Source organism: Actinacidiphila paucisporea (genome assembly GCF_900142575.1).
Lineage (GTDB): Bacteria > Actinomycetota > Actinomycetes > Streptomycetales > Streptomycetaceae > Actinacidiphila > Actinacidiphila paucisporea.
Map to the genome: position 1 here is coordinate 1 of NZ_FRBI01000028.1, position 107,288 is coordinate 107,288.

107 protein-coding genes, 1 pseudogene and 1 riboswitch are annotated in these 107,288 nt (G+C 73.6%); of the genes and pseudogenes, 55 read left to right on the plus strand and 53 right to left on the minus strand.

Annotation, left to right across the window (positions count from 1 at the left end; all coding sequences use genetic code 11):
* Nucleotides 1–47 precede the first annotated feature (47 nt).
* On the minus strand, nt 48–287 hold the full coding sequence (locus BUE44_RS29560; RefSeq protein WP_073502091.1) for a hypothetical protein: 240 nt from the start codon (nt 285–287) through the stop codon (nt 48–50).
* Between the two features lie 119 nt (nt 288–406).
* On the opposite strand from BUE44_RS29560, the gene BUE44_RS29565 reads away from it, so the two are divergent.
* Nucleotides 407–1,021, plus strand: coding sequence for a flavin reductase family protein (locus BUE44_RS29565; protein ID WP_073502092.1), 615 nt, complete (start codon nt 407–409; stop codon nt 1,019–1,021).
* Here the strand turns inward: BUE44_RS29565 and BUE44_RS29570 are convergent.
* The gene (locus BUE44_RS29570) at nt 975–1,739 is read right to left on the minus strand and encodes a TVP38/TMEM64 family protein (protein ID WP_073502093.1); all 765 of its coding nucleotides are present in this window, start codon (nt 1,737–1,739) and stop codon (nt 975–977) included. The two genes, BUE44_RS29565 and BUE44_RS29570, sit on opposite strands and share 47 nt — an antisense overlap.
* Before the next feature lie 73 nt (nt 1,740–1,812).
* On the minus strand, nt 1,813–3,042 hold the full coding sequence (locus BUE44_RS29575; RefSeq protein ID WP_073502094.1) for an MFS transporter: 1,230 nt from the start codon (nt 3,040–3,042) through the stop codon (nt 1,813–1,815).
* A gap of 433 nt (nt 3,043–3,475) precedes the next feature.
* Here BUE44_RS29575 and tuf point away from each other — a divergent pair, with 433 nt between their 5' ends.
* Nucleotides 3,476–4,654: an elongation factor Tu gene (gene tuf, locus BUE44_RS29580; protein WP_073502095.1), complete on the plus strand. Its 1,179-nt coding sequence runs from the start codon at nt 3,476–3,478 to the stop codon at nt 4,652–4,654.
* A 115-nt stretch (nt 4,655–4,769) separates the two neighbouring features.
* Nucleotides 4,770–5,645, plus strand: coding sequence for a spermidine synthase (locus tag BUE44_RS29585; RefSeq protein WP_073502183.1), 876 nt, complete (start codon nt 4,770–4,772; stop codon nt 5,643–5,645).
* A gap of 63 nt (nt 5,646–5,708) precedes the next feature.
* Here the strand turns inward: BUE44_RS29585 and BUE44_RS29590 are convergent, their stop codons facing one another.
* Nucleotides 5,709–6,995: an MFS transporter gene (locus tag BUE44_RS29590; RefSeq protein WP_073502096.1), complete on the minus strand. Its 1,287-nt coding sequence runs from the start codon at nt 6,993–6,995 to the stop codon at nt 5,709–5,711.
* 106 nt (nt 6,996–7,101) lie between these two features.
* Complete coding sequence (locus BUE44_RS37645) at nt 7,102–8,301, minus strand: hypothetical protein (RefSeq protein ID WP_073502097.1); 1,200 nt, start codon at nt 8,299–8,301, stop codon at nt 7,102–7,104.
* A gap of 72 nt (nt 8,302–8,373) precedes the next feature.
* Between BUE44_RS37645 and BUE44_RS29600 the strand changes: the two genes are divergently transcribed.
* Both BUE44_RS29600 and BUE44_RS29605 read left to right on the plus strand, forming a co-directional pair.
* A complete protein-coding gene (locus BUE44_RS29600) occupies nt 8,374–8,826 on the plus strand; it encodes a DUF4442 domain-containing protein (protein WP_073502098.1) in 453 nt (150 codons plus the stop codon).
* A gap of 126 nt (nt 8,827–8,952) precedes the next feature.
* Nucleotides 8,953–9,612: a DedA family protein gene (locus tag BUE44_RS29605; protein ID WP_073502099.1), complete on the plus strand. Its 660-nt coding sequence runs from the start codon at nt 8,953–8,955 to the stop codon at nt 9,610–9,612.
* 21 nt (nt 9,613–9,633) lie between these two features.
* On the opposite strand, the gene BUE44_RS29610 is transcribed toward BUE44_RS29605, so the two are convergent.
* The gene (locus tag BUE44_RS29610; protein WP_073502100.1) at nt 9,634–10,212 is read right to left on the minus strand and encodes a gamma carbonic anhydrase family protein; all 579 of its coding nucleotides are present in this window, start codon (nt 10,210–10,212) and stop codon (nt 9,634–9,636) included.
* 59 nt (nt 10,213–10,271) lie between these two features.
* Here BUE44_RS29610 and BUE44_RS29615 point away from each other — a divergent pair, with 59 nt between their 5' ends.
* Nucleotides 10,272–11,075: an acyltransferase gene (locus BUE44_RS29615; protein ID WP_079190193.1), complete on the plus strand. Its 804-nt coding sequence runs from the start codon at nt 10,272–10,274 to the stop codon at nt 11,073–11,075.
* 43 nt (nt 11,076–11,118) lie between these two features.
* Nucleotides 11,119–11,649 (plus strand): YbaK/EbsC family protein, encoded by a 531-nt coding sequence (locus BUE44_RS29620; RefSeq protein ID WP_073502101.1) that lies wholly within the window; start codon nt 11,119–11,121, stop codon nt 11,647–11,649.
* A 22-nt stretch (nt 11,650–11,671) separates the two neighbouring features.
* Here the strand turns inward: BUE44_RS29620 and BUE44_RS29625 are convergent, their stop codons facing one another.
* On the minus strand, nt 11,672–12,079 hold the full coding sequence (locus tag BUE44_RS29625) for a CoA-binding protein (protein ID WP_073502102.1): 408 nt from the start codon (nt 12,077–12,079) through the stop codon (nt 11,672–11,674).
* A 97-nt stretch (nt 12,080–12,176) separates the two neighbouring features.
* On the opposite strand from BUE44_RS29625, the gene BUE44_RS29630 reads away from it, so the two are divergent.
* On the plus strand, nt 12,177–12,803 hold the full coding sequence (locus tag BUE44_RS29630; protein WP_073502103.1) for a YigZ family protein: 627 nt from the start codon (nt 12,177–12,179) through the stop codon (nt 12,801–12,803).
* A gap of 20 nt (nt 12,804–12,823) precedes the next feature.
* Here BUE44_RS29630 and BUE44_RS29635 read toward each other — a convergent pair whose 3' ends face one another.
* Nucleotides 12,824–14,092 carry a glucarate dehydratase family protein gene (locus BUE44_RS29635; protein WP_073502104.1) on the minus strand — a complete coding sequence of 423 codons (1,269 nt, stop codon included), beginning with the start codon at nt 14,090–14,092 and terminating at the stop codon, nt 12,824–12,826.
* A complete protein-coding gene (locus BUE44_RS29640; protein ID WP_107415883.1) occupies nt 14,089–15,048 on the minus strand; it encodes a 5-dehydro-4-deoxyglucarate dehydratase in 960 nt (319 codons plus the stop codon). The genes BUE44_RS29635 and BUE44_RS29640 overlap by 4 nt, the downstream gene beginning before the upstream one ends.
* 406 nt (nt 15,049–15,454) lie before the next feature.
* Here BUE44_RS29640 and BUE44_RS29645 point away from each other — a divergent pair, with 406 nt between their 5' ends.
* Complete coding sequence (locus BUE44_RS29645) at nt 15,455–16,615, plus strand: exonuclease SbcCD subunit D (RefSeq protein WP_073502106.1); 1,161 nt, start codon at nt 15,455–15,457, stop codon at nt 16,613–16,615.
* Nucleotides 16,615–20,076 (plus strand): AAA family ATPase, encoded by a 3,462-nt coding sequence (locus BUE44_RS29650; RefSeq protein ID WP_073502107.1) that lies wholly within the window; start codon nt 16,615–16,617, stop codon nt 20,074–20,076. The genes BUE44_RS29645 and BUE44_RS29650 overlap by 1 nt, the downstream gene beginning before the upstream one ends.
* 29 nt (nt 20,077–20,105) lie before the next feature.
* Here the strand turns inward: BUE44_RS29650 and BUE44_RS29655 are convergent, their stop codons facing one another.
* A complete protein-coding gene (locus BUE44_RS29655) occupies nt 20,106–20,552 on the minus strand; it encodes an Lrp/AsnC family transcriptional regulator (RefSeq protein ID WP_073502108.1) in 447 nt (148 codons plus the stop codon).
* Between the two features lie 94 nt (nt 20,553–20,646).
* On the opposite strand from BUE44_RS29655, the gene BUE44_RS29660 reads away from it, so the two are divergent.
* On the plus strand, nt 20,647–21,153 hold the full coding sequence (locus tag BUE44_RS29660; RefSeq protein WP_073502109.1) for a rhodanese-like domain-containing protein: 507 nt from the start codon (nt 20,647–20,649) through the stop codon (nt 21,151–21,153).
* A gap of 76 nt (nt 21,154–21,229) precedes the next feature.
* Here the strand turns inward: BUE44_RS29660 and BUE44_RS29665 are convergent, their stop codons facing one another.
* The 5 genes from BUE44_RS29665 to pdxR form a co-directional block, all read right to left on the minus strand.
* Nucleotides 21,230–21,754 (minus strand): GNAT family N-acetyltransferase, encoded by a 525-nt coding sequence (locus BUE44_RS29665; RefSeq protein ID WP_073502110.1) that lies wholly within the window; start codon nt 21,752–21,754, stop codon nt 21,230–21,232.
* Nucleotides 21,755–21,840: 86 nt separating this feature from the next.
* Complete coding sequence (locus BUE44_RS29670; RefSeq protein WP_073502111.1) at nt 21,841–23,529, minus strand: DUF885 domain-containing protein; 1,689 nt, start codon at nt 23,527–23,529, stop codon at nt 21,841–21,843.
* A 353-nt stretch (nt 23,530–23,882) separates the two neighbouring features.
* The gene (locus BUE44_RS29675) at nt 23,883–25,217 is read right to left on the minus strand and encodes a GNAT family N-acetyltransferase (protein ID WP_235002587.1); all 1,335 of its coding nucleotides are present in this window, start codon (nt 25,215–25,217) and stop codon (nt 23,883–23,885) included.
* Nucleotides 25,218–25,478: 261 nt separating this feature from the next.
* Entirely contained in the window at nt 25,479–26,024 is a 546-nt protein-coding gene (locus BUE44_RS29680) for a GNAT family N-acetyltransferase (protein WP_073502113.1), read from the minus strand.
* Between the two features lie 50 nt (nt 26,025–26,074).
* On the minus strand, nt 26,075–27,445 hold the full coding sequence (gene pdxR, locus BUE44_RS29685) for a MocR-like pyridoxine biosynthesis transcription factor PdxR (RefSeq protein ID WP_407640071.1): 1,371 nt from the start codon (nt 27,443–27,445) through the stop codon (nt 26,075–26,077).
* 448 nt (nt 27,446–27,893) lie between these two features.
* On the opposite strand from pdxR, the gene BUE44_RS29690 reads away from it, so the two are divergent.
* A complete protein-coding gene (locus BUE44_RS29690; protein ID WP_073502115.1) occupies nt 27,894–28,835 on the plus strand; it encodes a DMT family transporter in 942 nt (313 codons plus the stop codon).
* A 297-nt stretch (nt 28,836–29,132) separates the two neighbouring features.
* Here the strand turns inward: BUE44_RS29690 and BUE44_RS29695 are convergent, their stop codons facing one another.
* Both BUE44_RS29695 and BUE44_RS29700 read right to left on the minus strand, forming a co-directional pair.
* Nucleotides 29,133–30,593 (minus strand): NCS2 family permease, encoded by a 1,461-nt coding sequence (locus tag BUE44_RS29695; RefSeq protein WP_073502116.1) that lies wholly within the window; start codon nt 30,591–30,593, stop codon nt 29,133–29,135.
* 250 nt (nt 30,594–30,843) lie between these two features.
* A complete protein-coding gene (locus BUE44_RS29700) occupies nt 30,844–31,590 on the minus strand; it encodes an SDR family oxidoreductase (protein WP_073502117.1) in 747 nt (248 codons plus the stop codon).
* Nucleotides 31,591–31,913: 323 nt separating this feature from the next.
* On the opposite strand from BUE44_RS29700, the gene BUE44_RS29705 reads away from it, so the two are divergent.
* Nucleotides 31,914–32,672: a GntR family transcriptional regulator gene (locus BUE44_RS29705; protein WP_073502118.1), complete on the plus strand. Its 759-nt coding sequence runs from the start codon at nt 31,914–31,916 to the stop codon at nt 32,670–32,672.
* A gap of 109 nt (nt 32,673–32,781) precedes the next feature.
* Here BUE44_RS29705 and BUE44_RS29710 read toward each other — a convergent pair whose 3' ends face one another.
* The 5 genes from BUE44_RS29710 to BUE44_RS29730 form a co-directional block, all read right to left on the minus strand.
* The gene (locus BUE44_RS29710) at nt 32,782–33,945 is read right to left on the minus strand and encodes an ROK family protein (RefSeq protein WP_073502119.1); all 1,164 of its coding nucleotides are present in this window, start codon (nt 33,943–33,945) and stop codon (nt 32,782–32,784) included.
* Between the two features lie 139 nt (nt 33,946–34,084).
* Complete coding sequence (gene mug / locus BUE44_RS29715) at nt 34,085–34,639, minus strand: G/U mismatch-specific DNA glycosylase (protein ID WP_073502185.1); 555 nt, start codon at nt 34,637–34,639, stop codon at nt 34,085–34,087.
* Nucleotides 34,636–36,069 carry an adenylosuccinate lyase gene (purB, locus tag BUE44_RS29720; RefSeq protein WP_073502120.1) on the minus strand — a complete coding sequence of 478 codons (1,434 nt, stop codon included), beginning with the start codon at nt 36,067–36,069 and terminating at the stop codon, nt 34,636–34,638. Before purB ends, mug begins: the two co-directional genes overlap by 4 nt.
* 58 nt (nt 36,070–36,127) lie before the next feature.
* Nucleotides 36,128–36,934, minus strand: coding sequence for an SGNH/GDSL hydrolase family protein (locus BUE44_RS29725; RefSeq protein WP_073502121.1), 807 nt, complete (start codon nt 36,932–36,934; stop codon nt 36,128–36,130).
* Nucleotides 36,935–36,982: 48 nt separating this feature from the next.
* Complete coding sequence (locus tag BUE44_RS29730) at nt 36,983–37,813, minus strand: helix-turn-helix transcriptional regulator (protein ID WP_073502122.1); 831 nt, start codon at nt 37,811–37,813, stop codon at nt 36,983–36,985.
* Between the two features lie 102 nt (nt 37,814–37,915).
* Between BUE44_RS29730 and BUE44_RS29735 the strand changes: the two genes are divergently transcribed.
* The gene (locus tag BUE44_RS29735; RefSeq protein ID WP_073502123.1) at nt 37,916–38,626 is read left to right on the plus strand and encodes an SDR family NAD(P)-dependent oxidoreductase; all 711 of its coding nucleotides are present in this window, start codon (nt 37,916–37,918) and stop codon (nt 38,624–38,626) included.
* A 6-nt stretch (nt 38,627–38,632) separates the two neighbouring features.
* Here BUE44_RS29735 and BUE44_RS29740 read toward each other — a convergent pair whose 3' ends face one another.
* The 3 genes from BUE44_RS29740 to BUE44_RS29750 form a co-directional block, all read right to left on the minus strand.
* The gene (locus tag BUE44_RS29740) at nt 38,633–39,649 is read right to left on the minus strand and encodes a hemolysin family protein (protein ID WP_073502124.1); all 1,017 of its coding nucleotides are present in this window, start codon (nt 39,647–39,649) and stop codon (nt 38,633–38,635) included.
* Nucleotides 39,646–40,977: a hemolysin family protein gene (locus BUE44_RS29745; RefSeq protein WP_073502125.1), complete on the minus strand. Its 1,332-nt coding sequence runs from the start codon at nt 40,975–40,977 to the stop codon at nt 39,646–39,648. The genes BUE44_RS29740 and BUE44_RS29745 overlap by 4 nt, the downstream gene beginning before the upstream one ends.
* Nucleotides 40,978–41,089: 112 nt before the next feature.
* Complete coding sequence (locus BUE44_RS29750) at nt 41,090–41,533, minus strand: GNAT family N-acetyltransferase (protein WP_073502126.1); 444 nt, start codon at nt 41,531–41,533, stop codon at nt 41,090–41,092.
* Nucleotides 41,534–41,656: 123 nt separating this feature from the next.
* Here BUE44_RS29750 and BUE44_RS29755 point away from each other — a divergent pair, with 123 nt between their 5' ends.
* Both BUE44_RS29755 and BUE44_RS29760 read left to right on the plus strand, forming a co-directional pair.
* A complete protein-coding gene (locus tag BUE44_RS29755) occupies nt 41,657–41,908 on the plus strand; it encodes an antitoxin (protein WP_073502127.1) in 252 nt (83 codons plus the stop codon).
* Complete coding sequence (locus BUE44_RS29760; protein WP_073502128.1) at nt 41,905–42,282, plus strand: fic family toxin-antitoxin system, toxin component; 378 nt, start codon at nt 41,905–41,907, stop codon at nt 42,280–42,282. Before BUE44_RS29755 ends, BUE44_RS29760 begins: the two co-directional genes overlap by 4 nt.
* A gap of 66 nt (nt 42,283–42,348) precedes the next feature.
* Here BUE44_RS29760 and bioD read toward each other — a convergent pair whose 3' ends face one another.
* From bioD to bioB, 3 genes are all read right to left on the minus strand, one after another.
* The gene (bioD, locus tag BUE44_RS29765; protein WP_079190195.1) at nt 42,349–43,080 is read right to left on the minus strand and encodes a dethiobiotin synthase; all 732 of its coding nucleotides are present in this window, start codon (nt 43,078–43,080) and stop codon (nt 42,349–42,351) included.
* A gap of 78 nt (nt 43,081–43,158) precedes the next feature.
* Nucleotides 43,159–44,481, minus strand: coding sequence for an adenosylmethionine--8-amino-7-oxononanoate transaminase (locus BUE44_RS29770; RefSeq protein ID WP_073502130.1), 1,323 nt, complete (start codon nt 44,479–44,481; stop codon nt 43,159–43,161).
* A complete protein-coding gene (gene bioB, locus BUE44_RS29775; protein WP_073502131.1) occupies nt 44,474–45,652 on the minus strand; it encodes a biotin synthase BioB in 1,179 nt (392 codons plus the stop codon). Before bioB ends, BUE44_RS29770 begins: the two co-directional genes overlap by 8 nt.
* Nucleotides 45,653–45,821: 169 nt before the next feature.
* On the opposite strand from bioB, the gene BUE44_RS29780 reads away from it, so the two are divergent.
* Nucleotides 45,822–47,000 carry an 8-amino-7-oxononanoate synthase gene (locus BUE44_RS29780; RefSeq protein ID WP_073502132.1) on the plus strand — a complete coding sequence of 393 codons (1,179 nt, stop codon included), beginning with the start codon at nt 45,822–45,824 and terminating at the stop codon, nt 46,998–47,000.
* Nucleotides 47,001–47,168: 168 nt separating this feature from the next.
* Here BUE44_RS29780 and BUE44_RS29785 read toward each other — a convergent pair whose 3' ends face one another.
* Both BUE44_RS29785 and BUE44_RS29790 read right to left on the minus strand, forming a co-directional pair.
* Nucleotides 47,169–47,420: a DUF397 domain-containing protein gene (locus BUE44_RS29785; protein WP_073502133.1), complete on the minus strand. Its 252-nt coding sequence runs from the start codon at nt 47,418–47,420 to the stop codon at nt 47,169–47,171.
* Nucleotides 47,417–48,301 carry a helix-turn-helix domain-containing protein gene (locus tag BUE44_RS29790; RefSeq protein ID WP_073502186.1) on the minus strand — a complete coding sequence of 295 codons (885 nt, stop codon included), beginning with the start codon at nt 48,299–48,301 and terminating at the stop codon, nt 47,417–47,419. Before BUE44_RS29790 ends, BUE44_RS29785 begins: the two co-directional genes overlap by 4 nt.
* A 279-nt stretch (nt 48,302–48,580) precedes the next feature.
* Between BUE44_RS29790 and BUE44_RS29795 the strand changes: the two genes are divergently transcribed.
* Both BUE44_RS29795 and BUE44_RS29800 read left to right on the plus strand, forming a co-directional pair.
* Complete coding sequence (locus BUE44_RS29795; RefSeq protein WP_073502134.1) at nt 48,581–49,009, plus strand: ATP-binding protein; 429 nt, start codon at nt 48,581–48,583, stop codon at nt 49,007–49,009.
* 363 nt (nt 49,010–49,372) lie between these two features.
* Nucleotides 49,373–50,482 (plus strand): DUF1996 domain-containing protein, encoded by a 1,110-nt coding sequence (locus tag BUE44_RS29800; RefSeq protein ID WP_073502135.1) that lies wholly within the window; start codon nt 49,373–49,375, stop codon nt 50,480–50,482.
* Nucleotides 50,483–50,602: 120 nt separating this feature from the next.
* Here BUE44_RS29800 and BUE44_RS29805 read toward each other — a convergent pair whose 3' ends face one another.
* From BUE44_RS29805 to BUE44_RS29815, 3 genes are all read right to left on the minus strand, one after another.
* Nucleotides 50,603–51,082 (minus strand): C40 family peptidase, encoded by a 480-nt coding sequence (locus BUE44_RS29805; RefSeq protein WP_073502136.1) that lies wholly within the window; start codon nt 51,080–51,082, stop codon nt 50,603–50,605.
* 3 nt (nt 51,083–51,085) lie between these two features.
* Nucleotides 51,086–51,259, minus strand: a riboswitch (cyclic di-AMP (ydaO/yuaA leader).
* Between the two features lie 378 nt (nt 51,260–51,637).
* Nucleotides 51,638–51,958: a hypothetical protein gene (locus BUE44_RS29810; RefSeq protein WP_073502137.1), complete on the minus strand. Its 321-nt coding sequence runs from the start codon at nt 51,956–51,958 to the stop codon at nt 51,638–51,640.
* A 6-nt stretch (nt 51,959–51,964) separates the two neighbouring features.
* Nucleotides 51,965–52,600 (minus strand): ATP-dependent Clp protease proteolytic subunit, encoded by a 636-nt coding sequence (locus tag BUE44_RS29815; RefSeq protein WP_073502138.1) that lies wholly within the window; start codon nt 52,598–52,600, stop codon nt 51,965–51,967.
* 59 nt (nt 52,601–52,659) lie between these two features.
* On the opposite strand from BUE44_RS29815, the gene BUE44_RS29820 reads away from it, so the two are divergent.
* From BUE44_RS29820 to BUE44_RS29850, 7 genes are all read left to right on the plus strand, one after another.
* Entirely contained in the window at nt 52,660–52,950 is a 291-nt protein-coding gene (locus tag BUE44_RS29820) for a type II toxin-antitoxin system Phd/YefM family antitoxin (RefSeq protein ID WP_107415884.1), read from the plus strand.
* Between the two features lie 106 nt (nt 52,951–53,056).
* Entirely contained in the window at nt 53,057–53,359 is a 303-nt protein-coding gene (locus tag BUE44_RS29825; RefSeq protein WP_073502139.1) for an urease subunit gamma, read from the plus strand.
* Between the two features lie 9 nt (nt 53,360–53,368).
* Complete coding sequence (locus BUE44_RS29830; RefSeq protein ID WP_073502140.1) at nt 53,369–53,680, plus strand: urease subunit beta; 312 nt, start codon at nt 53,369–53,371, stop codon at nt 53,678–53,680.
* Entirely contained in the window at nt 53,673–55,394 is a 1,722-nt protein-coding gene (locus tag BUE44_RS29835) for an urease subunit alpha (RefSeq protein ID WP_073502141.1), read from the plus strand. Before BUE44_RS29830 ends, BUE44_RS29835 begins: the two co-directional genes overlap by 8 nt.
* Before the next feature lie 280 nt (nt 55,395–55,674).
* Entirely contained in the window at nt 55,675–56,343 is a 669-nt protein-coding gene (locus tag BUE44_RS29840) for an urease accessory protein UreF (protein WP_073502187.1), read from the plus strand.
* Between the two features lie 15 nt (nt 56,344–56,358).
* The gene (gene ureG / locus BUE44_RS29845; protein WP_073502142.1) at nt 56,359–57,042 is read left to right on the plus strand and encodes an urease accessory protein UreG; all 684 of its coding nucleotides are present in this window, start codon (nt 56,359–56,361) and stop codon (nt 57,040–57,042) included.
* The gene (locus BUE44_RS29850; RefSeq protein ID WP_073502143.1) at nt 57,039–57,773 is read left to right on the plus strand and encodes an urease accessory protein UreD; all 735 of its coding nucleotides are present in this window, start codon (nt 57,039–57,041) and stop codon (nt 57,771–57,773) included. Before ureG ends, BUE44_RS29850 begins: the two co-directional genes overlap by 4 nt.
* 210 nt (nt 57,774–57,983) lie before the next feature.
* On the opposite strand, the gene BUE44_RS29855 is transcribed toward BUE44_RS29850, so the two are convergent.
* Nucleotides 57,984–58,853 (minus strand): LysR family transcriptional regulator, encoded by an 870-nt coding sequence (locus BUE44_RS29855; RefSeq protein WP_073502188.1) that lies wholly within the window; start codon nt 58,851–58,853, stop codon nt 57,984–57,986.
* A 77-nt stretch (nt 58,854–58,930) separates the two neighbouring features.
* Here BUE44_RS29855 and BUE44_RS29860 point away from each other — a divergent pair, with 77 nt between their 5' ends.
* Together BUE44_RS29860 and BUE44_RS29865 are read left to right on the plus strand one after the other, a co-directional pair.
* Nucleotides 58,931–59,809, plus strand: coding sequence for a CTP synthase C-terminal region-related (seleno)protein (locus BUE44_RS29860; RefSeq protein WP_079190198.1), 879 nt, complete (start codon nt 58,931–58,933; stop codon nt 59,807–59,809).
* 42 nt (nt 59,810–59,851) lie between these two features.
* Nucleotides 59,852–61,438 (plus strand): alpha/beta hydrolase, encoded by a 1,587-nt coding sequence (locus BUE44_RS29865; RefSeq protein WP_073502144.1) that lies wholly within the window; start codon nt 59,852–59,854, stop codon nt 61,436–61,438.
* Nucleotides 61,439–61,511: 73 nt separating this feature from the next.
* Here the strand turns inward: BUE44_RS29865 and BUE44_RS29870 are convergent.
* The 7 genes and pseudogenes from BUE44_RS29870 to BUE44_RS29900 form a co-directional block, all read right to left on the minus strand.
* Nucleotides 61,512–62,102: pseudogene (locus BUE44_RS29870) on the minus strand (TIGR02452 family protein); the annotation flags it as partial.
* A 76-nt stretch (nt 62,103–62,178) separates the two neighbouring features.
* Nucleotides 62,179–62,892 (minus strand): lysophospholipid acyltransferase family protein, encoded by a 714-nt coding sequence (locus BUE44_RS29875; protein ID WP_073502145.1) that lies wholly within the window; start codon nt 62,890–62,892, stop codon nt 62,179–62,181.
* Between the two features lie 144 nt (nt 62,893–63,036).
* Nucleotides 63,037–63,993, minus strand: coding sequence for a cytochrome c oxidase assembly protein (locus tag BUE44_RS29880; protein ID WP_073502146.1), 957 nt, complete (start codon nt 63,991–63,993; stop codon nt 63,037–63,039).
* 139 nt (nt 63,994–64,132) lie between these two features.
* Complete coding sequence (locus BUE44_RS29885; protein ID WP_073502147.1) at nt 64,133–65,158, minus strand: 6-phosphofructokinase; 1,026 nt, start codon at nt 65,156–65,158, stop codon at nt 64,133–64,135.
* Nucleotides 65,159–65,325: 167 nt separating this feature from the next.
* Complete coding sequence (locus BUE44_RS29890; RefSeq protein WP_073502148.1) at nt 65,326–66,054, minus strand: type 1 glutamine amidotransferase; 729 nt, start codon at nt 66,052–66,054, stop codon at nt 65,326–65,328.
* Between the two features lie 69 nt (nt 66,055–66,123).
* Nucleotides 66,124–67,362 carry a Mur ligase family protein gene (locus tag BUE44_RS29895; RefSeq protein WP_073502149.1) on the minus strand — a complete coding sequence of 413 codons (1,239 nt, stop codon included), beginning with the start codon at nt 67,360–67,362 and terminating at the stop codon, nt 66,124–66,126.
* Nucleotides 67,363–67,555: 193 nt separating this feature from the next.
* A complete protein-coding gene (locus BUE44_RS29900; protein WP_073502150.1) occupies nt 67,556–68,197 on the minus strand; it encodes a TetR family transcriptional regulator in 642 nt (213 codons plus the stop codon).
* 148 nt (nt 68,198–68,345) lie between these two features.
* On the opposite strand from BUE44_RS29900, the gene BUE44_RS29905 reads away from it, so the two are divergent.
* Nucleotides 68,346–69,605 (plus strand): acyl-CoA dehydrogenase family protein, encoded by a 1,260-nt coding sequence (locus tag BUE44_RS29905; protein WP_073502151.1) that lies wholly within the window; start codon nt 68,346–68,348, stop codon nt 69,603–69,605.
* A 51-nt stretch (nt 69,606–69,656) separates the two neighbouring features.
* Here the strand turns inward: BUE44_RS29905 and BUE44_RS38070 are convergent, their stop codons facing one another.
* The gene (locus BUE44_RS38070) at nt 69,657–69,809 is read right to left on the minus strand and encodes a hypothetical protein (RefSeq protein ID WP_200804564.1); all 153 of its coding nucleotides are present in this window, start codon (nt 69,807–69,809) and stop codon (nt 69,657–69,659) included.
* A gap of 30 nt (nt 69,810–69,839) precedes the next feature.
* A complete protein-coding gene (locus BUE44_RS29910; RefSeq protein WP_073502152.1) occupies nt 69,840–71,987 on the minus strand; it encodes an FUSC family protein in 2,148 nt (715 codons plus the stop codon).
* A gap of 385 nt (nt 71,988–72,372) precedes the next feature.
* Between BUE44_RS29910 and BUE44_RS29920 the strand changes: the two genes are divergently transcribed.
* Nucleotides 72,373–72,954: a winged helix-turn-helix domain-containing protein gene (locus BUE44_RS29920; RefSeq protein WP_073502154.1), complete on the plus strand. Its 582-nt coding sequence runs from the start codon at nt 72,373–72,375 to the stop codon at nt 72,952–72,954.
* On the opposite strand, the gene BUE44_RS29925 is transcribed toward BUE44_RS29920, so the two are convergent.
* Nucleotides 72,938–73,402, minus strand: a complete 465-nt coding sequence (locus BUE44_RS29925; protein WP_073502155.1) for a universal stress protein — start codon at nt 73,400–73,402, stop codon at nt 72,938–72,940. The two genes, BUE44_RS29920 and BUE44_RS29925, sit on opposite strands and share 17 nt — an antisense overlap.
* A gap of 226 nt (nt 73,403–73,628) precedes the next feature.
* Here BUE44_RS29925 and BUE44_RS29930 point away from each other — a divergent pair, with 226 nt between their 5' ends.
* Both BUE44_RS29930 and BUE44_RS29935 read left to right on the plus strand, forming a co-directional pair.
* Nucleotides 73,629–74,183: an SRPBCC family protein gene (locus BUE44_RS29930; RefSeq protein WP_159450313.1), complete on the plus strand. Its 555-nt coding sequence runs from the start codon at nt 73,629–73,631 to the stop codon at nt 74,181–74,183.
* Between the two features lie 193 nt (nt 74,184–74,376).
* The gene (locus tag BUE44_RS29935) at nt 74,377–75,087 is read left to right on the plus strand and encodes a L,D-transpeptidase family protein (protein WP_073502157.1); all 711 of its coding nucleotides are present in this window, start codon (nt 74,377–74,379) and stop codon (nt 75,085–75,087) included.
* Between the two features lie 4 nt (nt 75,088–75,091).
* Here the strand turns inward: BUE44_RS29935 and sigJ are convergent, their stop codons facing one another.
* Nucleotides 75,092–76,072, minus strand: a complete 981-nt coding sequence (sigJ, locus tag BUE44_RS29940) for an RNA polymerase sigma factor SigJ (RefSeq protein WP_073502158.1) — start codon at nt 76,070–76,072, stop codon at nt 75,092–75,094.
* A 335-nt stretch (nt 76,073–76,407) separates the two neighbouring features.
* Between sigJ and BUE44_RS29945 the strand changes: the two genes are divergently transcribed.
* Nucleotides 76,408–77,031: a hemerythrin domain-containing protein gene (locus BUE44_RS29945; RefSeq protein WP_235002589.1), complete on the plus strand. Its 624-nt coding sequence runs from the start codon at nt 76,408–76,410 to the stop codon at nt 77,029–77,031.
* Between the two features lie 35 nt (nt 77,032–77,066).
* Nucleotides 77,067–77,687 carry a DUF6629 family protein gene (locus BUE44_RS29950; protein WP_073502159.1) on the plus strand — a complete coding sequence of 207 codons (621 nt, stop codon included), beginning with the start codon at nt 77,067–77,069 and terminating at the stop codon, nt 77,685–77,687.
* A 307-nt stretch (nt 77,688–77,994) separates the two neighbouring features.
* Here the strand turns inward: BUE44_RS29950 and BUE44_RS29955 are convergent, their stop codons facing one another.
* Entirely contained in the window at nt 77,995–79,092 is a 1,098-nt protein-coding gene (locus tag BUE44_RS29955) for a baeRF3 domain-containing protein (RefSeq protein ID WP_073502160.1), read from the minus strand.
* A gap of 344 nt (nt 79,093–79,436) precedes the next feature.
* On the opposite strand from BUE44_RS29955, the gene BUE44_RS29960 reads away from it, so the two are divergent.
* The 7 genes from BUE44_RS29960 to BUE44_RS29990 all read left to right on the plus strand — a co-directional run bounded on the left by BUE44_RS29960 (nt 79,437) and on the right by BUE44_RS29990 (nt 87,730).
* Complete coding sequence (locus BUE44_RS29960; protein WP_235002591.1) at nt 79,437–80,486, plus strand: DUF4129 domain-containing protein; 1,050 nt, start codon at nt 79,437–79,439, stop codon at nt 80,484–80,486.
* The gene (locus BUE44_RS29965; RefSeq protein WP_073502162.1) at nt 80,483–81,067 is read left to right on the plus strand and encodes a hypothetical protein; all 585 of its coding nucleotides are present in this window, start codon (nt 80,483–80,485) and stop codon (nt 81,065–81,067) included. Before BUE44_RS29960 ends, BUE44_RS29965 begins: the two co-directional genes overlap by 4 nt.
* Entirely contained in the window at nt 81,064–82,071 is a 1,008-nt protein-coding gene (locus tag BUE44_RS29970; protein ID WP_079190200.1) for an AAA family ATPase, read from the plus strand. The genes BUE44_RS29965 and BUE44_RS29970 overlap by 4 nt, the downstream gene beginning before the upstream one ends.
* Nucleotides 82,068–83,396 carry a DUF58 domain-containing protein gene (locus BUE44_RS29975; protein WP_073502163.1) on the plus strand — a complete coding sequence of 443 codons (1,329 nt, stop codon included), beginning with the start codon at nt 82,068–82,070 and terminating at the stop codon, nt 83,394–83,396. The genes BUE44_RS29970 and BUE44_RS29975 overlap by 4 nt, the downstream gene beginning before the upstream one ends.
* A 55-nt stretch (nt 83,397–83,451) precedes the next feature.
* Nucleotides 83,452–83,985, plus strand: a complete 534-nt coding sequence (locus tag BUE44_RS29980) for a hypothetical protein (RefSeq protein ID WP_073502164.1) — start codon at nt 83,452–83,454, stop codon at nt 83,983–83,985.
* A 212-nt stretch (nt 83,986–84,197) separates the two neighbouring features.
* A complete protein-coding gene (locus tag BUE44_RS29985; protein WP_073502165.1) occupies nt 84,198–86,690 on the plus strand; it encodes a glycoside hydrolase family 2 protein in 2,493 nt (830 codons plus the stop codon).
* A complete protein-coding gene (locus tag BUE44_RS29990) occupies nt 86,687–87,730 on the plus strand; it encodes a LacI family DNA-binding transcriptional regulator (RefSeq protein ID WP_073502166.1) in 1,044 nt (347 codons plus the stop codon). The genes BUE44_RS29985 and BUE44_RS29990 overlap by 4 nt, the downstream gene beginning before the upstream one ends.
* 18 nt (nt 87,731–87,748) lie before the next feature.
* Here the strand turns inward: BUE44_RS29990 and BUE44_RS29995 are convergent, their stop codons facing one another.
* Genes BUE44_RS29995 through BUE44_RS30005 form a run of 3 tightly spaced genes read right to left on the minus strand, consistent with a single transcriptional unit; the run spans nt 87,749 to nt 90,773 of the window.
* Nucleotides 87,749–88,579 (minus strand): carbohydrate ABC transporter permease, encoded by an 831-nt coding sequence (locus tag BUE44_RS29995; protein ID WP_073502167.1) that lies wholly within the window; start codon nt 88,577–88,579, stop codon nt 87,749–87,751.
* A complete protein-coding gene (locus BUE44_RS30000; protein ID WP_235002593.1) occupies nt 88,576–89,451 on the minus strand; it encodes a carbohydrate ABC transporter permease in 876 nt (291 codons plus the stop codon). Before BUE44_RS30000 ends, BUE44_RS29995 begins: the two co-directional genes overlap by 4 nt.
* Nucleotides 89,448–90,773 (minus strand): ABC transporter substrate-binding protein, encoded by a 1,326-nt coding sequence (locus BUE44_RS30005; RefSeq protein WP_073502191.1) that lies wholly within the window; start codon nt 90,771–90,773, stop codon nt 89,448–89,450. The genes BUE44_RS30000 and BUE44_RS30005 overlap by 4 nt, the downstream gene beginning before the upstream one ends.
* Before the next feature lie 342 nt (nt 90,774–91,115).
* On the opposite strand from BUE44_RS30005, the gene BUE44_RS30010 reads away from it, so the two are divergent.
* Entirely contained in the window at nt 91,116–91,931 is an 816-nt protein-coding gene (locus BUE44_RS30010) for a putative protein N(5)-glutamine methyltransferase (protein ID WP_073502169.1), read from the plus strand.
* Between the two features lie 43 nt (nt 91,932–91,974).
* Here BUE44_RS30010 and nicT read toward each other — a convergent pair whose 3' ends face one another.
* Nucleotides 91,975–93,045: a Nickel transporter NicT gene (nicT, locus tag BUE44_RS30015; RefSeq protein ID WP_073502192.1), complete on the minus strand. Its 1,071-nt coding sequence runs from the start codon at nt 93,043–93,045 to the stop codon at nt 91,975–91,977.
* Nucleotides 93,046–93,482: 437 nt separating this feature from the next.
* Here nicT and BUE44_RS30020 point away from each other — a divergent pair, with 437 nt between their 5' ends.
* The 6 genes from BUE44_RS30020 (at nt 93,483) to BUE44_RS30045 (ending at nt 97,392) form a co-directional block, all read left to right on the plus strand.
* Complete coding sequence (locus BUE44_RS30020; RefSeq protein ID WP_235002595.1) at nt 93,483–93,698, plus strand: CbtB domain-containing protein; 216 nt, start codon at nt 93,483–93,485, stop codon at nt 93,696–93,698.
* Nucleotides 93,699–93,730: 32 nt separating this feature from the next.
* Nucleotides 93,731–94,588, plus strand: a complete 858-nt coding sequence (locus BUE44_RS30025) for a CbtA family protein (protein WP_073502170.1) — start codon at nt 93,731–93,733, stop codon at nt 94,586–94,588.
* Nucleotides 94,585–95,382, plus strand: a complete 798-nt coding sequence (locus BUE44_RS30030; protein ID WP_073502171.1) for a (2Fe-2S)-binding protein — start codon at nt 94,585–94,587, stop codon at nt 95,380–95,382. The genes BUE44_RS30025 and BUE44_RS30030 overlap by 4 nt, the downstream gene beginning before the upstream one ends.
* The gene (gene cobF / locus BUE44_RS30035; RefSeq protein WP_073502172.1) at nt 95,379–96,194 is read left to right on the plus strand and encodes a precorrin-6A synthase (deacetylating); all 816 of its coding nucleotides are present in this window, start codon (nt 95,379–95,381) and stop codon (nt 96,192–96,194) included. The genes BUE44_RS30030 and cobF overlap by 4 nt, the downstream gene beginning before the upstream one ends.
* Before the next feature lie 106 nt (nt 96,195–96,300).
* A complete protein-coding gene (locus tag BUE44_RS30040; protein WP_073502173.1) occupies nt 96,301–97,041 on the plus strand; it encodes a cobalt-precorrin-6A reductase in 741 nt (246 codons plus the stop codon).
* Nucleotides 97,042–97,161: 120 nt separating this feature from the next.
* The gene (locus tag BUE44_RS30045; protein WP_073502174.1) at nt 97,162–97,392 is read left to right on the plus strand and encodes a DUF6296 family protein; all 231 of its coding nucleotides are present in this window, start codon (nt 97,162–97,164) and stop codon (nt 97,390–97,392) included.
* 48 nt (nt 97,393–97,440) lie between these two features.
* Here the strand turns inward: BUE44_RS30045 and nhaA are convergent, their stop codons facing one another.
* On the minus strand, nt 97,441–99,348 hold the full coding sequence (nhaA, locus tag BUE44_RS30050) for a Na+/H+ antiporter NhaA (protein ID WP_073502175.1): 1,908 nt from the start codon (nt 99,346–99,348) through the stop codon (nt 97,441–97,443).
* 212 nt (nt 99,349–99,560) lie between these two features.
* Between nhaA and BUE44_RS30055 the strand changes: the two genes are divergently transcribed.
* From BUE44_RS30055 to BUE44_RS30065, 3 genes are all read left to right on the plus strand, one after another.
* Nucleotides 99,561–99,794: a hypothetical protein gene (locus BUE44_RS30055; protein ID WP_073502194.1), complete on the plus strand. Its 234-nt coding sequence runs from the start codon at nt 99,561–99,563 to the stop codon at nt 99,792–99,794.
* A gap of 26 nt (nt 99,795–99,820) precedes the next feature.
* Nucleotides 99,821–100,981 carry an SPFH domain-containing protein gene (locus BUE44_RS30060; RefSeq protein WP_073502176.1) on the plus strand — a complete coding sequence of 387 codons (1,161 nt, stop codon included), beginning with the start codon at nt 99,821–99,823 and terminating at the stop codon, nt 100,979–100,981.
* A 261-nt stretch (nt 100,982–101,242) separates the two neighbouring features.
* The gene (locus BUE44_RS30065) at nt 101,243–101,674 is read left to right on the plus strand and encodes an Asp23/Gls24 family envelope stress response protein (RefSeq protein WP_073502177.1); all 432 of its coding nucleotides are present in this window, start codon (nt 101,243–101,245) and stop codon (nt 101,672–101,674) included.
* A gap of 98 nt (nt 101,675–101,772) precedes the next feature.
* On the opposite strand, the gene BUE44_RS30070 is transcribed toward BUE44_RS30065, so the two are convergent.
* Together BUE44_RS30070 and BUE44_RS30075 are read right to left on the minus strand one after the other, a co-directional pair.
* Nucleotides 101,773–102,387 (minus strand): response regulator transcription factor, encoded by a 615-nt coding sequence (locus BUE44_RS30070; RefSeq protein ID WP_073502178.1) that lies wholly within the window; start codon nt 102,385–102,387, stop codon nt 101,773–101,775.
* Between the two features lie 38 nt (nt 102,388–102,425).
* A complete protein-coding gene (locus BUE44_RS30075; RefSeq protein ID WP_143172614.1) occupies nt 102,426–103,046 on the minus strand; it encodes a hypothetical protein in 621 nt (206 codons plus the stop codon).
* Between the two features lie 866 nt (nt 103,047–103,912).
* On the opposite strand from BUE44_RS30075, the gene BUE44_RS30080 reads away from it, so the two are divergent.
* The 4 genes from BUE44_RS30080 to BUE44_RS30095 form a co-directional block, all read left to right on the plus strand.
* Nucleotides 103,913–104,413: a hypothetical protein gene (locus BUE44_RS30080; RefSeq protein WP_073502180.1), complete on the plus strand. Its 501-nt coding sequence runs from the start codon at nt 103,913–103,915 to the stop codon at nt 104,411–104,413.
* 513 nt (nt 104,414–104,926) lie between these two features.
* The gene (locus BUE44_RS30085; protein WP_200804565.1) at nt 104,927–105,217 is read left to right on the plus strand and encodes a hypothetical protein; all 291 of its coding nucleotides are present in this window, start codon (nt 104,927–104,929) and stop codon (nt 105,215–105,217) included.
* 167 nt (nt 105,218–105,384) lie between these two features.
* The gene (locus BUE44_RS30090) at nt 105,385–106,974 is read left to right on the plus strand and encodes an FAD-dependent monooxygenase (protein ID WP_079190202.1); all 1,590 of its coding nucleotides are present in this window, start codon (nt 105,385–105,387) and stop codon (nt 106,972–106,974) included.
* A gap of 13 nt (nt 106,975–106,987) precedes the next feature.
* A partial coding sequence (locus BUE44_RS30095) for an NAD(P)-binding protein (protein ID WP_143172615.1) occupies nt 106,988–107,288 on the plus strand: 301 nt, incomplete at its 3' end.

Here is a 107,288-nt window from a genome sequence, read left to right on the forward strand (position 1 = left end):
CGGGCGTATATCCTCAGCCGCCTCGACAGAGGCGATCACGTCGCTCATCAGGTGCTTCCTTGATCAGGAGATACACCGGTCACCGTACAGACCCCGACCTCGGCGTCGTCGTTCTGCCGGTCGACACCCGCCTCCAGGTCGAAGCGGTCCGAGGAGATCCGCACGTACGCCCCCGGCCGCTTGGGAACGTAAGCGGACAGCTGGTCGAACAGAGTGAGTGTGACGCCGCGGCCTCGCGCCTGCGGCGGGATCGCCAGGTCGTCCCACGGGGACAGGATCGTGCTCATGAGCTCAGCTCCTGGTACTCGTGCCGTCCGATACCGGGCACTTTCCGCAGAACGCGCGGTTTGGGCCGCGCCGCGATCCGCCGTTAAGATCACCCGCCCGCGCATGGATACTGGCTGCCATGCGCATTGACTTCGATCCCAACGAGCTGGACCGCCACACCTTCTACCGGCTGCTCACCGCGACGGTCGTGCCGCGGCCGATCGCGTGGGTGTCCACGACCTCGGCGGCGGGGACCGACAACCTCGCCCCGCACAGCTTCTTCTCGGTGTCCTGCGTGAGTCCGCCCGTGGTGCAGTTCACCTCGGTGGGGCGGAAGGACTCGGTGCGCAATGTCGAGGAGACCGGGCAGTTCGTGGTCAACCTGGCGCCCGAGCACCTGTTCGAGGAGATCAACGCGACCGGGACCGAATTCCCGCACGGGGTCAGCGAGTTCGACGAGGTCGGGATCGCCAGGGAGCCGAGCCTCCGGGTGAAGCCGCCGCGGGTCGCCGCGTCGCCGGTGGCGTTGGAGTGCGAGCTGCACAGTACGGTCAGGCTGGGGGACTCCACCGTCGTCTTCGGGCGGGTCGTCCACGCGGCCGTGTCCGAGGCCGTGCTGACCGGCGGGCACCCGGACGTGCACAAGCTGCGGCCGCTGGCTCGGCTGGGCAAGGACGAGTGGAGCACCCTCGGCGAGGTGCTGGAGATCAAGCGGATTTCCGTGCAGGAGTGGCAGGAAGGCCGGCGTCGCTGACCGCGGGGGCCGGAGTGGGTACGTCGGCCGCGTCACGTGAACGGGTGCGCACGCCGCGGGCGACCACCGCTGCGGCCACGCCCGTGACGCCCAGGAAGCCCAGCGCCAGCAGGAAGACCGGTGAGGTCGGGGAGGCGGCGCGGCTGCCGGCCACCACGTAGGCGGCGGTGTTCGCGGCGCTGCCCGCCGCCGTCGCGGTGAGGAAGGGCAGCAGCCGGATACGGGAGACCGCCGCCGCGTAGTTCGCGGCGGCGAAGGGCACCCCGGGGAAGAGCCGCAGCGCGAGCGTGCTGCGGAAGCCGTGCCGGCTCAACTGCCGGTCCAGCGACAGCGCGACCCGGCCGCGCAGCAGCGGGCGCAGCGCGTCCCGGCCGAGGAAGCGCCCGAGGACGAAGGCCAGGCCCGCGCCCAGCACCGTGCCGCCGATCGCCGCGGGCAGTCCGGCGTGGATGCCGTAGAGCGCCCCGGCGGCGGCATTGAGCAGCGGGCGGGGCACGAAAGCGACGGTGCACAGGCCGTACGCGACGGCGAACAGCAGCACCGCCGCGCCGCCCGAGGTGTGCGGCTGCCAGCCGTGCGCGGTCATCAGCCGCTGCGGATGCCAGGCCAGCACCGCCGCGCCGGCCGCCGCCAGCAGCAGTATGAGCACTGCGAATCTGGCCCACGGCGACAGTAGGGCGCGTGAGCAGCGGACGGCGAAGGCTACGCGGTGCGGCACTCCGGGAGCCTAACCGCTTCCGCCGCGATCCGGCGCGCGAACCCGCCGCCGGGGCGCCTCGGTGGCCGGTCGCCTACGCCCCCTCCGCCGTCGCCGACTCCCGCCGCTCAACGGGGGCCGTGACCGGAACCGGGGCCACGGCCGCCGCCGCGCCGGACGGCGTACCCCGGTCCAGGACACCCGCCGTGATCGCGACCGCGAGGCCCACGACAGTGAGCGCCGCACCGACCAGCGCGGGGGAGGTCCAGCCCCAGCCGGCGGAGATGGCGACGCCGCCGAGCCAGGCGCCGCCGGCGTTCGCGAGGTTGAAGGCGGAGTGGTTGGAGGCGGAGGCGAGGGTGGGGGCGCGGCGGGCCTTGTTCATCACCAGCATCTGCAACGGGGTGGTGGTCATGAAGCCGACCGCGCCCAGCACCAGGACCGCGACGGGGGCGGTCACCTTGGACTGGGCGGCGTAGTGGAAGCCGACCAGGACGACGGCGAGCGCGGCCAGCGAGCCGTAGAGGGTGGGGCGCGGGGCGCGGTCGGTGAGGGGGCCGGCGGCGAGCGCCCCGAGGGTCATGCCGATGCCGAAGAGCGCGAGCAGGACCGTCACGGTGGAGTCGGCGTAACCGGTGACCTCGGTCATCATCGAGGCGAGGTAGCTGTAGACGGCGAAGACCCCGGCGAAGCCGAACACCGCGGTCAGCAGGCCGAGCAGCACCTGCGGCTCCCGCAGCGCGCGCAGTTCCCTGACGAGCCCGGGGTGCTCCTCCTCCGCCTGTTGCGGCACCAGCAGGGCGAGCGCGGCCAGCGAGAGCAGGCCGATCGCGGTGACCACCAGGAAGGTCGCCCGCCAGCCCAGATGCTGGCCGAGCAGAGTGGCGGCGGGGACGCCGACGATGTTCGCGATCGTCAGGCCGAGGAACATCGCGGCGACGGCCCGCGCCCTGCGGTCCTCCGCGACGAGCCGGGACGCCACGACCGCGCCGACGCCGAAGAAGGCGCCGTGCGGCAGCCCGGCGAGGAAGCGCCCGGCCAGCAGCGTGCCGTAGCCGGGGGCGACCGCGGAGGCCGCGTTGCCGACGGTGAACAGCGCCATCAGCAGCAGGAGCATCCGTTTGCGCGGGATCCGCGCGCCGAGCCCGGTGAGCAGCGGGGCGCCGACGACGACGCCGATCGCGTACGCCGAGACCAGGTAGCCCGCGGTGGGCACGGACGTGCCGAGGTCGTCGGCGACGTCCGGCAGCAGGCCCATCATCATGAGTTCCGTGGTGCCGATACCGAAGGCGCTCACCGCGAGGGCGAGGATGGCCAGGGGCATGGAGCTTCCTTCGAACGGGTGGGGCGCCGCGACGGGCGGGGCTGCGACGGGCGGGGATGCGTAAGGGGCTGAGTGCAGAGGTTGGGCTCGGTCAGGGGAGACGGCGGGTCGCCGGTCGGCTACCCCCTAAGTTCACCGACGGAACAAATCCTCTCACCCGGCTAAACCCTTCGACGCGCCCCCCGCCCGCCCGGCATGATCTGTGCCATGTTCCGGCTCGCCTTCCTCGCAGACGCCACCGCAGCAGCGGTCGCGTCGAAGGCTGCCTGCGCTGCCCCGGTCGCATCCGCCGCCCGGGCACACCGGAACGCATCCTTCGACGGCGCCCGACGCTGACCCTCCCCGGACCGACGTCCGGTGGGACCCCGCACGGGGAGGGTCGGCCAGGCCCAGGGGTCCACGACCGATCGGCGTCCCAGGAGGAGACACCGTCATGTCCAAGCAGGCGTACGTCCGCAGCAAGCCGCATCTGAACATCGGCACCATGGGTCATGTCGACCACGGCAAGACCACCCTCACCGCGGCCATCACCAAGGTCCTCGCCGACCGCGGCAGCGGCACCTTCGTGCCGTTCGACCGGATCGACCGGGCGCCGGAGGAGGCGGCCCGCGGTATCACCATCAGCATCGCGCACGTCGAGTACGAGACCGCCACCCGGCACTACGCCCACGTGGACATGCCGGGCCACGCCGACTACGTCAAGAACATGATCATCGGCGCGGCCCGGCTGGACGGCGCGATCCTGGTCGTCTCGGCGCTCGACGGCGTCATGCCGCAGACCGCGGAGCACGTGCTGCTGGCCCGGCAGATCGGGGTGCGGCACATCGTCGTGGCGCTGAACAAGGCGGACGCCGGCGACCCGGAGCTGACCGACCTGGTGGAGCTGGAAGTGCGCGAACTGCTCACCGCGCACGGCTACCCCGGTGAGGAGCTGCCCGTCGTGCGGATCTCCGGGCTGCGCGCCCTGGAGGGCGACCCGCGCTGGACGGCCGCGATCGGCGAGCTGCTGGACGCGGTCGACCGCTACGTGCCGGTGCCGGTGCGGTACACGCAGGCGCCGTTCCTGGTGTCGGTGGAGAACGTCATGACCATCACCGGGCGGGGCACCGTCGTGACCGGTGCGGTCGAGCGCGGGACGGTGGCGCCCGGCGACCGGGTGCAGCTGTACACGGCCGCGGAGGAGGTGCTGACCAGCGTGGTCACCGGCCTGGAGACCTTCGGCAGGCCGATGCACTCGGCGCAGGCAGGTGACAACGTGGCGCTGCTGCTGCGCGGTGTGCAGCGCGGCCAGGTGCGGCGCGGCGACATCGTCGCGGCGCCGGACAGTGTCGCACCGCACCGCCGCTTCAGCGCGCGCGTCTACATCGTGCCCGCGGCGGAGGGCGGCCGGCACACTCCGGTCGCCACCGGCTACCGGCCGCAGTTCTACATCCGCACCGCGGACGTGGCCGGCGACGTCGACCTCGGCCCGGCCGGGATGGCGCTGCCCGGCGACACGGCCGACGTCACCGTCGACCTCGGCCGCGCGCTGCCGCTGGAGCCGGGGCTCGGCTTCGCGATCCGCGAGGGCGGGCGCACGGTCGGCGCCGGCACGGTGACCGCGCTGCTGTGAGTCCTGCCGCTGCCCGGTACGTTGCACAACGTACCGGGCAGCGGCAGGCCGTACGCGCGGGGCGGGCGACAATGGCCTGGTGAACAGGGACGAGGACGAGGCCGGGGGCAAGGACGTGGACGACGGCCGGCCGGAGCCGGACGACGGGCCGCTGCCGGTGGTGCGGACCGTGGACTTCGGGACGGCCAGGCTGCTGCCCGACGTCGACCGCGACCGGGCCTGGCTGCTCACCGTCGACGGTGCGCCGCAGTCGTACGTGGACCTCGACGCCCCGGAGCACCTGGAGTTCGAGTACGTGCGGCGTATCGCGTACGCCGTCGAGGCCGCCTTCGGCCCCGGTGAGTCACTGGACGCCGTGCACCTGGGGGGCGGGGGGATGACGCTGGCGCGCTGGCTCGCCGCCCGGCGGCCGGGCTCGCGCCAGCGTGTGGTCGAGGCGGACCGGCGGCTGGCCGCGCTGGTCGCGGAGGTCCTGCCGCTGCCGGACCCGGCGGTGACCGTGGACGTAGCTGACGCGCGGGCCTGGCTGGCGCGCGCGGGCAGCGCATCGGCCGACCTCGTGGTGGCCGACGTCTTCGGCGGCTCCCGGGTGCCCGCCGCACTGACGTCGGTGGAGTTCGTACGCGACGCGCTGCGCGTGCTGCGCCCGGACGGCGTCTACCTGGCCAACATCGCCGACGCCGCGCCCTTCGCCTTCCTGCGCTCGCAACTGGCCACCGTACGGGCGGCGCTGCCGGAGGGCGGCGACCTGTGCCTGATGGCGGAGCCCGGGGTGCTGCGCGGCCGCCGCTACGGCAACGCGGTACTGGCCGCCGGCCGCCGCCCGCTGCCGGTCGAGGCGCTGTCCCGGCTGTGCGCCGGCGACGCCTTCCCGGCCCGCGTCGTCCACGGTCCCGCCCTGTCCCGCCTGGCCGGCGGCGCCCGTCCGGTGGACGACGCCTCGGCGACGGCCTCGCCCCTGCCGCCGGAGGGCGCCTTCACCGTCGGCTGACCGCCACCGGAAACGTACGGGCTCCCGCCACCGGGAACGTACGGGCTCCCGCCGGACCGGGTGTCATGCCGCCGGGTCGGCAGCCACCGGCGTACGCACCTCCGGCGCGGCGGCCTTCGACGTCCTGCGTTCCATCCTGCGGACGTCGGGCAGCAGCAGGACGGCGACCGTCAGCAGGACGATCAGGCCCGCCGAGCCCCACAGCGCCCGGGTCCGGCCGAAGAGCGACGCGGCCGGGCCTGCCAGGGCGAGCGCGACCGGGGTCAGCGCCACCGAGCCCATCCAGTCGAAGCCCGCCACCCGGGACATCAGGTCCTCGGGGATCTCCTGGTGCATGGCGAGCATCCAGTTGACCGCGAAGACCTCGATCGCCACCCCGCCGGCGAACATCACCGCGGCCAGCGCCCAGGCCGGCAGCACCAGCGCCAGCGCTACCGCGGGCAGGGCCAGCGGGAAGACGCCGAGGGTGCCCACGAGCAGGATGCGGCGCGGCCGCCAGCGCATCATCAGCACCGCGCCGATCGCCGTGCCCGCACCGCCCGCGGCGAGCGCCAGGCCCCAGGGTCCGGCGCCGCCGAGGCGATCCCTGGAGACCAGCGGGCCGTAGACCGCCTCGACCGCGGTGAACATGCCGTTGACGACGGAGAACTGCAGGACGATGCTCCACAGCCAGGTCGTGGACGCCACCACCTGCCAGCCCTCGCGCAATTCACGGAGCATGCCGCCGGACCGCGACTCCCGGGGGGCGTGGGCGACGTCGATACGGGACCGCATCGCCGCGGCCACCGCGAAGCCCGCCGCGTCGACCGCCAGCACCCAGCCGGCCCCGAAGGCGGCGACCAGCGCGCCGCCCAGCGCGGCACCGCCGATCGCCGACGTGTTCGTGGCCAGCCGGTAGACGGAGATGGCCGGGCCCGCGCTCGCCGAGTCGACGGTGGAGAGGACCAAGCCCTGGGCGGCGGGGGAGAAGAAGGCCAGCGCGCCGCCGCCGACCGCGGTCAGCGCGGCCATCTGCCACAGGGCGGCGTGCCCGGTCAGTACGAGGACGGCGAACAGCGCCTGCGAGCCGGCGTTGGCCACGTTCGCGACGGCCATCACGCGCTGCCGCGGCAGCCGGTCCGCGACCGCGCCGCCGACCAGCAGCAGCACCACCATCGCCAGGGTGCGGGCGGCGGCCACCAGGCCGACGTCGGTGGCGCTGCCGCCGGACTCGATGACCGCGAAGGCCGCGGCGATGGTGGCACCGGAATTGCCGATGCCGGTGACGAACGAGGCGCCCACCAGCAGTTGGAAGTTCCGCCCCGCCCAGGGTGGAAGGCGCGGCAGGCGCGCGTCGTCGTGTTCTGCCATCAGGGGACTATCGCCGACGTCCCGGGGGCTGCCAACCGGTTTAGCAGGCCGCGGACCGCCAACCGGTCCAGCCGGCGGCCGAAGACTCCGCGGCTGCCGGCGCCGCTCACTTGGACATCGGGCGGATGGAACTCTTGATCCTGTCGATCACGGCCTGCGTGACCTGGTCGGGCACGCCCTGCCGGGCCCACAGCACCCACACCACGGGCGTCGGCTTGGCCTGCGCCGGGTCGAGCCAGGCCACCGCGTAGGCGATGCCGTTCGAGGCGCACTTGTCGGTCCTGGGCACCGCGGTCGTGGTGGCCTGCGCCTGCCAGCCGGTGATGCCGTAGGCGTTGTGGAAGGCCTTGCTGTTCAGCGCCTTGGAGACGGTGCCCTTGCCCTTCTCCTGGAAGGCCCACTTCGCCCAGGCCCGGGCCTCGTTCTCGGCGGCGGCCTGGAGGCTCGCCGCCCCGGCGCCGCCCTTGGTGCCGGCGCCGGCGTCGGCGACCTCGTTGTCGCCGGACTTGCAGGCGGCCTCCTTGTAGTACGCGGGCGCGCCGACCATGACCTGCGGCTTGCCGGAGTCGTCCGCGAAACCGACGGTCATGCTCTCGCTGCCCAGTGTCCAGTCCGGCGGCACGTCGAAGACCGAGTTGCGCTCTTGGCGCTTGACCGCCTGCCAGCCGGGGATGACCGGCGACACGTCGGTCGCGCCCTGCGGGCCGCGCGGGTCGTCCCCACCGCCGGTTGCCCCCGGGTCCTGGGTGCCGGTCGCGGTCGGCGTGGGCGTGGCCGTCGGGGAAGCGGGCGTGGTGGCCGTGGCGGGGGGCGCCGTGGTTTTCTGCGCGTCGGTCTTCTTGCCACCACCGGAGACCAGGGCCACCGTGACCACGACGGCGGCTATGACCGCGAGGGCCGCGCCGATGGCGACCCCGACCGTCAGCTTGCCGCGGCCGCCGGGCGGCCGGCCGCCGTCCGGCCCGCCGGGCGCCGGCGGACCCCAGTTCTGCGGTGCCGGGTAGCCGGTGGGCTGCGGTCCGGGCGCCTGATAGCCGGGCTGTCCGTACGGCGACGGCTGCCCGTACGGCTGCGCCGGCGGGTACGGCTGCTGCGCCGGCGGCGGTCCTGGCGGCTGGGCCGGCGGCTGCTGCCCGGGCTGGGGGTAGCCGTAGCCGGGCTGCTGATAGCCGGGCTGTTGGTAGCCGGGTTGGGCGTACGGATTGGGCGGCGGCCCGTAGGGTCCCTGCGGTTGCTGAGGCGTATTGCCCGATGGGTTCTGCTGTCCCCCGGATTGTCCCCCGGGCTGCTGCTCTCCTGGCCACATGGCTGGAAACACTAGGGGAGCGGTGAAGGCGGTTCCACGCCGGATCGTCTTACTGGCTGGTAACATGCAGGCATGTCCGAGACCTTGCCCTCGATCGGCGAACTCCTCACGGCCACCGTGCCGATGGTCCGCACCCTGCGCCTTGAATACCTGGAGACCACCGCGGAGCGCGCGGTGCTCGCCCTGCCCGACGATCCCGAGTACCACAACCATGTCGCGGGCCCGCACGCCGGCGCGATGTTCACCCTCGCCGAGTCCGCCAGTGGCGCCGTCGTGCTCGCCGCCTTCGGCGACCAGCTCGGCCGGGCCGTGCCGCTTCCGGTGCGCGCGGAGATCGGCTGGACCAAGCTGGCCAGGGGCGGCCTCACCGCCACCGCGGTGCTGGGCCGCCCGGCCGCCGAGGTCGTCGCGGAGCTGGACGCGGGCACCCGGCCCGAATTCCCCGTCGAGGTGTCCGTGCGGCGCGCGGACGGCGCCGAGACCTCGCACATGACGATCGTCTGGACGCTGCGCCCCAACAGCTGACGGGCCGCGGCCGGGCCACCCGGCGGCCCACGCGGCCGGAATGCTCCGAGCGGCCGGTCGGTTAGGCTTCCTGGGTGGTGCGCCGCGTGCGCGCCGTCCGACCGTTGTCGCGGGGAAGGACCGGCTGTGCACGTCCAGGAGTGGCTCAACGACATCCCCGCGGTCGCCGTCTACCTGACGGTGGGTCTGGTGGTCGGGCTGGAGAGCCTGGGCGTCCCGCTGCCCGGCGAGCTCGTGCTGATGGCGGCCGCCCTGATGTCGACGCAGGGGCACGCCAACCCCTGGTTGGTCGCCGCCTGCGCGATCGTCGGCGCCGTCGGTGGCGACTCCATCGGCTATGCCATCGGTCACAAGGGCGGCAAGCCGCTGCTGGAGACGCTCGGCAGACGCTTCCCCTCGCACTTCTCACCCGGCCATGTCGCCACCGCCGAGCGCTTCTTCCAGCGCTGGGGCATGTGGGCGGTCTTCTTCGGCCGCTTCGTGGCGCTGCTGCGGATCTTCGCCGGGCCGCTGGCCGGCGTGCTGAAGATGCCCTACGGCCGGTTCCTGATCGCCAACGCGCTGGGCGGCGTCGTCTGGGCCGGCGGCATCACCGCCGTCATCTACTACGTCGGCCAGGTCGCGGAACCGTGGCTCAAGCGGTTCGGCTACGTCGGACTCGGCGTCGCGGTGCTCTTCGCCATCGGCTCCCTGGTCTTCGTCAAGCGCCGCGCGGCGAAGGTGCAGGCCGCGATGGAAGCCCCGGAGCAGGACGTCGAAGTGGCGGTCGCGCAGCCCGGCGAGTGACCTGGCACACAACCGCCGCCGTCAGTCCCGCCCGTCGCCGACCGCGTCCCTGTGGACCTCCGCCAGCGCCACGTAGTGCTCGGCATTGAGCCGGACCACCGCCCGCTCCTCCTCGGTCAGCTCGCGCCGCACCCGGGCCGGGACGCCGACCACCAGCGAATCGGCCGGCACCTGCATGCCCTGCGGCACCAGCGCCTGAGCGGCCACCAGCGACCCGGCCCCGACCCGGGCGCCGTTCAGCACGGTCGCGCCCATTCCCACCAGCACACCGTCCTCGATGACGCAGCCGTGCAGCACCGCGTTGTGCCCGACCGAGACGCCCTCGCCGACGACCACGGGGAAGCCCGGGTCGGCGTGCACCGAGCAGTTGTCCTGGATGTTGGAGCCGGCCCCGATCGCGATCGACTCGCAGTCGCCGCGCAGCACCGCGTGATACCAGGCGCTCGCCCCGGCGCCCAGCGTCACCCGGCCGAGCACCACCGACGTGGGGGCGACGTACGCGGTCGGGTCGATCTCCGGGCGTACGCCGAGGATGCCTGCGACCAGCGCGCCGCCCGCCGTGCGCGGCTCGGCTGTCGCCCCGTCCGTCCGCTCTGTCATCGATCCACGCCCTCCATGCCGGTCCGCCGCTGTCCTCCGGCACCGTATACGGTGATTGGGTGCCCAGGAATGAGAACGTGTTCCTTTCCGCGACCGCCGCAGTGACCGCGGCCGCGAGCGCCGCCACGGCCTGGCGGCGGCGGGCGGCCTCGCGCCTGGTGCACCGGGCCCGCCGCTGGGCGCAGAACGCCGGCGCGGTCACCGCGGAGCGCCCGGGGCTGCTGCACTTCGGCCGGATCGGTCCCGGCACCCGGCTCGCCCACCCGCTGGGCACCGTCTTCGGTGAGCGCTGGATCCACCTCGGGGACCACTGCATCATCGGCGAGCAGGTCACCCTCACCGTCGGCCTGATGCCCACCGACGCCCTGCCGGGCGACGACCCCGGCACCGGCTTCGGGCCGGACCCCGTGCTGCGGCTCGGCCACGGCGTCGTGCTCGGCCGCGGCAGCCATGTGGTGGCGCTCGCCCCGATCGTGCTCGGCGAGAAGGTCTACTGTGGCCCGTACGTCTACCTCACCAGCGTCAACCACTCCTACGACGACATCGCCCGGCCGATCGGCGAGCAGTGGCCGCGCACCGCGCCGGTCGAGATCGGCGCGGGCAGCTGGCTCGGCGCGGGCTGCGTGATCCTGCCCGGCGCCCGCCTCGGCAGGAACGTGGTGGTCGCGGCCGGCGCCGTCGTACGGGGCGACGTCCCGGACTTCGCGGTGGTCGCGGGCGCGCCGGCCAGGATCGTACGCCGCTGGGACGAGGCCACCTCCGACTGGCAGCCGCCGCTGCGCACCCCGGCGCCCGTCCCCTTCCCGGCCGAGGCCTCTCCCGAACAGCTGCTGGACACCGGCGAGTTCGAGCAGCAGGCCTGACGGCCGGTACGGGCAGGGCCGACCGGTTTGTAAGATTCGGCCCATGCGCGCCCCGATCGGACACTTCGACGACGCCCTGCCCGCCACCGAACGCCGCGACCTGCTGCCGCCACCGGTGGCAGCCGCGGTCACCGCCGAGATGATCCATGTGGACACCGACCCGGCGAAGGCCGACACCGCCGTCTTCGTGGAGACCTACGGCGAGGACCTGATGCGGCACTCCGCGAACTGCGTGGTCGTGGCCGGCAGGCGCGGACAGGACGTCACGCTCGCCGCCTGCGTGGTGCTGTCCGCCACCCGCGTCGACGTCAACGGCGCGGTCCGCCGCCACCTCGGCGCCCGCAAGGCGTCCTTCGCCTCGATGGACGCGGCGGTCGGCGGCACCGGCATGGAGTACGGCGGCATCACCCCGGTCGGCCTGCCCGCGGACTGGCCGCTGCTGGTGGACCCGGCGGTGGTGGACACCCCGTGGGTGCTGATCGGCAGCGGCGCCCGCCGCGGCAAGCTCATCCTGCCCGGCAAGGCGCTGGCCGGGCTGCCGGGCGCGGTCGTGATCGAAGGCCTCGGGATCTGAGCGCGGGCCCACCGCCGCCGCGTCAGCCCAGCCGCGGGATCTCGATCGCGGGGCAGCGGTCCATCACCATGTCGAGCCCCGCGTCCCGCGTGCGCTCGTACGCGGCCTCGTCGACCACGCCGAGCTGGAACCAGACCGCCTTCGCACCGGCCGCGACCGCCTCGTCGGCGACCGTACCGGCGAGGTCGGAGTTGACGAAGACGTCCACCACGTCCACCGGGAAGGGGATGTCGGCCAGCGAGGCGTAGCCCTGCTCGCCGTGCACCGCCTCCGCCTTGGGGTGGACCGGCACGACCCGCTTGCCGAACCGCTGGAGCACCCCGGCGACGCCGTAGGCCGCCCGCGAGGTGTTGTTGGACAGGCCCACCACCGCCCAGGTGTCGCCCGCATCGAGCAGGATCTTCCGCACTGTCGCCGCGTCGCCGTACACGCCGTCCTCCGCACTCTCGTTCCCGCCTGGCCCTTGGTGGGCAAACCGGCGTACGCCCGCCGTCATTCCCCCCGGCCGCGCGGCCTAGGCTGGAAGGATGGTCGACCGGTATCTGGCGGTGGCGCGCGCGGGCGTCCACGAGAACGAGATCAAGCGCTCCCGCTTCCTGTGCACCCTCGCCCCGGCCGCCGACGAGGAGGCCGCGCAGGCCGTCATCCGTGACGTGCGCCGGGCGCACCCCGCGGCGACGCACAACTGCTTCGCGTACGTCATCGGCCCCGACGGGCGGCTGCACCGGGCGAGCGACGACGGCGAGCCGGGCGGCACCGCGGGCACCCCGATGCTCCAGGTGCTGCTCGGCCGGGAGGTGCGCGACACCGTCGCCGTCGTCACCCGCTACTACGGCGGTGTCCAGCTCGGCGCGGGCGGTCTCGCCCGCGCCTACGGCGGCGCCGTGTCGGCCGCGCTGGACGAGATCGGCACCGTCGAGCGGCGCCGCCTCACCCTGCTGGCCGTCACCGTCGACCACGCGCGGGCCGGGCGGCTGGAGAACGATCTGCGCTCGGCGGGACACGTCCTGCGCGAGGTCGGCTACGGCTCCCGGGTGACCCTCGCCCTCGGCGTGCCGGAGGGCGAGGTCGCCGCCTTCAGGTCCTGGCTGGCCGACGTGACCTCGGGCGCCGCGATCTGCGAGAGCGGCGGCACCGCCTACGTGGACGCCTGATCGCTACGCCGTCCCCGCCCTCACCAGCGCGGCGACTTCCGCTCGTACGCCGGATTGATCCGCTGCATGTAGCCGGTGTCGTCCCGCTCGCGCAGCCCGCAGCGGAGGTAGGTCTCGTGCAGCCGGGCCAGCGCGTCGCGGTCCAGCTCCACGCCGAGGCCCGGCGCGGTCGGCACCCGGACCGCGCCGTCGGCGAACTCCAGCGCGCCGGGCACCACGACCTCCTCGGACTTCCACGGCCAGTGGGTGTCGCAGGCGTAGGTCAGGTTCGGGGTGGCGGCCGCCAGATGCGTCATCGCGGCCAGGCTGACGCCCAGGTGGGAGTTGGAGTGCATGGAAAGGCCCAGGTCGAACGTCCGGCAGATGCCGGCGAGCAGCAGCGAGCGCTGCAGGCCGCCCCAGTAGTGGTGGTCGGACAGCACGACCTGCACCGAGTCGCGGGCCACCGCGGAGGACAGCTCGTCGAAGGCCACCACGCACATGTTGGTCGCCAGCGGCATCGGTGCCCGCCGGGCGACCTCGGCCATCGCCTGCTGGCCGGGTGTCGGGTCCTCCAGGTACTCCAGGACGCCGTCCAGCTCACCGGCGACCCTCACGGACGTCTCCACCGTCCAGGCCGCGTTGGGGTCCAGCCGCAGCGGCACTCCGGGGAAGGCCTTGTGCAGCGCCCGTATCGCCTCGACCTCCTCCTCCGGCGGCATCACGCCGCCCTTGAGCTTGATCGCGCCGAAGCCGTACTCCTCGGTCATCCGCCGCGCCTGCGCCACGATCCCGTCCGGGTCGAGCGCCTCGCCCCACTCGTCGGGCGCGGCGCCGGGGTGGCCGGCCCACTTGTAGAACAGGTAGGCGCTGAAGGGCACGCGGTCGCGCACCGCGCCGCCGAGCAGGTCGCTGACCGGCAGCGCTGCCGCCTTGCCCTGGATGTCCAGGCAGGCGACCTCGAAAGGGGCGAAGACCCGGTCGGCTGTGCTGCTGCTGGTGATCATCCCGGTCAGGCCGTGGCCGTCGGAGCCGGTGTCGCCGTTGAGCGCCTCGGAGATCCTGCGGTGCATCCCGCCGAGGGTGTAGACGTCCATACCGCTGATCACCTCGACGGCCGCCCGCAGCCGCCGCAGGTGCCCCTCGTCGGCGTAGGTCTCGCCGAGGCCGGTGATGCCCTGGTCGGTGTGGACCTCGACGATCGCCCGCAGCGCGTACGGCTCGTGGACGCCGACCGCGTTCAGCAGTGCCGGGTCGTGGAAGGCGACCGGGGTGATGTCGACCCCGGTGATACGGATGCCGCCGCTCATCGGGTGGCCTCCGCCGCGCAGATCGCCCGGCCCGCCTCGACGATCCGGGCCAGCTCCGCCAGATCCGCGGGTGCCGGATCGGTCAGCGGCGGCCGTACACCTCCGACGTCCAGACCGCCCTGCCGTACCGCCGCCTTGACCAGGGCGACCGCGTAGCCCGGGGTGCGCTCCCGCAGGGCGATCAGCGGGTGGAAGAAGCCGGCGAGCAGCCGCTGCACGGCCTTGCTGTCACCGGAGGTCACCGCCCGGTGGAAGGCCAGCGAGATCTCCGGGGCGAAGCAGAAGACCGCGGAGGAGTAGAGATCCACGCCGATGCCGCGGTAGGCGGGCACGGTCCCCTCCGCGGTGGGCATGCCGTTGAAGAACTGGAAGTCCTTGCCGCTGGCCGCCGTCTCGGCGCGGACCGCGGTCACGATCCGGGACAGCAGGTCGAGGTCGCCCAGACCGTCCTTGAAGCCGACCACCCGCGGCAGCCGCGCCACTTCGAGGGCCGAGGCCACGTCGAAGCGGGCGCCGCCGCGCTGATAGACGATCACCGGCAGCTCGGTGGCCGCGGTCACCCGCGTCACGTACGCCACCAGGCCGGCCGGCGGGCCCTGCACGAGATACGGCGGCATGAGCAGCAGCCCGTCCGCGCCCGCGTCCGCGGCGGCCCTGGCGAACACCCGGGCGAGCGGCAGCGGCCCGCCGGTTCCGGCGAAGACCGGCACCCGGCCGCCGACGGCGGCGACCGCCGTGCGCACCACGTCGGCGTACTCCCGCGGCTCCAGCGCGTGGAATTCGCCGGTGCCGCAGGCGACGAAGACACCGCCGGCCCCGGCGGCGACTCCCCGCCGTACGTGTTCCGAAAGAATCGGAAGATCAACCGAATCCTCTGCGGTGAAGGGGGTCACCGGGAAGAAGAGCACGCCGTCGAGCACTGAACCCTCACATTGTCCATGTACATGAACACTCATCATGAATGCGAATACTCCAGGACTGTAGGCCGCGTCCGCTGGCCGGTCAATGGCCAGGCCGGATCCACGCCACCACCCGCCGCGGGGCCGACGGCGGTGCCTTCGGCCCAACGCGGCCGTCGCCGACGGGACATCGGAGCGACGGCCGCCGAAGGGATCGGAGAATCCGGCGATATGCGCGAAATGCGCGGTGAGTTGGCGACATGGAGGAACGGTAGTTTTCGATACCTCCGACGAAAGGTTCGGTACCGCCGGTATGCCGGGCCCGGGCGCCCGGGCACCGCCAGCGCCTACAATCCGGATCACCGCGGACATCGGGACCGTGGGAGGGCCGGTGGGACCGGCGGGAACTTCGGGAACGGCATCGAGGAACGGCGAGGACGAGCGTGCACGTCGGGGCGGCCGAGTGAGACTGCTGCACACGTCGGACTGGCACCTGGGCCGGTCCTTCCACCGGGTGAGCCTGCTCGACGCCCAGCGCGCCTTCCTCGCCCACCTCGTCGCCACCGTCCGCGACAGGGACGTCGACGCCGTCCTGGTCGCCGGCGACGTCTACGACCGGGCCGTACCGCCACTGGCCGCCGTCGAGCTGTACGACAGCGCGCTGCACGCCCTCGCCGACCTCGGCGTGCCCACCGTGATGATCTCCGGCAACCACGACTCGGCCCGCCGGCTCGGCGTCGGCGCCGGCCTGATGGACCGGGCCGGCATCCACCTGCGCACCGACCCGGTGACCTGCGACCGGCCCGTCGTCCTGCACGACCCGCACGGCGACGTGGCCGTCTACGGCCTGCCCTACCTCGAACCCGCCCTGGTCCGCGAGGAGATCGGCGCCGAGCGGGCCGACCACGCCGCGGTCCTGGGCGCCGCCGCCGACCGGGTCCGCGCCGACCTCGCCGCCCGGCCCGCCGGCACCCGCGGCGTCGTCCTCGCGCACGCCTTCGTGACCGGCGCCGCACCCTGCGACAGCGAGCGCGACATCACCGCGGGCGGAGTCGCCTCGGTGCCCGCCGCGATCTTCGACGGCATCCACTACACCGCGCTCGGCCACCTGCACGGCTGCCAGACCGTCACCGAACGGATCCGCTACTCGGGCTCGCCGCTGGCCTACTCCTTCTCCGAGGAGCACCACCGCAAGAGCATGTGGCTGATCGACCTCGGAGCGGGCGGCGAGATCGCCGCGGAACGCCTCGACACGCCCGTCCCGCGCCGGCTCGCCCGGCTGCGCGGCCGGCTCGAGGACCTGCTCGCCGACCCCGCGCACGAACCGCACACCGGCGCCTGGGTCGAGGCCACCCTCACCGATCCGGTACGCCCCTACGAGCCGATGGCCGCGCTCGCCAAGCGCTTCCCGCACATCCTCAGCCTCGGCTTCGACCCCGACGACCGCGGCGACGACCCCGTCGCCTCCTACGCCCGCCGGCTCGCCGGACGCGACGACCAGCAGACCGCCGAGGACTTCGTCGCCCACGTCCGCGGCAGCGAACCCGATCCGCACGAGCGGCTGGTGCTGCGCGAGGCCTTCGACGCGGTACGCGCCGCCGCGGCCACGGCGGAGCGCGACTGATGCGGCTGCACCGGCTCCGGCTCGCCGCCTTCGGACCGTTCGCCGCGGCGCAGGACGTCGACTTCGACGCGCTGTCCGCCGCCGGCCTGTTCCTGCTGCACGGCCCCACCGGCGGCGGCAAGACCTCCGTCCTGGACGCCGTCTGCTTCGCCCTCTACGGGCAGGTCCCCGGCGCCCGGCCCGCCACCCGGCTGCGCAGCGACCACGCGGCGCCCGGCACGCCGACCGAGGTGGTGCTCGAACTCACCCTCGCCGGGCGGCGCCTGGAGATCACCCGGCGCCCCGAGCAGCCGCGCGCCAAGAAGCGCGGCACCGGGGTGACCACCGAGAAGGCCGTCACGCTGCTGCGCGAGCGGCGCGACGGGCAGTGGCACGCGATGTCCAAGTCCCACCAGGAGGTCGGCGAGGAGATCAGGCAGCTGGTCGGGATGAGCTGCGAGCAGTTCTGCCAGGTGGTGCTGCTGCCGCAGGGCGAGTTCGCGACCTTCCTGCGGGCCGGCGCCACCGAGCGCGCCGCGCTGCTCGGCCGGCTCTTCGACACCCGGCGCTTCAGGTCGGTCGAGCACCGGCTGCGGGACCGCAAGCAGGACGCGGCCCAGCGGCTCGTCGCGGGCGACCGGGAGATCGAAGGGCTCGCCGCCCGCATGCGCCAGGCGGCCGGCGACACCGGCACGGACGCGGACCCCGCGCAGCCCGCGGAATTCCTGGCGCACGCCGCCGTGCTGCGCTGCACCGCCCGCGAGCAGTACGACATCGCCCGCGCGGCCGTGGACCAGGCCGAAGCGTCCCACGCGGCCGCGGAAGAGGCAGCCGTGCGGGCCCGCGAGCTGTACGCGCTCCAGCAGCGCCACGCCCAGGCCACCGCCCGCGCCGCCGTCATCGCCGCCGAGCGCCCCACCCGCACCGCGGCCCGCACCGCCCTGTCCCGCGCCCAACGCGCCACCACGGTCGACCCGGCCCTCACCCACCGCGACAAGGCCGCCACCCACCACGAGGACTGCCTGGCCCTGGAACGCGAGGCCTCGGCGGCCCTGGCGGCGGTGGGCGAGCCCGGCCTCGACCCGCGGCCGGCCGGCGCGACCCCGGGGGAGCCCGAGGCCCTCCCGGCGGCCGACCGCGTGCCGGCGCCGGCCGGCGCGGCGGTGTCCCAGCGGACTGGCGAGGTCGCGGCGGATAGCCCCATCCCGGCGCAGTCGCTCGGCGACGCAGATTCGGGCCGGGTGGTGCGGCCGGGTGCGGCCGCCGGGACCGGGTCGGGGCAGGCGGTCGGCGAGGTGGCTGCGGGATGGACGCTCCAGGCGGGTCCGGCCGCCTCGGAGGGCAGCAGTTCGGAGTCCGGCCCCGCGCACGCGCAGGCTTCCACCGCCGGGGCCGTGCCGGGGCAGGCGGTCGGCGACGCGGCTGCGGGCCGGGTGTCCCGGCCCCGGTCGGCCGCCTCGGGAAACAGCAGTTCGGCGGATGGAGCCGCCGCCGATGTGCCCGGCCCCGCGCACCCGCGGGTCGGTGCCGTTCCCGCGCAGGCCGTGGGCGCCACGGCGTCGCGGAACGAGGCGCGGGTCGAGGTGCTGGTGCGGCGGGCGGGGGAGTTGCGGGAGGTGGTCGGGGGGCTCGTGGCCGCGGGGGAGGCCGAGGCGCGGGTGCGGGAGGTCGGGGCGCGCAGGGAGTCGCTGGAGCGGGAGGAGCGGGCCGACGACGAGGCCGTGCGGGACACGGGCGGCTGGCTGGGCGAATGGCCGCGGATGCGGGCCACCTTGCAGGCGCGGCTCGACACCGCGCTGGAGGCCGCCGCAAGGGCGGGCGAGCTGGCCGGCGCGGCGGAGCGGGCCCGTGCGCGACGGGACGCGGCCGTCGAACGGGACACCCTGACCCAGGAGTTGGCGCAGGCGGAGCAGACCGGGAGAGACGCGCGGGACCGGGCGGGCGACGCGCGCGAGGCGTGGCAGGACCTCAGGGAGAGCCGCATCTCCGGTATCGCCGCCGAGTTGGCCGCCGAGCTGACCGACGGCGAGCCCTGCCGGGTGTGCGGATCGGCCGCACACCCGGCGCCGGCCCGCCCCGCCGACGACCGCGTCACCCGCGCCGACGAGGACGCCGCCTACGCCGCCTTCCAGCGCCGGACCGCCGACCACGACGCGGCGCGCGAGACGGTCACCCGGCTGCGTACCGGACGTGACGCGGCCATCGCCATCGCGGGCGACACCCCGCAGGACGAACTCGCCGCCGCCCACCGCGCGGCGGAGGCGGCACACGCCGAAGTTGCACGCGCGGCGGCGACCGTACCCGAGGCCAGGGCCGCGCTCGCCCGCGCCGAGGAGGAGCGCGACCGGCGCACCGCACAGCAGCAGGACGCGCTGCACCGCACCGCCGCCCGCACCTCGCGCCGCGAGGAGTTGGACGAGCAGTACGAGCGGTTGAGCGGCGAGTTGGCCAGGGCTCGGGACGGCCACCCCAGCGTGGCCGCCCGCAGGGACCGGCTGGCCGCCGCCATCGCGCTGCTGGACCGCGCGGCCCACGCGGTCAGGGAGCGTATCGACAGCGAACAGCGCCTCGCCGAGGCGGAGTCGGCGCTCGCCGACGCCGCCGCCCGGGCCGGTTTCGGCTCGGCTGAGGAGGCCGCGGCCGCCCTGCTGCCACCGGCCCGGCTGTGGGAGGCCGAACGCCGGGTGGCGGCCTGGGACAAGGAGGAGGCCGCGGCCGAGGCCGACCTCGCGGCGCCGCAGCCCGCGGCGGCCGCGGCGCTGCCCGCCGCGGACCCGGTCGCCGCCCAGGCCGCGCTGGACGCCGCCAACCGGCGGCTGCGCCAGGCGTCCGCCGCCGAGTCCGCCGCCGCCACCCGCCGCGCCGAACTGGACCGGCTGGGCGCCGAGGCGTCCGCCGCCGTACGCGAACTCGCGCCGGCCCGTGCCGCGTACGACCGGATCGCCCGGCTGTCGGACCTGGCCTCGGCCACCTCCGCCGAGAACCAGTACCGCATGGAGCTGGAGACCTACGTCCTGGCCGCCCGCCTCGAACAGGTCGCCGCGGCGGCCGGGTTGCGGCTGGAGCGCATGTCGGGCGGCCGCTACACCCTCGTCCACAGCGACGCCCGCGGCGGTGGCAGGACCAAGTCGGGCCTCGGCCTGATGGTGGTGGACGCCTGGACCGGCACGGAACGGGACACCTCGACGCTGTCCGGCGGCGAGACCTTCTTCGCCTCGCTCGCCCTCGCCCTGGGCCTCGCCGACGTCGTCACCGACGAGGCGGGCGGCATGCGCCTGGACACCCTCTTCATCGACGAGGGTTTCGGCAGCCTCGACGAGCAGACCCTCGACGAGGTCCTCGACGTCCTCGACGGGCTGCGCGAGCGCGACCGCGCGGTCGGCATCGTGAGCCACGTGGCCGACCTGCGCGACCGCGTCCCGGCCCAACTCCAGGTCGTCAAGGGCCGGGACGGCTCGGCCGTGCGGCAGCGCACCGGCTGAGCACCGTCAAGACAACGGCACCGGCACCCTCACAGCACCAGGGGCCGGCGCTCCAGCGGCGAGGAGTAGACGATGCTGGTGGTGACGGCGCCGAGCCCGGAGATCCGGCCGGTCGTCTCCTCCAGATGCCGCATCGAGCGCGCGGCGACCTTCATCACGAAACAGTCGTCCCCGGTGACGTGGTGCGCTTCGAGCACCTCGGGCGTGCTCGCCAGCAGGTCGTGGAAGGGCTTGTAGTTGCCGGTCGGATAGCGCAGCCGCACCATCGCCAGGATCGGCAGCCCGATGCGCTCGTGGTCGATCACCGCCGAATAGCCGGTGATCACCCCCGCCTCCTCCAGCCGCCGCACCCGCTCGGTGACGGCGCTCGGCGACATCGCGACGGTACGTGCCAGCTCGGCGAAAGTGGCGCGGCCGTCCCGCTGCAGGGCTTCCAGCAGCCGCCAGTCGGTAGCGTCCAGGGAATAAGCGGTCATTCCTGAGGGATACCAGGGATTAGCCCGGCAGATCAAGCCGGAGGCCGGGGAATCCTACTTCCCGGCCGACCCGGTCGGCCGTAGATTCTCAGCCATGACGACACACCTTCCCGCACCTGCCCTGACCAGCGCCAACCCCGTCCTGCGGGTGCCGCCCGCCGCACCCGCGGACGCCGCCGCCTACTTCACGGCGAGCCTGGCTTTCCACACCGACGTCTCCGACGTCGCCGCCGCCCTCGAAGCGGCGGAAGGCGGCGGCGACCCCGGCTTCGTCCTGGTCGACACCCGCAGCACGCAGGCCTGGGACCAGGGCCATATCCCCGGCGCCGTCCACCTGCCCACCGCCCAGATCCCGCAGCTCGCCGGCGCCTTCCTCGACCACGCCGTCCCCGTCGTCGTCCACTGCTGGGGCCCCGGCTGCAACGGCGCCGTGCGGGCGGCCGCCGCACTGGCCGGGCTCGGCTACCAGGTCAAGGAGATGCTCGGCGGGATCGAGTACTGGATCCGGGAGGGCTTCGGCTACCGGACGGCCGAGGGCCCGGCCCGCCGCGACCCCGACGCCCTGACCGCACCGCTCGGCGCCGACGCGTGCGGCTGCTGACGGCAGCCGTACGCGGCGTACGGCCACCTGGCCGGACCGCTCACGGCGCGGCCCGGAGGCCCGACCGCGGCGCGGCTCAGACCGGCAGGCCGCGCAGCTCGTACGCCCACAAGTCGCCACGGTCAGCGGTCTGCTGGAAGCCGATGCGGGCCAGCACCGCCTGGGACGGGGCGTTCCCGGGCTCCGTCGTGGCGCGCACGAGGTCCACCTCGGGCTGGCTCAGGGCCCATTGGCACAGCGCGCGCGCCGCGTCGGTGGCCCATCCGGCGCCGCGGCCCGAGGCGGACAGGTCGTAGCCGATCTCGACCGAGCCGCCGTCCGGTGGCCCGTGGAAGCCGGCGCCGCCCACCGCCGTGCCGTCGACGGTGCGTTGGATCGCGAACAGGCCCCAGCCGGGCCGGTAGAGGCCGGCCGCGGCAGCGGCGACCGTCATCGAGGCCGCCCCTATCGTGCCCTCGCCCGGCACCCCGTCGATCCACGTCAGCCCGGCCGGCTTGCCGTCCGCCAGCTGCGCCGCGTCCTGCGGCAACTGCTCGCGCAGCGTCAGCCTGCCCTGGGTCAGGACCAGCCGGCCGCCGTCGAGGGAAGCGTGCAGGGTCATCTGGCCTTACCGCCTTGTCGGGGGAGTTCACGGGAGGGACGGGTCGCGCCGCGCCCGGGAGGGGCGCGGCGCGGGGGCAACGCGGTCTACAGCGCGGAGATTTCCTCGACCAGGTCGTCCAGGCCGAGCGAGCCGAGCGACAGCGCCGCCATGTGCCACGCCTTCGCGTCGAAGGCGTCGCCGTGCGCGGCGCGCGCGGCCTCCCGGCCCAGCAGCCAGGCCCTCTCGCCGAGCTTGTAGCCGATCGCCTGGCCGGGAATGCCCAGGTAGCGGATGATCTCGCTCTCGACGAACTCGGGCTTGCGGCCGCTGTGCCGGCCGAAGAACTCCTGGGCCAGCTCCGGCGTCCAGGTCTCACCGGGGTGGAAGGGCGAGTCCGCGGGGATCGCCAGGCCGACGTGCATGCCGATGTCGATGATCACCCGTACCGCGCGCATCATCTGCGCGTCCAGGTAGCCGAGCCGCCGCTCCGGGTCGGAGAGGAAGCCGAGCTCGTCCATCAGCCGCTCGGCATACAGCGCCCAGCCCTCGGCATTGGAGCTGACCAGGCCGACGCCGGCCTGGTAGCGGGAGAGGTCGCCCGCCACGTGGGCCCACTGGGCGAGCTGCAGGTGATGCCCCGGCACTCCCTCGTGGTACCAGGTCGACACCAGGTCGAAGACCGGGAAGCGGGTGCGGCCCATCGTCGGCAGCCAGGTGCGGCCGGGCCGGGAGAAGTCCTCGGAGGGCGAGGTGTAATACGGTGCCGCCGCACCACCGGGCGGCGCGATGCGCGCCTCGACCACCTTGACCCGGTCGGCCAGGTCGAAGTGCGTGCCGTCGAGCGCCTCGATCGCCTCGTCCATCAGGGCCTGCAACCAGTCCCGCACCTCGTCCACGCCCTCGATGGCCTGGCCGTGCTCGTCGAGGTGCGCCAGCACCTCCCAGGGGTCCTTCCCCGGCAGGATCCTGGCCGCCTCGGTGACCATCTCGCCGTGCAGCCGGTGGTATTCGGACCAGCCGTACGCGTACGCCTCGTCCAGGTCCAGGTCGGTGCCGTTCCACATCCGCGACCAGGTCGCGTACCGCTCGCGGCCCACCGTCTCCGGAGCCCCCTCGATGGCGGGGGCGTAGGTGTCGCGCAGCCAGTCGCGCAGCTCCAGGAAGGCGGCGGTGGCCTCGGCGGCGGCCGCGTCCAGCTCGGCGCGCTGCTCCTGGGGGCCGTCCGCGACCAGGCTCGCGAACCAGCTGCCCGAGCCCTCCTCGCCCGTCCACTCGGTGAACTGCTTGATCATCGTGGCGACCTGCCACGGCCCGCCGTACAGCTTGCGGGCCAGGCCCTCGGTCAGCGAGACGCGGTAGCCGGCCAGCGCGGCCGGCACGGCGCGTAGCCTGGCGGCGAGATCCGCGAAGTGCTCCGGGGTCTCGGCCGGCATCAGCGTGAACACCTCGCGGATGTGGTGCGCGGGGGTGTCGAGGTTGCTCACCGACCGCAGGTGCTCGTCCGCCGCGTGCACCGCGAGCTCGGCCGTCAGCCGCTCGCGCAGCAACCGCGCGCAGCGCCGCTCGGCGTCGCTGTCGCCCCCGGGAGCCGACTCGGACTCGGCGAGCCGGTCCAGGGTCGTGCGGGCCAGCGCCGCGCGCGCCTCGGCGCCGGCGGGCGAGAAGTCGGGCAGCCGCCGGGCCGTGCCCGGCACCCCCAGATACGTGCCGAGTGCGGGGTCGAGTGCGACGAGGTCGTCGACGTAGGCGTCGGCGACCTGGCGGGGAAGCGAGGAAGCGGTGAGAGTGGACATGCGGCCATCCTCGTACGAGACCGGGCACCGCGTCACCATCATTGTGACGTTCGCCCCTGACACCGGCGTGTCGCCGGGGGCGGTGGACGCGGACCGCGTCCGGCCGGTCCGCCGTGGCGGGGGGCGGACTCCGCGCGCCCCGCCACGCCGAAGGCCCTCCTAGGGCCTGTCCGGCGGATCTTGCCGGGTCTGCGACGCCCGGCACCGCACCCCTCCCCCTGCCTTCGGCGGGAGGTGCCCCCAGCGTTGTCGAATCATCCTTGTACGACCCGGTACGAGGACGATTCTCCGCCTTGCGATGTACGGCACCGGACGCCGCAGGCTGATCCGCCAAGATCCGCCGGACAGAACACCTAGCGGCGGGCGGCAGCCCAGGGGAGGGCGGCCGGCGACGGCAGGGTCGCGGTGATGACGAGGGTGCCGTCCTCGACCTGGTAGTCCAGGGGGAGTCCCAGCTCCCGCATCGTCGCGACCATCCCCGTGTTCGTCGCCCGGGTCACCGCGTAGGCGCTCTCGCGCCCCGCCTCGGACGCCAGTTCCACCAGCTTGCGCAGCAGCACCGCTCCGATGCCGCGGCGCTGCCAGCCGTCCTCGACCAGCAGTGCGACCTCGTTCTCGTCGCCGTCCCACAGCAGGTGGCCCAGGGCCACCAGGCGGCCGGAGGCGGTCTCGACGGCCAGGGACTGGCCGAAACGCGGGCTGAGCAGGTGGTCGAGGTAGCGGTCGGCGTCATCGGTGGGGCCGTGGTAGCGCATCGCCAGCGTGGCGGGGGAGCAGCGGTCGTGCATCGCCAGGGCGGCCGTGCGGTCCTCGGGACCGGCCCGGCGCACCGTCAGCTCGTTGCCTTCGGGCAGCGTCACGACGTGGCGGCTGTCGGGCACCCGTACGCCGAGCCTGGCGTCCAGCTCCACCAGGGCGCGGGCCCTGGCGAATTCGGTCGGGGTGAAGGGCAGGTGGTCGCGCTGCACGGTGATCGTGCCGCCCGACGGGTCGCCCAGCCGCATCACGGTGTCCTCCAGGGTGTCCTGCACCGGCCCCTCGCCGGCGGCCGCCGGGATGGACCTGATGGTGCAACGGCCGAACAACTGGCGGAGCGCCAGCGGCAGTTCCGCGGCGTCCAGGGCGGTACGGGTGGCCAGGGTGAGCATCCGGGTCGGGGTGTCGACCAGGTCGTGCGCGTCGGCGCGCTCCAGCCAGGTGTCGGTGCCGCCCGCGTCGGCGACGGTCAGCACCAGCGCCGCGGCCGGCAGCGCCGCCGGCGCCCGCAGCAGGAACTCGTCGACGGTGCCCTCGGCCAGCGGATGGGTCTGCAGCGTGACGATGTCCACCCGGCTGCCCGCCAGCGCCGTGCACACCGCCCCGAGGCTGCCGGGGGTGTCCCGCACGGTGGTGCGCAGCCGCCACAGCGTCGGCTCGGCGTCCTCGCGCCGGTCGGCGTCCCCGGCGGGCACCTCCGGTACGGCGGCGGCCGGGGTGCGGCCGGAGCGGCGGTGGGTCCACCACACGTGCGCGGCGGCGGCGGCGAGCAGTGCCGCGGCCGAGGTCATGAGCAGCAAGCCGCCGTCCGGGCCGTGGTTCACCAGGTCGGCGATGAGGTCGGCGGCGGCCATCGCGGCGAACAGCGCGGCCACTTCCGTGAGGTCGCGGCCCCAGTGACGGCGCCGGGTTGCGGCCCGAACAGGAGGCACGGGAGTCGTATGAGGCATACGCCTACAATGGCGAACTCGTGTTGCGTGATCACGAACATGCCGTGACCAGACGGTAAAGGGCGGATCTTCTCGGTTAACTTACCTTTTCAACGTCTTTGGCGTCCGTTGCCGGTACGAAACCGACCACCGCGCCTCGGCGCCCTGCTCAGGGCGGGCGGCACCCTGACCGACCGCGGTCGATCGGCGGCCGGGTCGGGCGGCGGTGCCGGCCGCTACCGCCGCGCGTACGCCCTGCTCGGGTCAGCCCTCGCAGACGTGGATGTGCCCCGCGTGGGGAAATTTCGGCGGGTGCGGTTCCAACGCGCCCCACAGCGGGAAGCCGGACTTCACCGCGACCCGGCAGGAGGCGGTGTTGGGCACCGCGTGCAGCAGTTCCAGCCGGCTCAGCGCCGGTGCGCCCGCCCCGCTGCCGAGCGCCCAGCCGGTCACCGCGCCGACCGCCAGGGGCGCGATGCCCCGGCCGCGTACGGCAGCCGCCGTCCAGTAGCCGATCTCCGCGGACGGAGCCCCGGCCGTCTTCCGCTTGACCGCGACATGCCCGACCGGCCGCGCGGCGTCCCGCTCGACCACCGCGAAGCTGTAGCGCAGCCCGCCCTCCCAGGCCTGCGCCTGCTGGTCGATCCACTCCCGCGCCGCCGCCGTGCCGTCGAGGGTGCTCATCAGCCAGCGCCGCATGTCCGGGTCTTGGTGCTCGGCCGCCAGGGCCTCCGCGTCGTCCGCGGCCCAGGGGCGCAGCAGCAGTCCCGGCCAGCCCGCCTGTGCGGGGACGGTGAGTTCGACGGTCATCCGATGGCCTCCCAGGTTTCGCCCGCCAACTTACGTGCAGCCCGCACCGGTCATCGCACCAGGAGGCGTACGGCTCGGGCGATCGCCTCCGGCGTCAGGTGCGCGTAGCCCACCACCAGCCGGACCCGGCCGTCGTCGCCGCCGTCGGGCGGCCGTGGGGACGTGCGGTAGTCGGACAGCGGCCGGACGGCGACGCCCGCGCGGGCCGCCGCGGCGAGGAAGGCCGGCTCGGGCCCGTAGCGCTCGGGGAGGGTGACGATCGCGTGCAGCCCGGCCGCGATGCCGCTCACCTCGCCGCCGGGGGCGTACCGCGCCAGCGCGCCGACCAGCGCGTCCCTGCGCGCCCGGTACAGCCGCTGGCAGCGCCGCAGTTGGCGGTCGTACGCGCCGGAGGCCAGGAAGTCGGCGAGCACGGCCTGCTCGGTGACCGAGTGCCCGAGGTCCATCGTCCGCTTGCGCTCCGCCGCCTCCGCGACGACGTCCCGCGGCCCGACCAGCCAGCCCAGTCGCAGCCCGGGAGCCAGCGACTTGCTCGCGGAGCCGGTGTAGACGACGTGTTCCGGCGCGAGCCCCTGGAGGGCGCCCACGGGCTGCCGGTCGTAGCGGAAGTCGCCGTCGTAGTCGTCCTCGACGACCGTCCCGCCGCAGTCCCGCGCCCAGCCGGCCAGCGCGGCCCGCCGGGCGGCGGAGTAGGCCACTCCGGACGGGAACTGGTGGCACGGCGTGACCACCGCGGACCGTACGCCGGCGGCCGCCAGCGCCGCGACCGACAGCCCCTCCGCGTCCACCGGGATCGGTACCGCGGTCAGGCCCGTCGCGGCGAGCAGCGCGGTGTGCTCGGGGCTGCCGGGGTCCTCGACGGCGGTCGTCCGCTGCCCGCGGGCGTGCAGCACGAGCCCGAGCAGGGTGTGCGCCTGTGCCACCCCGGACGTGACCATCACCTGGTCCGGCTCGGCGGCCACCCCGCGTCGCCGGCCGAGCAACGCGGCGAGCGCCGCCCGCAGTTCGGGCAGGCCACGCGGATCGGGATAGCCGAAGGCGCGGTGGGGGAGGGCGGTCATCACCCGCCGGTGCGCCGCCGACCAGGCGGCTCGCGGGAAGAGCGCGAGGTCCGGCAGGCCGGGCCGCAGGTCGTCGGGCCCGCCCCGGTCGTCGGCGGCGAAATCACCACCGGGCCGCGGCGCCGGACCCCGCCGCACGTCGGCCACCCAGGTGCCCGCGCCCTGCCGGCTGGTCAGATACCCCTCGGCGGTGAGCTGCGCATATGCGTCGGTGACCATCCCCCTGGACACCCCGAGGTCAGCGGCCAGCTCCCGACTCGACGGCAACTGCGTTCCGGCCCCCAACCGCCCTACCCGCACCGCCTCCCGCAACCCCGCCTGCAAGGCCCGCCCCCGCCCGCGCCCGCCCCCGAGCTCCACCAGCACCTCCCACGCGGGCCCAGGCCCGCCGCTGCCACCTGGCGCGGTCGGCCCGCTGCCGTCTGCCGGAGCAGTGCCGCGAGCGCGCCGTGGCGCGGCGTGCCGGTGAGCGCCACGGCCGGGCGCGGCCGCCCAGCCGTCGGCCCCGGCCGGCTTGGCGCCGGTGTCCGGCGGGTCCTGCGTCCCGGCCGGCTTGGCGCCGGTGTCCGGCGTGCTCCGCGTCCCGCCCGGCTCGGCTCCTTCGCCCGTTGCCCGGGTGGGCTCGGCTCCTCCGTCGGGGACGCGAGCCCCGCCGCTCGCTTGCCGCGGGGCCCGCGCGTCAGTCGCCGCCGGCCCGTCCGCGGGCACCTCGGGGCGTACCGTCGCCGAATCCGCCCTCGAAGTGGTCCGCTTCGCTCTCATGGGATTGGACCTTAAACCGGACCACTCCCACTCCTAGCGTTGCCGCATGACGTCCTCCTCCCACCGGGCCGGCATCGGTCTCGCCGCTCTCGCCTGCTTTCTCGTCGGCGCGTCCTTCACCGCCGGCGGCGCGCTCGTCGGATATCCGCATGCCGGCGGGCAGGCCGTGCGTTACGGCGTCGCGTCCGCGCTGCTGGCGTGGCCCGCGCGGCGGGCCGGGGCGCGGGTGCGGCTCGGGGCGCTGCGGGGGAGGCAGTGGGCGCTGGCGGCGGCGGTCGCCGGCGTCGGCATGGTCGGCTTCAACCTGTCGGTGCTGGCCGCCGAGCGCACCGCGCAACCCGCCGTGCCCGGGGTGCTCGTGGGGTGCGCACCGGTCGTCGTGGCGGTGCTGGTGCCACTCGCGGCGGGGCGTCGGCCGACGCCGGCGGGTGCGGCGGGGGCCGTGATGGTCGCGGGCGGCGCCTTCGTCGTCCAGGGGTGGGGCGGGACGGACGTGCCCGGCCTGTTGTGGTCGGTGGCCGCGCTCGGCGGCGAAGTGGGCTTCGCGCTGCTCGCCGCACCCCTGGTGGCCCCGCTGGGGCCGCTGGTGCTGTCCGCGTGCGTGTGCGGGCTGGCCGCCGTCGAGGCCGCCGCGCTCGGCGTGGCGCTGGAGGGTACGGCGGCGCTGCGCGTACCGACCGGGGCGGAGGCGGCGGCGCTCGGCTGGCAGGCGGTCGTGGCCACCGTCATCGGGTTCGTGTGCTGGTACGCCGGCATGCAGCGGCTCGGCGCGGAACGCGCCACCCTCTTCTCCGGCCTGATCCCGGTGTCGGCGGCGCTGACCGCACCGCTGGTCGCGCTCGGCACCTTGGGCGCGGCCCAACTCGCCGGCAGCGCCCTGGTCGCGGCCGGCGTCGCGGTCGGCGCGAGCCGTCGCCGGGAGCGGCCGCGGAAGCCGGTCGCGGGGCCGGCCGGGCGCGCGGCCCAGCCGGCCCCGATGCGCCGTTGAGGCCGACTCCGGGGGAATTGTCCGGCGGCGGGAACTCCGGTGGGATGGGGGGAGTTGTGGCAGTACGGGCCGGTGCGCGGCACCGGCCCGGCCAACTGCCCCGACCGGGCGCCCCCGTCCCGGTCGGGGCGCCACGGCCGCACCGCGTCCGCCCGCCCCTCCTCGGGCGGACGCGGCGCGGAGGCGGCGGGCACGCCGCGTGCTGCCGAAGCGGCGGGCACGCCGCGTGCTGCCGAAGCGGCGGCCAAGGCGAAAGCAGCCCCCGAGCGAGCGGGGCAGGCCCCTGTGCGTGGCGCCCTACTTCACGCCCAGCACCTGCTGCAGCGGGTCGATGGCGAAGTAGGCCAGGAAGCAGACCGACACCCCCCACACCAGCGGGTGCACCTCCCGGACCTTGCCGAGCGCCACCTTGATGACGACGAAGGACAGGAAGCCCGCCCCGATGCCGTTGGTGATGCTGTACGTGAAGGGCATCGCGGCGATCGTCAGGAAGGCCGGGATCGCGATGTCGTACTGCGTCCAGTCGATGTTGCGCACCTGCGCCATCAGCAGGAAGCCCACCGCGACCAGCGCGGGCGCCGCCGCCTGCGAGGGCACCACCGAGGCCAGCGGCGACAGGAAGAGCGCCACGGCGAAGAGCGCCCCGGTCACCAGGCTGGCGAGCCCGGTACGGGCACCCTCGCCGACGCCCGCCGCGGACTCGACGTAGGCGGTGGCGGACGAGGCGGACGCCCCGCCGCCCGCGACGGCCGCGGCGCCGTCGATGAAGAGCACCCGGCCGATGTTCGGCACCCTGCCCTGCTCGTCGAGCAGCCCGGCCTCGCTGGAGATGCCGACGATCGTGCCCATGGCGTCGAAGAAGTCGGACAGCACCAGCGTGAAGACGAACAGCGACGCGGTGACCACCCCCGCCTCCGAGAAGCCGCCGAAGAGGCTGAAGTGGCCGATCAGTCCGAAGTCCGGGGTGGCGACGATGTCGTCGGGCACCTTGGGCGCGGTCAGCCCCCACGCGCCGGCCGGCAGGTCGGCGACCTTGTCGACGATGATCGCCACGACCGTCATCACCACGATGCTGATCAGGATCGCGCCCCTGACCCGCCGGGCCACCAGCGCCACCGTCAGCAGCACGCCGAGGCAGAACACCAGTACCGGCCAGCCGGTGAGCGTGCCGGTACCGCCGAGCTGCACCGGCACGGTGGTCTTGGCCGCGTCCGGGATGCGGCTGGCGAAACCGGCGTCGATGAAGCCGATGAAGGCGATGAACAGGCCGATGCCGACGCTGATCGCCTGCTTGATCGGCAGCGGGATGGCGTTCATGATCGCCTCGCGCAGCCCGGTGGCGACCAGGACGCAGATCAGCAGGCCTTCGAGCACCACCAGGCCCATCGCGTCGGGCCAGCTCATCTTCGGCGCGAGCTGGAAGGCGACCACCGCGTTCAGCCCGAGCCCGGCCGCCACGGCCAGCGGCAGATTGCCGCCGACGCCCATGATCGCGGTCATCACCGCGGCCACCAGCGCGGTGGCGGTGACCAGCTGGGTGGTCGACAGGTGGTGCCCGAACTTGTCCGTCGCACCGGACAGGATGATCGGGTTGAGCACGAGGATGTACGCCATCGTGAAGAAGGTGGCGAAACCTCCGCGTATCTCCCGTCCCGGTGTCGAACCGCGCTCCGATATACGGAAGTAGCGGTCCAGCGCGTTGCCTCCGGGTGGCGGTGCGGACACCGGCTTCTCGGTGTCCACGACGGGTCCTGGCATGGTGCTCCTCTGGTGTTGCGTCTCGGGCGTGACGAGTCGTTGCGCGTCGGGTGCCGCGGATCCGGTGGCGCGAAGCGCCGCCGCCGCGGCCCCGCCGCACACGCGTTTCCGCAGGCTGGGCACACGGATTGTCCTCGTTCGAGGGCCCGGGCGGGTTTCCGTGGCGTTACCCGGTATCACCGTCGGGTTTCAGCCATGCTCAGGTCAATACTCGCGTCCCGACCGCCGACGCCACCCCAGCGGCCGGCGGCTACAGCCCGCCGGCGATCCGCAGCACCGCGCCCGTGGTGTACGACGCCTCCGCCGACAGCAGCCAGGCCACCGCCCCCGCGATCTCCTCGGGCTGGCCGGGGCGCCGCATCGGCACCCGCTCGGGATTGCGCCACGGCCGCTGCGGGTCGCCCATCGCGGCGTGGATGTCGGTGACCACCATTCCCGGCTGCACCGAGTTCACCCGCACCCCGTCGGGGCCCAGCTCCTTGGACAGCCCCACGGTCAGCGCGTCCACCGCGGACTTGCTCGCCGCGTAGTGCACGTACTCGCCGGGGCTGCCCAGGGTGGCGCCGCCCGAGGAGATGTTCACGATCGCGCCGCCGTCGCCGCCGTAGCGGGTGGACATCTCCAGCGCCGCCCGCCGTGCGCACAGCAGCGCGCCCATCAGGTTGACGTCCACCACCCGGCGCATCACCTCGACCGGGGTCTCGGTGAAACGGCCGAGCGGGCCGGTGATCCCGGCGTTGTTCACCAGCCCGGTGACCGGGCCCAGCTGCTCCTTGACCGCGTCGAAGTAGGCGTCGACCTGGTCCGCGTCGCTGGTGTCGACCTGGAAGAGCAGGCATTCGCCGCCCTGTTCGCGGATCCGCCGGGCGACGTCCTCGGCAGCGTCCTTGGCGCGCTCGTAGCCGATGCCCACCCGGTGCCCCGCGGCGGCCAGCCGCAGCGACACCGCCGCCCCGATGCCGCGACTGCCGCCGGTGACCAGCGTGACCTCGCCCATCGACCATCCGCTCCTTCGTGCCTGACGTTCCGTGGAGTGCCTGACCTGCCGTGCGGTGCCTGACCTGCCAGGCGGTCCGTGCGCTGCCGCCGGTGCCGTGCCGTCCGCAGCGCCCCCCGATGATCACGAACGCTATCGCAGCACTCCGTCAACATCGCATGAACGGCACACGTATCCGCTTCCTGCGGGCCTGTACCGGTTCGAGGATTGGTCTTGACCAAGCTTGGCGCCCGGCTCTATCGTCCGTAGTAGTGCAAGGACCTTTAATAAAGAGTGGTTAGGAAACAAGGCTGAACAAGCCTTGAGCTGATTGCGAGGACAGGGTGGGGACCACGCAGCTCGAATCGGTGCCTGAGCCTAAGTACTGGCACCTCAAGACCGTGCTGAACGACGCCCTCGACTCGGAGTTCGAGGTCGGTGAGATCCTGCCGAACGAGCGGGATCTGGCCGCCCGCTTCGGTGTCGCCCGGGCGACGCTCCGGCAGGCGCTGGAGCAGTTGGAGCTGGAAGGCCGGCTGCAGCGCCGCCGTGGTGTCGGCACCACCGTGGCTCCACCGCGTATGGGTGTCGCCGTCGGCCCGTCGGCCAACAGCTGGCCCGGCGCGCGCGACGCCTGGGAGACCGTCGGCTGCGTCGAGGCCGTCGCGCCCGCCGCGATCGCGGCCCTGCTCGGCACCGGCCCCGACGAGGCCGTGCACACCATCCGCCGGGCCCGCGTGATGCGCGGCCAGCCGGTGGCCGCCGAGCTGCTGTACGTTCCGCCGGCGTCCGTGCCCGGCCTGCCCGCCGACCTGTCGCCGGCCGCCCACGCGCCCGCCGTGCTGCGCGAGCTGCACGCCCTGGAGCTGGAGGGCGAGGACCGCGCCGTCGAGCTGGGCTCGGCCCGCGCGGACGACGCCAAGCAGCTGGACCGGCTGCCGGGCGCCCCGGTGCTGGTCGTCACGTCGCGCTACTACACCGGCGGGCGGGTCGCCGCCGCGTCGGTGTCCACCTACCGCGCCGACACCTGCCGGCTGACCTTCGGCGATGCCGGCGCGTTCGAGGTCACCCACCACCAGCAGGACACCCGCCAGGCCTCCTGACCCGGCACCGCACCCAGCGCAAAGGCCCGCCCCGCGAGGGACGGGCCTTTCGCGTCACCGTACGTTCGTGCGAGAACCCACCTGCCGGACGGGACTTCGCGGACACGCCCTACGGCCAGCGCCGCCCCATCGACGTCTGCTCCACCGCGAAGAGCTGCTGCTCGACGTGGTCGAGCGCCAACCGCAGCGCGCCCGTGGCGATCGCCTCCTGGCCCAGCGCCGACAGCGTCACCTTCGGCGCGCGCAGGCAGTAGCGGGTGAGCTCGGCCCGCAGCGGTTCCAGTACGCCGTCCAGGCCCGCGGCCCAGCCGCCGATCACCACCAGCTCCGGGTCGATGGCCAGCACCAGGGCCGCCACGTCGTGCACCAGCCGTCCCAGGAACCGCTCGACGGCGTCCTTGGCCTGCGCGTCGCCCTGCTTGGCCAGTGCGAAGACCCGCTCGACGGCGGGCTCGTCCAGCGGGTGCAGCGGCTCGCCGGTGGTGGACAGCAGATGCTCGGGGGTGACCTCGCGGCCCAGCAGGTGCAGCGCGCCGATCTCGCCCGCGGCGCCGCCGAAGCCGCGGTGCAGCCGGCCGCCGATCAGCGATCCGGCCCCGGGGCTGAGCCCGGCCAGCACGAAGACCACGTCGTCGGTGCCGACCGCCACGCCCTTCCAGTGCTCGGCCACCGCCGCGACGTTCGCGTCGTTCTCCACCAGCACCGGGCAGCGGAAGGAGCGCTGCAGCCGCTCGCCCAGCGGCAGCCCGGTCCAGCCGGGAAGTGCCGTGCCCAGCCGCACCTCGCCGTGCGCCTCCACGATGCCGGGGCTGCCGACGCCGACCGCCCACAGGGTGCTGCGCGCCACCCCGGCCTTGCGCAGCAGCTCGGCGACCGTGCCGCGGACCCGGTCGAGCCGGTCGTCGGCGGATGCCGCCTCGTCCACGTCCCGCCCGTGCGAGCCCAGGACCTGGCCGCTCAGGTCGGACAGCACCACCCGTACCTGGTGGGCGCCGATCTCGATGCCCAGCAGGTGCCCCGCCTCGGCGTGGAAGCGGAAGCGCCGGGCCGGCCTGCCCTGCTTGCGCGTGTCACCGGCCTCCGGTCCGACCTCGACCACCAGGTCGGACTCCGTCAGCCCCTCGATGACGCCCTCGACGGTGGGCCGGGACAGGCCGGTGCTGTGGACCAGCTCGGTGAGGGTGGGAGTCTGCGCTCCGCGCAGGGCATCGAGGACGACCGCGGAGTTGATCCGCCTGAGCAGGGACGGATCCCCGCCGGTGAGTCGCCCCACGTATGTCCTCCCAGACTGTGCCTGTGTGTGGCGGATCGTACCCGGAGCGGGGGCTCGCGGCGAGTGCGGTCCCGTTACGTTTCTGCTCCGCAGGCAGGGCCTGCGCCGGCCGGCTGCCACCGGCCGTACCGACGCACCGTCAGCCGCCTTGCCGGGGTGGTGCGAAGGCGGCCGAGCGCAACCTGCCGAACTCCTCGGCGAGCGCCGCGGGCGTCCAGTGCGCGTTGAGGCCGCTCGGGCTGGGCAGCGCCCAGATCCTGGTCGCGCCGAGCGTGCGCTGCTGCGGGCCGACCTGCGCGCGCTTGTCCGCGAAGGCCACCCGGTAGGCGGTAACGCCGAGGATCGCCAGCCACGCCGGCCGGTAGAGGGCGACCTTCTCGGCCAGCAGCCGGCCGCCCTCGACCAGCTCCTCCGCGCTCAGCTCGTCGGCCCGCGCGGTGGCCCGCGCCGCCATGTTGGTCACCCCGAGCCCGAGGCCCAGCAGCTGCTCCTGCTCGGCCGGCGCGAAGCGCCGCGGGGTGAAGCCCGAAGCATGCAGCGCCGGCCAGAACCGGTTGCCGGGACGGGCGAAGTGGTAGCCCGTCCACGCCGACATCAGGCCCGGGTTGATCCCGCAGAAGAGCACCCGCAGGCCCCCCGCGAGCAGGTCGTCGAGCCTGCGGTCACGGGCCGCCGTCAGCTGTTCGGGCGTCAGAGGATCGCCCCCGGGCGGTACGCGGCCGCCTGCGGGTGCGCCTTGACGACGTCGTCGATCCGCCGCACCACCTCGACGACCTGCCCGGCCGCGGCGCCGGTGAAGGACAGCCGGTCGGCCATCAGCTCGTCCAGCTGCGTACGGTCCAGCGGGATCCGCTCGTCGGCCGCGAGCCGGTCGAGCAGCTCGTTGCGCTCGGTGCCCTGCTCGCGCATCGCCAGCGCGGACGCCACCGCGTTCTCCTTGATCGCCTCGTGGGCGACCTCCCGGCCGACCCCGGCGCGCACCGCGCCCATCAGCACCTTCGTCGTCGCCAGGAACGGCAGGTAGCGGTCCAACTCGCGCGCCACCACCGCGGGGAAGGCGCCGAATTCGTCCAGCACCGTCAGGAAGGTCTCCAGCAGCCCGTCGAAGGCGAAGAAGGCGTCGGGCAGCGCGACCCTGCGCACCACCGAGCACGACACGTCGCCCTCGTTCCACTGGTCGCCGGCCAGCTCGCCGGTCATCGAGGCGTAACCGCGCAGGATCACCATCAGCCCGTTGACCCGCTCGCAGGAGCGGGTGTTCATCTTGTGCGGCATCGCCGACGAGCCGACCTGGCCCGGCTTGAAGCCCTCGGTGACCAGCTCGTGCCCGGCCATCAGCCGGATCGTCTTGGCCAGCGACGACGGTGCCGCCGCGAGCTGCACCAGCGCGGTCACCACGTCGTAGTCCAGCGAGCGCGGGTAGACCTGGCCGACCGAGGTGAAGGCCCGCGAGAAGCCCAGGTGCGCGGCGATCCGCTGCTCCAGCTCCGCGAGCTTGCCGCCGTCGCCGCCCAGCAGGTCCAGCATGTCCTGCGCGGTGCCGACCGGGCCCTTGACGCCGCGCAGCGGGTAGCGGCCCAGCAGGTCCTCGACCCGCTCGTAGGCCACCAGCAGCTCGTCGGCCGCCGTGGCGAACCGCTTGCCCAGCGTGGTGGCCTGCGCCGCCACATTGTGCGAGCGCCCGGCCATCACCAGCTCCGCATACTGCCCCGCCAGCTGTCCGAGCCGGGCCAGCACCGCGACCGTGCGGTCCCGCACGTGGTCCAGGGAGAGCCGGATCTGCAGCTGCTCGACGTTCTCCGTCAGGTCGCGGGACGTCATGCCCTTGTGGATCTGCTCGTGCCCGGCGAGCGCGTTGAACTCCTCGATCCTGGCCTTCACATCGTGCCGGGTGACCTTCTCGCGCTCCGCGATCGACCCCAGGTCCACCTGTTCGAGCACCCGCTCGTAGTCGGCGACGGCCTGCTCGGGCACGTCGATTCCGAGGTCCTTCTGCGCCCGCAGCACCGCCAGCCACAGCCGGCGTTCCAGCACCACCTTCTGCTCGGGGGACCACAGGGCGGCCAGCTCGGTGGAGGCATAGCGACCGGCGAGGACGTTCGGGATACGCGGCTTGACTGTCACGTGTGCAGATTCTACTGGCCGCGGGCGTGCCGCAGGTCCGTGCGCCGTCCGCGGCGGATCAGCCGCCCGCCTCGTACGGCACCGGGTCGGGCTCGTACGGCAGCAGGTCGGGGCGCTTGGCCGGGCGGCCGTCGCCCGAGGAGCGGCCGGTCAACCTGCGGCCGATCCACGGCAGCAGGTGGCGCCGGGTGAAGCGCAGGTCGGCGGCCCGCCGGGCCGCCCAGCCGGGGCGTACCGCGGGCGGCAGCCGGACCGTCCAGTCGGCCTGCGCGGGCAGGCCGAGCGCCTGCCAGACCGCCTCGGCGACCCGCTCGTGGCCGTCGGCGGTCAGGTGCAGCCGGTCGTCGGCCCACATCCGCTGGTCGCCGAGCACCTCGGCGCCGTAGAGGTCCACCACGATCGCGCCGTGCCGCACCGCCAGGTCGTCGACGAAGGCGAACAGCTGCTCCATACGCGGCAGGAACCGGGTCGCGACCGGGCCGCGGCGGGCCGGGCTGCGCATCAGCACCAGCTGCCGGCAGGACGGCGCCAGCCGGGCCACCGCGCTCTCCAGGTGCGCGCACACCGCGTTTACGTCGCAGCCGGGCCGCAGCACGTCGTTGAGGCCGCCGACCAGCGTGACCAGGTCCGCGCCCATGGCCGCGGCGGTGTCCACCTGGTCCTCGGCGATCTGCCGGATCAGCTTGCCGCGCACCGCGAGGTTCGCGTAACGGAAGCCGTCCGCCGAACCGGACAGCGCGGCCAGCCGCGCGGCGAGCAGATCGGCCCATCCGCGGTAGCTGCCGTCGGCCAGCAGGTCCGACATGCCCTCGGTGAAGGAGTCGCCGACGGCGACGAAACTGGTGTAAGTGAGATCGTTCTCCATCGCCCGGCGATCCTATCCGCCGCCCTGCCGGCGCCGGGCGGGCACGCCCTAACCGACGAGCGTCTGGGTACCGAGCACGCCGAGCAGTGCCAGCCGCTCGGCGTCCCGCGTACCGGGCTCCGCCGTGTAGACCATGATCCGCAGGTCGCTGCCCTCGACGTGCAGCAGGTCGCAGTCCAGGGTCAGCAGACCCAGCTGCGGGTGGTCGACGGTCTTGCGGGACCCGTCGTGCTCGGCCACCGCCCGGGAGTCCCACAGCCGCGCGAACAGCTCGCTGTCCGCCCGCAGCTCGGCGATCAGCCGCCGCAGCCGCTGGTCCGCCGGATAGCGCGCGGCGGTCGCACGCAGCCCGGCGACCTGCGAGATCCGCAGCGAGGCCAGGGTCTCCTCGGTGTGGACGGTCCGGGTGGACGTGCCGAGGAAGGTACGCCACACCGCGTTGCGCTCCTTGCCGTGGAATTCGCCCATGAGCGCCGTGAACAGCGGGTTGGCCAGCAGCAGCGTCCAGGCCGCGTCGGAGACCGCGACCGGCGTCCCCGACAGCCGGTCCAGCAGGCGCTGCACGCTCGCCGGGATGAAGGCGGGCACCGTGCCCCGGCCCGGCGGCACCAGGCCGGCGGCGTGGAAGAGCTGCTCGCGCTCGGTCCCCGACAGCCGCAGTGCCCGGCCCAGCGCCTCCACCACCTGCTCCGAGGGGTTGGCCGAGCGGCCCTGTTCCAGCCGGGTGATGTAGTCCACCGAGATCCCGGCGAGCAGCGCCAGCTCCTCGCGGCGCAGCCCGGCCGCGCGCCGGTGGCCGCCGACCGGCAGCCCGGCCGTCTCCGGCGGGACCCGGTCCCGCCAGCGCCGCAGCATGTGCCCGAACTCCGTGGTCGCCATGACCCCACTGTCGCACCGCCGCCCGCCGGCCGTCCTGGTACTGCCGGTCCCAGGAAGCCGAGGGACCTGGCCGCCCGCACACCGCGGGGCCAGCCTGGGGACATGACATCAACACTGATCACCGGAGCGAACAAGGGCCTCGGCCACGAGACCGCCCGCCGCCTCGTGGCCGCGGGCCACACCGTCTACCTCGGCTGCCGGGACGCCGAGCGCGGCCGGCTGGCCGCCGAACGGCTGGGCGCGCGGGCCGTCCTGTTGGACGTCACCGACGACGCGTCGGTGGCGGCCGCGGCGAAGGCGGTCGAGGCGGACGGCGGCCTCGACGTGCTGATCAACAACGCCGGCATCCAGCGCGAGATGGCCGAAGACGGCACCGTCGCCGGCGCGGCGGACCTGACGGCCGACATGATGCGCGCGACGTTCGAGACGAACGTCTTCGGCACGGTCCGCGTCACCCACGCCTTCCTGCCGCTGCTGCGGCGCTCCGCGGCCCCCGTCGTGGTCAACGTCAGCAGCGGCCTGGGCTCGCTCGCCCTGCTCTCCGCCCCCGGCACCCACGCGTACGACTACCCGGGCGTCGCCTACCCGGCGTCCAAGACCGCGGTGAACATGCTCACCGTGCAGTACGCCAAGGCCTTCCCGGCCTTCCGCATCAACGCGGTGGAGCCCGGCTTCACCAGGACCGACCTGAACGGCAACACCGGCGTCCAGAGCGTCGCGGAAGGCGCCGAGATCATCGTGCGCACGGCGCTGCTCGGCCCCGACGGACCGACCGGCGGCTACTTCACCGCCGAGGGCACCCTGCCCTGGTGAAGCGCCCTACGCGGGGCCCGGCCCGACCAGCTGCTTGAGCACGTCCTCCATCGTGACCAGGCCGACCCCGCGGCCGTCGGCGTCGACCACCGCGGCCAGGTGCGCGCTGGCCGCGCGCATCGCGGTGAGGACGTCGTCCAGCGGGGTCGCCGCGCCGACCCGGGTGATGGGCCGCAGCGCCGCGCGGGGGAAGGGGGCGTCCCGCGGCTCGGCGTCCAGCGCGTCCTTCACGTGCAGATAGCCCAGCACCCGCCCGTCGGCGTCGGCCACCGGGAACCGCGAGAATCCCGAGCGGGCCGCCAGCGCCTCAAGGCCCTCGGGGGTGATGCCCAGCGGGGCGCGGACGACCCGGTCGGCCGGCAGCACGATCTCGCCGACCGGGCGGCGCCCCAGCTCCAGCGCGTCCCGCAGCCGCTCGGCGGCCCGCTCGTCGAGCAGCCCCGCGGCACCGGCGTCCCCGACCATCCGGGCCAGCTCGTCGTCGGAGAAGACCGCGGCCACCTCGGAGCGCGGCTCCACCCGCAGCAGCCGAAGCAGCCCGTTCGCCAGCGCGTTGATCCCGAAGATCACCGGTCTCAGCGCGCGGGTGAAAGCCACCAGCGGCGGCCCGAGCAGCAGCGCGGAGCGCACCGGGTCGGCCAGCGCGATGTTCTTCGGCACCATCTCGCCGAAGAGCATGTGCAGATACGTCGCCAGCGCCAGCGACACCACGAAGGCGATCACATGGATCGTCCCGTCGGGCACGCCCACCCCGTGCAGCACCGGCTCCAGCAGATGGGCGATGGCCGGCTCCGCGACGATGCCCAGCACCAGGGTGCAGGCGGTGATGCCGAGCTGGGCCGCGGCCAGCAAGGCCGCGAGGTGCTCAAGGCCCCACAGCACCCGCCCGGCCCGCCGGTCGCCCGCCTCCGCGTCCGACTCGACCTGGCCCCGCCGCACCGAGATCATCGCGAACTCCGCGCCGACGAAGAAGGCGTTCACCACCAAGGTGAGCAGCCCCACGAGCAACTCGACCACCGTCATACGGACGGCTCCCGCCGCCCGGCCGGCGGCGACACCAGCCGCACCCGCGCCGCCCGGTGCCCCGCGTCGTCGGTGACCTCGAGCAGCCAGCCCCCGAGCCGCACGGTGTCGCCCCGCACCGGGATCCGGCCGAGCCGCTCAGCGATCAGCCCCGCGAGCGTCTCGTACGGCCCGTCGGGCACCTGCAGGCCGATCCGCCGCAGCTGGTCCTCGGTACGGGTCGCGCCGTCCGCGTCGTAGACCCGCCGGCCGTCCGGCTCCTCCCGGACGAAGAGCAGGTCGGGAGGCTGCCGGGGGTCGTGCTCGTCGGTGACCTCGCCGACCACCTCCTCGACGATGTCCTCCAGCGTCACCACGCCGGCCGTACCGCCGTACTCGTCGATGACCACCGCCATCGACCGCGACTCCGACAGCCGGTCGAGCAGCCGGTCCACCGTCAGCGACTCGGGCACCAGCAGCGCGTCCCGCAGCAGCGTCGTCACCGGGGTACGTGCCCGCCCGTCGGCCGGCACCGCCAGCACGTCCTTGATGTGAACCGTGCCGATCACCGCGTCCAGGCTGCCGCGGTAGACCGGGAAGCGGGACAGTCCGGTGGCCCGGGTGGCGTTCGCGACGTCGGCGGCGGTCGCCAGCGCTTCCAGCGCGGTGACCTGGACCCGCGGCGTCATCACGTTCTCCGCCGTCAGGTCGGCCAGGCTCAGGGTGCGCACGAACAGCTCGGCGGAGTCCGGCTCCAGCGTGCCGGCCTTCGCCGAATGCCGGGCCATCGCCGCCAGCTCCTGCGGGCTGCGGGCCGACGCCAGCTCCTCGGCCGGCTCCAGGCCCATCCGCCGCAGTACCCGGTTCGCGGTGTTGTTCAGGTGGTGGATCAGCGGCCTGAAGGCCGTGGTGAAGGTGCGCTGCGGCGCCGCGACGGCTTTGGCGACCGGCAGCGGCCGGGCGATCGCCCAGTTCTTCGGCACCAGCTCGCCGACCACCATCAGCACGACCGTGGACAGCGCCGTGCCCAGCACCAGTGCCAGCGACGACGCCGTGGAGTCCGGCACCCCGGCCGAGCGCAGCGGCCCGCGCAGCAGTTCGGCGATCGACCCGCGGGCCAGCATGCCGATGACCAGCCCGGTCACCGTGATGCCCAGCTGCGCCCCCGACAGCTGGATCGTCAGCGACCGCACCCCGGCCAGCGCCGCAGCGGCCCCCCGCTCACCGCGCTGCGCGGCCCGCTCCAGCTCGCCGCGCTCGATCGTGGTCAGCGAGAATTCCGCCGCGACGAAGACGCCGCAGGCGAGACTGAGGAGCAGGGCCACGAGCAGGAGCAGCGCTTCGGTCATCGGACACCTCGGCCCCATGATCGGTCAGCCGCCGCCCGCCCGCACGCATTACGCGCCATCACCGGCCGCCGGAATCCGCCCGGACCCGGACGCCGGGTTCCGGGCGGCGGCTTCAGGAGCCGGACGCCGGGAGCTGGCGCAGCGGCTTCGTCCAGCGCCGCCACTGCGGCTCGGGCGCGTAACCCGCGGCCCGCCAGGCGTACTGCGCGCGCTCGTTGCGCTCCAGCACCATCGCGTCGCCCCGGCGGCCGCCGAGCGCGGCGAAGCGCGCCTCCGCCGCGTCCAGCAGCGCCCGCGCGACGCCCTGGCGCCGGGCGCCGGGGTGCACGGCCAGCCGGTAGAGGTGGCACCGCCAGCCGTCGAAGCCGGCGATCACGGTCCCCACCAGCTCGCCGTCGCGCTCGGCGAGCAGCAGCGCGCCCGGGTCGGTGCCGACCAGCCGGGCGAAGCCGGCCTCGTCGTCGCTGATGCTGGCGCCCTCGGCGGCCACCTGCCAGAAGGCCAGGACGGCGGCGGCGTCGGCGGGACCCGCGGCCCTGATGGGAGGAGTGGTCATGCCCGTATCCGACCACCGGCCCGCCTCCCGGAGCCCGGAATTCCGCGATACGAGACGGCCGGACGGTACGCACGCGGTCAAGCACTCTTGCCGCTACTAGCGGATCGGCGCTAGCTTGGAGGCATGGCGAAGACCCAGTTGAATGTGCGGGTGGACGAAGCCACCGCCGAGACCGCGAGGGAGCGCGCCTCGCAGCGCGGCATCAGCGTGAACCGCTACATCGAGGAACTGGTCCAGCGGGACGAGGGCGAGAACGGCCGGGCCTTCGTCCAGGCGGCGGCCGACTTCATGAGGCGGTACGAGGAGGTCTTCGCCGAGGAATTCGGCACCCGGGAGGAAACCCGCGAGGAAACCCGGGGTGAAGGCACCCGTTGAGCCTGCGCATCGACCTGGCCTGGCTGCTCATGGTCGCCGAGCACAACACCCCCGGCGACCCCCAGGTCACCGACTGGGGCGCTCTGGTGGCCGCGGTCGCACGGCACGACGCCGAGATATTCGGCCTGCCCGTCTACGGCGACGACCACACCCGCGCCGCCGCCCTGCTCCAGCTGCTGCTGCACGTCCCCGCCCTGGAACGCTCCAACGCGCTCTTCGCCAGCGCCGTCGCCTACGCCTACCTGGTGGCGGGCGGCCTCTACGTTGCCACCACGCCCGAACAGGTCCGCGACCTGGCCAGGCTGGTCAAGGACGGCACGGTGAGCGTCCACCGCATCGCCGACGAGCTGCGCGCCTGGACCGTCACCGTCTGACCGTCCTGGCCAGGCCCCGCCCAGGCCAGGACCTGTCCCGCCGAGACCCCGCGGCCCGGGCCGGCCCTACCCGCCGTACGCCGGCGGTGCGTACGCCGCCGCGAAGGCCGCCGCGTCCCACGTACCGCCCAGCTGCGGCGCCAGCCAGTCCGGCGCCGCGGCACGGAAGGCGGCCGGGGACAGCGCCGCCACCGCCTGCGGCAGCGCGCCGAGCAGCGGCGCCCCCACGACCTCCGGCAGGTCGACGACGTTGCAGCGCTCGGCGAGGTCGGGGTCGCCGCGCCAGCTGCCGAAGATCACCCCGGCGCAGCTGATCTTCCGGCTCTCCAGCGCCTCCGCGGTCAGCGCCCCGGCGTTCAGCGTGCCCAGCCCCGGCGGCGCCACCAGCAGCACCTTGGCCCGCAGCATCCGGGCCGCGTCCGCGAGCGTCGAACCCTGCGCGTCGTACCGCACCAGCAGCCCGCCCGCGCCCTCCACCAACACCACGTCGTGGACCGCGGCGAGCTTCGCGGCGGCCTCGGCGATCTCGTCGGGACCCAGCGTGGGCAGCCCGGACCGGGCGGCGGCGGTGGCCGGCGCCAGCGGCTCGGGATAGCGCGCCAGCTCCACCGCGGTCACCGGGCCGGCCAGCCGGGCCACCTCGGCCGCGTCACCCGGCTCGCCCTCGGCGACCCCGGTCTGCGCGGGCTTGAGCACCGCCACGCTCAGCCCCTGCGCCAGGGACGCGGCGGCCACCGCGGCGGTCGCCATCGTCTTGCCGACCTCGGTGCCCGTACCGGTGATGACCACGATGGCCATAGGTGTCGCTCCGTTCCTCGTCGTCATGCGTGCCCGCCGCGCAGGGCGCCCCGGGAACCATGCCCATCCGTGACGCGCTCACGCCGCACAAGCGGCGTCCCTGACCCCCGCGCAGATCCGCGCCACGTCCTCGTCCCCGGTCACGTACGGCGGCATCGTGTAGACCAGGTCGCGGAAAGGCCGCAGCCACACCCCGGCCCGCACCGCGGCCGCGGTCGCCGCCGCCATGTCCACCGGGTGGTCGAGCTGGACCACCCCGATCGCGCCGAGCACCCGCACGTCGCGCACCCCGGGCAGCGCGGCGACCTCCGCCAGGCCGTCCCGCAGGCCGGCCTCGATCCGCTTGACCTGCTGTGCCCAGTCCTGGCCGAGCAGCACGTCGAGCGAGGCGTTGGCGACGGCCGCGGCCAGCGGGTTGCCCATGAAGGTCGGCCCGTGCGCGAGCACCGGCACCTCGCCGCGGGAGATCCCCTCCGCGACCCGGCTGGTGCACAGCGCGGCCGCCATCGTCAGATAACCGCCGGTCAGCGCCTTGCCGACGCACATCACGTCCGGGCTGACCCCGGCGTGCCCGGCCGCGAACAGCTCGCCGGTACGCCCGAAGCCGGTGGCGATCTCGTCGAAGACCAGCAGCACGTCGTGTTCGTCACAGGCCTCCCGCAGCACCCGCAGATACCCGGGGGAGTGGAAGGCCATACCCCCCGCTCCCTGCACGACGGGCTCCACGACCACCGCGGCCAGCTCGGCGGCATGGCGGCCGATCAGCTCCCGCAAGTGCGCCGCGTACCGCGGGTCGGGACCGGCGTCGAAGCCGGGGGGCGGCGCGTCGGCGAAGACCTGTTCCGGCAGCACCCCCGACCACAGCTGGTGCATGCCGCCGTCCGGGTCGCACACCGACATCGGCTGCCAGGTGTCGCCGTGGTAGCCGCCGCGCCAGGTCAGCAGCCGGCGCTTGGCCGGCCGGCCCAGCGAACGCCAGAACTGCAGGCACATCTTGACCGCGACCTCCACGGACACCGAACCCGAGTCGGCCAGGAAGACATGCCGCAGCGGCTCCGGCGTGATCTCCACCAGCCGGGCCGCCAGGCGGACGGCCGGCTCGTGCGTCAGGCCGCCGAACATCACATGGCTCATCCGGTCCAGCTGGTCGCGCACCGCGTCGTCCAGCACCGGGTGCCGGTAGCCGTGGATCGCCGACCACCACGACGACATCCCGTCGACCAGTTCGGTACGCCCCTGCGCCGGCGCCGCCAGCCGCAGCCGCACCCCCGACGCCGACTCGACCACCAGCGGCTCCTGGCGGCCGGGCATCGGGCCGTACGGATGCCAGACGTGCTGCCGGTCGAGGCCGAGCAGCACGTCGGGCGGCAGCGGGCCGGCCGCCGCGTAGGGCTCAGGCATTGGGCGGCAGGTCCGTCCCCGCGCCGCGGCGGCGCACCGCGACCAGATCGGTACGCGCCGCCGGTACGGCCCCGGCGTCCACGGCAGGTACGGTCCCGGCGTCCGCCTCGTCGTGGCAGGCGTCTTCGCCGCCGCAGGCGCCCTCGCCCGTACCGCACATCCCGGAGCCCCGGTGGGCGGGCAGCGTCACGGTGTCCGCGCCCTCCACCTCGAAGCCCGCGTCCGCGATCATGTCGAGGTCGGCCTGGCCCGCCTGGCCCTCACTGGTCAGATAGTCGCCCAGGAAGATCGAGTTGACCAGGTGCAGCGCCAGCGGCTGCATCGTCCGCAGGTGCACCTCGCGGCCGCCCGCGAGTCGCACCTCCACGTCCGGGCAGACGAACCTGACCATCGCCAGGATCCGCAGGCACCGCTGCGGGGTGAGATTCCACTCCTTCGCCAGCGGGGTGCCCTCGAAGGGGATCAGGAAGTTCACCGGCACCGAGTCGGGGTCCAGCTCGCGCAGCCCGAACACCACGTCCACCAGGTCCTCGTCGCTCTCACCCATGCCCGCGATCAGCCCGGAGCACGCGGAGAGCCCCGCCGCCTGCGCCTGCTGCACGGTGTCCACCCGATCGGCGTACGTATGGGTGGTGGTGATCGAACCGTACGTGCCCTCCGAGGTGTTGAGGTTGTGGTTGTACGCGTCCGCGCCCGCCGCCCGCAGCCGGTCGGCCTGGCCGCCGGACAGCAGCCCCAGGCACGCGCACACCTCGACGCCCTCGTTCTGGTCCTTGATCGCCGCGATGGTCTCCGAGACCCGGTCCACGTCCCGGTCGGTCGGGCCGCGCCCGCTGGCCACCAGGCAGACCCGCTTGGCGCCGCCCGCCACCCCGGCGCTCGCCGCGGCGGCCGCCTCACCGGGTTTGAGCCACGTGTACTTCAGGATGCCCGCCTGCGAGCCGAGCCGCTGCGAGCAGTACGAGCAGTCCTCGGGACACAGCCCCGACTTGAGGTTGACCAGGTAGTTCAACTTCACCCGGCGGCCGAACCACTGGCGGCGCACCCGGCCCGCCGCGGCCACCACGTCCAGCAGGTCATCGTCGGAGGTCGCCAGTACGGCCAGCGCCTCTTCACGGCTGGGCAGCTCGCGTCGCAGCCCCTTGTCCACCAGTGCGGTCAGCAGATCCATGGAGGGATCCTCGCCTACCGGACGCCCCGCGGCCAATGACGGACCGCACAACAGCGGTGGCCCCTGGTGTGTGCATCACCACACCCTGTGCACGATTGCGGGCCAGTACGTTGCAGGTGGACGCGGTCGGCCCGCCCGCCGCCCGACCGCCACGACCCCGGGGACCGCAGTGAAAAGCACACCGCCCACCGCACCGCACGACCCGTTCGGGTGGATCGCGGAGCACACCGCCGTACGCGCCGCCGCCGGCCTGCACCGCGAACTGCGCCCCAGGCCCGCGCAGTCGCCGCTGCTCGACCTCGCGGGCAACGACTACCTCGGCCTGAGCCGCCACCCGGAGGTCACCCAGGCCGGCGCCGACGCGTGCCTGACCTGGGGCGCCGGCGCCACCGGCTCCCGGCTGGTCACCGGCAGCACCGCGCTGCACGCCGAACTCGAAGCGGAGATCGCCGACTTCACCGGCTTCGAGGCCGCCCTGGTACTGGCGTCCGGCTACGCCGCCAACCTCGCGGCCGTCACCGCGCTCACCGCCCAGGGCACCCTGCTGGTCTCCGACGCCGCCAACCACGCCTCGCTCATCGACGGCTGCCGGCTGTCCAGGGCCCGCACCGAGGTCGTGCCGCACGCCGACCCCGACGCCGTGCGCAAGGCGCTCGCCGGACACACCGGACGGGCGGTCGTCGTCAGCGACGCGGTCTTCTCCGTCGACGGCGACGCGGCCCCACTCGCCGAACTCGCCGCCGCCGCCCGCGACAGCGGCGCCGCACTCCTGGTCGACGACGCCCACGGCCTCGGCGTCCTCGGCGACGGCGGCCGCGGCGCCCTCCACGCGGCCGGCCTCGCCGGGGCCCCCGACGTGGTGTGCACGGCGACCCTCTCCAAGTCGCTCGGCGCCCAGGGCGGCGTCGTCCTCGGCCCGGCCGCCGTCATCGACCACCTGGTCAACGCGGCCCGCACCTTCATCTTCGACACCGGCCTCGCCCCCGCCGCGGCCGGCGCCGCCCTCGGCGCACTGCGCCTCCTGCGCCGCGAGCCTGACAGGCCGGCCCGCGCCCTCGCCGCGGCCCGCACCTTCCACCGCCTCCTCACCGCGGCCGGTCTCGACGCCGCCCCGCCCGACGCCTGCGTCGTCTCCGTCCGCGCGCCCTCGCCATCCGCAGCCGTCACCTGGGCCGCCGACTGCCGTTCCGCCGGCCTGTCCGTCGGCTGCTTCCGTCCCCCGTCCGTCCCCGACGGCATCTCCCGCCTCCGCCTCACGGCCAACGCCACCCTGACCGACGAGCAGATCGCCACGTCGGCATCCCTTCTCATCAGCACCGCCCCGCCCCTCGCCACCACCACTGCCTAGCGCGTCTCCAGGGGCGCGGGAACCGCGCGTGACCACGGCAACGGCCCCTGGGAGGCACCCCCCGCAAGGGGCGCCTCCCAGGGGCTCGGGGGACTGTGGGACCGTCCGCCTACGCGGCGGCACCGTGGAGTCCGTCACAGCACCCCGCGGGGAGCTGCGGCGAACGCCTCAGGCGGAGCGCAGGGCCCCGTCCGCCAGGGCGTGGACGAAAGAGGTCCACGCGGCCGTGGGAAAGAGCAGCGCGGGACCCGCGACGTCCTTGGAGTCGCGAACCGCGACCCGCCCGGAGGGCAACGCGGCGGCCTCCACGCAGTTGTTCGCGGCCGTGCTGTGGCTGCTGCGCCGCCAGGCCACGCCCACGAGCGTCGCACTGGAGGAAATGTGCCGGGGCGGCGACGGGGACAGGGACAGCGCGGTCATAGTGCCTCCTTCGTGGGCCGCGGCATCCGCGAGAACTCGGAACCGATTCCAGCGATCAGCGCAGCCGATTCCGCACAGGGAAGCGCACGATCACGCAATCGGGCGAACGCGGCGGCGTAAGCGGTGATGTCCTCTTTCCGATCGACACAGAGACTACTCGTCAGATGGTCGAGAACAACCACATCCAGATCAGCAATGCGCGGAAAGGAGAAGATGACGAAAGACCCCGTCACCCCTATGTGCCCGCCCGCGGCAAATGGCAGCACGTGCAGGGACACCTGCGGCAGCTCCGCGGCCTCTGCCAGGCTCCGCAGCTGACCTGCCATCACCTCGGGGCCGCCGACCTCGCGCCGCAGCACCGCCTCGTCGAGCACCGCGGTCAGCTCGAGCGGCGGGTCCTGGTGCAGCACCGTCTGCCGGGCGATGCGTACGTCCACCAACGCGTCCACCTCGCGCCGCCCGAGGTGCGGCATGACGTCCACCGTCAGCGCGTGCGCGTACGCCGGAGTCTGGAGCAACCCTGGCACCACGCTGGTCTCCATCGATCTGGCCCGGCAGGCCCCGGTCTCCAGGCTGATGAAGTCACGGTATTCGACCGGCAGCACCTCGCGGAAGTCGTGCCACCAGCCGCGCTGGTGGCCGTACCCGGCCAGTGTGCGCAGCAGGTCGCGAACGTCGCGGTCGCGTACCGCGTAGACGTCCAGCAGCAGGTTGACGTCCTCGGCCCGTACGCTGCTGCGGCCGGTCTCGATCCGGCTGACCTTCGACTGGTGCCAGCCGGCCCGTTCCGCGGCCTCGCCGCTGGTCAGTCCGGCGAGATCACGCAGCCGGCGCAGCTCCGCGCCGAGCCTGCGCCTGCGTACGGCGGGCACTCTTTCCATCGTTTCCCACGCCTCCTCGGTGTGCGGCATGCGGCCCTGCACGCCGCCTTATTCACTCGATACGACAGTGTGCCGACCAAATGCGCTCTCACGTAGCAGAGTTCACCGTTTCGAGCGACAGATATATGCAGACACCTGTGGAGCGCCCGTATTGGCGGCACGATGAGTGTCATTCTGGCGCGAACCCGACGTAAGCGTGGCGGCCCAATTCCCGGGCCGTCCCGCTCCGGCGCAGGTGCGCACCGGAGCCAGGTCACGGCGGGAAAGGGAAGCGTCGCCATGGCAGATCTTCAGGAAGCATCCGTCACCCTGCCGAGCGACCCCGCGTCGGTGACGACGGCCAGACGCTATGTGTGCGGTGTGCTCGCCGAGTGGGGGCTGCCGGCCGGGGCCCCGGCCGTCGACGCGGTACGCCTGATCGTGTCGGAGCTGGCCACCAACGCGGTTCTGCACACCTCGGGGCTGTCGCCGACCTTCACCGTCGACGTACGGCTCGAGCGCTCCGAGCAGTTGCACATCGGCGTCACCGACAGTCACCCGCGCTGGCCGCGGCAGGAGGTCGCGGCGGTGCAGCAGGACAACGGCCGCGGAATGGTGATCGTCCGCCACCTCACCGCGGAGTCCGGCGGCAGCCTCCAGGTCACGCCGACCGACGACGGGGGGAAGACGGTGTGGATCATGCTTCCGTGGGCGGTCCCGGTCGGCTGAGCTGCCGGCGGGCGGCTAGCGGCGGCCCGCGGCGGCCTGCGGGCGGGGGCACGGAGTCGGTCGCGAACGGGCCGGGGAGCGAGCCCCGGGTGGGCCGTCCACGGAAACGGGCGACCTTCACAGGATCCTCACACGCGAACACCGCCCAGGTCGGCGGGTGTTCGGGCGACGGGAGTCGACAGCGGGGCTGCCGGTGTCACTTCACCAACTGTTGACACATCCGTAGCGGGGGCGGAACATCCGAGCGCGGGAGAGCGCTCTCCGAGGCCCTTCCGAGTTCCTCAGGAACGCCGGTGCCGCGCAACCCGGCGAGTGGGCTGTCATGCCCGCAACACCCCCCACTGCGCACAGAAGGAGGTTTCCATGCCACGGAGGCCGAGAAGGATCCCCGGGCTGCTCGTCGCCCTCGCACTGGTCACGGTCGGCGGCGGCGCGCTGCTGACCGCGAACGCGACGGCGGACACGCCGTCCGCCGCGACACCGCAGAAGGCGGCGCCGGCGGCCGGTCAGGCGATGGCGGAGATGCCGGGTATGGCGGTGTCGAACCAGACGTCCGGCGACGACCCGGACGGTGACGGTTACATCATGGCCAATCCGCCGGTGACCGGCGTGACGCCCTCGATGTACGACCCGCCGCACGCGTACTTCCACGAGTTCCAGGCCAAGTGCGCGCCGGACCACACCGCCCCCGACGACCCGATCGTCTACCCGGGCCAGCCCGGCAAGTCCCATGACCACACGTTCATGGGCAACACCAGCACCAACGCCAACTCCACGACGGCCTCGTTGGAGGCGGCCGGTGGGACCGCGTGTCTGGCGCCGGGCGACAAGTCGGCCTACTGGATGCCGAGTCTGTTCAACGGCGCCCAGAAGATCCTCCCCGTAGGACCGCAGACGATCTACTACAAGTCGTCGGTCAACGACTACACGTCGGTGCGGCCGTTCCCCAAGGGCCTGCGGTTCGTGGTCGGCAGCCCGATGCAGACCCAGGACGAGTTCAAGAACCTCAAAGGCACCGTCGAGGGTTGGGAGTGCGGGACCAGCTACCACAACTGGAACTTCCCGGCGAGCTGCCCCAACACCCCCGACACGCAGCTGAACATCCGGCTGCAGGCGCCCAGTTGCTGGGACGGCATCCACCTCGACACCCCTGACCACAAGAGCCACATGGCTTATCCGGTCGCTTCCGGGGCGAACCAGAACGTCTGCCCGGCCGACCACCCGGTCGCGCTGCCGATGATCGAGTTCAAGATGGCCTGGCCGGTCAACGGCGACATGTCGCAGGTGCACCTGGCCAGCGGCGCCGGCTTCTCCTTCCACTACGACTTCTTCGCCGACTGGGACACCGCGACCCAGGCCGCGATGGTCACCCACTGCATCAACGGCGGCCTGCAGTGCGACGCCCACGGCTACGACCAGTCGCAGCCCGGCAGGGGTGCCGTTCTCGACGGCAACTACCGCCTCATCCACTGACCCGCCCTGGGCGCTCTCCCGGGCGGGTTCTCTTCGACCCTCCGGGAGAGCGCTCTCCAAGGTCATCCGGTGCGCGTGCCCGCCTTCGCCTCGGGCCGCGCACCGCCGCGCCGGCGGAGGTCACACCCGGCCGTACCACACGCTCCGGGTCCAGATGCGCTCCAGCCTGACCCGCGCGCCCGTCTTCGGGGCGTGCCAGATCTCGCCGCCGCCGGCGTAGATCCCGACGTGGTAGACCGACGAGCTGGACGAACCGGAGTGGAAGAACACCAGGTCGCCCGCCCTGCGCGCGGACGCGGCGACGTGCGTGGTGCTGCCGTACTGGGCCGCGGCGGTGCGCGGCAGCTTCCTGCCCGCCTGCCTGAACGAGTACAGCGTCAGGCCCGAGCAGTCGAAGCGGTTGGGGCCGGCCGCGCCCCACTGGTAGGGCGAACCCTGCTTGGAGGCCGCCACGCCGAGGGCCTTCGCGGCCAGGGTGGCGGCTCCCGCCTGCTGTGCGGCGCCCGGCAGCAGCGCCGGTACGGTCACCGCCGCGGCGGTGAGCACGGACGCTGCCCCGATCCGGGACAGCCGTGCGGACAGCGCGAGAGGCGCGGTCATGTGCAACCCTTCGTCGTCAGCCTGCGAAGGATGACCTGTCGGGTTCGAGCAGGCGAAGATGCCCGGCCGCATGCAGCGGCTTCACCCCAAGAGACGGCCCGTACGTGCTGCGGGCGCGTCCCGTCGTGCCTGGGTCCTCCGCTCCCGCCGTTGCACTCGCTTCGACCTGGCATCCGCACGCCGGCGGGATTCGGCGTCCGTGCGGACCGCCCCGCCACGGCGGCGGGGGCTTGTCGTCACCACGGATCGTGACGCACGCCGCGCGCCGGCGCCGGTCGAGAAACGCCCGATGTGAGTCTCGTCACACTGCGGCCGCCCGGGTGACGGCGTTGCGCCTTCCGGGTGGACCGTGTTTTCGGCAGCCCGTGTGACCTGCGCGCTTGCGGCCCGGGGGCAAACGGGCGCGCAACCGCGCCGCCGTCCGGCGCCGGGTTGCCGATCCGCCAATGGGCTGACCCGATGTTCGGCCGAACCGGGGTCGGCGGCGCCGCTGAGTGACGAACGCGGGCGCCGGCCCCCCTCCGGCCCACCTCCGGTCGCCCTTGATCCGCCCGCTCAGTGCGCGGCCGGCGGTGCCCCCGGCTCCGGCGGCACCGCCGCGAGCGACGACCGGCGTTCGCCGTCGAGCACCCGCAGCGCCCGCCCCAGCGTGGCGTGGTGCAGGTCCGTCTCGCCGCGCAGATGCATCACCGTCAGCGCCTCCCGCAGCGCCACCGCCCTGCCCACCAGCGCCTGGGCGGCCCGCAGGGCGCCGTAGGTGTCCGTCGTGCGCGACGGGTTGATCCGGCCCAGCAGGTCAACGACCTCCAGATAGCAGTCGATCAGCTCGCCCTCTGAGCGGGTGAGCGCCGGCAGCGGCGGCAGTTCCGGCACCACGGGCCCTCACCGCAGGCCGTAGGCGGGGCCGTTGGCCTTGCGGCTGGTGGTCAGCCGGTCCACCAGGCCGTAGGTGACGGCGGATTCGGCGTCGAAGACCTTGTCGCGCTCGATGTCGGTACGGATCCGGTCGACGTCCTGGCCGGTGTGGCGGGTCAGCAGCGTCTCCAACCGCTCCCGGGTGCGGAGAAGTTCGCCTGCCTGGATCTCCAGGTCGGAGACGTCGCCCTGCACCACGTCGCCCAGCGACGGCTGGTGGATCAGGATCCGCGCCCCCGGGGTGATCATGCGCTTCCCCGGCGCGCCCGCCGCCAGCAGCACCGCGGCCGCCGACGCCGCCTGCCCGATGCACACCGTCGCGACGTCGCAGGTGACGAACTGCATCGTGTCGTAGATGGCGGTCATCGCGGAGAAGGAGCCGCCGGGGGAGTTGACGTACAGGTGGATGTCCTGGTCCGGGGAAGCGCTCTCCAGATGGATGAGCTGGGCCATCACGTCGTTGGCCGAGGTGTCGTCGATCGGGGTGCCCAGGAAGACGATCCGCTCCTGGAGCAGCTTGGAGTACGGGTCCATGGTGCGGACGCCGCTGCTGCTGCGCTCGGTGAACTCCGGCAGCACGTAGCGGGCGGTGGGTCGGAACATGGCAAGCACCTCCTTGCGTTCAAAATGTACAGGACGTACATCTCGTTATGATGGGGAGCATGACCCATGACGTCCCGGTGACACAAGCGCGTGCGGAGCTCGCCGACCTGATCAACCGCGTGGTCTACGGCGGCGAACAGGTGGTGCTGACCCGGCACGGCAAGCCGCTCGTCGCCCTGGTCTCCGCCGCTGACCTGCAACGACTGCGCCAGCTCGACGAGCAGGCCGAGGAGCAGGTGGTCAGTACGGTGTCCACCGTGGAGACCCGGCCGTCCGCCACGGGCGAACGCCGCAGGTTCGGCATCGCCGCCGAGCACCGCGGGCCCGGCACCGGGGACCGGCGCCGGTGACGGCCGCTCCGGCACAGGGCGACCGGCGCCCGTAACAGCCGTTAACGCGTGCGAAACGCCGCCGAACTAATCTCACGGGCCAGGCACGAGACTGTGAGGTGCGGCTGTGCGGTTGACCCCCCACGAGCAGGAACGCCTGCTCATCCATGTCGCGGCAGACGTGGCCGAGCGGCGGCGCGCCCGCGGACTGCGGCTGAACCATCCCGAGTCCGTCGCGCTGATCACCGCCCACATCCTGGAGGGCGCCCGCGACGGCCGCAGCGTCGCCGAACTCATGGAGTCCGGCCGCGGCGTCCTGACCCGCGACGACGTCATGGACGGCATCCCCGAGATGATCCACGACGTCCAGGTCGAGGCGACCTTCCCCGACGGCACCAAGCTCGTCACCGTGCACGAGCCGATCGTCTGAGGGGGCGGCGTGATTCCCGGAGAAATCATCCACGCCCAGGCGCCGGTCGTACTCAACACCGGCCGTCCGGTGACCAGGATCGCGGTGGTCAACACCGCCGACCGCCCGGTACAGGTCGGCTCCCATTACCACTTCGCCGAGGCCAATCCCGGCCTGAGCTTCGACCGCGCCGCCGCCCGCGGGCAGCGGCTGAACATCGCCGCAGGCACCGCCGTACGCTTCGAGCCCGGCATCCCCGCCGAAGTCGAACTGGTGCCGATCGCCGGTACCCGCGTGGTCGCGGGCCTGCGCGGCGAGACAGGGGGAGCCCTCGATGGCTGAACTGAGCCGCCCCGTCTACGCCGACCTGTACGGCCCCACCACCGGCGACCGCATCCGGCTCGCCGACACCGACCTGCTGATCGAGGTCGAACGCGACCTCGCGGGCGGCCCCGGCCTCGCCGGCGACGAGGCCGTCTTCGGCGGCGGCAAGGTCATCCGCGAGTCCATGGGCCAGGGCCGCACCACCCGCGCCGAGGGCGCGCCCGACACCGTGATCACCGGTGCGGTCGTCCTGGACCACTGGGGCGTCGTCAAGGCCGACGTCGGGCTGCGGGACGGCCGGATCACCGCACTGGGCAAGGCCGGCAACCCCGAGACCATGGACGGCGTCCACCCCGACCTGGTCATCGGCCCGGAGACCGAGGTCATCGCGGGCAACGGGAAGATCCTCACCGCGGGGACCATCGACGCCCACGTCCACTTCATCTCGCCGACCCTGATGGACGAGGCCCTGGCGTCGGGTGTGACCACCGTGCTCGGCGGCGGCACCGGCCCCGCCGAGGGCACCAAGGCCACCACCATCACGCCGGGCGGCTGGCACCTGGCGCGGATGTTCGCGGCGCTGGAGGCGTATCCGGTCAACGTCGGGCTGCTCGGCAAGGGCAACACCGTCAACCCGGCCGCCCTGCACGCCCAGTTGCGGGCCGGCGCGGTCGGCTTCAAGATCCACGAGGACTGGGGCGCGACGCCCGCCGCGATCGACGCATGCCTCGCGGTGTGCGAGCAGACCGGGGCGCAACTGGCCCTGCACACCGACACCCTGAACGAAGCGGGCTTCGTCGAGGACACCCTCGCCGCCATCGCGGGCCGCGGCATCCACGCCTACCACACCGAAGGCGCGGGCGGCGGGCACGCGCCCGACATCATCAGCGTCGTGTCGCACCCCAACGTGCTGCCGTCGTCCACCAACCCGACCCGGCCGCACACCGTCAACACCGTCGAGGAGCACCTCGACATGCTGATGGTCTGCCACCACCTCAACCCGGCCGTTCCTGAGGACCTCGCCTTCGCCGAGTCCCGCATCCGCCCGTCGACCATCGCCGCCGAGGACGTCCTGCACGACCTCGGCGCGATCAGCATCATCAGCTCCGACTCGCAGGCCATGGGCCGCATCGGCGAGATCGCGCTGCGCACCTGGCAGACCGCCCACGTCATGAAACGCCGCCGCGGCGCGCTGCCCGGCGACGGCGCCGCCGACAACCACCGGGCCCGGCGGTACGTCGCGAAGTACACCATCAACCCGGCCGTCGCGCAGGGCCTCGACCACGAGATCGGCTCCGTCGAGCCGGGCAAACTCGCCGACCTCGTCCTGTGGGACCCCGCCTTCTTCGGCGTCAAGCCCAACCTCGTCATCAAGGGCGGCCAGATCGCCTACGCCCAGATGGGCGACGCGAACGCCTCCATCCCCACCCCCCAACCCGTCCTTCCCCGGCCGATGTTCGGTGCCATCGGCGCCGCCCCGGCCGCGAACTCCCTCAACTTCGTGAGCCCGTCGGCCCTCGACGCCGGGCTGCCCGAACGCCTCGGCCTCGGCAAGCACTTCACGGCGGCCGGCGACACCCGGGCGGTCACGAAGGCCGACATGCGGGAGAACACGGCCCTCCCCGACGTCAGGGTCGACCCCGACACCTTCACCGTCCGCATCGACGGCGAGGTCGTGGAGCCGGCCCCCGCGGCCGAACTGCCCATGGCCCAGCGGTACTTCCTCTTCTGAGGCCCGGACGATGACGGATCTCACCGAACGTACCGCCGGAGCCGGAGCCGGAGCCGGAGCCGGAGCCGGAGCCGGAGCCGGAGCCGGAACCGGAACCGGCCACCGCGGTCCCGGGACCGCCGCCGGCCGCGGCGCGGCTCCTACCGCGGTCGTCGGCGCGACCACGGCGCCTGATGCCGTGCCGCGGACGGATGCGGCCGCCCGCGGCTCCGGTGTCGGTGCGGAGGACGCCGCCCGCGGCTCCGGCGTCGGCGCCGACGACGCGCCCGGCTCCGGCGCGCTGGCCGCGTTGCTGCTGCTCTCGGACGGGCGCTTTCCGGCCGGTGGGCACGCGCACTCCGGGGGCGCCGAGGCGGCGGTCGCGGACGGACGGGTACGGGACGCTGCCGGGCTCGCCGACTTCTGCCGCGGCCGGCTGCACACCGCGGGACTGGTCGCGGCCGCACTGGCCGCGGCGGCGACCGCCGGGCTCGACCCGCTCGTGCTCGACGACGCCGCGGACGCCCGTACGCCGTCGCTCGCCCTGCGCACGGTGTCCCGGCGCCTCGGGCGGCAGCTCATGCGGGCGGCGCGCGCCACCTGGCCGTCCGGCGAACTCGACGGCCTCGCCGCCGCCCGGCCGCGCGGCGCCCACCAGCCGGTCGTGCTCGGCCTGACCGCGCGGGCCGCGCACCTGCGGCCACTGGACGCCGCCTACGCGGCCGCGTACGAATCCGTCGCGGGACCGGCCACCGCCGCGGTCCGGCTGCTCAGCCTCGACCCCTTCCACTGTGCCGCGGTCCTCGCCCGGCTCGCCCCGCAGATCGACACCACCGCCCGCGCCGCCGCCGATGCCGCCGCCGGCGCACTGACCCACGGCCCCGCCGCCCTGCCCGCCGCCTCCGCGCCGCTGCTCGACATCAGCGCGGAGCACCACGCGGCCTGGCCGGTACGGCTGTTCGCCTCATGACCGACGGAGCCCGACATGCACCGTGACCACCCCGAGGTCTTCCCCGAGCGCTATGCGCACTCCTCCGCCGAGGTACGCCCCGACGGCCGCCGCCGGGCCCTGCGGATCGGACTGGGCGGACCGGTCGGCTCCGGCAAGACCGCCACGGTCGCCGCGCTGTGCCGGACGCTGCGCGACCGGCTCGCCATCGGGGTGGTCACCAACGACATCTACACCCGCGAGGACGCCGAATTCCTGCTCCGCAGCGCCGTACTGCCGCCCGAGCGGATCGTCGGCGTCGAGACCGGCGCCTGCCCGCACACCGCGATCCGCGACGACATCTCCGCGAACCTCGAAGCCGTCGAGGACCTGGAGGACGCGGTGGGACCGCTCGACCTCGTGCTGGTGGAGTCCGGCGGCGACAACCTCACCGCGACCTTCTCCAAGGGCCTGGTCGACGCGCAGATCTTCGTGATCGACGTGGCCGGCGGCGACGACATCCCCCGCAAGGGCGGTCCCGGGGTCACCACCGCGGACCTGCTGGTCGTCAACAAGACGGACCTGGCGCCGCACGTCGGCGCCGACCTCGACCGGATGGCGCGCGACGCCGCCGCCCAGCGCGGGGCGCTGCCGGTGGTCTTCACCTCCGTCACCCGCGGCGACGGCATCGCGCCCGTCGCGGCGTGGATCGGCGAGCGGCTGACGGCCTGGACCGCATGACGGTCACCGCGGCCGCCCGGATCGGGGCGGTACGCGACCGCGCCGGCGGTACGTCCCTGCCGGTGCTCGCGGGCGCCGGCCCGGTCGCCCTGCGCAGGACCCGCGCGGCGCGCGAGGGCTGGGCCCGCGTCACCGTCGTCGGCGCCATGAGCGCCCCGCTCGGCGGCGACCGGCTGCGTATCGACGTCGACGTCGCCGCCGGGGCCCGGCTCACCGTCGACTCGGCCGCCGCCACGGTCTCCCTCCCGGACCTCGCGGGGCGTCCGGCCTTCTACGACGTCCGGCTGACCGTCGCCGAAGGGGCGGAGCTGCACTGGCTGCCCGAGCCGGTGATCGCCGCGTGCGGCAGTGACCTGCGGATGCACACGCGGGTCCGGCTGGGCGCCGGGGCGCGACTGGTGCTGCGGGAGGAGCTGGTGCTCGGGCGGCACGGCGAGGCCACCGGGGACCTCACCAGCCGGCTCACCGTCGAGCACGACGGCCGTACGCTGCTCGACCAGGCGCTCGCCTTCGGCCCCGGGGCCGCGCCGGGTTGGGACGGCCCCGCCGTCCTCGGCCCCCACCGCACCCTCGGCCAGCTCCTCCTCGTCCCCCCGCCCGCGCTTCCCCCCGACGTCTCCCTCCCCCCTCTGACCTCCCTCACCCCCCTCGCGGGCCCCGGGCTCCTCCTCACCTCCACGTCCCCCCGCCCGGCCTTCAGCCGTACGGCCGCCGCCCTGACCCGCGCGTAAGCGGGCCCCCGCAATGAGGACGCGACCTCCGACCCGCCCAGAGCCCATGCCCGAAAAACCGCCGAAAAGGGCAGCACCCCAGGGGCGCGGGGAACTGCGCGCCGAGCCACCGTGCAGCTCGACGGTGGATTCCGTCACCGACCGCCCCGCACGCAGTGGGACAGGACGACGACCTCCCACCCAGCGCCACCGGCTCCAGGTGAAAGACCCTCAGCCGCCCGCCTCGGCCGAGAAGGCCACGGCCAGTACCGAGGCGTCGGCTCCCGCGCCGACTAGCTCCACACGGTGGACGAGGGGCGGATCGGTCAGCGGCACCGCGCAGGCACCCGCGGCGGACCGCGGGAGGACGGCGAGTCCATGCCCCGCGCGGACGAGCTCGTGGAGGACGCGCGCGTCGCCGCCCGCGTAGGGCAGGCTCACCGGGTAGGCGCCCGGCAGGGCGGCCCGCAGATCGGCCAGCGGGATCGACGTGCCGGGCGCGTCGAGCCACAGCGCGTCGGTGAGGTCGTCGAGGCGCAGCCCTGCACGAGTGGCGAGGGGGTGGGCGGGCGGGAGGAGGACCGCCAGCGGCTCCTCACCGACCCGCGTCACCGTCAGACCCTCGGCCTGCGGCAGACGCAGCGGATCGGTCGGCGCGACGGCCCCGTCCACCAGCCCGAAGTCGACCTCGCCGGCGACGACCGCCGGCACCACCGCGGAGCGCGCGAGCCCGCGCACCGCCACCTCCGCCCGCGGCATCGCCCGCCGTACGGCGGCGAGCGCCCGCGCCGCCCGCGCCCCGAAGGCGCAGCCGCCGGCGCCGACCACGAGCCGGGACACGGGCGTTCGCGCCACCCGTACGACGTCGGCGCGGGCCGCCGCGAGCCGGGTCAGCAGGATGTCCGCGTGGTCGAGCAGGCGGGCGCCCGCCTCCGTGGGGATGACGGGGCGGCGGCCGAGCAGCGCCACGCCGAGGTCCGCCTCCAGGGCGGCGACCTGCTGGGAGACCGCCGACTGGGTGTAGCCCAGCTCCTGGGCGGCGGCGGAGAAGGACCCCAGCCGGGCGACCGCGGTGAAGGTGCGCAGCAGATGCGGATCCATGGTCATCAGTATCGCTGATGCGAGGAGCAGAACGAATCGTTGGACGCGATGTCGCCGCGGAGGCCACGATGAGCGCCATGACCACGAACCCCCGTCCCGCCATCGCCCGTTCCACCAGCGCCCGTCAGGCCACCGGCGGTACCTCTACCGCCCGTATCGCTCTGGTCGGTGACCGCTCACCGTCCGTCCGCGCCCACCAGCGCGTGCCGGGCCTGCTCGACGCGCTCAGGCGCCGGCACGGGCTGCCGGTCGACGCGTACTGGATTCCCACCGAGGACGCGCGGTCGCCGGGCGCCGTCCGCGGCTTCGACGCGGTGTGGCTGGTGCCCGGCAGCCCGTACCGCAGCGAGGCGGGCGCGCTCGAAGCGGTACGCACCGCCCGCGAGACCGGTATCCCCTTCCTCGGCACCTGCGGCGGCTTCCAGCACGCGCTGCTGGAATTCGCCCGCACCGTGTGTGGCCTGACGGCCGCCCGCCACGCCGAGAACGATCCGCGCAGCGGTCCCGGAGAGGGCGACGACCTGCTGATCGGGCCGCTGGCCTGCTCCCTCGTCGGCCACGAGGGTCGGCTCACCACCGTGCCCGGCAGTCTCGCCGAGCGGCTGCTCGGCAGCCGGGAGACCATCGAGCGCTTCCACTGCGCCTACGGACCCGTCCCCGCGTTGCTGCCGCGACTGGCCGAGTCCGGGCTGCGCTTCACCGGGCACGACGACGAGGGCGCGCCCAGGATCGCCGAGTTGCCCGGGCACCCCTTCTACCTGGCCGCGCTCTTCCAGCCGGAGCTGGCGGGGGACGGCACGGAGCCGCATCCTTTCGTCACCGCGCTCGCCGAGGCGGCCGTCACCCGTGCGGGCCAGGGCAACTTTCCGGCAGAATCACGCTTTGATGAAGAATCACCCGCGTGGCCTGTTCACAGCGGCCACACAGGGGAAAGGATTCGCACCTCATCACTGTGACAACCGTGGTCACAAACCACGGTCCAGAGGGGGAGGTTCGACGTGAGACGCACGATCGTGCTCGTCTCCACCGGCGCCCTGATCGCGGGCGCCATCGCCGCGGCACCGGCCGCCACCGCGGGGTCCGCCGGCGCGCACCGTCCGGGAGCGGTGACCGTGCCGGAGGCCGTCGGCGAGGCCATCACCGCGGTCAACGCCCGGCGCACCGGCATCCAGTGGGCCGCGTGTCCCGCCGGCTGGGGCCTGGCGGCCCCGATCCAGTGCGGCTGGGTCACCGTACCCGTCGACTACCGCAAACCGTACGGCGCCACCATCAAGCTCGCCGTCGACCGCGCCGCAAGCACCGGTACGGCCCAGGAACGGCAGGGCGCGCTGGTATACAACCCGGGCGGCCCCGGCGGCTCGGGCCTGCGCTTCCCGGTGCGCAGCATCACCGCGGCCCCGCTGTGGACGAAGACCGCGAAGGCGTACGACTTCATCGGCTTCGACCCGCGCGGCGTCGGCCACTCGGCGCCGATCTCCTGCGAGGACCCGACCGCGTACGTCTCGGCGCCCAAGGCGGACCCGGTGCCGGACACCGACGCCGACAAGCAGGCGCAGCGCAAGCTGGCCGCCGAATACGCCCAGGGCTGCCTGGAGCGCACCGGCGCCGCGATGCTCTCCCAGATGACAACCCCCAACACCGCCCGCGACCTGGACGTCATCAGGGCGGCGCTGCGCGAGGACCGGCTCAACTACCTGGGCGTCTCCTACGGCACCTACCTCGGCTCGGTCTACGCCACGCTCTTCCCGACCCACGTGCGCCGGATGATCATCGACAGTGTGGTCGACCCGTCGCGCGACCAGGTCTGGTACCAGAACAACCTCGACCAGGACGTGGCCTTCCAGGGCCGCTGGGCGGACTGGGAGGCCTGGGTCGCGAAGTACGACTCGGTCTACCATCTGGGCAGCACCGTCGCCGAGGTCCAAGCGAGGTGGGTGGCCCTGCGGGCGGCGGCCAAGGCGCATCCGATCGGCGGCGTCGTCGGCCCCAACGAGCTGCTCAACTTCTTCACCAACGCCCCTTACTACGACTCCACCTGGGCCACCGTGGCCGGCGTGTGGAGCCGGTACGCGGCAGGTGACACCCAGGCGATGCTGGACGCGGCGGCTCCCGACCTGTCCGACACCGCGGGCAACACCAAGGCGGAAAACGGCACGGCCGTCTACACGGCGGTGGAGTGCACCGACGCCAAGTGGCCCACCAGCTGGCACAAGTGGGACCGGGACAACACCAGGCTCAACGTGGACCACCCGCTGCTGACCTGGTCCAACGCCTGGATGAACCTGCCGTGCGCCACCTGGCCGGTCCACCAGCAGACCCCGGTGGACGTCCGCTCGCACCACGGCCTGCCCGGTGTGCTGATCGTGCAGAGCACCAACGACGCGGCGACCCCGTATCCCGGCGCGCTGGAGACCCATCGCAGGCTGGCCGGCTCCCGGCTGATCACCGAGCAGGGCGCGGGCTCGCACGGCGTCACCAACCTGGTGAACCCGTGTATCAACTCCCGCGTGGACGACTACCTGCTGAACGGCACGCTCGACGGGCACGACGTGGTCTGCGGTCCGCACGCCACCCCCGTGCCCTAAGCGCACACCGCAGGCGTACGGCGGCCGCTGCCGGCACCCCCACCCGGGATGCCGGCGGCGGCCCCGCGTCGGGTCAGGACGCGAAGGCGGCGGCGAAGGCCGCCCGGACGGGGGTACCGGGGCGGCGGTCGAGCACCGCGAAGACCGCCTCGTCCACGGCGTGCGCGAACCGCCAGCCGGGCCGCAGCAGCGCGCCGAAGGCCGCCGCCACCCTCGCCGGGTCGTTCTGGAAGACCCCGCAGCCCCACGCGCCGAGCACCAGCCGCCGGTAGCCCTGCCCGACCGCCACTTCGAGGACCCGCTCGGCGCGCGCGTCGAGCGCGGGGCCGACCTCGGCCGTACGCTCCGGCGCCGTCCGCGCGATCACCCCTGCGTTGGGCGCGGGCGAGGTGAGGAAGGCCGCCGTCCACGGCTCGTCCAGCAGGCCGCCGCGCCCGTCGCGGAAGACCGGTACGGCGGGGGAGTGGATCACCCGGTCCGAGTAGAAGGCGTCCCGGTGCGTGCGGTGGTGCTCGTAGTAGCCGGGAGCGCGCAGCAGGCAGGTGCAGAGGGCCGACGCCCGGCACAGCGCCTCCTCCTGGGCCTGCGCGCCGTTCAGGTACCCGCCGCCGGGATTGCGGGCGGAGGCGAAGTTCAGTACGGCGACCGGTGCACGGTCCGCCGCGACCACCGGCCGCCCGCGTGCGGTCGGGGCGGGACCTCGCCCGTGGCGGGGCCTCGGGCACCCGTGACGCGACCGGCTACCTGCGGCGCAGCCGCGCCGCCACCCCCTTGTGCTGGGCCAGCTCGGCCTTCACGTCACCGGCGTACCGGTCCACGTACTCCTGGCCCGACATCGCCAGCAGCTCGTACATGATCTCGTCGGTCACCGCCCGCACCACCTCCCGCTGGGCCTCCATGCCGTAGAAGCGGCTGAAGTCCAGCGGGGCGCCGAAGCGGATGGTGACGCGGCCGATCCGCGGGATCTTCCGGCCGGGCGGTTGCAGTTCGAAGGTGCCGAGCATCGCGCACGGGACGACCGGCGCGTGCGCCCGCAGCGCCATCACCGCCACACCCGTCCTGCCGCGGTAGAGGCGCCCGTCGTGCGAGCGGGTGCCCTCGGGGTAGATGCCCAGCAGTTCACCGCGGCCCAGGACGCCCAGCGCCGCGTCGATCGCCGACTGCGAGGCCTTGCCGCCCGAGCGGTCCACCGGGATCTGGCCGACCCCGCGGAAGAAGGCGGCGGTCAGCCGTCCCTTGAGCCCGGGGCCGGTGAAGTATTCGGCCTTCGCCAGGAAGGTGATCCGGCGGGGCAGGATCGCCGGCATCACGAAGTGGTCGGAGAAGGACAGGTGGTTGCCGGCGATGATGGCCGCACCGGTCTCCGGGACGTTCTCCATGCCCTCGATCCGCGGCCGGAAGAACAGCCGCAGCAAAGGCCCGAGAATCACGTACTTGAGCACCCGGTAGAACACGGGCCGCCTCCCCCTCGACAGGTCCCGGTGCGCCCGGGCCGCGCTGCGCCGGTCCCCCCGCGCCACGGCAGAGTAGTGCCCGCCGGCCGGGCGGGGCCAGCGCGGAGCGGTCACGGCGGGGACAGGCAACCCGTGCGGGTGACCTCAGCCGCGGCCGCGGGCTTCCAGGGAGGCCAGATACGCGTTGTAAGCCGTGAGTTCGGCGTCGCCGTCCCGGTCCGCGGCCCGGTCCTGGCGGCGGGCCTGCCGCTGCTCGGAGGTGTACCACTGGAAGAGCAGCGCCACGAGCACGATCACCGAGGGGATCTCGCTGAAGGCCCAGGCGATACCGCCCGCCGCGGTCTGGTCGGCCAGCGCGTCGACGCCCAGCGACGCCGCCGGGTGCTTGAAGGTGGTCACCAGCGGCTCGCTGGCCATCATCACCGCGATGCCGAAGAAGGCGTGGAAGGGCATGCCGACGAAGAGCTCCAGCATCCGCATCACGTAACCGGGCCGGTGCGGGCCCGGGTCGACGCCCATGATCGGCCAGAAGAAGAGCAGGCCGACCGCGAGGAAGTGCACCATCATCGCCAGGTGCCCGGCCTCGCTGCGCATCAGGAAGTCGAACAGCGGCGAGAAGTACAGCGCGTACAGGCTGGCGATGAACAGCGGGATGGTGAACGCCGGATGCGTGACGATCCGCAGGTACCTGCTGTGCAGCAGCTTCACCAGCAGCTCGCGCGGCCCGATCCGGCCCCGGCCGGCCGTCGGCAGCGCCCGAAGCGCCAGCGTCACCGGGGCGCCGAGCAGCAGCAGGATCGGCGAGAGCATGCTGAGGATCATGTGCTGCACCATGTGCACGCTGAACAGCACCATGCCGTAGTCGTTGAGCCGGGTGCACATCGTCACGCCGATGGTCAGCACCCCGACCGCGAAGGCGGCCGTACGCCCCACCGGCCAGTGGTCGCCGCGCCGCTGCAGCCGCACCACCCCCGCGCCGTACAGCACCAGCAGCAGCACGCAGCCGACCAGGAAGAACGGGTCGCCGCTGCTGAAGGCCAGGCCCCGGCCGAGGGTGAACGGCGGCAGGTCCATGTGCATGCCGCCACCGCCGTGGTCCATCCGTCACTCCTCGCTCGCGCCGACCGGCAGCATGCCGATTCGACCGTTGTGCCCGCTCCAGAGTAGAACCGCCCCCGTCAGGCGGTCAGGGCGGGGGCGGCCGCGGGCGCGAGGAGGCGGCGCCGTCGAGGTCAGCGGCTCACAGGACGCACTCGGCCTCGGTGTAGCGGTCGGCCGGGACGGTCTTGAGGTGCTGCACCGCGTCGGCGAGCGGCACCAGGGTGATGTCGGTGCCGCGCAGCGCGGTCATCATGCCGAACCGCCCGTGGTGCACGGCCTCGACGGCGTGCCAGCCGAAGCGGGTGGCCAGCACCCTGTCGTACGCGGTGGGCGTGCCGCCGCGCTGCACGTGGCCGAGGATCACCGGGCGCGCCTCCTTGCCCAGGCGCTCCTCCAGCTCGACCGACAGCTGGTTGGCGACGCCGCTGAAGCGCTCGTGGCCGTAGACGTCGGTGGCGCCGGAGGAGAACTCCATGGTGCCCTCGCGCGGCTTGGCGCCCTCGGAGACCACCACTATGGCGAACTTCTTGCCCGCCTCGAAGCGCTTGCCGACCACCGCGGCCAGCTCTGCGATGTCGAAGGGCCGCTCGGGCACCACGATGGCGTGCGCGCCCGCGGCCATGCCCGAGTGCAGCGCGATCCATCCGGTGTGCCGCCCCATGACCTCCACGATCAGCACCCGCTGGTGCGACTCCGCGGTGGTCTTGAGCCGGTCGAGCGCCTCGGTGGCGACGGTCACCGCGGTGTCGAAGCCGAAGGTGACGTCGGTGGAGGAGATGTCGTTGTCGATGGTCTTGGGCACCCCGACGATCGGCAGGCCCGCGTCCGACAGCAGCCGGGCCGCCTTGAGGGTGCCCTCACCGCCGATCGGGATGATCGCGTCGAGGCCCAGGTCCGCCACGTGGCCCTTGGCCTGCTCCACGCCGCCGCGCAGATGCGCCGGCTGCACGCGGGACGAGCCGAGGATGGTGCCACCGCGGGCCAGGATGCCGCTCACCGCGTCCAGGTCGAGCTTGCGGTAGTCGCATTCGAGCAGCCCCTTCCACCCGTCGTGGAAGCCGATGACCTCGTCATTGTGGTCCACGACGGCGCGGTGCACCACGGACCGGATGACGGCGTTCAGCCCGGGGCAGTCGCCGCCGCTGGTCAGTACACCAATACGCATGCTCTCGATACTCCCGCAACTCGACCGGACGGCCGGACCCCGTCGTCCGGATGGATCACAGCAAGCTTACCGAGCCGCGGGCTCACGCCTCCACGCCGACCGCACTGCGGACACCTGACGATTACCCGAACTCCGTGCGAAGGCTGCGCAGCGTGACGCTCGGCCGGTCAGGCGGGCTGCACCGCGGCTGCGATCCGCTCGGCCCGCAGCGCGTCGTACCACTGGTCGTCCACCGGCGGCAGCGCATTCACATCCAGTGCCAGCTTGATCAGCAGGTCCGCGATGTGCGGATTGCGAGCCATCACCGGGCCGTGCATGTACGTGCCGAAGACGGTGTCGTTGAAGGCGCCCTCGGTGCCGTCCCCGGTGCCGTTGCCCCTGCCGACCCGCAGCCTGGCCAGCGGCCGGGTGGTCGGGCCGAGGTGGGTGATGCCCTGGTGGTTCTCGAAGCCGGTCAGCGGCGGCAGGCCGAGCTGCGGGTCGATGTCGGCGAGCACGTCGCCGACGCAGCGGTCGCCCTCGCCCCTGGTGCTCACCACGTCCAGCAGGCCGAGGCCCGGCTCGGGGCGGCCCAGGTCGTTGATGAACTCGTGGCCGAGGATCTGGTAGCCGGCGCACACCGAGAAGACGATCGCGCCGTTGGCCACCGCCCGGTTCAATCCGCCGTCGCGGCGCAGCCGTTCCGCGGCCAGCCGCTGCGGGCGGTCCTCGCCGCCGCCGATCAGGTAGATGTCGCCCGAGGTCGGGACGGCGTGGTCGGAGCGGACGTCGACCCGGGTCACCGGCACCCGGCGCTGCACCGCCCTGCGTTCTACTACCAGCGCGTTGCCCTGGTCGCCGTAGGTGCTCAGCAGGTCGGGGTAGACCCACACCAGGCGCAGGCTGGACTCACTCATACGTGCTTCTCCTTGTCGGTCGGCAGCGGCGGGGGCTGCGGGCGGGCGTCGCCCGCGGGGTGCCCGGGGTCAGTTGCCGACGCGGCGGCGCAGGTCCTGGAAGGCGGTGTAGTTGGCGATCGCCTCGATCCGGCCGGGCGGCGCGGCCCGTACCGCCTCGTCGAGGTTGGCGCAGACCCTGAACTGCAGGCCGGCCACCTCCAGCCGTACCGCCAGGTCGAGCTTGCGGTCGCCGATCACCATGATCGGGTGGCCGGCCAGCCGGGTGTAGTCCACGTCCCACAGCCAGGAGGTGTCGGTGCCGTCGGCGCCGCGCGCGTTCACCGACAGGATCACCGGGGTGGGCGGGCCGTCGATCAGCGAGAAGGTCTCCAGCCAGCCCGCCGGGTTCTTCGCCAGCAGCAGCCGCAGGTCGCGCTGCAGGAAGGACACCACGTCGTAGCGCCCGGCGACCGCCTGCACCTTGAACATCCGCTCCAGGGCGACCTTGGGGTCGATGCCGAAGGCGGCGGCCACCGCGGCGGACATGGCCGCGTTGGACTTGTTGGCCCGGCCGGGCAGTTGGAGGTGGATCGGCCAGGCGACGCCGTAGGGGTCGACGACGTGGTCGCCGGACAGCGCCCAGGTCGGGGTGGGGCGGCGGAAGCCGCACTCGCCGCAGTACCAGTCGTCGTCCGGGCGCTGCAGCACACCGCCGCAGGACGGGCAGGACCAGGCGTCGTCCTTCCACGACTGGCCGGCCGCGACCCACACCACGGTGGGGCTGGAGGAGGCGGCCCAGGTGATGAGCGGGTCGTCCGCGTTGGCGATGATGATCGCCTCGGAGCCGGCCAGGCCCTCGCGCCACTTCTCGGCGAGCATCCTGGTCTCGGCGGCCCGGTCGAGCTGGTCGCGCGAGAGGTTCAGCAGCGCGATGGCCTTGGGGGCGACGTCCCTGGCGACACCGGCCAGGTACTTCTCGTCCACCTCGATCACGCCGAAGCGGGCGTCGGAGCCGCCGGCCAGCGCGGAGGTGATACCTGCGGGCATGTTGGCACCGAGCGCGTTGGAGACCACCGGGCCGCCGGCCCGCAGCGCCTCGGCGAGCAGCCGGGTGGTGGTCGTCTTGCCGTTGGTGGCGGAGACCAGCACCACGTCGAGGTGCCGGGCGAGCCTGGCCAGCAGGTCGGGGTCGAAGCGCAGCGCGACCTTGCCGCCGATCACCGACCCGCTGCCCTTGCCCGCCGCGCGGGAAACCGCCGCCGCCGCCCTGCCCGCCGTCACGGCCAGCTTCGCCCGTGGCGACAGCGGCTCCGAATTGGCTGCCATCGTCTGTCTTCCTCCTCGACTCCGGCCGCGATGCCGCCTGCGGCGGCCGGGTTTTCCGTCCCCCGGGCGGCCGCTGCGGCGGCCGGCAAGTTCCGGTCGAGGTCAGCCTATCGACTCCGGGCCGCGGACCGGCACCTCGCCGCCCGTCGACGCCCCGGTCGTCACCCGCCCCGGCCGCCCGCCGCGCGCGGTCTCACAGCCCCCGGCTGCCCGCCCGGTCGCCGGTCTCGGCGAGCCGGCCCCACAGCAGGTCGGCCAGGTGGCGTACCAGCAGGTCCCGCGAGAGCGGGCGCTCGCCGAGCCACCAGTCGCCCGCCGCGTACATCATCCCGACGATGCCGTGCCCCCAGACCCGGGCCACCTCGCGGGTGTCGGGGCCGAGGTCGAGGCGTTCGGCTATCACCTCGCCGAGATCCTCGCCCATCCGGCGGAGCAGCGGTACGGAGTGCCGTCCGACGTCGAAGCCCTTCTCGTCGGAGGGGGTCTCGGCGGGGTGCATCAGGAAGCGGTAGACCTGCGGGCGGGTCTCGATGGCCGACAGGTACGCGTGCAGCGTCGCCTCGACCCGGTCCCTGCGGTCGCCGGGGGAGTCCAGCGCGGTGCGCAGGGTGGCCAGCAGGGCGTCGGTGTGCCGCTTGGCCAGCGCGCGGTAGAGGCCGCTCTTGTCGCCGAAGTGCCGGTAGAGGATGGGCTTGGTGATGCCGGCCTCGGCCGCGATGGCGTTCATCGACGCCTCGGGGCCGTCCCGCAGCACCACCCGCTCGGCGGCTTCGAGCAGTTGGGTACGCCGCCGCTGCGTGGCCGCCCGCTGGTCCTCACGCTGGCCGGTCTCCACCACGCCTCCCCGCCTGTTCGATTGCCGGTGGTCTGCGCAACGTAACACCACCGGCTCGGGCGCTCACGCGGAGTTTGGCGAGTTGACATCGCTTACCCGACGGTAACAGACTGCTGTTACCGCAAGTAACTAGCATGTGGAGGGGACGATGGGCGACTTCACGCTCGATCTCAACGATGACCAGCGGTCCGTGCGCGACTGGATCCACGGCTTCGCAGCCGACGTGATGCGCCCGGCCGCGGCCGAGTGGGACGAGCGCGAGGAGACCCCGTGGCCCATCATCCAGGAAGCGGCCAAGATCGGCCTGTACTCGCTGGACTTCTACGCCCAGCAGTTCTTCGACCCCACCGGCCTCGGCATCCCCATGACGATGGAGGAGCTGTTCTGGGGGGACGCGGGCATCGCCCTGTCCATCGTCGGCACCGGCCTGGCCGCGGTCGGCGTGCTGGCCAACGGCACCGAGGAGCAGATCGGCACCTGGGTCCCGCAGATGTACGGCGACGCCGACGACGTCAAGGTCGCCGCCTTCTGCTCCTCCGAGCCCGACGCCGGCTCCGACGTGGGCGCCATGCGCACCCGCGCGGTCTACGACGAGGCCACCGGCGAATGGGTGCTCAACGGCACCAAGACCTGGGCCACCAACGGCGGTATCGCGAACGTGCACGTCGTGGTCGCGGTGGTCGATCCCGACCTTGGCACCCGGGGCCACGCGTCCTTCATCGTGCCGCCCGGCACCCCGGGCCTGTCGCAGGGCCAGAAGTTCAAGAAGCACGGCATCCGCGCCTCGCACACCGCCGAGGTGGTCCTGGAGGACGTCAGGATCCCCGGCGACTGCCTGCTCGGCGGCAAGGACAAGCTCGACGAGAGGCTGGCCCGGGTCCGCGAGCGCGAGGCGGCCGGCGGCGGCGGCGTGGGGGCACCCCCGGCCGAAGGCAGGGGGAGGGTGAAGAACGCGGCGATGGCCACCTTCGAGGCCTCCCGCCCCGCGGTCGGCGCGATGGCGGTGGGCACCGCCCGGGCCGCGTACGAGTACGCCCTCGAATACGCCACCGGGCGCGAGCAGTTCGGCCGGCCGATCATCGACAACCAGGGCGTCGCCTTCCAGCTCGCCGACATGCGCACCCAGATCGACGCGGCCCGGCTGCTGGTGTGGCGTGCCTCCTGGATGGCGACCGCGGGCAAGCCCTTCAGCTCGGCCGAGGGGTCGATGTCCAAGCTCTTCGCCAGCGAGACCGCCAAGAAGGTCACCGCCCAGGCTGTGCAGATCCTCGGCGGCAACGGCTACACCCGCGAGTACCCGGTCGAGCGGATGCACCGCGACAGCGCCATCTACACGATCTTCGAGGGCACCAGCGAGATCCAGCGGCTGGTCATCGCCCGCACGCTGTCCGGGGTCCCGATCCGCTGACCCCGCCGCGGCCCGCCGGCACCCTTGCCGGGTGCGGCGGGCCGCCGGGTGTCACTCGTCGTTGCCGTAGCCGCGCAGCAGGAACCAGGCCATGAGGGCCACGCCGACCACCGTGACGACGATGACCGTACGCATCACCGGCCCAGGTCCCGGCGAGTTCGACAGCGCCAGGTTCGTCACGTCGTGGATCGCGCCGATGTGCATGGAATGCTCCTTCTGGTCCGGCCCACCAGCCTAGACCTCCCCCTGGCCACGGCCGGGGGTGCCCCCGGGCCGGCCGGCCGGCGCAGCGCCCCGCCCCGCCCCGTCCGCCGGGTGCCGCTGCCCCGCCGACCTGGGGCGCAGCGCCTCGGCCAGCTCGTCGAGCGTGTCGACGAGCAGCTCGGCGCCGCGGCGTACTACCCGGTCGCCCGCCGGGTCCGACGGCCAGCCGCCCAGCTCGGTGCGCAGGGCCTTCCAGTCCGGCGCCCTGCGCGCCCTGACCTCGCCGGCCGCCGCCTCTGTGGCCTTCCGCAGCGCCGCCGCGAAGACGGCCGCCTCCGGCACCGGCGCCGCGTCCCCGGCCGGCTGGTGCGCCTCCATCACCAGTCCCACCCGTCCCACCGCCGACAGGGCGGCGTCCGCGTCCCGCACCGCGCTGCGCGACAGGCCGCGGTGCCGCACCGGCTCCGCGTCGGCCCTGGCCACCGCCTGGTCCCAGGCCGCGCCGGCCGCCCGCAGGTCGAGCAGTGCCCGGCGGACGGCGCCCGGCCGCCGCCGCGACGGATCGGCGTGCGCCTCCATCACCGCCGCCACGTAGCCGGCCGTCGCCTCGATCCACTCGGCCAGCCGGTCCCGCAGCCGCGGGGTCTCCCACGCCGGGAAGACGGCGTAGGCCGCCATCGCCAGCAGCCCGCCCAGCAGCGTCAGCAGCACCCGGTCGCGCACCGTCTGCTCCAGCTGCGTACCGCCCATGCCCAGCAGGAAGACCACGTAGGCGCCCACGCAGGCCTGCGCGACGACGTAACCGCTGCGCATCAGCAGGTACATCAGCCCGATGCTGACCACCGCGAGCGCCGCGAAGGTGTACGTGCCGGGGTGCGCGGCCTGGGTGATCCCGGTGGCCAGCGCGACACCCACCAGCGACCCGGTGAAGCGCGCCACCCCGCGCTCGTAGGTCTGGGTGAAGTCCGGCCGCATGACCATCACCGCGGCCAGCGGCGCCCAGTAGCCGTGGCCCAGCGGCAGCGCGGTGCCCAGCAGGTAGCCGGCCGCGGACACCGCGGAGACCCGCAGCGCGTGCCGGAAGACCGGCGCGTCCCAGCGCACCTGGCGGCGTACCGTCCGCACCGCGGTCGGCAGCAGCTCGCCCACCGACGGGCGCAGCAGATGCGCGGTGCCGGTCGCGTCGGAGGGCCCCGAGCCCTCGGCCCGCTCCACCGCCGCGCTCAGCAGCGACACCAGCCGGATCGCCGACCTGCGGGCGGCGCCGGTCAGATCCGCGCCCGGCGTCTCGGACCGCAGCAGCACGTCGGCCTCCTCCGGGACCCGTACCGCGCCGCCGTGCCTTATCGCCCTGGCCACCGCGTCCAGCACGGTCGCCGTCACCGCGAGCACCTCGCGCGCCCGGTCGCGCTCGGGGCCCTCGGCCGCCGCGCCCACCGTCGGGTCGGCCAGCGAGGCGAGCACCGGGCGGATCCGCTCGGCCAGCACCCGGTTGCCGTGCAGCTCCTCGGGCCGCCGCCTGGCCTGCCGCGCGGTCACCACCGCCGCGCTGCGGGCGGCCATCAGCGGGGTGGGGTCGAAAGGCGCCGTCGGGTCGTGCCGCAGCCGCCGCGCGTAGTCCGCCTCGGCCGCGAAAGCGTCGGCCAGCGCGTCGCGCTGCGCGCCCCAGCGGCGGATCGGGAAGACCACGATCAGCGCCGCCTGGACCAGCGCGCCGACCCCGACGAGAGCCGCGTGCTGCAGCGCGCTGAGCACCGAGGTCGGCAGCGTGACCGTCACCAGCATCACCGCGACGGTCAGCGCGGCGACCATCCCGGTGGTCGGGCCGAGCGCCCACGCCATACCGGCGGCGAAGGCCCACACCGCGAGCAGCACGACGAAGAGCACCACATGCGCCCCGGCCAGGTACCCCAGGAAGGTGCTCACCGCCAGCCCCGCACCGGTGGCCAGTGCCAGCACCGGGCGCGGCCGCCAACTGCGCTGGAAGGTCGCCACCCCGGCGGCGAAGGCCCCGAAGGCCGACGAGGCCGCCACCGGCGGCGACCACAGCCACAACGACAGCGCGACCACGATCGCCACCCCGCCGGCCGCGCGCAGCGCCACCAGCGGTTCGAGACGGGTCCGCTCCACCCGCAGGCCGGACCTGGCGGTCTCCCGCAGTGCGCGCAACCACGTCATGCTGCAGAGAATAGGCAGAGGAGCGGACCCCGGGGCGGCTGCGAAATGCCTCGGACCAGCAGATACGGGACGCGCTTCGGCCTCGGGGTGACGAGGCGCACTCCCGGGCACGCCCCCGCCCCTCACACCTCCGGGCCGCGGTCTGCTTCAATGGGGGGCATGGCCAGCACTACTGACACCGGGACAGGTCGCAGCGACCTCGAGCCCTTCTGGCCGTCCCGGCAGGAGCACCACTTCGACCGCTGGTGTTGCCGCGCGATCCCCGCGCGGACCCGAGTCACTCGCTGACCTGCCGGCAGCCCGGCGCCCCCAGGGGCGCTCTGCGGCGGTAACCGGTCCCGCGCACAACGGAGTCCCACGACCCTTCGCGCGAAAGAGCCGAGCCATGTCGAACCTGCCTTCCGTCACGTCCCTGCCCGCACACTCCGCAGCCGCCCACCGCCAGCGCTTGCGCGCGGTACGCCCCGACGAGGTGCCCCCCGCCCCCGACTTCCTGCCGCCGGGCGCCACCTGGCTGCCCGCACCCGGGCACGTGCTGCCCGCGGTCGCCGGGGGCGCCCCGATGGTCGGATACCTGGTGCTGGTGCCCGCGGAACCCGGCGCGCCCGCGCTGCCGCCCGCCGCCGACCGGCCGGCCGCCTCCACCGGCGGGGTACGCATCGACGAGGACCGGCGCACCGCCGCGGTCGACGACCGCCAGCTCGACCTGACCTACCTGGAGTTCGAGCTGCTGGCCCACCTGGTGGCCCACCCGCACCGCGTGCACTCCCGCGACCAGCTGGTCACCACCGTCTGGGGCTACGGCCACGTCGGGGACGGCCGCACCGTCGACGTGCACATCGCCCGGCTGCGCCGCAAGCTCGGCGCCGACCACCGCGGCAGCATCGTGACCGTGCGCAGGGTCGGGTACAAGTACGCCCCCGCGCAGGGCGACCGGTCCCAGCAGGGGGCTACGGCACGACGGTGACGGGCCACTTGCCCGCCTTCACCAGCCGGACGGCCACCGAGCCCACCAGCCGGTGGCCGGCCCGCTCCGAGGCGCCGACCACGACCGCGTCCGCGGTCAGCTGGTCGGCGGCCGCGGCCAGGCCGCCGTAGGGGTCGCCGCGGAAGGTGTGGAATTCCCACCGCACCTGGAAGGTCCCGCGCAGCCGCTCCACCGAGGCGCGGATCTCGGCCACCAGCTGTGCGGCGATCCCGGTGTCGACCTCGGAGACCGGGACGCCTAGCGCGGCGCCGCCGGGCATGTACGGCTGCACGTAGACCAGGGCGAGCAGCGCGTTCTGCCGGCGGGCCAGCCCCGCGGCATAGGCCGCCGCACGCCAGGACGACTCGGAGCCGTCCACCCCGGCCACGATCACCTTCGGCCCGTCGGTGCCGCGTTCGAACCGCGGCGGGGATTTCTGCTCGTCCACCCGGTCAGGCTATCGGGCTGCGGCCTGGGGTTTCACCCCCGCACACGCAGCGTGCTCACCCCAATGGGCGTATTGCCACGACATGGGCACCTTTGCGGGGCACGCTTTCCGGGAGGAGTGAAACAGGCAGCGTCCCCACCGCCCGGCTCGCGCACCACGGTCAGGTCCGCGCCCGTGCTCCGGCTCGCCGCCCACGCCGCTACCGGGGAGGTTTGTGATGCCGAGCGTGTCCACGAGCGTGTTCGTGTCGAGGCCGGACACCGAGGTCTTCGACTTTCTCGCCGACGCCCGCAATCTCGCCCTGTGGAGTTCCGGGGTGACCTCCGTCGACGCCGACGCCGTGGTCCCCGGCCACGAAGCCGCGTACAGCTACCGCTACCCGGGCAGGCACCGGCAGCACCTGCTGGTGTGCGACCACTTCGAGCCCTGCCGCCGCATAGTCTTCCGCGGGCAGCGCATGTGGGGTCCGCTGGGCACCCAGGTGCCGGTGTACGGCTTCGAGCTGATCCCGCACGGTGACGGCACGCTGGTCCGGCTGTCGGTCACCAGCTGCCTCAGTGCCGCACTCCTGCTGCTCGCCCCGGTCGTCGCGATGGCCTGGCGGCGCGACCTGCCCGCCGACGCCCGCAAGTTCTGCGACCTGCTCGGTGGCCCCGTCCCCGCCACGCTGCACGGTCCGCCGGCGCCCGCGTCGGGCGCCGGCGGGGGCGACCCCGGGGCGCCGGCCGCGGCGCCGCTGCGTACCTCACCTGCACCGGGTGGATTCGACTACGCTCATTGAGTGTTAAACTAACAAGGTGACGCGGCGTCTTCGTTGCCCGTCACGCGTGACTGCCCCGGCCTGGTCCCCCCGTCCCGGCCGGGGCTCCCGCATGTCCGGGCCCTTCCCGCGCCCGGCGGCCGTTCTGCGCCGCCCCGCCGCCCGTGGCAGGCTGGCGGCGACCCCCCGTCACCGCCCCGGGCAGGAGCCGACGTTGCGCACCCCCACAGCCGCCGCGGCCGCCGCCGCCCTCGCGCTGGTCACCGCCGTCACCACCGCGGGCGGCGCGGCGGCCACGGCACCCGCACCACCGGCCCTCGCGGACGCCGGCGGCGGCAGCCAGCTGATCGTCGCCACCGCGCCCACCGCGGGAGCCACCTCAGGCACCCTCGCCTGGTGGCAGCGCACCCGTGGCAGCTGGCACGAGGCCGGCACCGCCGCCGCCCGCTTCGGCAGCCACGGCCTGACCGACGGCGCCACCCGCACCCAGGGCACCGGCACCACGCCGACCGGCCTGTACGGGCTCCCGTTCGCCTTCGGCGCCGCCGCCGCACCGGCCGGCACCGCCCTGCCCTACCGCGCCGTCCACGCGTCCTCCTGGTGGTGCGAGGACGCCGCCTCTGCCTCGTACAACCGCTGGGTCAGCCCGCTGCCCGCGGACTGCCGGGCCGGCGAGTCGGAGCACCTGGCCGACTACCCGACGCAATATGCGCACGCGGTCGTCATCGACTTCAACTACACCGCGCCGGTCAAAGGCCGCGGCGCCGGGATCTTCCTGCACGTCAACGGCCGCGGCGCGACCGCCGGCTGCGTGTCGCTGCCGGCCGACGCGCTCGCCCGGGTGCTGGCCTGGCTCAGGCCCGCCGCCCACCCGCACATCGCCATCGGCACGGCTGGCGGCCCGTTGGACGTCACCCGCTACTGAGCCGTCACCGCCCGCCCTCCGCCCCCTCGTCCGGGGCGACCCCGGACAGCTTGTCCGGGTTGGTGACCAGGTAGACGTCAGAGATCCTGTCGCCGGCCGCGTCCAGGTCCACGACCATGACCGCGGTGGGGGAGCCGTCGCTGAAGACCACCACGGACGGGTCGCCGTTGACCTGCCGGTAGCGGATGTCGACCGACGCCGGCAGCCGGTTGGCCGCGTAGCCGCCGATCAGCTTCGCCACCTTCTCCCGGCCGGACACCGGCCGCAGCGCGGCGTTCGCCTTGCCGCCGCCGTCGGTCCACAGCGTCACGTCGGGGGCGAGCAGGCTCATCAGATCCGTCAGATCCCCGCCCAGCGCGGCGGCGATGAAGCGCTCGGTCACCTGCCGCTGCAACTGCCGGTCCGCCTGGTAGCGCGGCCTGCGCGCCTGCACGTGCTCACGAGCCCGGTGCGCCAGCTGCCTGATCGCCGACGGGCTGCGCTCCAGGATCTCGGCGGTCTCGGTGTGCGGGTAGCCGAACACCTCGTGCAGGACGAAGACCGCCCGCTCCAGTGGCGTCAGCGTCTCCAGCACCACCAGCATCGCCATCGACACCGACTCGCCCCGCAGCGCGGACTCCGCCACGTCGGCCGCCTGCGCCGCCTGCGGCAGATCCGCGGCCTCCGGCGCCCCGGTGGCCAGCGGCTCGGGGAGCCAGGGGCCGATGTACGTCTCGCGGCGGCGGCTGATGCTCGCCTGCCGTGCCAGCGCCTGGTTGGCGGCGATCCTGACCAGGTACGCGCGCGGGTTGTCGATGTCCTCGCCGAGCGTCCCGGCGCTGCGCCGCGTCCACGCCAGCCAGGTCTCCTGCAGGACGTCCTCGGTGTCGGAGACGCTGCCGAGCATGTTGTAGACCACCGAGAACAGCAGCTCCCGGTGGCTGAGGAACACCGCGGTCGCGCGGTCGCCCGCCGCCGCGGAATGCCGGGTCTTGGTGTCGGACACGATTGGGCCTCCCGTGGTGCGTTTCCCCGTTGGCCCTATGAGGGCAGACTCCCCCCCAAGCGTGACATCAGGTGGCCGGAATGTGATGTGCGTCTCGCCACGTGATCGAATTGCGCCTGCTAAGACGGTTATGCCCAACTGGTTCGACGCTCTGCCGCGGCACCGCTGTCACATCGGGGGCCGCGTGGAGGCTCTGAGATGCGTGGGGCGCGACGACGGCCCGGCGGCAGCCCGGAAACGGGTGCTGGAGGGGAGCCGCCGGTCCGTCGCCGCGCCCGCCGCCGTCCCGCCCGGGGCGGCGCGACCCAACGACGTGCCGAAGGATGTAGTCCGCCGTGGCCGATACACAGCAGGACATCGATTTCACCATCATGTACGCGACCCACCGAGCCTTCCGTCGTGACCTGCGGCGGCTGGCCGCCGCCGTGGAGGCGGGACAGGCAGGCACGCCCCACGTCCTGGCAGGCTGGCAGAACTTCAGCCACCAGCTCCACAACCACCACTCCGTCGAGGACACCGCCCTGTGGCCGCAGGTCGAGGCCAAGATCCAGAACCGGCCCGACGACCTGCGGCTGATGGAGACCATGGAGGCCGAGCACGCGGAGCTCGGCCCGCGGATCGACGCGGTCGACACCGCGCTCAAGTCCGGCTCGGACGAGCTGGGGGCCAAGGTCCAGGACCTCTACGAGGTGATGGACCACCACTTCACCCACGAGGAGAACAGCGCGCTGCCGCTGATCCAGGACGTGCTGACGGTGGCCGAATGGAAGAAGTTCGGCCTCGCCAACGCCAAGAACCTCGGCGTCAAGGGTGTCGCCGTCTACATCCCGTGGGTCGCCGACGGCGCCTCTCCGCAGGAGCAGCGCGAATTCCTGGGCGCGTTCCCGCCTCCGGTGAAGGTCGTGAACAAGTTGCTGTGGGAGCGTGCGTACCGCAAGAAGGGCCTCTGGAAGATCTGAGGCGCCACCGCCCGGCTCCGACACGAGGTGACGGCATGTGCTGGTCCGCCACGGCCGATCTCGCTGCCGGGTCGGTGGTCTGCGCGCTCGGCGCGGCCTGCGTGGCGCGGACCCGGCGGGTCCGCGACCTGCCGCTGGCCGCGCTTCCGCTGCTGCTCGGGGCGCACCAGCTGATCGAGGCCGCGGTCTGGCACGGTGGTGGCGGCACCGGCGCCGGCACCACCGCCTGGGCGGTGATCGCCCTGCCGCTGCTCCCCGTGTGGGTGCCCCTCGCGGTCCTGTCCGCGTACCCGGGCGCCCGCCTGCGCCTCGCCGCGCCGGTGGCCGTCGGCGTCCTCACGGCGGTCGCCCTCGCCCTGTGCCTCGCGGACCGGGCGCCGTCCGCGCACATCCACGGCCACTCGGTCGGCTACGCCGTGCACGTCCCGCACGCCCCGTGGCTGGTCGCCGGATACCTCTTCGCCACGGTCGGCGCCTTTCTCCTCGCCCCCGACCCCACCCTGCGCCTCCTCGGCGCCACCACCGCGGCGGGCGCGGTCCTGTGCGCCATCCTGTGGCGCCTCTCCTTCGTCTCCACCTGGTGCGCCGTGGCCGCCACCGCCAGCCTCATCCTCCTCTCCCGCCCAACCCCCACGAACGCCCCAGGCGACGCCTGACCGCAAGGGGCACCTACCGAGGGGCGCGGGGAACTGGGCGCCCAGCCCCGACGTCGGGACAGGCGACCGCCGACCGCAAGGGGCATCCCCTGGGGGCGCGGGGAACTGCGCGCGCACCCCCGACGCCGGGACAGCCGACCGTCGACGGCAAGGAGCACCCCTTGGGGGCGCGGGGAACTGCGCGCCCAGCCCCGACGCCGGGACAGGTGACCGCCGACCGCAAGGGGCACCTCCTGGGGGCGCGAGGAACAGCGCCCGCACCCCCGACACCCAAGGGCTGAGCCCCAGACCACCGCACCCGACGGAGTCAGTAGCGCAGGACCGCCGCCACATGCCCGACGTCGGCCAGCTCACCGTCGGGGACGAACCGCACCCGCGCCCCCGTATCGAGCGCCTGCTCGGCGATCTCGTCGACGATGTCGTCCCGCGCTCCCCGGTCGCCGGACGCGGCCGGGACCAGGTGGTCGCCGTCGTCACGCACCGTCGCACGGTAACCGTCCTCTATCGCGACCAGCGCGACCCGCGCCTCGGCCACCGACTGCCACACCTCGTCCACGCCGCCTGCGAAGGCCTTGCGGCCGCGGGCATCGTCCAGCTCGGACAGCACGCCCGCGACCTCCGCCTCCGCCCGCCGGCCCGCGGCGGCGGCGAGTGCCTCGCCCAGCGCCTCCGCCGGGCCCTCACCGAGCCCGCCCTGCACGATCTGCCCGGCGGACTCCTTCACCAGCCGGCCCGCCTCGTCGAGCGCGGCCAGCGCCTCCGCCTCCCCGACGAGGTACAGCGGCCGCGGGTCGGCGGCGACGACCACCCCCGCGCTCTCGCTCACCTCGCGCAGGAACTGCCGGGTCCGCTCGTCCCTGAAGGTGCTCGGCGTGTCGCCGATGCGCTCCTCGCGCTCGGGGTCAAAGTCCTCGGGCACCCGCCGCACCGGGAAGGTGCCCGTGACCTGCTCGGGCAGACGCCCCTTGGACCCGCTCCACAGGGTCGCGACGTCCGCGGACAGCGCGAGCACCCAGAACGGATGGTTGGCGACGTGCGCGGCCACCAGGTTGCGCGTCAGGAACGTCTGGGCGAGCAGCACCCTGGCCGGCACGGTCCGCGCCAGCGTCCACACCTGGTGCTCGCCCGGCGCGGCGAAGATCGCGAGTCCGTCCTCCGCGTGCACCAGGTCGACCTCGCCGAGCGCCTGGTCGAGCTGGCCGATCACGTCGATCCGGTCGGCCCGCGACACCTCGGGGTCGTTGTGCACCGCGTCCTTGGCCTCTTCCAGCAGATTGCGCAGCCGTACCGCGTCCTGCGCGTTGTCCGGCTCGCGGCGGTGGGTCGGCAGCAGTACGGAGACGGCCGGGTAGGGCCGCGGACGGCGGAGGTCGGCGAGGATGGCGGGGCTGATCGGCGCATGCATGGCGTTGCCCTTTCGGCGGCGGCATCGTGTGCCGGTGACGTCCCCCGCAGCGTCCCTCTCTCTTCATGGATATATCAATGTGCCGCCCCCCGCAGCTTGTGCGAGGTCCCCCCGGCCGGTCGCCGGCCGCTACGGCCCTGGTCAGCGCGGTAGCGGCGTACCGGCCCCGCCCGGCGGGCGCGACGGCTCCGCGGGCCGCGGCAGGACCGCGCGGCCGCCACCGCCACCGCCCGCCGCCTGCGCACGGCGGCCCGGCGGCAGGCGGAACGCCCGGTGCCGGGGGCTGCTGCTGACAGCTGGTGACCTGTGTGCTTAGCTGCCGAGCGCGACGAGGGGAGGCGGCGGTGGACGAGCACGACACCACGGCCGGGGCGCGACAGGCCGGCGAACACCGGAAGAACGCACCACCGGCAGCGGGGGCACAGGGCAGCGGGGGACAGGGCAGGGTGGGCGCGGCCGGTACGGCGCTGGCTCTCGTCGCCGTCGCCGGAACCGCGCTGGGCGCCCTCATGCTGCGCCCCGGCCGGTCACTGCTCGCCGACAGCGGCGGGCCACTGGACAACACCGCCGCCGTCATCCTGATCGCCATCGCCTGCCTGGGCGCGGGACTGCTGCTCAGCACCCGCTACCGCGCCCGCCTGGGCTACGAGCAGAACCTGCCGCCCTTCGAGCAGCGGCTCGCCGACGCGGTCCGGGTCACGCTGATCGCCGCCGCGCTCGTGGTTCCGTTGCTGCTGCTCGTCATGCACCACTTCCCACCGCAGGGCGACGCCACCCCGACCGCCGAGCAGACCGGCGACGACTGGTTCCCGCACCGCAAGCGGGGTGCTGATCCGCCGCACACCGTCGGCAGACCCAGTCACGCCCCGCAGATCACCCTGCCGCACATTCTGGTGGTGATCGGCATCGCCGTGCTGGTGCTGGTGCTGCTGGTCGCCGGCTACCGGCTGTGGCGCCAGCTGCGGGGCGTCCCCGAGCAGGCCCCGGCCCCGTACTTCCCGGCCGAGCAGGACGTGCTCGCCGACGCCGTCGACTCCGGCCGCCGCGCCCTGCTCGACGGCACCGATGCCCGCGCCGCCGTCATCGCCTGCTACGCCGCGATGGAGGCCTCGCTGGCCGGGTCCGGCGTCGCCCGCCGCGCCTCCGACAGCCCCCAGGACCTGCTGGAGCGCGCCGCCGGCAGCGGCCTGCTGACCGGGCCGCACGCCACCGACCTGACCGTGCTGTTCCGCGAGGCCCGCTACTCCACCCACCCCATGGACCGCACCCACCGCGACCGGGCCGCCGGTGCGCTCGACGCCATCGCCGCGCAGCTCGCGGAGAGCGCCGCCGCGGACGCCGAGCCCGGCGAGGGCAGGCAGGGGCCGCAACCGACCGCGGGAGCCCACCGGTGACCGAACCGCAACCCCCCGAGCCGGGAGCACCCGGTTCCGTACGCCACTCGCTGACCCTGCTGGCCGCGGTCGGCGCCGCCGCCGTCATCCTGCCCGGACTCGCGGAAGGCCTGCCGGGCGCCGCCAGCGGGCTCGCCGTGTGCACCGTCGCCGGGCTCGCCATCGCCCGCTACGTCACCGGAGCCGGCGCCCAGGACAGCGGTTTCCGCCGCTCGGTGCGGCTGCTCGGCAGCCGGGCGCCCGCGCTCGGCGAATGGCAGCGCATCGTCGACAAGTCGATCGGTGAGGGCAGCGAATGGCACTTCACCGCCACCCTCCGGCCGCAGCTGCAACGGCTGTTCGCCGCCCGGCTCGCCGAGCGGCACGGCGTCGACATGCGCCGCAGCCCCGAGCGGGCCGAGGCCCTCGTCGGCGCCGACCTGTGGCCGTGGATCGACCCCGCGCACCGCCTCGCGCACCGGCCCGACGACCCGGAGCAGGTGCTCCGCGCCCTGCTCGACCGGCTGGAGGCGCTGGGCGCGGCCCCGCGACCGGCCGCCGCCGCCCGCACCACCACCAGGCACAGTGAGGATCCGCAGTGACCAGCCAAGACCGCACAGCCGACCACGACGTCCTGACCCCCCGACAGGCCGGTGAGCGGGCCGCCGAAGTCCTGGCCGAGGTCCGTACCGCCGTCGTCGGCAAGCCCCGGCCGCTGGACATGGTCATGCTCGGCATCCTGGCCGGCGGGCACGTCCTGATCGAGGACCTGCCGGGCCTCGGCAAGACCCTGCTCGCCCGGTCCTTCGCCACCGTGCTCGGTCTGGACTTCCGGCGTATCCAGTTCACCCCCGACCTGCTGCCCTCCGACGTGACCGGCGCCCCCTTCTACGACCAGCGCACCGCCGAGATGGTCTTCCGGCCGGGCCCCGTCTTCACCCACCTGCTGCTCGCCGACGAGATCAACCGCACCCCGCCCAAGACCCAGGCGTCGCTGCTGGAAGCGATGGCCGAGTCGCAGGTGTCCATCGACGGCAGCACCCGCCCGCTGCCTGACCCCTTCGTCGTCGTCGCCACCGCGAACCCCATCGAGTACGAGGGCACGTACTCGCTGCCCGAAGCCCAGCTCGACCGCTTCCTGCTGCGGGTGCGGATGGGTTATCTGACCGCGCCCGAGGAGACCGGGATGCTGCGCGCCCGGATCGCCCGCGCGGCGCCCGAGGCGGTGCTGCGCACCCTGAGCGGCCCCGGTGAGGTGCTGGCGATGCGCGCCGCGGTCGAACAGGTCGAGGTCGAGGACGACCTGCTCGACTACGTCGTCGCCCTGGTCGGCGCCACCCGCGGCCACCAGCACATCCAGGTCGGCGCCTCACCCCGCGGCGGTCTCGCCCTGGTCCAGCTCGCCCGGGCCCGCGCCGTCCTTGACCTGCGCGACTACGCCACCCCCGAGGACGTCAAGGACGTCGCCGTGGCGGCTCTCGCCCACCGGATCACCCTCAAACCCGAGCTGTGGGTCCGGCAGATCGACGCGGACGACGTGGTCGCCGAGATCGTGCAGTCCGTCGCCGCCCCGCAGACCCTGCCCCGCAGCCCCGTCGCGTCATGACGGAACGCCCCGCCGCCCTCGACCGGGCACTGGGCGGCACGACGTCCGCGCCCACCGAGCCGCCGCCGGCGCCGCCGCCCGGCTGGCGGGCCGGCGAACGCACCCTGCGCTACGGCACGGTCGCCGCGGTCGCGGTGGCCGCCGCACTCGTCACCGGCCACGCCTGGCTGCTGGCCGCGGCCGCCGCCCCGCTCGCCCTGCTCGCCCTGGCCCTGCCGGCCGGCAGCAGGCCGCGGCACCTCACGCCCGCGGTCGACGTCGAGCCGCGGCGCTGCTTCGAGGGCGAGCGCGTCACCGCCACCGTCACCCTCGCGCACGACGGCGCGGCCGGGCGCCTCGACCCCGGCGTCACCTTGGGTCCCGGCGTACGGCTCGACGACCTCGCCGTCAGCGGCGGGCGCGTCACGCTGACCTTCACGGCCGAACGCTGGGGCCGCTGGACCGTCGGCACGGTCGACCTCGACGTCTACGACACCGGCGGCACCGCCCGCCGCACCCTGCGCGTCGACCTCGGAGAGGTCGCGGTCTTCCCGGTCCCCACCGCGTCCGCCGTCACCCCCATCCCGGTACGGCTGCCGCAGCGGCTCGGCGAGCACACCTCCGCCCAGCGCGGCGAGGGCGTCGAGGTCACCGGCATCCACCCGTACGCACGCGGCGACCGCCAGCGCCGCATCCACTGGCCCGCGACCACCCGCCGCGGGGAGCTCCAGCTGCACCAGTTCGCCGCGGAAAGGGCCTCGGACACCGTGGTCCTGCTCGACGTCCTCGCCGACGTCCGCGACCCGGCGACCGGTACGTCCTCGCTCGACGAGACCTTCCGCGCCGCGGCCGGCCTGGTCCGGGCGTATCTGCGCACCCACGACCGGATCGGCGTCGTCTCGGTCGGCGGCGCCACCCGCTGGCTGCAACCCGGCAGCGGGCAGAGCTACTTCTACCGGATCGTGGAGAGCGTCCTGGACGTCCGCAAGGACCTCAGCTACCGCACGACCGGGCTGAGCAGGCTGCCGCCGCCCGCCCTGCCGGAGAGTGCGCTGGTCTACGTCTTCACACCGCTCACCGACCAGCGCATCCTCGACGTGCTCGACCAGGTCAGATCGCGGGCCAACCCGCTGGTCGTCGTGGAGATCCCCACCGGCGACCCGCCGGTCGAGCCCGGCGACCGCACCGCGGAACTGGCCCTCCGCCTGTGGCGCGCCGACCGCGACGCCATGCGCTTCGCGCTGACAGCTCGCGGCATCGCCGTCGTCACCCACCACCCGGGCGAGACCCTCGACCTGGCCCTGGCCCCCCTGCTGCGCACCCGGGTCCACGGAGGCCGCCGATGAGCCGCGTGCCGGGCGGCGCCCGCCGACCGACCGCCCGCACCGAAGGAGGCCGCCGATGAGCCGCGCCACGGATGTCCACCGGCTGACCGCCCGGCTGCTCGGCGTCGCCCTGGCCGTCGCCGCCTGCAACCCGCCCCGCACCCTCGGCGGCCCCCTCCTCGGCTGGATCCTCGTCCTCGCGGCCGGCGGCGCCGCGTGGTGGGCGGCGCCGATGGTCGACGCGCGCCCCGTGCTCACCTCGACGCGATGGACCGTGGTGGCGGCACGCCGGCGCAACACGCTGCTGCCCGTCGGAGCGGTCGTCCTGGCCGCGCTGACCGCTCCCGCGGTCTGGCTGGCGGCCTGCGTCACCGGCCTGCTGGTCGCCTACCTCCTGGTCACCGACGGCTGGACGATGGGTTCCACCGCCCCCGCGGGCACCGACCGCACCACTCCGGCGCTCGCCGCCACCGCGGCGGCCGCGGTGGTCTTCGCGGCCTCCACCGCCCCGGTCGCCCACACCACCTGGTCCCGCCTCCCGGCCGCCCTGGCGCTCGCGGCCACGACCGCCTGCGTGGCCCTGGCCCTGCGCCACCGCCGCGCCCGCTGACGACGGACGCCCGCGCCCCGGACGAGCGCTCCCCCTCCGCGACCACAGGGCGAAGCCCCGGTGAACCAGGCCTGTATCGGTTCAGTAAATACGGCACGCACTTACCAACGCCCCGCTTCCCATCTGCACTTGCCGTGCTTTACCGTTTAATGGCCCCGGCCCGCCCGGGATCAGCGAAGCAGCCGACGCGCCGCAGGCATGAGGGAGTAGCGATGAAGGACGTCACGCCGTTGGTCGACGGCTGGACCCTCCGCCTGCCGGGCGACGGCGACGGCGGCGCCACCCCGGGGCGCAGGCTGAAGGCCGCCGTGCCCGGCTGCGTCCACACCGACCTGCTCGCCGCCGGCGAGATCGCCGACCCGTTCCTGGACCGCAACGAGCACGAGGCCGCCTGGATCGGCCGCGCCGACTGGACGTACGAGACGGTGCTGCCCGCGCTGACCACGACCCACGAGCGCAGCGACCTCGTCTTCGACGGCCTCGACACCGTCGCCGAGATCACCCTCGGCGGGCGCCGGCTGGGCGCGACGCGCAACATGCACCGAAGCCACCGCTTCGACGTCACCGCCGACCGTGAAGCCGCAGCCGCAGCCGGCCCCGCCGCCGGCGGCACACCGCTGACCGTGGCCTTCACCTCGGCCTACACCGAGGCGGAGCGCGTACGCGCCCTGGTCGGGGAGCGGCCGAACTCGTACCCGGAGCCGTTCCAGTACATCCGCAAGATGGCCTGCTCCTTCGGCTGGGACTGGGGGCCGACGCTGGTCACCGCCGGGATATGGAAGCCGGTGCGGCTCGAGCACTGGTCGACCGCCCGGCTGGCGCGGGTCACCCCGCTGGTGACCGTCACCGACGGCACCGGACGGGTCGAGGCCAGGGTCGAACTGGAGCGCACCGCGGCAGGCGCGGACCGGCCGCTGACCGTACGGCTGCGGGTGGGGGAGGCCGTCACCGAGACTCCCGTGCCGGCCGGCGCCGACCGGGTCACCGTGCTCGCCGAGGTCGCCGCGCCCGATTTGTGGTGGCCGCACGGCTACGGCGAGCAGCCGCTTTACGACTGCGAGGTCACCCTCGTGGAGCAGGGCGGGGACCTGGACCGCTGGCAGCGCCGTATCGGCTTTCGCACCGTCACCCTCGACACCTCGCCCGACGAGCACGGCACGGCCTTCACCCTGGTCGTCAACGGCACTCCCGTCTTCGCCCGCGGAGTCAACTGGATCCCCGACGACGTCCTGCCCACCAGGGTCGACGCCGCCCGCTACCGGCGCAGGCTGCGGCAGGCCGTGGACGCCGGCGTGGACCTGATCCGGGTGTGGGGCGGCGGGATCTACGAGAGCGACGACTTCTACGACGCCTGCGACGAGCTGGGCCTGCTGGTCTGGCAGGACTTCCTGTTCGCCTGCGCCGCCTACCCCGAGGAGCAGCCGCTGCGCTCCGAGATCGAGGCCGAGGCCAGGGAGAACGTCGGCCGGCTCGCCCCGCACCCGAGCCTGGCGCTGTGGAACGGCAACAACGAGAACCTGTGGGGCTTCCGCGACTGGGACTGGGAGGACGCGCTGGCCGGCGACTCCTGGGGCGAGGGCTACTACCTGGGCCTGCTGGCCAGGGTCGTCGCCGAGACCGACCCGACCCGGCCGTACTGGGCCGGCAGCCCCTGGTCGGGCTCCTGGGACCACCACCCCAACGACCCCCGGCACGGCACCGCCCACTCCTGGGAGGTGTGGAACCGCGTCGACTACACCGACTACCGCGACAGCGTCCCGCGCTTCGTCGCCGAGTTCGGCTGGCAGGCGCCGCCGGCGTACGCCACCGCCCGTCGCGCGCTGTCCGACGACCCGCTGACCACCGACTCGCCCGGCATGCTGCACCACCAGAAGGCCGAGGACGGCAACGGCAAGCTTGCCCGCGGCCTGGCCCGGCACTTCCCGGTGCCCGCCGACTTCGACACCTGGCACTACCTGACCCAGGTCAACCAGGTGCGGGCCGTCGCGACCGGCATCGAGCACTGGCGCTCGCACTGGCCGGTGTGCGCCGGCACCGTCGTCTGGCAGCTCAACGACTGCTGGCCGGTGACCTCCTGGGCTGCCATCGACGGCGACGAGCGCCCCAAGCCGCTCTACCACGAGCTGAAGCGGCTCTACGCCGACCGGCTGGTCACCGTGCAACCGCGCCCCGGCGGCCTCGTCGCGGCGCTGGTCAACCAGACCGCGCAGGACTGGACGGGCACGGCGGTCCTGTGCCGGGTCGCGGTGGACGGCGCCGTACTCGCCGAGGTACGGCTGCCGTTCACCGCGGCGCCCAGGACGGTCGCCGAGCTCGTGCTGCCGCCCGAGGTGCTGCCCGCGGCGGACAGCGGCAAGGAACTGCTGACCGTACGGGTCGGGGAGCTGCGGACCTGCTGGTTCCCGGTGCGCGACAAGGACTTCGATTACCCGGAGCCCCGTTGGGACGTCGCAGTCGCCGTACACCCCGACGGCGCCGTCGCCGTCACCGTCACCGCCCACACGCTGCTGCGCGACCTGCTGCTGCAGGCCGACCGGCTCGCTCCGGCGACCACCGCGGACCGCGGCCTGACCACCCTGCTGCCCGGCGAGAGCGTGACGATCACCGTACGCGGCTGGGACCACCCGTCGCCCGACGCGGCCGCCGCCGCGCTCTTCTGCGTCAACGCGGCCGTACGGGACGGGGAAGCCGGCGGCGGCCGGTGACGGGCCCGGCCCGGCCGGCGGGCGGGCAGCGCCCCACCATCAAGGACGTCGCCGCGCTCGCGGGCGTGTCCAAGGGGGCGGTGTCCATGGCGTTCAACGGCCGCCCCGGCGTGTCGGACGCGACCCGCGCCCGGGTGCTGGCGGCCGCCGGGGCGCTGGGCTGGGAGCCGAACCTGTCCGCGCGCGTCCTGTCAGGTTCCCGTGTCGACACCGTCGGCCTGGTCATCGCCCGCCCGGCCCGGATGCTGGGCCTCGAACCGTTCTACATGGAGTTCATCTCCGGCATCGAGAGCGTGCTCGCCGGCCGCGACAGCGCCCTGCTGCTGCGGCTGGTGCGGGACCCCGACGAGGAGATCGAGGTCCAGCGGGCCTGGTGGCGCTCCCGGCAGGTCTCCGGGTCGATCCTGGTCGACTTCCGGCGGGACGACCCGCGGGTCGCCGAACTCGCCGGCCTCGGCCTGCCCGCGGTCGCGGTGGGCCACCCCTCGCTGACCGGCGGCCTGCCCGCCGCGTGGACCGACGACGCCGCGGCCGTCGCGGAGGCGGTGCGCTACCTGGCCGCGCTCGGCCACCGCAGGATCGCCCGGGTCGGCGGCGCGGCCGAGCTGGGCCACACCGCCATCAGGACCGCCGCCTTCGAGGCCGCCGCGCACGAGCTGCGCCTGGAGCAGTGGTCGAGCACCGACACCGACTTCTCCGGCAGCCAGGGCGCCCGCGCCACCCGTACGCTGCTCGCCTCGCCGCGCCGCCCGACCGCCATCCTCTACGACAACGACCTGATGGCGGTGGCCGGCCTGTCGGTGGCCGCCGAGATGGGCCTGTCGGTGCCGCGCGACATCTCCCTGCTGGCCTGGGACGACTCCCAGCTGTGCCAGCTGACCCGGCCCAAGCTGTCGGCGATGAGCCACGACGTCTTCGGCTTCGGCGCCGAGGTGGCCCGCCGGCTGCTGGCCGTACTCGACGGCGCGCAGCCGCAGACGGGGCCGGTCGCCACGCCGGTGCTCGCCCCGCGTGACAGCACGGCCCCGCCGCGGCGGTGAAGCCGCGGGCCCCGCCCGCTACTTGGTCGCCCCGCGGGTGAAGCCGTTGTAGATGAACCGCTGCAGGAACAGGAAGACGACCAGCGTCGGCACCATCACCAGGATCGCGCCCGCCGAGATGTCCTCCCAGTGCGCGCCGAACGGCCCCTTGAAGCGGAAGAGCGACGTGGAGATGGTGCCCAGGTTCTCGGACGGCATGTAGAGGAAGGGGATGTAGAAGTCGTTGTAGACCGTGATGCCCTTGATGATCACCACCGTGGCGATGGCCGGTTTGAGCAGCGGCAGGATGATCCGCCAGTAGATGGTCCAGGTGTTGGCCCCGTCGATCCTGGCCGCCTCGTCCAGCGACACCGGAATGCCCCTGATGAACTGCAGGAAGATGTAGATCGACACGATGTCGGTGCCCATGTAGAGCACGATCGGTGCCCAACGGCTGTCGAAGAGGCCGAAGTTGTTCACGATCTTGAAGGTCGCGACCTGGGTCGTCACGCTCGGCACCAGCGAGCCGATCAGGAACAGCGCGATGACCAGCCGGCGCAGCCGGAAGTGGAAGCGGTCGATCGCGAACGCCGCCATCGACCCGATCAGCACGGTCCCGCCGATCGAGAAGACCAGGATGAACGCCGTGTTCCAGAATGCCCGCAGCATCTTCCCGGCCCGGAAGGCCGTCACGTAGTTGTGGTAGTTCAGCCAGTCGTGCGGCAGCGACAGGGCGCCGCTGCCCCGGCTCATCTCCTGGGACGTCTTGAGCGAGGTCAGGAACACCGCGAGCAGCGGCAGCAGCACCACCGCGCAGGCCAGCACCAGCGAGACGTACACCAGCGTCCTGAGCAGGACCTTGCCGCTCATACGAGATCGTTCCTCTCGTCGGGCACCACGATGCGCTGCAGCCAGGTCACCAGCAGGATGATCACCAGCAGGGCGACGGCCGCCGCGGAGGCGAGCCCCATCTTGTTGAACTCGAAGGCCAGCTTCACCGTCTGGATCACGAAGGTCTGGGTGCCCGCCGCGCCGCCGGTCATGATGAACGGGATCTCGAACGCCGACAGCGACCCGGAGATCGCCAGGATCGCGCTCAGGCTCAGTACCGGTTTGATGCCCGGCGCGATGATGTGCCGGAACTGCTGCCAGCGGTTGGCGCCGTCCAACTCCGAGGCCTCGTAGAGCTCCCCGGGTATCGACTGGATCGCGCCGAGGAAGAGCACGAAGTTCAGGCCCATGTAGCGCCACACCGACACCGCGGACAGCGACGTGTTGGCCATCCGCCCGCTGCCCAGCCAGAAGTGGTGCCCGTGCACCCCGAATCCGCTGAGCACCGTGTCGAGGGTGCCGTGCGGCTGGAAGAAATACAGGAACACCAGCCCGATGGCGACCCCGTTGAGCAGATAGGGGAAGAAGAGGATCCCCTTGAAGAGGTTCCTGAAGCGCAGGTCGAAACTGAGCACCGTCGCGAAGTACAGCGCCAGCACGATCTGCGCCACCGACGCGACCAGGTAGTAGACGCTGACGAAGAAGACCTGGAAGAGCTCGGGTCTGGTGAACAGCTCCACGTAGTTCCTGGTCCCGACGTAGTTCCGGTCCGGGCTGACCCCGTCCCAGTCGGTGAAGCTGTCCCTGATCATGTTCCCGACCGGAAGGTAGGTGAACGTGATCAGCAGAGCCAGCGGCACCGCCAGGTAGAGCCACGGCGTCACGGTCCGCCAGACCCGAGCGCGGGTCACAGGCTTGCGGTCTTCTGTGCGGACGACCACTTCTTGGCCAGGTCGGCGAAGATGCCCGGCAGATCACCGCCGGCCGCCCCGCGCGCCACGTCGATCAGGTGCTGGCGGTAGTCGGGCTTGTCGGTCATGCCGATCTCGGACTGGTTGTCGATGCTGGTGACCTTGGCGGCCTGCGCCTGCGACATCTCCACGAACTGCACGCCGGCGTCCTGGAACGGCTTCAGCGCCGACGGCAGGGCGCCGCCCCTGAGGGTCGGCACGGTCTGGTTGGTCTGCACGTAGCCGGACTTGTCGGTGAACCAGTCGATCCAGGCCCGCGCCGCCGCCTTGTGGCCGGAGTGGATGTTCACCGCCTCCTGGTAGTCGGGCGCCAGCGGGGTGCAGAACTTGCCGTCCTTCTGCGACGGGAAGGGCATGTAGCCGATCTCGGACGGGTCCTTGCCGGCCTTCCTGGCCGCGTCCTGCATCTGCACGATGGCCCACGACCCCAGCCACATGGTGCCGATCTTGCCGGTGGCCACCAGGCTCTTGCTGTTCTCCCAGTTGGTGGTGGTCGGGTCCTCCTCGGACAGCTTGCCGCGCACGATGTCGTAGAGCAGCGTGTCGCCGACGTTCAGGTCGCTGCCGGCCTTCCACGGGTCGGGCTCGCCGGCCGGGGCGTCGTTCGCCTTCGGGTCGCAGCTCACCGCGCCCTCGACCTGCGTCCAGGCCGTCAGCGGCCACCCGTCCTTGTAGTTGGTGTAGTACGGCGTCGCGGACGTCCTGGACTTGATCGCTCTGAGGTCGGCCAGGAACTGGTCCGGGGTGGTCGGCCAGTGGGTGACGCCGGCCTGCTGCCAGACGGTCTTGTTGTAGACGAAGCCCTGCACGTTGGCGAAGTTCGCGATGCCGTAGACCTTGCCGCCGACGGTGGCCTTCTCGGTGAAGGTGTACTTCTTGCCCAGGTCACCGGCGCTGCCCAGTGAGGCGAAGAACTTCGGGTAGTCCGCGGTCTTGACGGCCGCGGGGATCATGAGCACGTCGCCGTAGTTCGACGTGTTCATCCGGATCTTGACCTCGCCCTCGTAGTCCGTGATGCCCTCGAAGGTGACGTGCACCTTGGGGTAGAGCTTGGTGAACTCGGCGGCGTACTTCTTCATCGTGCCGTCCTGCACGAGGTCGGTCCGCTGGGTCAGGACCTTGATGTCACCGGTGACCTTGCTCGGGTCGGTCGGTGAGGCGGCCGAGTCGCCGCCCGACGACGACGAGTCGCCGCCACCGCAGGCCGTCGCCAGCAGCGCCATGACGGCGAGCACCGAGCCGGCGAGTGCTGTGCGCTTCATCTGCACCATCTCCGTTTCCACGACGTCCGAGCGAGTCCAGGAGGGGACGACGCACAGCGCGCTTACTTAAGCGATTCAGTAGCGGAACGACCGCACTATTGCATTGCGTTGTTGGTCGGTAAAGGGACTGATTCAGCGCTGATGCTTAACCGTTACATAGCGGTTCAGTGCGAGCGGCCGCACCGCGGTGGGGTAGGTTGGGCGCCGACCGGCAGCACACCGCGACCAGCCGAGGAGGTGGGACCGATTACCGCCAGTTCGTACCGCGCGCTCCCGCCGCACGGCCTCGCGAGGCCCGCGGCCTCCTGACGGGAGCGCCGACCGGCTTCCCGAGAGGTTCAGATGTCGGACTCCGTCACACCCTTGCCAGCAGCCGCACCGCGGGACACCGCCGTCGCCCGCCTCAGGGCCGCGGGCTGCGTCTTCGCCGAGGACGAGGCGGGGATCATCCTCGCCACGGCCACCACCCCCGACGAGGTGGCCGCGATGGTCGCCCGGCGGGCCGGCGGGCTGCCGCTGGAACACGTCGTCGGCTGGGCCGAGTTCTGCGGCCTGCGGATCGCCGTCGACCCCGGCGTCTTCGTGCCCCGGCGCCGCACCGAACTCCTGGTGCGCGAGGCCGTCGCGCTCGGCCGGGCCGCCGGCGCCGCACGCGAGATCGTCGTCGTCGACCTGTGCTGCGGCTCCGGCGCCGTCGGCGCCGCGCTGGCCGCGGCCCTGGGCCGCACGGCGCTGCACGCCGCCGACCTCGACCCGGCGGCCGTCGCCTGCGCCGCCCGCAACCTCGCCGAGGCCGGCGGGCGGGTCCACCGCGGCGACCTCTTCGCGGCGTTGCCCGCCGCCCTGCGCGGCACGGTCGACCTGCTGGCCGCCAACGTGCCCTACGTGCCCAGCGCCGCCGTCGGCCTGCTGCCGGCCGAGGCCCGCGACCACGAGGCGCTGATCGCCCTAGACGGCGGGCACGACGGGCTCGACGTGATGCGCAGGGTCGCAGCCAGTGCCGCCGGCTGGCTCGCGCCGGGAGGCTCGCTCCTGGTGGAGGCCGGTGAACGACAGGCGCGGGCCGCCGCCGGCATCCTGGCCGCCGGCGGCCTGCGGCCGCGTATCGCGACCGACGACGACCTCGGGGCGACCGTGGTCATCGGCACCCGGCCGTAGCGGCGGTGCGCCGCCCCGGCCCGCACCGGGCCGGGGCGGTGGCTCAGTCCTGCTGCTCGGCGGGCCGCAGCCCGGCCGTCCACTTCTCCTCGATGTTGCCGAACTTCCACACCGCCATCGCCACCGCCCAGGTCAGGAAGAACAGCCCGACGATGACGTAGCCGACGATGTTCAGGTCCAGGCCGCCCACCCAGTCCCAGAACGCCCCGTGCAGGCCCGCCTTGTCGCTGACCAGGCCGAGGAGTTCGACCGTGCCGATGATCAGCGCGACCGCGACCGACAGGCCGGTGATGGTCAGGTTGTAGTAGACCTTGCGTACCGGCTTGGAGAAGGCCCACTCGTAGGCGAAGTTCATGAACGAGCCGTCGATGGTGTCCAGCAGGCACATCCCCGCCGCGAAGAGCACCGGCAGGCACAGGATCGCGTACCACGGCAGCCCCGAGGCGGCGCCGGAGCCGGCCAGCACCAGCAGCGCGATCTCGGTGGCGGTGTCGAAGCCCAGGCCGAACAGCAGCCCCAGCGGGTACATCTGCCAGGGCTTCGTGATCGACTTCATCACCCGGCCGAGCAGCCGGTTCATGAACCCCCGGTTGTTCAGGTGCTCTTCGAGCGCCGCCTCGTCGAAGTGGCCGCCGCGCATCTGCCGGAAGACCTTCCAGATCCCGGCCAGGATCAGCAGGTTGATGAACGCGATCACGTAGAGGAAGGTGCCGGAGACGGTGGTGCCGACCCAGCCCGTGACGTTGTGCAGCTGCGAGTCGTCGTTCTCGACCGGGTCGGCGAGCGACCTGACGCCCAGCGACAGCAGGAAGGCCAGGGCGAAGACGATGCTGGAGTGGCCCAGCGAGAACCAGAAGCCCACCGACAGCGGCCGCTTGCCCTCGTGCATCAGCTTGCGGGTGGTGTTGTCGATCGCCGCGATGTGGTCGGCGTCGAAGGCGTGCCGCATGCCCAGGGTGTACGCGGTCACGCCGATGCCGATGCCGAACGACTTGGTGCCCAGGCTGTAGTGCTCGGGCGCGACGATCGCCACCAGCGTGAACCACCCGATGACGTGCAGGGCCACGATGAACGCGACCATCCCGCCCAGCCGGGTCCACTCCGCCCGGGTCATCGAACTGCGTATCCGGTGCCAGCGGGACCCCGTGGCGACGGTGGCCTCGGTGGTGGTGGTCATACGTTCGTCCTCCGTCGGAGCGGCTGGGGCGGCACTTACCGCGACAGACTACTTGTTGCGAATCATTCGCAATAGTTCGCCCCCGGCCACGACACCCGCCCGCGGCAGGCACGGTCGCCCTGCGCCGGCACCGCCGAAGAGCCCCGTCACGCCTGCCGGGAAAGCCGCGCCGATACCCGTTCGTCCTGATTGACGCATGACGGAGAGGAGCCCTACGCTCCTCGTGTAGTGATGACGTGGGGAAGCTGGTGGAATTCCAGCACGGTCGCGCCACTGTGATCCCGCCGCCGCAACCGGCGACAGGGAGAGTCAGACAGCCGCTCATCACGACGCCCATGGAACAGGGACGCACGATCCCCGAAGGAGGGCTCACCTTGAGCAGCATTTCCGTACCCCGCCCGGCAGCCACGCCGGTCGTCCTGCCGGTCTCGAAGGCCGTGCTGTGGCTGGTCGGCACCGCGATCCTCGCGCTCGCCGCCTACTACTTCGTCGGCGTCGACCAGGGCGCCGTCTCGGTCTTCGGCAAGGACATGCACATCCACGAGTTCGTCCACGACGCCCGCCACTTCCTCGGTTTCCCCTGCCACTGACGCCGCCGGAACCGACGTACGGACAACTCGACATGGAAAAGAAGCTCATACTGCGCGGCATCCTGGCCGGCGCAGTGGCCGGGCTGCTCGCCTTCCTCTTCGCCCGCGTCTTCGCCGAGCCGCAGATCGGCAGGGCGATCGACTACGAGAACGGCAGGGACGCCGCGCAGGCGGCACTCGACAAGGCCGCGGGACTGCCGGCCGAGGCGGCGGACCCCGACCTGTTCAGCCGCACCATCCAGGCCGACGTCGGCATCGGCGTCGGCATGATCGTCTTCGGCATGGCGATGGGCGCGCTGTTCGCCGTCGCCTACACCGTCTGCCTCGGCCGGGTCGGCGGGCTGCGCGCCCGCGGCCTGGCCCTGGCCGTCGCCGGCGGCGGATTCCTCGGCATGTACCTGGTGCCGTTCCTCAAATACCCGGCCAACCCGCCCGCCATCGGCCACGAGGACACCATCAGGGCCCGCAGCGGCCTCTACCTGCTCATGGTGGTGTGCTCGGTGGCGTTCCTGGTCGGCGCCGCCTGGCTGGGCAGGCGGCTGCAGCCCAGGCTCGGCAACTGGAACGCCACGCTGCTCGCCGCCGGCGCCTTCGTCCTGGCCATCGGGGCCGTCATGCTGATCCTGCCCCCGCTGGGTCATCTGGCGTCCAACAAGCAGCACTTCGGCGACCACCCCACCGAGACACCGCTGCCGCTCACCGACGCCCACGGCCGCATCGTCTACCCGGGCTTCCCTGCCGACGTGCTGTTCTCCTTCCGCCTCTACTCCGTCGCGGCGCAACTCCTGCTCTGGTCGGCGATCGGCCTGGTCTTCGCACCGATGGCCGAACGCCTGCTGCGGCCCCGCCCCGAGGCCGCCCTCCGAGGGGCGGCACCCGTACCGGCATGACGCACCACCCGCACGGCGCGACGGCCCCGGGCGCGGTGATCGAGGAGATCACCGCGCTCGGCCCGTTCTTCGCCGTCACCACCCACCCGGCCGCCGCACCGCCCACCGCACCGTGGCAGCCGATGACCGCTCCGCTGCTCGCCGAGCGGGCCGCCGCCGTACGGGCGTACCTGGCCGCGGCCGGCGGGCAGCCGGCGGACGCGGTCGAACCGCGCGTCGCCGCCTCCGTCGCCCATCTGGGCCTGGCCGCACGGCTGCTGTCACCCGCGCTGGCCGCGGCCGTCCTGCACGGGCGGCTGCTCGGCTACGACCTCGACGCGGCGCGCTGGCAGCCCGCGCTCGGCGGTCCGGTCCCGCTCTCGCTGCCCGACGACGCGCTGCACCCGCCCGCACCGGCCGAGGACCGGCTCGCCGACACCGTCGCCGCCAGGCTGTTGGACGGTCCGCTCGCCGAACTGGCGAGCCACTTCGCCGCGTTGGGCGTCTCCCCGCACATCCTGCTGGGCAACACCGCCTCCGCCGTCAACGGCGCCGCGACCGCGCTGTCCGCCGCCCGCCCCGAACTGGCCGCCTGCGCCCGCGCGTTCACCGCCCTGCTGCTGGAGCGGCCGCCGTTGCGCCCGCAGAGCGCCCGTACCCCCGCCGGCGCCTTCCGCCGGCGCAGCTGCTGCCTGATCTACCGCGCCGCCCCCGACCGCAAGGGCGCCCTGTGCGGCGACTGCGTCCTGCAGGCGGCACCGGTCAAGCCCCCCGCCCAGCCCGCCGGGCGCCCTGTGCCACACTCCAGCGCGTGAAGCACGTCTACGTCATCGGTATCGGCGCGGGTGACCCCGAGCAGCTCACCCTGCAGGCGGTACGCGCCCTGGGACGCGCCGAGGTGTTCTTCCTCCTCGACAAGGGCGAGGACAAGGCGGGCCTGGTGCGGCTGCGCGAGGAGATCCTGGAACGGCACGCGCCCCGCCCGCACCGGATCGTCGTCGCCACCGACCCGGACCGCGACCGCGACGCCGCCACCGGGGCGTACGCACCGGCTGTTGACGACTGGCGGCGCCGCCGCGGCGACATCTACCAGCGGCTGATCGCCGAGGAGCTGGCCGACGACGGCTGCGGGGCCTTCCTGGTGTGGGGCGACCCCGCCCTCTACGACAGCACCCTGGCGATCCTGGAGGACGTGCACGCCCGCGGCGGCACCGACTTCGACTGGACCGTGGTGCCCGGCATCAGCAGCGTCGCGACCCTGGCCGCCCGGCACCGCACCGGGCTCAACCAGGTGGGCCGCCCGGTCCAGATCACCACCGGCCGGCGGCTCGCCGACGCGGGCGGACTGCCCCAGGGCGTGGACGACGTGGTCGTGATGCTCGACGCCCGCCAGGCCTTCGGCGCCCTCACCGGGCAGGGCCTGCACATCTACTGGGGCGCCTACCTCGGCACCCCCGACGAGATCCTGCTGGCCGGCCCGCTCGACGACGCCCTGGCGGACCGCATCCGCGCCACCCGCGCCGAGGCCCGCGCACGCAAGGGCTGGATCATGGACACCTACCTGCTGCGCAGGACGCAGCCGCCGGCCCCGCGAGGGCCTGCGGATACGGCCGGCGGGCCGCGATGACCCGGCGGCACCACGCCGGGCAACGTACGCCCCGAGCGCCTCGGCGCGGCACGGGGCCGGGCGCGGCACGCCGCGGCGCCGCGGACGCCCGTGAGCGGCCCGAGCCGTGAGGACGCGGCGGGTACTCATCCTCGGCGGCACCGCCGAGGCCCGGGCGCTCGCCGACCTGCTGGCCGGTGAGCCCGACCTGGACGTGACGTCGTCGCTCGCGGGCCGCACCCCCGACCCGCGGCTGCCCGCCGGGCAGGTCAGGATCGGCGGCTTCGGCGGCGCCGAAGGGCTGGCCGCGTGGCTGCGCGAGCAGCGGGTCGACGCGGTGGTCGACGCCACCCACCCCTTCGCCGACGCGATCAGCCGGCACGCGGCTGCCGCCGCCCGCGCCACCGGCGTACCGCTGCTGGCACTGCGCAGGCCCGGCTGGAACGCGGGGGAGCGGGACCGCTGGCACTGGGCCGGCACCCTCACCGAGGCCGCCCGCCTGCTCCCGGGGCTGGGACAGCGCCCGTTCCTCACCATCGGCCGCCAGGACCTGGCGGCCTTCGCCGGCCTCCCGCTCCCCTTCCTGGCCCGCTCGGTCGCCCCGCCGCCCCCGCCGCTGCCCGCGCGCTGCCGCATCCTGCTCGACCGCGGCCCCTTCACCCTCGACGCCGAGCGCGCCCTGCTCCGCGAGCACCGCGTCGACGTCCTGGTCACCAAGGACAGCGGCGGCCCCGCCACCGCCCCCAAACTCACCGCCGCCCGCGAGGCCGCCCTGCCCGTACTGATCGTCCGCCGTCCGCCGCCACCCCCCGGCGTACCCGCCGTGGCAGCCCCCGCCGCCGCGGTGGACTGGCTGCGCGCGCTGTGAGCCCGGGTGCCGCGAGCCCGGCGTGCGTGCCCCGTACGAAGCGGCCCGCCGCGCTGAGAGGCGCCAGAGCCGGGTCCGGGGGATGATGGAAAGGACCTGCAGCCCAGGCCGGGAGGCAGCATGGACTACCCGGAAACCTACGAGCTGGTGTTCCACGCCGCCGCGGTCGAGGACGACGCGGTGCTCGTCCACCGCACCGACGCCGCCGGCGCCGGTGGCTACCCCATCTACCAGGACGAGACAGGTATCGTCCGCGCCGAGATCAGTGCGAACGGCGAGGTCCGCATGGTCGCCAGCGGCGGCCACCAGACCCCCGACACCCCGCTGACCGTACGCTGCGTGCGGCCCTGACCGCGGGCGAGCCCCGGCTCGCGCGCGCTGACCCGGGCGAGCCCCGGGTCAGCGCGCCGAGCCGGGGCTCGCGCCGTCGATGAGCACCGCACGGTCCCGTGCGGCGACCACCGCGGCCGACAGGCTCTGGATGTCGTACGCCCCCTGGTGCCGCCGTCCGTTGATGAAGAAGGTGGGCGTGCCCGCCACCCCGCTCAGGTCCGCCGACTCCACGTCGCGCTCCACCCGCGCCGCGCCCTTGCGGCCGCGCAGCGCCTCCTGGAAGGCGCCCATGTCCAAGGACAGCTCCTTGGCGTGCGCCAGCAGGTCCTTGACCTGCAACCGGTCCTGGTGCTCGAAGAGCCGGTCGCGCATCTGCCAGAAGGCACCCTGGAACCCGGCGACCTCGGCGGCCTCCGCCGCGAGCTGGGCGTGCGGGTGCACGTCGTTCAGCGGCAGATGCCGCCACACGTACCTGACGTCGCCGAAGTCCGCGAGCAGCTCGCGTACCACCGACTCCGCCTGCCCGCAGTAGGGGCACTCGAAGTCGCCGTACTCCACCACCGTCACCGGTGCGTCCAGCGGCCCGCGCACATGGTCGCGCTCCGGGTCGACCGGCTCGGCGAGGTCGACCACCGCCTCCGCGGTGCCCAGCAGCGCCCGCGCCCTGCGCTCTTTCGGCAGCCGGCCGGTGACCAGCGCCACCAGGGCGGTGGCGAGCATCGCGAAGACCACCGCGCTGAGCACGCCGATCTTGGCCTGGTCCAGTTGCCGCCCGTCGAAGGCCAGCGTCGCGATCAGCAGCGACACGGTGAATCCGATACCGGCGATGGTCCCGCCGCCGGCCACCGCCGCCCAGCCCACCGGCGGCCGCATCCGGCCGCCGCTGAGCCGGGTGGCGAGCGCGGTCGCCCCCACGACGCCGATCGGCTTGCCCAGCCCGTAGCCGAGCAGGATGCCCAGCGTGATCGGCGAGGTGAAGGCGCTGGACAGCAGCGAGCCGTTGATCTCGATCCCGGCGTTGGCCAGCGCGAACAGCGGCACGATCAGGTAGCTGGTCCACGGGTGGTAGAGCCGCTGCAACCGGTCGTTGGGCGACAGCGCGGACGCGATGCCCTGCCGGGCCTCGCGCTCCAGGTCGGCCGTCGGCTGCTCCCGGAAGGCCCGGAAGACGCCACTGGCCCGCTCCAGCGCGTCCCGCGGCGCCGGATAGGCGTACGACATCAGGCCCATGATCAGGCCCACCACCACCGGGTCCACCCCGGACTGCAGGAACGCGCCCCAGGCGACGATCGCCAGCACCGCGTAGACCGGCCCGCGCCGCGTCCCGGTCCTGCGCACCAGCGCCGCCGCCACCAGCACTCCGACACCGATCAGCAGCGGCGTCCACGACAGGTGCTCGCTGTACGCGGTCGCGATCACCGCGAGCGCCAGGAAGTCGTCCACCACCGCCACGGTGAGGATGAAGGTGTGCAGCCGGCGCGGGAAACGCGAACCGAGCAGCGCCAGCATGCCCAGCGCGAACGCGGTGTCGGTGGACATCGCGGTACCCCAGCCGTGTGCCGACGACCGGCCGGAGTTCACCGCCAGATAGATCGCCACCGGCACGACCATGCCGCTGACCCCGGCCAGCAGCGGCAGCGGGATCCGCCGCCGGTCCCGCAGTTCCCCCATGTCGAACTCGCGCCGCGCCTCCAGCCCCACGACCAGGAAGAACAGCGTCATCAGCCCGCTGTTCACCCACTCCCGCAGGTCCATGTCGATGCCGTGCGCCCCCAGCCGCACCGACAGATGCGTGCCCCACACCGTCGCGTAGCCGCCCGGCGCGATGTTCACCCACGCCAGCGCCGCCAGCGTCGCACCCAGCAGCACCGCCGCGCTGCCGGTCTCCGTGCGGATGTACGCCCACGGCGACGAGACACCGGAGCTGTCCCGCTCGGTCCGACCCGTCAAGGGCGTGCTAAAGCCCCGGAACATCCAGCCTCCCGCAGTTCATGTATGCCACACCCTGGCACGAGCGGACCCCGCGTGGCGCGCCGACCCGGTAGCCGGGCACCGCCGTGCCCGGCTGAACGCCGATCGGACGCCGTACGTAGAAGGCGGCGACAAGCGGGCGTCCGCGAGCCTTCCCAGGTGGGAGGATGGGGGAGGCCGGGCAAGCGGACGACGACGACGAGGGGCGGCCGGTGGTGGCGCGGGACGATGCCGTGATCGGCTGTACCGGGGAGCTGCTGGTCGGCACCCGCGGCGGCCAAGGGCCCGGCGAGGTCCTGGTGCGGGTCAGGGGCGGCACCGAGGCCTTCCTCGCCTGGTCCGACTACCCGCTGCCGAAGGGCGCCACGGTGCTCGTGGTGGATTCCCGCGGTACGCGCCAGGTCGACGTGATCGAGTGGGCCGACCCGCTGGACGCCCCGGCCGGCTGAGCCGCGCAGACGAAGGAGAGTCAAGGATGTTCGGTTATCGCGTACCCGCCCCCGACGAGGCGATGCTGATCTCGGGCGGTCGCCGTGGACTGGGCGGTGCGCCCTTCCGGGTGGTCACCGGGCACGGCAAGTTCGTCCTGCCGGTCTTCCGCAAGACCCGGTTCCTGACCCTGGCGATGTGCGAGTCCGAGGTCGCCGAGACCTGCGTGACCCGGCAGGGCATCGCCCTGACGGTGAAGGCCGTCATCGCCTTCAAGGTCGGCAACGACCACGAGAGCATCGTCAACGCCGGGCAGCGCTTCCTGTCCGACCAGGACCAGATGTCGATCCTCACCGGCCGCATCTTCGCCGGCCACCTGCGGTCGATCATCGGCTCGATGACCGTCGAGGAGATCGTCACCGAGCGGCAGAAGCTCGCCACCGAGGTCCTGGAGACCTCCAAGACGGAGATGGCCAAGATCGGCCTGACCGTCGACTCGCTGCAGATCCAGTCCATCGACGACGGCGACACCGGCTACATCGACGCGATGTCCGCCCCGCACAAGGCCGCCATCCAGCGGCAGGCGCAGATCGCCCAGGCCCAGGCCACCCAGGCATCGGTGGAGGCCCAGCAGGTCGCCGCCCGCAACCAGGCCGAGTACGCCCGGCAGACCGCCGTGGTCCAGGCCGAGTACTCCGCCCAGGTGGACCGCGCCCAGGCGCAGGCCGCCCAGGCAGGCCCGCTCGCCCAGGCCCACGCCCAGCAGGAGGTCCTCGCCGCGCAGACCGAACTGGCGCTGCGGGCCGCCGAGCTGCGCCAGCAGCAGCTGGTCGCCGAGGTCGTCAAGCCCGCCGAGGCGGAGGCGGAGCGGATCCGGGTGCTGGCCGTCGCCGACGCCGAGCGGATGCGGATCCAGGCCGCCGCGGCCGCCTCCCACGACCGGGTCGCCCTGGACCGGATGCTCATCGACCAGCTCCCGCTGATCGTCAAGGAGGCCGCCGCCGGCCTGTCCGGTGCGAACGTCAACGTCCTCAACGGCGCCGACGGCCTCAGCGAGATCGCCGCGGGACTGGTCAGCCAGGGCCTGACCATCCTGGACTCGGTCCGCAAGAACCTGGGCCCCGACGGCTCCCCGGCCGCGGCGCCGACCGGCGCTGTCGAGGTCCGCGGCCACGGCAGGAAGGACGGCCAGGTCGACATCGACTGACGCCGCAGGCACCACCGCGACGACGCCGCCGAGGCCCCGGGCCCGGCGGCGTCGCCGCGTGCGGCCACGGTCTGCGCCGCCCCGTGAAGTGGCGCCCCCGCAGCACCGGCCGCACAGTGGAACGAGAGGGCCGGACCCCCAGTCCGCGCCGGACGCCCGCCCACAGGACGCCCGCCGCGCCAGGCCCGCGAGGTACCGCCGCGCGACCGGAACGGGCCGGCCGGTACGACGATCCACCCTTCCCAGCTAAGGGGTATTCCCATGGCGAACGAGAACGCGTCCACGTCCGTCTCCACCCGCAGCGGCGACGTCGGCGGCAAGACCACCATCGCCGACTCCGTCGTGGCGGTCATCGCCGGTATTGCCGCCCGCGAGGTCGACGGCGTCCACACCCTGGGCGGCGGCGCCTCCCGGGCGGTGGGCGCCGTACGCGACACGATGGCGCGCTCCAAAGACTTCACCCGCGGCGTGAAGGTCGAGGTCGGCGAGAAGCAGGCCGCCGTCGACCTGGACGTCGTCGTCCTCTACGGAACCGAGATCGCCGACGCCGCCACCCAGATCCGCTCCCACGTCGCGAACGCGGTGGAGCGCATGACCGGCCTCGAAGTCGTCGAGATCAACGTCAGCGTCCGCGACGTCTACATCCCCGGCGAGGACAACGACGACGAGGAGTCCCAGTCCCGGGTCCGCTGACCCGCGGCCTTCGACGAGGCCTTCGACGCGGCCGACCCCTCCCGCCTCCTCCCGGCCCCGCCCGGGGCCGGGAGGAGGCGGCCGCGGTCGGACCGGTCCTAGGTGATCCAGCCAGCCTCGTGGGCGATTCGGATCGCGTCGATGCGGTTGCGTGCGGAAAGTTTGGTGACGCTGGTGGTGAGGTAATTGCGGACGGTGCCGGGGGAGAGGCACATGATGTCGGAGATCTCATGCGGCTCGGCCCCGGTCGCGGCCATCCGCAGGACGTTGAGCTCCCGGTCGGTGAGGGGGCATTCTCCGGCGTCCCAGGCGGCGAGGGCGAGTTCGGGGTCGATGGTGCGCTGCCCCGCCGCGACCCGGCGGATCGTGTCGGCGAGTTGATGGGGCGGGGCGTCCTTGAGGAGGAAGCCGGTGACGCGGGCGTCGAGCGCTCGGCGCAGGGTGCCGGGGCGGCCGAGGCTGGTGAGGATGAGGCATCGGCAGGTGGGGAGCTTCTCGTTGAGCAGGGTGACGGCCGTGAGGCCGTCGAGCCCGGGCAGGTCGATGTCGATGACGGCGACATCGGGCGTGTGCAGGAGTGCGGTGGAAAGGATCTCGTCACCGCGGCCGACGTCGGCGACGATGCTGAGATCGTCCTCGAGTTCGATGAGGGCGACGAGTGCCCCCCGGACCATCTGTACGTCTTCGGCTAATAGGATCTTGAGTTTCCTCATGCCGCCCCCATAGATCGACAGTTGTTCCGGTCAGATGCCTAGCTGACGGGCTGTTCGGGCGATCTCGTCGAGCAGCCCATGGGCCGTGCAGCAGGTCCGGCGCCCCCGCCCGCGGACCGGTCGGCCGCCCGGCGCTGCGCGTTGCCGAGCAGCGCCGGTACGACGAGGTGGAACCGGCTGCCGTCGGCGGCCCTGGTGGATACCGGGCCGCCGGCAGCGCAGGCCCGGCGCTGGACGCTCTCCAGGGCCCTGCCGTGGCGGAGCATGCCGGTGACCCCTACGCGCAGCGCGCCGGCCAGGACGGCGTCCTGGGCCCGGAGGAGCGGCCCGCGGCGGTCGGTGACGGTTGCCTCCATGCCGGCGGCGGCCGGTAGCAGGCGGGAACCGGCCCGGAATTCCGTATCCGTACCCCGATCATGTCCGAGAAAAGCGCGTGGCGAGACGATGCACACCTCTTGCGCGGTCAGTGTCGCGATACGCCGCGAACGGCGCCGGTGCGGTGCGCCGGGTGACGTGCGCAGATACCCGGTGGTGAGGACGCCGGCAACGAAAAAGGCCTCGACGGTGAGGTCGAGGCCCCAGGGCCGGCCCCGGTAGGCGGTGAACAGGCCGATGAGCAGGTGGCAGGCGAGCATCACCGACGTGATCGAGCGGGCCATGTGGAGGAGCGGCGTTCCCGGAGGTCCGCTCCGGCCGGGCGCGGGGTCGCCGTCGGGGTCGGCTGCGATGACCACCACAAACCTCCGGGGAGCGAGTGAATCGGACTCGGAAGTGGAGCGACCCGTAGCCGGACAACGGGTCTTGTACCGGGGCTTCTCGCTGTTCTGGTACGGCAACAGGTCCGGGTCCCGGCCACCCGGGCCCGGGTGGTGGCCCGGGCGGGCGGGACAGGGCGGCGGACACCGGTGGCGCACGAGCGATCAGTGCCGCGTCGCCCGCCCCCGCCGCGGTGGCGCGGCGGGCCGGGCTGCGGGCGATCTGCTCGCCCGCTGTCGCGGCCTTCCGGGACGACGGTTCTGTCGAGGTTCGATTCACCGCAGTATGCGCGAGCCGTCCGTCCAGCGGTAGTCGGGGTCTCACATGGCGGCGGCCGCCGGGAGCGGTCCCACACCCGCCGCGGCGGGGCCGCAGCGGGCGACGAGGCAGGTCAGAATGCCGGGTGCCGGCCGGCAGTGAACCGGCGCTAACCTGCGAGGAATTCCTCCTGGATTGCGGTGCCGACCCGGCCCGCCGGGCGCGTCACGGCCGGGGACGGCGGGCACGGCGATGCTCCGGCCCGCCGGATCCGGTTCCGCTGCGTGTCCGGGCCCGGTCGGCGGTCCGGTGGGCCGGAGGTGGTGGTGGGTCCGGTCCGCCGGGCGTGGCCGGTCCGTTGCGCTCTGCGCGGGCGGACGGGTCCGCACGGGTTTTGTTGTGGCCGAAGTGAGAAAAACCCTCTTAGCACGATGCCACGCAGTCCCCGGGTCTGTCGAACAGTGTCTCCTCCTCACCGCGGTGGCCGCCGAGCCTGATGTAGGGAGCAGCCATGACAACTGGCCCGATCCTCGATCCGCGGGTCCTCGGCAGGGCCGAGACGGCTCACCGGGCGCTGCTGGACGCTGTGTTGGGCGAGGCGGGTGCCTCGCACCAGCAGTGGATCGCGCTCAACATCAGCACGTTGAGCCCGAACGAGCTGGACCGGGACCGCCTCGTGGCCCGGCTGGCCATCGCCACGAAGACGGACCGGCACTCGGCGTCCGCGGTGGTCGGCGAGTTGCTGGCGGCGGGTCTGCTGGCGATCCTGCCCGGCGGCGGCTGCCCGGTGCGGGCCACCGCGTTGGGCCTGGAGTTGCAGAGCCGCATCCGGGGCGTGTTCGACGAGGCCATCGCCCGGCTCTACCTGGGCATTCCCCAGGAGGACCTGACGGTCACCAGCCGCACCCTGGTCGAGATGACCGCCCGGATCGACGCCGAGTTGCTGGAGCGCCCGCCGGCCCGGCGCAACGGCTGGCGGGTGCCGCCGGCGGCACCGGGAGCCGCGGTGTGAGGGTCGGCTCACGCAGCCGCCGCAAAGCGGGGATTGACGCCGGCTCGGAGCGCGTGTCACGATAACGGCCGACGGCAGATTTGTGCCCCGATCCGAATTCGCCGCCCTTCTGAACAGCCCGAACGACACGGCCGGACCTGCGGTTCCGTGCGATGACATGATCCGGTATCCGGCGGCGCCTCCCGCGCCGCTTTTTTCATGCCCCGACGTCCGCCGGCTCCGGTTGGCGGCGCCCGCATAGGGCCACGCTGCATTCCTGGCCGGGTCGTGCCCTGAACCGATCGGCCGGGCATCCCTGTGCGGATCCGCCCGGCCGCGGATTTCCGAGCCGTATCGCCGCTTACGCGTGGTGCCGCCCGCGAGCGGTGACAGAGCGGTCGACCGCTGTTCGGCCCGTCGCTTTCGACCCGCGCCGCTGTCCCGCTCGTATGCGAGTCGGGGCGGGCGGGCCTTTCCTGTTCTTCTCGCCGCTGAAGGGGAGTTGCTGTGAGCTCGATAGCTGGAACGTGGGATGTGACGGTGAAATCCCCGGTGGGTGATTTGGCTGTCGTCTACACCTTCACCGATGCCGCCGGTGCGGTGGCGGGTACCGCCGCCAGCGATGCCGAGACGGTGTCGCTGGCGAACGTGGTCAGCAAGGAGACCCCGGAGGGCCGGCAGGTGACCTGGCGGCAGTCGGTGACCAAGCCCGCGAAGCTGAATCTCGAATTCGACGTCATCTTCGTCGGTGACACGTTGTCCGGGCATTCGAAGGTCAGCCGGCTGCTGCCGAAGATCAGCGTCTCCGGATCGCGTCGGGCCTGACGGCCGGTGATCCGTCCCGGTCGTCGGGCGGCTGCCGGACCCTCAGGCCGGGCGGGCCGGGTGGGGGGCCCTGGCGGCCCCGGCCATCACAGCGGGGGCGGAAGGCCCCTGACCCCTTCAAGACAGGGCGGTATGGCGTGGACACGGCGGACAGTGCGGTAGCAGAGGTGGATGCGGACGTTGTCGTGGTGGGTGCGGGCCCGGTCGGTCTGATGCTCGCTTGCGAGCTGCGGCTGGGCGGGGCGCGGGTGATCGTTCTGGAGAGCCTGGTCGCACCGACCACCGAGTCGCGTGCCTCGACGCTGCACGCGCGGACGTTGGAATTCTTCGATCAGCGCGGTCTACTGGACCAGCTCGGGTCGCCTCCGGTCCAGTCGTCCGGGCATTTCGGCGGTATCCCGCTGGACTTCAGCGGCCTGCCGACCCGCTTCCCCGGGCAGTACAAGGTGCTGCAGGCGCAGGTGGAAGAGGTGCTGGCGCGGCGCGCGACCGCTCTGGGAGCCGACATCCGGCGCGAGCACGAGGTGTGCGGCCTGGAGGCCGGCGCCGACACCGTGCGGGTGCGTGCGCGGACCCCGGCCGGGCTGGTCGGGGTGGTGGCGCGCTACGTGGTCGGCTGTGACGGTGAGGACAGCACTGTGCGGGTGCTGTCCGGCATCGACTTTCCCGGTGCGGCCGGTACGCACGAACTGCTGCGTGCCGACATCACCGGCATCGAGATCGCGGATCGCCGATTCGAGCGGTTGCCCGAAGGGCTGGCGATCGCCTCACGGCTGCCGAACGGCGCGACGCGGGTGATGGTCTCGGTCTTCGGACGCCCGGTGGTGTCCCGTATGGGGGCGCCGGAGTTCGACGAGATCTGCTCGGTCTGGCAGCAGGTCACCGGCGACGACATCGCACACGGTACGCCGATCTGGCGTAACGCCTTCGACGACACCAGCCGGCTGGCGGGGCGCCTGCGCTCCGGCCGGATCCTGCTGGCCGGCGATGCCGCGCACGTCCAGATGCCCTCCGGCGGCCAGGCCATCAACCTCGGCCTGCAGGACGCCGCGAACCTGGGTTGGAAACTGGCGGCGGTGGCGACCGGGGCCGCGCCCGAGGATCTGCTGGAGACCTACCACGAGGAGCGGCACGAGATCGCCCGCCGCGTGCTCGGCAACATCCGGGCGCAGGGCCTGCTGCTGCTCGGTGGTCCCGAGGTCGACGCCACACGCACCGTGCTGCGCGAACTCATCGCCTACCCGGAGGTCAACGACCGGCTGGCGGCGATGATCGCCGGCATCGACGTCCGCTACGCCATCGGCGGCGGCGAGGCGTCCGGTACGGGCGCCGACCGGCAGCACTCGCCGGTCGGCGCGGCGGTCCCGCATGTCGAGCTGGCCGTCACCAGCACCACCGCTGCTGCTGGTGCGCCCGGGACGGACCCCGCGAGTACGGCGGCACTGCTGCGGTCGGGGCAGGGGGTACTCCTGGACCTGGCCGACTGTGCGGGCCGCCATGAATGGCTGTCCGGGCGCTTGGCGCCCTATGCGCGACGGGTGGATCTGGTGGCCGCCACCCTGCCGGCCGCTGACGGCGGCGGCGTATTCGCCGGGTGGGAAACGGTCCTGGTGCGCCCCGACGGATATGTGGCGTGGGTGGGCGATCGGTATTCCGACCCCGGCCCGGCGGTGGACTTCTGGTTCGGTTCCGCGTCGGGTGGCGGGGTCTCTGGTTCGGTGCCTGGTGTCGTTCCTGTTCGAGTCGGTTCTCTGTGAGGGGAGTTGTGTGATGGTGGGTGTTGGTGGGGTGCGGGTGTGTGATGTGTTTGTGTTGGGTTCGGGGTTGGCGGGGTCGACGGTGGCGACGGTGTTGGCGTCGCAGGGTGTGAGTGTGGTGTTGGTGGATGCGGGGTCGCATCCGCGGATGGCGATTGGGGAGTCGCAGACGCCGCAGTTGGCGGAGTGGTTGCATATTTTGGCGGAGCGGTATGGGGTGCCGGAGTTGGCGTCGTTGGCGAAGGTGGGGGTGACGAATCGTGTGGTGGGGCCTTCGCATGGGGTGAAGGTGCATTTTGGTTTTCAGCGGCATG

Bases quoted from the DNA above. Each gene is read 5' to 3' on its own strand.
- BUE44_RS29560 (WP_073502091.1), bottom strand. From the start codon at position 287: ATGAGCACGATCCTGTCCCCGTGGGACGACCTGGCGATCCCGCCGCAG.
- BUE44_RS29565 (WP_073502092.1), top strand. From the start codon at position 407: ATGCGCATTGACTTCGATCCCAACGAGCTGGACCGCCACACCTTCTAC.
- BUE44_RS29575 (WP_073502094.1), bottom strand. From the start codon at position 3,042: ATGCCCCTGGCCATCCTCGCCCTCGCGGTGAGCGCCTTCGGTATCGGC.
- tuf (WP_073502095.1), top strand. From the start codon at position 3,476: ATGTCCAAGCAGGCGTACGTCCGCAGCAAGCCGCATCTGAACATCGGC.
- BUE44_RS29590 (WP_073502096.1), bottom strand. From the start codon at position 6,995: ATGGCAGAACACGACGACGCGCGCCTGCCGCGCCTTCCACCCTGGGCG.
- BUE44_RS37645 (WP_073502097.1), bottom strand. From the start codon at position 8,301: ATGTGGCCAGGAGAGCAGCAGCCCGGGGGACAATCCGGGGGACAGCAG.
- BUE44_RS29600 (WP_073502098.1), top strand. From the start codon at position 8,374: ATGTCCGAGACCTTGCCCTCGATCGGCGAACTCCTCACGGCCACCGTG.
- BUE44_RS29610 (WP_073502100.1), bottom strand. From the start codon at position 10,212: ATGACAGAGCGGACGGACGGGGCGACAGCCGAGCCGCGCACGGCGGGC.
- BUE44_RS29620 (WP_073502101.1), top strand. From the start codon at position 11,119: ATGCGCGCCCCGATCGGACACTTCGACGACGCCCTGCCCGCCACCGAA.
- BUE44_RS29630 (WP_073502103.1), top strand. From the start codon at position 12,177: ATGGTCGACCGGTATCTGGCGGTGGCGCGCGCGGGCGTCCACGAGAAC.
- BUE44_RS29635 (WP_073502104.1), bottom strand. From the start codon at position 14,092: ATGAGCGGCGGCATCCGTATCACCGGGGTCGACATCACCCCGGTCGCC.
- BUE44_RS29640 (WP_107415883.1), bottom strand. From the start codon at position 15,048: ATGAGTGTTCATGTACATGGACAATGTGAGGGTTCAGTGCTCGACGGC.
- BUE44_RS29650 (WP_073502107.1), top strand. From the start codon at position 16,615: ATGCGGCTGCACCGGCTCCGGCTCGCCGCCTTCGGACCGTTCGCCGCG.
- BUE44_RS29655 (WP_073502108.1), bottom strand. From the start codon at position 20,552: ATGACCGCTTATTCCCTGGACGCTACCGACTGGCGGCTGCTGGAAGCC.
- BUE44_RS29660 (WP_073502109.1), top strand. From the start codon at position 20,647: ATGACGACACACCTTCCCGCACCTGCCCTGACCAGCGCCAACCCCGTC.
- BUE44_RS29665 (WP_073502110.1), bottom strand. From the start codon at position 21,754: ATGACCCTGCACGCTTCCCTCGACGGCGGCCGGCTGGTCCTGACCCAG.
- BUE44_RS29670 (WP_073502111.1), bottom strand. From the start codon at position 23,529: ATGTCCACTCTCACCGCTTCCTCGCTTCCCCGCCAGGTCGCCGACGCC.
- BUE44_RS29680 (WP_073502113.1), bottom strand. From the start codon at position 26,024: ATGACCGTCGAACTCACCGTCCCCGCACAGGCGGGCTGGCCGGGACTG.
- BUE44_RS29690 (WP_073502115.1), top strand. From the start codon at position 27,894: ATGACGTCCTCCTCCCACCGGGCCGGCATCGGTCTCGCCGCTCTCGCC.
- BUE44_RS29695 (WP_073502116.1), bottom strand. From the start codon at position 30,593: ATGCCAGGACCCGTCGTGGACACCGAGAAGCCGGTGTCCGCACCGCCA.
- BUE44_RS29700 (WP_073502117.1), bottom strand. From the start codon at position 31,590: ATGGGCGAGGTCACGCTGGTCACCGGCGGCAGTCGCGGCATCGGGGCG.
- BUE44_RS29725 (WP_073502121.1), bottom strand. From the start codon at position 36,934: ATGGAGAACGATCTCACTTACACCAGTTTCGTCGCCGTCGGCGACTCC.
- BUE44_RS29730 (WP_073502122.1), bottom strand. From the start codon at position 37,813: ATGGCGACCACGGAGTTCGGGCACATGCTGCGGCGCTGGCGGGACCGG.
- BUE44_RS29735 (WP_073502123.1), top strand. From the start codon at position 37,916: ATGACATCAACACTGATCACCGGAGCGAACAAGGGCCTCGGCCACGAG.
- BUE44_RS29740 (WP_073502124.1), bottom strand. From the start codon at position 39,649: ATGACGGTGGTCGAGTTGCTCGTGGGGCTGCTCACCTTGGTGGTGAAC.
- BUE44_RS29745 (WP_073502125.1), bottom strand. From the start codon at position 40,977: ATGACCGAAGCGCTGCTCCTGCTCGTGGCCCTGCTCCTCAGTCTCGCC.
- BUE44_RS29750 (WP_073502126.1), bottom strand. From the start codon at position 41,533: ATGACCACTCCTCCCATCAGGGCCGCGGGTCCCGCCGACGCCGCCGCC.
- BUE44_RS29755 (WP_073502127.1), top strand. From the start codon at position 41,657: ATGGCGAAGACCCAGTTGAATGTGCGGGTGGACGAAGCCACCGCCGAG.
- bioD (WP_079190195.1), bottom strand. From the start codon at position 43,080: ATGGCCATCGTGGTCATCACCGGTACGGGCACCGAGGTCGGCAAGACG.
- BUE44_RS29770 (WP_073502130.1), bottom strand. From the start codon at position 44,481: ATGCCTGAGCCCTACGCGGCGGCCGGCCCGCTGCCGCCCGACGTGCTG.
- bioB (WP_073502131.1), bottom strand. From the start codon at position 45,652: ATGGATCTGCTGACCGCACTGGTGGACAAGGGGCTGCGACGCGAGCTG.
- BUE44_RS29785 (WP_073502133.1), bottom strand. From the start codon at position 47,420: ATGACCGCGCTGTCCCTGTCCCCGTCGCCGCCCCGGCACATTTCCTCC.
- BUE44_RS29790 (WP_073502186.1), bottom strand. From the start codon at position 48,301: ATGGAAAGAGTGCCCGCCGTACGCAGGCGCAGGCTCGGCGCGGAGCTG.
- BUE44_RS29795 (WP_073502134.1), top strand. From the start codon at position 48,581: ATGGCAGATCTTCAGGAAGCATCCGTCACCCTGCCGAGCGACCCCGCG.
- BUE44_RS29800 (WP_073502135.1), top strand. From the start codon at position 49,373: ATGCCACGGAGGCCGAGAAGGATCCCCGGGCTGCTCGTCGCCCTCGCA.
- BUE44_RS29805 (WP_073502136.1), bottom strand. From the start codon at position 51,082: ATGACCGCGCCTCTCGCGCTGTCCGCACGGCTGTCCCGGATCGGGGCA.
- BUE44_RS29815 (WP_073502138.1), bottom strand. From the start codon at position 52,600: ATGTTCCGACCCACCGCCCGCTACGTGCTGCCGGAGTTCACCGAGCGC.
- BUE44_RS29820 (WP_107415884.1), top strand. From the start codon at position 52,660: ATGACCCATGACGTCCCGGTGACACAAGCGCGTGCGGAGCTCGCCGAC.
- BUE44_RS29835 (WP_073502141.1), top strand. From the start codon at position 53,673: ATGGCTGAACTGAGCCGCCCCGTCTACGCCGACCTGTACGGCCCCACC.
- ureG (WP_073502142.1), top strand. From the start codon at position 56,359: ATGCACCGTGACCACCCCGAGGTCTTCCCCGAGCGCTATGCGCACTCC.
- BUE44_RS29850 (WP_073502143.1), top strand. From the start codon at position 57,039: ATGACGGTCACCGCGGCCGCCCGGATCGGGGCGGTACGCGACCGCGCC.
- BUE44_RS29855 (WP_073502188.1), bottom strand. From the start codon at position 58,853: ATGGATCCGCATCTGCTGCGCACCTTCACCGCGGTCGCCCGGCTGGGG.
- BUE44_RS29860 (WP_079190198.1), top strand. From the start codon at position 58,931: ATGACCACGAACCCCCGTCCCGCCATCGCCCGTTCCACCAGCGCCCGT.
- BUE44_RS29880 (WP_073502146.1), bottom strand. From the start codon at position 63,993: ATGGACCACGGCGGTGGCGGCATGCACATGGACCTGCCGCCGTTCACC.
- BUE44_RS29885 (WP_073502147.1), bottom strand. From the start codon at position 65,158: ATGCGTATTGGTGTACTGACCAGCGGCGGCGACTGCCCCGGGCTGAAC.
- BUE44_RS29890 (WP_073502148.1), bottom strand. From the start codon at position 66,054: ATGAGTGAGTCCAGCCTGCGCCTGGTGTGGGTCTACCCCGACCTGCTG.
- BUE44_RS29895 (WP_073502149.1), bottom strand. From the start codon at position 67,362: ATGGCAGCCAATTCGGAGCCGCTGTCGCCACGGGCGAAGCTGGCCGTG.
- BUE44_RS29905 (WP_073502151.1), top strand. From the start codon at position 68,346: ATGGGCGACTTCACGCTCGATCTCAACGATGACCAGCGGTCCGTGCGC.
- BUE44_RS38070 (WP_200804564.1), bottom strand. From the start codon at position 69,809: ATGCACATCGGCGCGATCCACGACGTGACGAACCTGGCGCTGTCGAAC.
- BUE44_RS29910 (WP_073502152.1), bottom strand. From the start codon at position 71,987: ATGACGTGGTTGCGCGCACTGCGGGAGACCGCCAGGTCCGGCCTGCGG.
- BUE44_RS29920 (WP_073502154.1), top strand. From the start codon at position 72,373: ATGTCGAACCTGCCTTCCGTCACGTCCCTGCCCGCACACTCCGCAGCC.
- BUE44_RS29950 (WP_073502159.1), top strand. From the start codon at position 77,067: ATGTGCTGGTCCGCCACGGCCGATCTCGCTGCCGGGTCGGTGGTCTGC.
- BUE44_RS29955 (WP_073502160.1), bottom strand. From the start codon at position 79,092: ATGCATGCGCCGATCAGCCCCGCCATCCTCGCCGACCTCCGCCGTCCG.
- BUE44_RS29975 (WP_073502163.1), top strand. From the start codon at position 82,068: ATGACGGAACGCCCCGCCGCCCTCGACCGGGCACTGGGCGGCACGACG.
- BUE44_RS29980 (WP_073502164.1), top strand. From the start codon at position 83,452: ATGAGCCGCGCCACGGATGTCCACCGGCTGACCGCCCGGCTGCTCGGC.
- BUE44_RS29985 (WP_073502165.1), top strand. From the start codon at position 84,198: ATGAAGGACGTCACGCCGTTGGTCGACGGCTGGACCCTCCGCCTGCCG.
- BUE44_RS29995 (WP_073502167.1), bottom strand. From the start codon at position 88,579: ATGAGCGGCAAGGTCCTGCTCAGGACGCTGGTGTACGTCTCGCTGGTG.
- BUE44_RS30005 (WP_073502191.1), bottom strand. From the start codon at position 90,773: ATGAAGCGCACAGCACTCGCCGGCTCGGTGCTCGCCGTCATGGCGCTG.
- BUE44_RS30010 (WP_073502169.1), top strand. From the start codon at position 91,116: ATGTCGGACTCCGTCACACCCTTGCCAGCAGCCGCACCGCGGGACACC.
- nicT (WP_073502192.1), bottom strand. From the start codon at position 93,045: ATGACCCGGGCGGAGTGGACCCGGCTGGGCGGGATGGTCGCGTTCATC.
- BUE44_RS30025 (WP_073502170.1), top strand. From the start codon at position 93,731: ATGGAAAAGAAGCTCATACTGCGCGGCATCCTGGCCGGCGCAGTGGCC.
- BUE44_RS30030 (WP_073502171.1), top strand. From the start codon at position 94,585: ATGACGCACCACCCGCACGGCGCGACGGCCCCGGGCGCGGTGATCGAG.
- BUE44_RS30045 (WP_073502174.1), top strand. From the start codon at position 97,162: ATGGACTACCCGGAAACCTACGAGCTGGTGTTCCACGCCGCCGCGGTC.
- nhaA (WP_073502175.1), bottom strand. From the start codon at position 99,348: ATGTTCCGGGGCTTTAGCACGCCCTTGACGGGTCGGACCGAGCGGGAC.
- BUE44_RS30060 (WP_073502176.1), top strand. From the start codon at position 99,821: ATGTTCGGTTATCGCGTACCCGCCCCCGACGAGGCGATGCTGATCTCG.
- BUE44_RS30065 (WP_073502177.1), top strand. From the start codon at position 101,243: ATGGCGAACGAGAACGCGTCCACGTCCGTCTCCACCCGCAGCGGCGAC.
- BUE44_RS30070 (WP_073502178.1), bottom strand. From the start codon at position 102,387: ATGAGGAAACTCAAGATCCTATTAGCCGAAGACGTACAGATGGTCCGG.
- BUE44_RS30075 (WP_143172614.1), bottom strand. From the start codon at position 103,046: ATGGCCCGCTCGATCACGTCGGTGATGCTCGCCTGCCACCTGCTCATC.
- BUE44_RS30080 (WP_073502180.1), top strand. From the start codon at position 103,913: ATGACAACTGGCCCGATCCTCGATCCGCGGGTCCTCGGCAGGGCCGAG.